The organism is Ruegeria discodermiae, from assembly GCF_030758345.1.
Classification (GTDB): Bacteria; Pseudomonadota; Alphaproteobacteria; order Rhodobacterales; family Rhodobacteraceae; genus Ruegeria_C.
On record NZ_JAVAMO010000008.1, the window covers coordinates 113199 to 196414 of the forward strand.

Here is an 83216-nt window from a genome sequence, read left to right on the forward strand (position 1 = left end):
CCCAAGCGCTTCAAATTCATTGTCCCAGGTTTCCAGCCAATCGGCGGTATAGGTTTCCTGAAAGATCGGCAGCATACGCTCGTGAAAGGCCATATCGCCTGCTATGATGAGGCCCTGATCCGGCAGCCATATTGAGATGTCGCCGGGGCTGTGCGCGGGGCCAAGATACTTCGCCTCAATGCGATAACCACCCATCTTGATTACGTATTCGTCTTCGAAGGTTTCGGTAGGACCGGCAAGGAATGTCCCCTCTGCTTTGTCTTTGTTGTATCCCTTCATCCCCTCAAGTATCTGAGCGCCATATTCCTCGAACTCCGCCGCCGCATCTGCATGTGCAATGATCGGGACCCCAAGTTCGGACCAATAGGCATTGCCCAACATCGCGTGGCCCTGACCGTTTTCATTGAAAACAAGTCTGACCGGCTGATCGGTAATCGCCTGAATTTCCTGATGCAGCGCCTCGGCAAGCACGTAAGCCGCGCCGCCGTTTATTACGACAACACCCTCAGCGGTCACGATGAAGCTGAGGTTGTTGTTATGGCCCGAGTTTTCATAAGTGGGGGGCGCAGTTGCGCCAATGGCGGAGTATACACCGGGAATGAACTCAACGGGTTTGGAATAAAGCACGCTCTGAGGATACTGGTCGGCAATGTCCTCGTTTGCCCAAGCAGGCGTGGCCATGGTGCAGACCATCAGGACCGGTCGTATCATGAAGGTTCTCCGATAAATCTATAGTTGGACTCTGACCTTTCAACCCGGCCAATCCCGCCATTTGGTAAATGAAAACCAATAATTTTCATGTGATCATGGGCAATCTGATCCAGCAGTGATATTCGCGCCGCCGCTGCTGCAACGGGGTCTTGATCGGTCCCGCTGTGCCAATCCGGCCGTTCAAAGGCCACATGCGGATTGCCAAGCGCGTCACCGACGATCATTGCCGGTTCGCTCCCATTGCGGAGTTCAAACGTCATATGCCCGGGCGTATGCCCATAACTCGCTCGGGCAGCGATGCCGGGCAGGATGTCCTGCCCATCGTCAAAGAGCTCAACCCGATCTTCGATCACTTCCATCCGCCGCTTGGCCCCAACCGCAAATGAAGCAAGGTCTGCACCAATCGAATCTACGGTTGATGGGTTCCACCAGTAATCCCATTCCTTGCGACCGAAATGGTGCATTGCGTTTGGGAAAAGCGGGTCATCAAAATCATCCAATACGCCCCAGATGTGATCCGGATGAGCATGCGTGAATATGACATGCGTGACCTCTTCCGGAGACAATCCCATCGCGCTTAGCGATTCTGAAAGCTTCCCGGAGGCCGGCATGAAATCAGGTCCGGCTCCCACGTCGAACAGAACCGTATTGGTGCCGTCGCGGTAAAGGGTAACATTGCATTCCGGTTCGTATTTGGTGAGAGTAATCGAACGTTTTGCCATCAGCTCAGTGAGCTTTGACTGAGGCATTTCGCCAAAGACCATTTCGGGAGGCAGCGACAGGTTACCATCTGATAAGGTAGAAATTTTTACTGACGAACCGAGCGATATTTCAGCAAGCGCGCGTTTTGGTGTCACGCTCATTGCTGCAAGGTACGTGGCGTGTAACATGAACGAACGACGTGAGAAATCCTGAGTAAAAGTCATATAAAATCATTAATATGAATGTGTATAATTGTAAACTCTGAATGAATAATACCGTGCCCAGCTGCAGGCTGCCGATAATGGACAGAACAGACACAAAGATCAGCACTGGTTTAAGAAACGGCACCGTGATGTAAAGGAACTGCTGACGCCGGGACACACCGTCTAGAGACGCGGCCTCGTATACGTCTTCGGGGATCGATTGCAGGCCGGACAGGATGATAGTCGTGTTATATCCGACCCAGCGCCAGGTCACCGCCATGATGATCACCGCCATGGCCGAGCTTGGGTTTGACAGCCAGGCAACCTCGGGCAACCCGGTCGAGGCCAGCGAGCGAATGACGATCCCGAGATTGGCGTTGAACATCAGCCGGAAAACCGCCGCATATGCCACCTCGCTGACCACGACGGAGGCAAAGAACGCAATCCGGACAAGGCCGCGGGCCTTGAGCAATGATGAGTTCAGTGCAATCGCCAGCAACGTGGCCAGTACCATCATGACCGGCACCTGAATGGCCATCAGGATCAGCGTGTTGGTCAACGCGTTTGCGAATCCGAGATCCTGCAGCAAACGCCCCCAGTTCATCTGCGGCGCAAAGCTCTAACTGGCACCCTGCGTATTCAGCAGCGACAGCCAGGCCGAATAACCAATCGGCCAGATCCAGAACACGACGAAGATCGACATGAATGGGGCCAGAAAGAAATAGGCTGTGCGGGTTCTAAGCGGCATATGCGTTCAGCCGTTTCTTTTGGGCCAATCGTGGCATCCGGCCCGCCAGCTGGTAGACCGGATGACGAGGTGCTGAGAGTCGTCCCCCCTTGGGCAGGAATACCCAGGGGGGCGCCTTCTCATTCGACGGGCAGCCCCGTCGCCGGTGAGACCTGTTGCGCTGCTTCGGACAATGCTTCTGCAGCAGTGTCAAAGCCGCCATTCAGATACTCGAGTTGCACCCAGGTCATGGTGGTGTAGGCTTCGGTGTAATTGGGTGTGCCTCGCACCTGCATGATCTCGGGCAGTGTTTCCAGAACCGTCGCCCAGACCGCCTGATCGCCCCAGAAGGGGATCGGCTCTTGCACGTAAGGATCGTCAAGCGCCGCCAGCAGAGAGCGCACCAGTCCCTGTTCGCGCAGCATCCTGACCTGGCCTTCAGGCGTGCCAAGCGAATAGCGCAGGAACTCGAATGCCAGTTCCGGGTTTTCTGACGCCGCCGGTATGACATAGGCCGAGCCGCCGAGGTTCGCGGCGCGCGGCCCGCCTTCTTTAACCGCAGGCATCCGGTACACGCCTCAGAGCCCGGCTTGCTCTTCGGGGACGTTGGGCCGGATCGAGCCTTCATACCACCCGCCGAACATGTCGGTGGCAACGATGCCAGCCGCTGCGGCCTGCAATTTGCCACCCCAGTCCGCGGCAGTCAGAATACCGGCGTCATACATCGCTTTGATAGTATCCAGCGTTTCTGCTCATTCCGCGCTGGCCAGCGTGATCGTGTTGCCGTCTTCCGAGAAATAGGTGCATCCGTTTTCGTGGCCGATCATCTCAAAGAACTCGACGGCCGAGTTGATCGTGGTCTGTGTCATCACGACATCCGGGTTGGCGTCCATCAGCTTTTTTTCCTGAGGCAATGAAATCGTCCCAGGTTTCGATATCGTCAGGCGAAACGCCGGCCTTGTCATAGAAATCCCCGTCCCAACCTCTCAATGGTTTTGCGATGCAACCCTTTCGAAGAATCCTGACACTCAGTCACTCAGTCACTCAGACTGGCGACATGGCTTACGATGTGCTCGCTTCTTTTGGTAAATGCATCGACTACGAGGTTGAGTTGGTCCTTCATGGCGTTCTCTTCGCTGGAAAATAGACCCCAGTCATACTTGATTTCTACCGCGAGCGGGCGAATTGAAACTCCTTCAATCGGCACGCCAATGGCCGTAATCGGATCGCAAATCGCGATCCCAAGACCCTCCCTCGCAGCCATCGCCGCGCTCAACGAAGAATTTGTGGCAATTTCCGAGATTGGAGTGACGCGCTTTTTTTCCAAGCTCCTGTTGATTGCACGGCGGATGCGATAGCTGTTCTCGATTGTAGCCAGCCTTTCGGTTTCGAATACCGAAAGTGGCAGCGGCGCTGGGATATCATATTGGCCGCCTTGCTTTACCACAGCGACAAGGCGTGATTCGAACCATGCCAGGCAACTCAGCTGACCGTGATCAGCCGGGAATGCTGTAAAGCCCAGATCTGCGGTGCGTTGGCGGAGCGCGTGCAGGACGCGCTCGGAGGTGGTCGTTTCGACATGAATGAAATCGGGCAGCAGGTCTGTGAGGCTCGATAGGGTAGGGGCGACAAGCCCTGCGGACATTGTTGGCGTCGCAATAATGTCAATGGCGGCGATCCTCTCGTCACGGATCGCGTGCGCCCGCTGTGTCAGCTGCGTCAGGTTCGACATAACGCGCTGAGACTCTTCGTAAAACTTCATGCCTTTGTCTGTGAGAGATATTTTTGGTCCGTTGCGGTCAAAGAGATCGAAACCTACCCGTTTCTCCAGATCCCGTACCATCCTCGTCACGGCCGGCTGGCTCACAGACAGCACGTTTGCGGCAGCTGTCATAGATCCGCAACTGACCACTGCAGCAAAGGCCTCCACTGAGCGTATATCAGGCCGTTCATTATTCATAGTTGACATAGTAGCGAGCTCATTATTACGCTTGAGTATTATCGCAGCCTAATTATGCAGATAATGCATGGCAAGGTGCTGGTATACGATAAGGGGACGATGCAATGTTGGCTGGACCTGCGAACGCCACGGTTTACCTGTCAGGACGCGCCGCCGGACTTCTAAGGTTGTCCCGCCAGGAAACAGTCGCGTGTCAATTGCTTGCCAAAAACCATGACCGCACAAGTCGCACAGTTGGTGTATTCCCGACCCGGACCCGAACAAAGACGTACTTCTGACTCCATCACACACAGCTTTTTCAGGATGGCCTGTATGCAGAACCAAGATCACCTCTCAATTGACTCCCTCGGTCTGTCTGCGCTGGAGGCGCGGCTAAAGGATGACCTGAGCGTGTTATGCTGGCCTGCAAAGAACTGGGTGCCTCCCAGAGATGGCGTGTCGGACGTTGTCATAATCGGCGGCGGGATGTGTGGTATGGTTGCTTGGCTGGCCTTAACAAGCGGCGGCGTTCACAACATTCGAATTCTGGATCGCGCTCCCGTGGGGTTAGAGGGACCTTGGCTTGGCTATGCGCGTATGGAGACATTGCGATCCCCCAAGACACTTACCGGTCCCGCCTTTGGTCACGGCTCATTGACGTTCCAGGCGTGGTATCGCGCGCAGTTTGGTGCAAAAGCCTGGGAAGAACTGGACAAAATCCCGCGCACTATGTGGATGGAATACCTTTGCTGGTATCGCAAGGCGCTGAATATCAACATTGAGAATGGGATCTGTGTGGACTCCGTCGAACCGGAAGGCGATCTGCTACGTCTTACAGTGTCTGGTGCCGAAACAGGTACAATTCTGACTCGTAAGCTGGTTTTTGCCACGGGGCGCGATGGAACCGGTGGGCCTAACATACCGGACTTCATGGATGGTCTACCTCAGCACCTTTGGGCTCATAGCGCAGACGACATCGATTTTTCCGCCCTCAGAGACAAACGTGTGGCTGTAATTGGTGTCGGTGCATCCGCAGTGGATAACTCGGCCGAGGCGCTGGAGCATGGTGCCAAGGAAGTGCGCCATCTCATCCGGCGACAGGAAATGCCCACGATCAATAAGTTGATGGGTATTGGAAGTTACGGCTTTACTGCCGGGTTTGCCGAGCTGCCCGATGAATGGCGGTGGCGCTTCATGCAATACAGCTTCTCAACTCAAACCCCGTCGCCGCGCGGTTCGACTCTGCGCGTCAGTCGCCATCCAAACGCTTATTTTCACTTTGGAAAAACCACAACGCGTATCGAGCAGCGTGGTGAGGGAGCCGTCATCCATTTTGCAGATGGCACATCTTACCAGGCGGACTTTGTGATCTTGGGCACCGGGTTCAACATTGATCCCATGGCGCGTACCGAGTTCGGCGATGCCGCGGCTGAAATCCTGCTCTGGCAGGATGTATATACACCACCACCCGGAGAAGAACGCGGCGATCTCGGGCGGTTTCCCTACCTGAATACAGATTTCACATTCCGCGAAAAACAGCCGGGCAAGGCGCCATGGTTAAGCAACGTTTACTGTTTCAACTACGGCGCTTCCGCAAGCCTGGGCAAGGTAAGCGGCGACATTCCGGGTATCAGCGATGGCGCCGCGTGGCTTTCTAGGGCGCTGTCAGCGGCACTTTACAGTGAGGACGTCCAAACCCACTGGCAGGATCTGCTCGACTACGACACGCCGGAACTTTTGGGCGACGAATGGGAAGCAACGGATCTTGAGACCAAATCACAGACTATAGAAGGTCAAGTTGCATGAACCTCTTTGAAACGACGGTTTTGAGAAACGTCGGGGCCTCGGACGACGCCGAAGTTTCCAATGCCATTTTGGCGCGGGCCAAAGTACTGGGAATGACCCAGGATGCCGAAGATGCGGTTTTGCGCCCAAAGGACTTCGGTGCTTTTGACCACGACCTGCGCGCTGCACTTGCCGCAAGAATTGCATTTCTTGCTGGTGATGAACCGTTGGCCGCCCACTACCACGCCAACAGCAAGAACTATTCCGCGCTCACATCGCCCAGTGAGAAGGGAATTTCCGAGGGGCTCGATGAAGTTCTGAGTTTTGTCGACAAAGTCGCCAATCAAACCAAAGACATCGCGGCGGAAGACATTTCCAGGCTTCAGGCTTCGGGAGTCTCGGATGCCGATATTGTGCGGCTTTGCGAGTTGGTCGCGTTCATGGCCTTCCAGACCCGGGTGATCGCAGGGTTGCGACTGATGCAAAGGGAGGCAGCATGACACATATCGTAACGAAGTTCACGCGTAGCGTTCCAGATTGGCGACCGCGCGTTGTTCCCGTCAAATTGGAAGACGCCACTCCCGAACAGCTCGATGCACTAAAAGTCACCCCGTCGAACACGAAAGTGTCGGACTACGTGCTGACACTGGCCCATGATGTCGAAAGCCTTTCGGTTCGCTCGCCACTGTTCAACGCCATCATGTACGACCGGGGTGGCATGTCTCGCGCGGAACGTGAACTTGGCGCGCTCGGGGCTTCGATGGTCAATCACTGCATCTATTGCGCCGCCGTGCATGCTGACCGCCATGCCAAGCTGGCACGGGATGAATCCGTGACCGACGAACTTTTTGCCAAAGGTGAGCGGGCTGATCTGAACCCCAGAGATCGGGCGATTTTCGATTTCTCCCGTAAAGCTGCCGAGGCACCTCCGACCGCTGGGCCCGAGGACATTGACGCCTTGCGCAAGGCCGGGCTGTCGGGGGAAGAGATTTTCGACCTAATCCTGTCTTCAGCTTTGTTTGGCTGGGCCAATCGGTTGATGCATGTTCTGGGCGATCCGGTGCGCCAAAAGGAAACAGCATGAGCGAGGCGCTTCGCATAGGAATTGCGGGGGCAGGGGCCATCGCTCTCGGCACCGCTGCGTTGTTGTACAAAAACAGGCACGTTCCTTTGCTTTGGTCACCATCCGGCGCCGGAACCGAGATATTTGCGCGCGCGCCGTTGCAAGCCCATGGTGTCATCGAATCAGAGTTTCGCCCAAACGTTACCTCTTCCGCTCAGGAGCTCGCTGAAAGCTCCGATGCAGTGATCATTGCGCTGCCTACCTACGGGCATAAGGCGGTCATGGACGTGCTGGCACCGCATATTCGCGATGATCAGCACGTGATCATCTCTTCGCACGCCTCTTTTGGCGCGATGTATCTCGCTCAATCTCTGGCGGCGCGCGGTATTCGCGCGCCCGTTACGGCCTGGGGCACCACCATAGTATCGGGCCGGAGACAGGAGGCTGAGGTGCGGGTCAACACGGTGCGCAACCGGGTCGATCTTTGCACGGTACCAGAAACCGGGACCGACATCGGGCTGGAGTTTTGCAAGACCTTGTTTGGCGACCGATTTCAACCGCGAGGCGGGCTGTTGGCTATTTCGCTGTCTAACCTCAACCCACAGAACCACCTTGGCATCGCCCTCTGCAATATCACCAGAATGGAGCGTGGTGAGGACTGGAGCCAGGGCCAGAATGTCACGCCAAAGGTCGGACGGTTGTTGGAACAGTTGGACCTTGAACGTCTCGCCATCGCCAAGGCGCTGAACCTGGATGTGAAGACGATCTTCGAACACTTTCACCAGAGTTTTCATGTCCCGCCCGCATCTGTGTCCGAGATGAATCAGCACATGCACATGCGTGGCTATGGGGGCCTTGGACCAAAAACCGCTGACAGCCGCTATGTGACGGAAGATGTTCCATATGGATTGCAGGTGACAGCGGTTCTTGGTCGGCTAACAGGCCAGCCTGCCGTCCTGCATGAAGCAGGCATCAGAGTATTCTCGGCAATGTACGGCCGTGACTTCTCGCAGGAAAACGACCTGTTGGATGCGTTGGATCTAAACAGCTTCAGCCTGGAGGAGCTGAAGCAAGCTGCCCAAACAGGCCTTTTGAAAAAGGTGTCTGACCGGGTGTCGTGACGCAAACAAAAATACAAACCAAAACCAACCGACAAGGAGACGTTCAAATGTCCAAACTTACATTCAGCCGCCGTCGCTTTCTGGGCACCGCCGCTTTGGGCGCCACGGCTCTGGCCAGCCCTGTATACCTGCGCCGTGCCAGCGCCGGGAGTGGCGAGGTGAACATCTGGACTTACAATGACTTTGTGCCAGTCGCGTTCAAGGAGCAATTCGAGGCCGAGACCGGCATTAAGGTCAACATTCGCCTAGTGGACGACCAGGGCAAGCAGTTTAACCTGCTGGCAGCTGAAGCGCCCAATCCTACGGTGGACATCATGACAGTTGCGGGCCACCGTTTTCTGCAGTTCATCGACAGCGATCTGTTGGCACCTTTGGATACTGACCGCCTGAGCAACTGGGGCAACATCAACCCGACGTTCTCTGAAAGCGACTGGTCAACCATAAACGGTCACAAGTGGGGCGCACCGATCTTGTCCGGGATGGAAGTGCTGGCCTACAACACTGAAATTGTGAGCCCTGAGGAAGCCAAGAGCTGGGACGTCCTGTTCTCGGAAAAATACAAGGGCCAGACCGCGTATATCATTCAGGATATGATGTCGATCATCATGCTAAAGATGGGCTATGACGGCAATATGGTCGAATATATTGACGACCCGGACAAAGCCGCAGCCATCGTTGAAGAGGCTAAGAATTTCCTGATTGAAAAGAAGCCGCTGGTACGAAAATACTATGACAGTGGAGCGGAGATCCAACAGATGTTCGTCAATCAGGATATTGCGCTGGGTCACAGCTGGAATGGCCCCGCAGCTGCGCTGATCAATGACGGCTTCCCGCTGGCGATGACCATTCCGCAGGAAGGCTCCTACGGATTTGTCTACACCTACAACATTGCCAACAATGCGCCCAACGCCGACAATGCCTATACGTTCCTTGACGCCATCCTCGCGTCACCCGAGATCGGTGCGTCAATGACCAAGGCATCAGGGTTCATCTCGACCTACAAGGATGCGTCAAACTACCTGACGGATCTTGAGAAGCAGTCGACTTCGTTTTCGGACGAAGAGCTATCTCATCTGGAATTCTTCCGGGCAGAAGCCAACGAGATGAAATACGGGCTGGTCGATCCGGCGGTGGAAGCCATCAAGGCCTCCTGAGTGCCAAGCTAAGGACGATAACCTCGGCTTGCCCGCCACATCAGGCGGGCGCGGTCTTCAACACAAAGCCCGAAAAGGGAAACCGCAATGAGTAACGACGTGGTTCCGCGCGCGAACGGTGGTATTGTCGTACCGACCAACAGCAACCTCACGTTTTGGGGTCGTCTGGCGAACTGGACCCCATATCGTATCTTTGTCGGGCTGGCGACTGCATCGCCTCGGCGTCAATTCCTGATCCTCGCAACCTTTCCCCTGTTGTGGGTTCTGACCCAGCATCTGGGTCCAATGCTGCAAATGCTGAGGGTGAGTCTGACAGATGCCTATCCGGTCGCCCCCGGGGTCGAGCAACATTTCACCCTGGACAACTACAAACGGTTCTTTGAAGATCGGATTTTCTGGCAACCATTCTTTCGAACTCTTGCCTTTGCCAGCGTGTTCACGTTCTGCACGCTGATCCTGACATATCCGGTCGCCTACTTTCTTGCCCGACACGTCAGCCGCAAGAACCAGATGTTGATGCTTTTGCTGATACTGATCCCTTTTTGGGTAGGCGAAATCGTGCGGACCTACGCCATCATGATCCTTTTGGGGAACACGGGCGCGGTAAACCAATTGCTGAAATGGGTTGGCCTGATCGACCGACCCATACCGTTCATGTACACAAGCTTTTCGATGGGCATAGGTATCGTCTATCTGACCGCGCTTTATATGCTGCTGCCGCTCTATTCAGCGCTGGAAAAGCTACCAAAGAGTTACAACGAAGCCGCCGCCGACCTTGGTGCATCAGCCTGGACCCGGTTTCGCCGGATCACCCTGCCGCTGACCATCGAAGGGATCTCGTCCGGTTGCACGTTGGTCTTTCTGATTTCTACCGGGTTCTATGCAACCCCTGTGCTGCTTGGTGGGCCGTCGACTACGGTCTTTGCCGAGACCATTGCCGGCTTCTTTCATGTCGCCGGAGATGAATGGCCCACAGGCGCTGCTTTTGCGACCATCATGTTTGTAGCAGCGATGTTCCTGACAGGCGCATTTCAAAAACTGATGAACTCATTGCGCAAAGGAGACACCAAATGAACCGCGGCAATCGCATTCTTCTGTCCTGTGTCTACTGGGCCTTCGTACTGTATGTCTTTGTGCCGTTGATCCTGATGATCCTCATGGGGTTCAAAGACAGTAAGTTCATCGGGTTTCCGATCCGGTCCTGGACGTTGGATTGGTATACAGGTGTTTTTGCCGACGCTCAGGTGTTGTCCACCTTCGGCTACTCCGTTGCGATTGCAGTTCTGGCAACACTGGTATCGGTTGTGGTTGGAACCTGGATTGCTGTTCTCCTTGAGGGGCGCAAGTTTCTCGGGCGGGCCGTGATCTTTGGATTGGCCGTATTGCCCGCACTTGTTCCGGGCATCATTTCCGCCATCGCCTTTCGCATCTACGCCCGCTGGCTGGGAATTGAGCCAGGGATGGGCGCCATCATCTGGGCTCATGCAGTGCACAATGTGCCTTTTGTGGTTTTAGTGGTGATGGCGCGGCTTTCATCATTGCCCAAGAGCCAGACCGAAGCAGCACGCGACCTGGGCGCAGATCCCTTCATCGCCTTCTTGCGTATTACGCTGCCATATCTGGTGCCGGCCATTCTTGGGGCGAGCATTTTCTGTCTGCTGCTCAGCTTTGACGATTTTGTCCGCTCGTTCTTCCTTGGTGGTTATGAACCAACCCTGCCGGTTCTGATTTTCGCCAAGCTGAAATCCGGCATGTCGCCTGAAATTAACGCAATTGCGACCGTCGCGCTGATTCTGACCGCCGCGATTGGCATCTGGGCCGAACGGTTCACTCGCCGCATGAACAAGGATTCGAAAGCATGACTGCTACAACACCTCTTGTCCGCATCGACCATGTATCCAAGCAATTCGGGTCGTTTGTCGCAATCGAGAACTTGTCATTGGATATCGCGCGCGGTGAGTTCGTGACCTTTCTCGGCCCGTCAGGATGTGGCAAGTCGACGACGCTGCGCATCCTCGGCGGGTTCGAGCAGCCTACTTCTGGACGCATCATCCTCGACGGTGAAGATGTAACGACGCTACCGCCTGAAAAACGGCATGTGAATATGGTGTTTCAGGACTACGCCTTGTTTCCCCACATGACAGTCCGCCAGAATATTTCCTTTGGGCTTGAGCTCAAGGGAATGAGCAAGTCTGATATCCGACGGCGGCAGGATGAGATTATGTCCTTTCTGGAGTTGGATGCTTACGGTGACCGATATCCCGGCCAGTTGTCGGGTGGTCAACGCCAGCGGGTTGCGTTGGCGCGGGCGCTGGCCCCGGACCCTGCGTTGTTGCTGTTGGATGAACCGCTGGGCGCGCTTGACGCCAAACTGCGCGGCCAGGTTCAACAGGAGTTGAAGTCCATTCAGCGCCGCACACACAAGACCTTCTTCTTTGTGACTCACGATCAGGAAGAAGCGCTAACTATGTCCGACCGCATCGTCGTGATGAACAACGGGAAGGTCGAACAAGACGGAACCCCTGAAGAACTCTATTTCCATCCCGCTACACGATTTGTCGCCGAGTTCATTGGCGACACAAACCTGCTGACCGGCGAGGTGCGGGGGCAGGATGGAGATACCGTCGTTATGGATTGGTTCGGACGAACGCTACATGGCCATGCCCCTGCCAGCACGCCCCAGATCGGTGATGCTGTCACGGCGTCGATCCGGTTGGAAAAGCTGGGTTTTCACACCGCGCGTCCCGAGGCTACTAATGCGGTGCAGGGGAAGGTAATTGCAAAAACATTCCTTGGCAGCCGCATGTCTGTTGATTTGATGATCGAGGAAGCCCAAGGGTCGGTTCTGCGCGCTTTTGTCGATGCTGAAACCGGCCAGTCTTTCGGGTCCGATCCGGTCTGGATCGGGTGGGAAAAAGACAGTATGGCGGTTTTGCGCGAGTAGCCCGGGCTGAGGCTTCTGCCTCGTTGTTGCGTTTTTCCATCGGCGGTAAAATCCCAGCTCATGTTGACAAATGACGGAACCAGAGACGGATTGACGTGCTGTTGATAAAACCGAGAGAGCTTTCAGCCGTTTTTGTCGTAGCGAGTCACGACACGTCGGGTATTCTTGAGCTTGTTGAAACAGCACTCTACGCTGCGTTCGAAGCTTTTGATTGCTGTATTGAGAGCTCGGACAGCGTGCGTGGTCTTGGCGCTCCGGTGAAGAATTTTTCCCATAGTGCGTCCTTTCGATGGCCACAGATCGCTAGACCATCACCCTGGAACTAAATACCGAGGTGCCCATAGTATCTGAAACTGAACAGAAACCCGATTGAGCGTTGCTATGTTGAAATCACGTCGCAATATTGATCGCTGATACAAAGCAGGAGAATTCTTAGTGGATCTCGGTATTGCGGGGCGGGTTGCCGTCATTACAGGTGCAAGCGCTGGTATTGGCCTGGCGATTGCGAGTGAGCTCGTTGCAAACGGTGTTTCCGTTCTGATCGCCGCTCGAGGTGCAGAGCGCTTGCAGCACGCAGAAGGCCAGCTTCGAGAAATACCTGGTGCGAAAGTCGCATCTATTGCCATTGATGTCTCGACGCCTGAGGCCGCTACGCGCATCGTCAGTGAGGCGATCGAAGTGTTCGGATCCCTTGATATTTTGGTCAACAACGCCGGCAGAGCACATGCGGGTGGTCTTTTGACGTCGAGCGAGGAAGACTGGCAAGAGATGGCGGACGTCAAGTTGAGTTCGATGCGGCGCATATGCAAGGCAGCGATCCCGCACATGCAGGAACAGGGTTGGGGAAGGATCGTCAACATGTCCTCGATCGGCGGGATCTATCCAAATCCCAAGCTGCTTATCTCGCATGTGCTGAGCGCTGCGATCAACAATCTGACCAAGTCTCTGGCCCTCGAAGTCGCGGCAGATGGAATCCTGGTCAACGCGATCGGCGTCGGTGCTGTTGCCACGGACAATTGGGCGCGCAATATGGTTCCCACAGTGCGCAGCACCCGACCTGAATTTGCCGAACTGTCCGACGACGAAGTGGTCGCCAGAATTTCTGCTGAGCGAACGCCGATTGGCCGCCCCGGCACGCCAGCAGACATTGCCGCGATCGCCGCGTTCCTGTGTTCGGACCGAAACGGCTTCGTCACAGGAGATACCATCGAAGCGTCTGGCGGCGCCGATCGGTTCATGTAACCAAACAAATTACCTGTCTGCCGGGAGGGATATTCGTCATGGCGGAACTCGTCGCAGTCTATACAGTGCCGCATACGCCAAGCTTCGTTGCCGATGTTCAGCAGACTGGCGACACAATTGAGACTGCACGGTTTTTTTCCGAGATCAGATCACATCTGGAAAAAGTACGACCCGATGTCATCGTCAGTGTCACGAACGATCATTTCAATACATTCTTCTTTGACAATTGGCCAACTTTTGCAATCGGCGTCGCAGACAAGACAGCAGGCCCGAGCGATCAGACACCGGGCATGCCCTGGTACGACTTGACGGTCGAAAGCGCCGCCGCACGTCACATTTTGAGAGGTCTTGTTAAGGAAGGTTTCGACTTCAGTTCAACCGTGGATTTTCAGCTCGACCACGGAACGCTTGTGCCGCTGCACTTTTTGACCCCCGACATGTCGCTGCCAATCGTTCCGATTTTCGTTAACTGCATTGTACCACCATTGCCGCCGGCGCAGCGATGCTATGGCCTCGGACGTGCAATCTCCGGCGCGATTGGTAGTTGGCATAAGAATGTCAGGGTAGCCGTCATCGCCAGCGGGTCGCTCAGCCTGGAAATCGGCGGGCCACGTGTTGACGTTGACAAGACGTTTGGTGTGCCCGATCCGGCCTGGGCGAACTGGATTCTTGACCGGATCGGGCATTGCGAACATGACGATTTGGTCAGCAAAGCCAGCGAGGCGCGTATGCTGGAGGCAGGAAATGTCGCCGGCGAACTTCTCAATTGGATCGTTGCGCTCGGTATGGTTGGTTTGAGGCCGCCGGAGATCCTGCTTGATCAACCTAAACTCGGCAACGCTTTTGCGGCATGGAACCTTGAGGAGTCCCAGCCTTGAACGTTTATTTGATCCATACATTGTGCCGCCGTGTATTGCACGACAGGGAATTTCGCGAGCTGATCCTAAGAGATCCCGAAGCGGCGGTGGCGTCGATGCCGTTCAGCCAAGAGGAGCGTGCCGCGCTGCTTGCCGGAGATGTAGCACTGCTGCATCGTGAGGGCGTATCAGCCTTCCTTTTGCTTATCCTCAGCCGCTTCGAAGTCTTCGGATTAGTGCTCCCGGTTTTTAATAGACGCATGCGCACTGGTATGTCCGATTGATCTGCGGCTGGTCTATCGGGGCATTCTCAGTCAGGTAGATGGTCGCGTTTCTGGGTTGGAACTCGGCGAACCCGGAAACCAGCTTTCGGCATTGTCATGGCAAACCCGCCGGACCAGGTTTTCCGCGTTTCGAATGTCATTGGGCATATGTCCGTCTGCCATCCAGCGTCCGATCATCCGGCACAGCAGCCGGCGAAAATATTCGTGCCGTGGGAAAGACAGGAAGGATCGAGAATCCGTCAGCATGCCCAAGAACCGTGAGAGCAGCCCCATCTGAGCCAGTTGTGTCATCTGCCTCTCCATCCCGTCGAGCTGGTCATTGAACCACCACGCTGTGCCCGCCTGTATCTTGCCCGGCAGGCTGCCATCCTGAAAGTTCCCTGCAGCAGTGACAATGACCTCGTTTCGGCTGGGGTCGAGACCGTAGAGGATGGTCTTTGGTAGCCCTCCGCTCCGCTCAATGGCGCCGAGCAAGGCATTCAGCGACTCAGCTATTGGCATGTCCGCAATCGAGTCACATCCGATATCCGGGCCTAGCTGAGCGTAGAGTCTGGCATTGGTGTTTCGCATAGCGCCGATATGGAACTGCATGACCAGATCGCGCTCTGCATAGGCCTGAGCAAGACGGACCAGAACCGTGCCCTGAAAATCGGCGGAGTCTTGTGCGCTCACCGAAGCGCCACGACGCGCATTGTCCAGAAGTTGATCGAGTTCGGTGATTGGGCGGAAAGCAAAAGGCGTCAGTGTATCCAGCCCATGATCGCTGGCCAAACACCCGTTCGCCACGAAATGATCTAGCCGGAGGGTAAGAGCTTCGATCAGCGTGTCAAACCCGGAAATCTCGATACCCGAGGCCGCCGAAAGCCGGTCTATATAGGCCCCAAAGCCATCCTTGGTGATTTTGAATGCGGCGTCGGGACGGAAACTGGGGGCGACGACAAAACCCAGATCGGCAACGTTCGACAAGGCTCGATGCGCTGATAGATCGTCGCAGGGATCATCGGTTGTTCCCACAAAGCTGACATTCATTTGCCGCAGAAGACCGCGTGCTGAATGGCTGGGTGCGGCGAGCTTCGCATTGGCGATCTGCCAGACCTCTTCGGCGGTGTCGGGCCCGAACACGCCATTCCAGCCGAAATAGCGGCGTAACTCCAGATGGCTCCAGTGGTACAGAGGATTACCCAGGCAATGCGGCATCGTTTCGGCAAAGGCGAGGAACTTTTCGCGGTAGTCCGATGCACCGGTGATGCGGTCTTCGTCAATGCCGTTCCAGCGCATGGCGCGCCATTTGTAGTGATCCCCCTCAAGCCAGATCTCACCAAGCGACGCCCATCTGCGATCTTCCAGAATGGCCTGTGGATCAAGATGGTTGTGGTAATCTATGACGGGCAGCTTTGCGGCCGTTTCGTGAAACAGGCGCTCGGCCTGTGGCGTGTCGAGTAGGAAGTTGTCTCCAAGAAAACCTGTCATTGCCCGTCCATCCTCAACACCAGAGTTTCGATCAGTGCAGAGCGTGCGCCTATGGCGGCGACCCGGTCATAAGCGCTCAGGACGCCCGCCCTGAAACCCGAATGGGCAGCGAGCTTCGGATCAAATATCTGATCGAGCCGCAAAAGGGACTCGACATATTGCCGCCCGTCCTGAACCGCCGCCAACTGCGCAAATTCCCCGGCCATCGGATCTTGAACCGGTACCGGCGCGCCGGTTTCATTTGTGCCTCGGACATAGCGCGCCCAACCCGCAATAGCCAATGCCGTCAACGACCAGTCCCGCCCTTGTTCAAGGTTTACCGCACAGGGCGCCAGCAGCCGTTGCGGTAACTTTTGGCTGCCGTCCATGGCTATCTGCGTGGTCTTGTGGTGAAGCTTTGAATTGCTGAACCGCTTGATCAGCTGCGAAGCATAGTCGTTAAGATCCACCGTGCCGGGCATCGACAGGGTAGGGGCCTGTTCGGTCATCATCAATCGATATGCGGCCTCGCGGAACACGTCATCCGCCATGCAATCGGCTATGGTTGCGTGCCCATGCAAGGCCCCGAGATAGGCGAGAAAGGAATGCGCGCCATTCAGCATGCGCAGCTTCATGTCTTCGAAAGGCTCCACATCCGTCACCATTTCGGCCCCTATGGCGGCCCAATCCGGCCGACCGCAGGCAAAATCGTCTTCGATAACCCACTGCCGGAATGGTTCGCATAAGATACCGTTGGGATCTTCATGCCCCAACAATTCGCGGAGTGTCTCGCTGGCTGCAGAGTCCAACGCGGGTACGATCCGGTCGACCATCGTTGACGGGAAGCGGCAGGTCTCGGTGATCCAATCCGCCAGCCCGGAATCCCGCGCAAGCGCCATGCCCAACACCGCGTTTCTGCACATGACCCCGTTTGATGGCAGGTTATCGCAGGTCAGAACCGTCACTCCGCCGCGCCCGGCAGATCGGCGCCTTTGCAGCCCTTCAACGATAGTGCCAATGGTGGTGGTCGGCGTTTCCGGCGTAGTCAGATCGTGCTGGACAAGAGGGTGATCCAGGTCGAGCGAACCTCCCGCCAGGCAATAGCCCTTTTCTGTGATCGTAAGCGAGATGATGCGCAGGTCGGCACCGGAAATGAGGTCGGGAATTGCATCAGAACCGTCGCGCAATGGATGAAGCGTTTGCGTGACACACGCGACGCGTCGCGCCGTCAACCCCGCATCGTCGGCTTCCGCCACGGTGTAGAACCGCCCGGCCGCATCCAATTCGGACAGGAGAGCCTCTCCAGAATTCGACCGCGCCACAGCGACGCCCCAATCGCCCCCGGACGCTTCATTGGCGAGGTCCGTGTAAAAGATCGGATGCGCCCGGGCGAACGCGCCGAACCCGATATGCAGGATACGGGTCTTCAGCGCAGATTGGTCATAGGAAGCCTGCGCCAAACTGTGTTTTTTGATCACTTGCCCGCCCCCCGGAGACCGCCGTAGGGATGCATCTGGCCGGAGGCGCTGGGCAGCCCCCGCACCAGCAATGGTTGCGCATCGATACTTCTGATTTCGACCTGACCAAAGCCAGGTGCGTAGCGACCTGACAATGTCCAATCCAGCGCGGGCTGAGCGTCACCGCTAGTCAGCTTGACCGCGGCCAGGCAGTGGTTGCCCGACAGCGCATCTTGCGCAATACCGTCATCATCATAGACCCACGAGGTAATTGTGCCGCCTACGCCTCTTGCCGGGCAGACCAGCAGCACGCGCGATCCCTCCTTATCAGGCGTGGCGCGCGTTGTATTTTCAGACAGCGGCAAAACTGAGCCACCGCGAACAAAAACCGGTATGCTGTCAAGCGTTACCGGTATTTCAAGCGTTTGTCCGCCTGGATGCCAGCGAGCGCTGTCAAGTTGCCACCACCCGCCGGGCCAGTCGGGCAGGTAAACTTGCCGGGTCTTGGCCCCTTGCTCGATCACCGAAGCAATCAGAAGATCGGGGCCCAGCATGAATTCGAACTGCGCATCACGACATGCAGGATCGTCCGGAAAGTCCAGAAACAGCGGCCGCAGTATCGGTTCATGTTCCGTCACCGCGCGGTAAAGCTGTGTGTAGAGATATGGCAACAGCCGATAGCGCAGGCGGATAGCATCGCGCACCTGCGCGGTAATCTCGGGATACATCCATGGCTCGTTGGCAGTATTGTCATCGTTCCAGGAATGGATGGTGAATCTTGGATGAAAAATTCCGTTCTGCACCCAGCGCAGGAACAGTTCCGGCTCGGGCCGCGGCCCGGCGAAGCCACCAACGTCATGCCCAATATTGTAGAATCCCGACAGGCTCAACCCCAGCCCCATAGGGATGTTCCAGCGCAGTGTATCCCAGTTCGTGCGGTTGTCACCGGTCCAGGTTTGGGCATAGCGTTGCGTCCCCGGTGCCGCACAGCGTGAGATCAAATAGGGGCGTTTATCAGGGGCATGGGCCAGCTGCGCCCCATGCGAAGCGCGGGTCATCAGCAGGCCCATAAGCGGGCGAATTTGGCTGATTTCGATGGGCACGCCAAACCCTTTGGCTCGGGCGCCATCATCCCAAACCTCGTATTCGTTATTGTCATTCCAGGTGCTGCCGATGCCTTGGGTCAAAAGTGCCGTGGTCACGTTGTCCTGCCACCAGCGCACGGTATCCGGGTTTGTGAAGTCTAGATGTGTGCCTTGCCCGTCCCAGAACGCCGAAACCTCGGATTGCCCGGTCTCGCTATCGTTCAGAAACAGTCCCTGTTCTACGGCTTTGGCGTATTTTGGGTGATCATCCAGCATGACCGGTTTGATGTTGGCAATCAGCTCAACATCCTCGGCAGCGAAATCCGCAGCAAGACCAGCCATGTCGGGGAACTTAGCGGTGTTCCAGTTGAAGACGTAGCGCTTGCCATTGATCGAAGTATAGCCCGAAGACATCTGGAAGCTGTCGCAGGGAATTTCCACGGTCCGCAAGCGTTCAAGAAACCCGTGCATCTGCTCCTGCGCATCCGGCGCGTCGGTATAAGCCATCGAGGACGCCGAATACCCCAACCCCCAACGCGGCATGAAGGCAGTGCCGCCGGTCAGCCACGCCTGCCGCTTGACGACACCACGCACATCCGGGGCCCAGCTCAGGTAAAGGTCCAGATCCCCATCCTCAGCCCGCCAGCTTCGGAACGGGGCGTGGTAATTATCCAGCTCGTTGCCCAAGTCGAACCAACAGGTCGACAGATTGTCATAAAACAGCCCCATCGCGCCTGCACCGGGCCGCTCGGTGATTGAGAAGGGAATATGTTTATAAAGCGGATCCGTTGAGCGTGCATCATATCCCAGCGCGTCGAGATTGCGCATTTCATAGCGCCTGCCGCCGCGCTCCAGCGGTCCGGCCTTTTCACCCAGCCCGAAATAGCGTTCATCTGGAAAACGGTGCATGAAATGGGCGACGCGGTTGTCACGCCGCCCCAGCATGAAAGCCCCGGTAGTGCGGTCTTCGGCCAGGTGCCGCCACGGCGCGTCAGGTTCTATACGGCATTCCCATCGCAATGCCAGTGGTGACATCACGGTCAGGCGCAGATGGTTGGTCTCCAGAGTTGCATCATCAGTCAGAATTTTCGGGCAAGAAAATCCGGCCAGATCATCACGCGCACGCCCTTCCCATGGCACATCGCTCTGGGGAGCGACCGACCAGCTGCGATCCAAGCGCCAGACGCCGTCGCGAAGCAGCCGAACCCGCACCAGGTCGTGGTCCAGCACTTCGATACGCAGTAGGTGCCGCCTCTCGATCCTGAGCGAAAGCCCGTTGGGGCCGCTCTCATCCAACCGCCAATTACACAGGGTTTTCATCGTATGTCCTCAATACCCCAGAAGCAGCTTCGGCAGGAAAAGGCTCAGCGACGGCACATAGGTCACAACGAGAAGGAGCGCCACCAACACCGCATAAAACGGCAGCATGGGCCGGATCACCTGTCCGATCTTCACGTCGCCCACCGAACATCCCACAAACAGTGCCGATCCTACCGGCGGCGTGCAGATACCGATACAAAGGTTAAACGTCATGACCACCCCAAAATGCACCGGGTCCATGCCCAGATCGCTCACGACCGGCAAGAATATCGGTGTGAAAATCAACAGGGCAGGGGTCATGTCCATGAAGGTTCCGACCACAAGAAGCGCAAGGTTGATGATCAACAACAGCACCAGCGGGTTTTCCGACAGGCCCAACAAGGCGTCCGAGATCGAATAAGGAATATCGGCAAACGCCATGGCCTTGGACATCGCGATCGAACAACCGATCATCAACAACACGATTGAGGTTGTCACGGCGCTTTCCATAATGATCCCCGGCAGATCTTTCAGGGAAATCTCACGATACCAGACCAGCGCCAGAAACAGCGTATACACAACCGCGACAGCCGACGCTTCTGTGGCGGTAAAGATGCCACCGACGATCCCGCCCATCACGATGAAAATCAAACCAAGCGGCAACATCGCGTTGATCGCCTTTTCGGCCATTTCGCGCAGGGGCGGACGCTCGGCAACAGGATATCCGCGCCGCTTGGCGATGATGCCAGCCACCAGCATCAGGGAGACGCCCATCAGGATGCCTGGTACATAGCCCGCAACAAACAACGCGGCGACCGAGGTTCCGTTGGTGATCAACGAGTAGACAATGAATGTGGCGCTGGGCGGGATCAGCAGACCTGTCGGACAGGAGGCCACGTTAACCGCCGTCGAATAGGCCGGATCATACCCCTCTTTCCGTTGCAGGGGCGACATCACACCGCCTACTGCCGCGGCCGAGGCTACGGCCGAGCCGGAGATGGAACCGAACATCATATTGGCGATCACGTTGCAGTGCGCCAATGCTCCGGGCAATCGCCCACCCAGCACCTTTGCGAACTCGATCAGCCGCAGGGCGATACCGCCGCGGTTCATGATATTGCCCGCCAGAATGAAAAACGGAATCGCCAATAGGGTGAAACTGTCCAGCCCCGAGGCCATTTGCTGCGCCACGATGTAGACCGATTGGTCGAAGGACATGAACAACAAGAAAGTGGCAAGCGCGGCCAGACCTATTGAAAAGGCGATCGGCACGCCAAGTATCATCAGCAGTGCGAAGGTTCCAAACAGGGTGGCGACTGACTGTATATCCATGACAGGCTCAGCTTAGCGGGCCGCCGGGGGCGGTCGGTCCGGATCGTTCGTTCAGCCCCTGTCCGGTTCTGATCAGATCCAGCAAAAAGCCTCCCGCATAAAACAGAATTCCCAATCCCGCGACCGGTATCGCAACATAGACCGCGCCCATCGGCATTCTAAGCGCGGGCGAGACCTGACCGGTCTCCAGCGTGCGCGAGACCAGATTGATCCCGCCATAGATCATCACCACGACGGCAAACACTGCCACAGCCAGAATGATCGCTGCATTAACCAGATACCGCACGGGTCCGTGGGTAATGGTCGGAAGCAGGTCGATGGCAAGATGCCGCCGTTGCCCCAATGTATAAGCCCCCCCCAGAAGCGCCACCCAGATGAAAAGAAACCGTGCCATCTCGTCCGTGACCGTGCTGGGCGTGCCCAGTACATAACGAGAGAAAACCTGCCAGATCACGCAAACGACCAGAACGGCGAATGCAGCGATGATGATCATACGCAGGACGGCGTCGACCAATGCGGTCACCTTCTCCATCTTCGCTCCCCTTTGCTCCGGTGGCGGCGACCGCCCAACCCGGCTTGTGCAATCGTCTCATGCCCGAAATCACAAAATTGGTCAACCAATATTGCAAAATTGGTTGATTTAATCCGGAAATTGGTTCATCACATGCGCAGTTGCGGGTCTGCGGACAGGCCCTCAGTCGCACTATTAGCCTTGGCCCGACGTCCGCACATATGGGAGGAATCTATGTCAAAATTCACTGCAATGGCTGCCGCCACAGCTGTAGGCATCTTGGCGCTTTCGTCCGCTCTGGATGCAAAAACCCTGCGCTTGAACCACAACAACCCGGAAGATCACCCGCTGCACAAATCCATGGAATTCATGGCCGATCGCGTGGAAGAGCTAACCGATGGCGACCTGAAAATCCGCATCTTCGCCAACGCGCAGCTTGGCACCCAGCGTGAGTCGATGGAATTGATGCAGAACGGGTCGCTGGATATGGCGCGCTCGAACGCAAGCGAGCTGGAGGCGTTCGAGGAGGCCTATGGCGCCCTAAACCTTCCCTATATCTTCACAAGCGAGGATCACTATTTTGACGTTCTCAGCAGCGACATCGGAGATGATATTCTGGCTGCTTCCGAGGAAAACGGATTTATCGGCCTGACATATTATGTAGAAGGCGCCCGGTCTTTCTATGCCAACAAGGAAATCAACTCACCAGCTGACCTGAAGGGCATGAAGATCCGCGTGCAGCCCAGCCCCTCGGCCATCCGCATGGTGGAACTGCTTGGCGGAAATCCGACCCCCATCGCCTGGGGTGAGCTTTACAGCGCTTTGCAGCAAGGTGTCGTCGACGGGGCCGAAAACAACCCCATGGCTCTGACCAGCGCGCGGCATGGTGAAGTCTCCAAGGTCTATTCTAACGACGGCCATACCATGATCCCGTCGGTGGTGATGATATCAACCCAAAGCTGGAACGACTTGTCGCCTGAACAACAGGATGCGCTGCGAACGGCGGCCAAGGAATCGATGGTGTTCCACCGCGATCAGTGGAACGAAATGAGCGACGCCGCAATCGAACAAGCCAAGAGCGAGCTGGGTGTCAAATTCGTCGAAGTCGAAAAGGGCCCGTTCATCGAAGCTGTCTTGCCGATGCATGATGAGGCCGCCGCCAAATCCCCGGTTGTCGCCGACCTGATCGACCGCATAAAAGCCAAGGCCAACTAAGCCGGAACCCAACCCGATGCTCGAACGCTCTGACATGGCGGATAACGCGTTGCAGGCTCTGCATGACGAGGAGTATGACCTCCCCTTCAACCAGCAGAACCTGAACGCCGACACCCTGCTGTTTACGGGCGGTCGGGCTTCGCGGTCGCTGGATGGTGTTTGGAACTTCTGCGTTGATCTTCTGGACACCGGGCTGCGCCAGAAGTGGTTTACCATGCAGCCCTCGGCCCCCGAAGACCGCAGTGAGCCCTGGGATTACGACCCCTACGATGGTGAAACTGTTCCGGTACCATCAAATTGGGCGATGCTGAAAGAGAAATGGTATTTCTTCGAAGGCAGCGCCTGGTATACCCGTCCGCTGGACATGTCCGGGATTGACCTCGACAAGCGCTATTTCCTGCGTATCGGCGCAGCGGCATATGACTGCAAGCTTTTCCTGAACGGTGAGTTCCTTGGCAATCACTACGGTGCGTCGACACCGTTCTGTGTTGAGCTGACCAACCACCTTCGGGCCGGTAGCAACTGGCTGATGGCCTGCATCAACAATACCCGTACCCGCGACCGGGTGCCCATGCGCAACACCGACTGGTTCAACTATGGCGGCCTGTATCGCGAGGTCGCATTATATGAAACGCCGCGAACCATGATCCATCAATTCGCGATGCATCTGGTGCCCGATGGCAGCTATTCCCGCCTGCAAGCAGATGTCGAGGTCAGCGGGCCAGATATCGGCCCCGCCAGAATCGAGATACCGGAACTGGGCGTATCCCAAGAACTGAATCTGACCGGTGGAAAAGGCACAACTCTTATCGACGCCCGCCCGGAACTCTGGTCACCTGACACCCCGAAACTTTATGACGTGACGCTCACTGTGGGCGCAGACCGTGTCAGCGACCGCATCGGCTTTCGCCAGATCGAGCGGCGCGGGACCGATATCTTGCTGAATGGCGCGCCGCTTTTTCTGCGCGGTATCTCGGTTCATGAGGACGACGCGACACTTGGCAAGGTTACCGATGATGCTGATTTGCGCCGACGGTTCGCGCACGCGCGCGAGTTGGGGTGCAACTTCCTGCGCCTCGCCCACTACCCCCACCATGAACGCGCCGCCGAACTGGCCGACGAGCTAGGCTTCCTGTTATGGGAGGAAATCCCGGTCTACTGGGCCATCGATTTCGACAATCCGGCCACCTATCGCGACGCCGAAAACCAACTGCGCGAATTGATCCTGCGCGATCGTAACAGAGCCTCGGTGATCATCTGGTCAGTGGGCAATGAAAATCCCGACACCGATGCCCGGCTCGACTTCATGCGCCGGCTGGCGAGTACCGCCAAAGAGCTTGACCCTACGCGCTTGACCTCGGCCGCGTGTCTGGTCAATCACACTCTGAACAGGATCGAAGACAGATTGGCTGACCACATCGACGTGATCGGCCTCAATGAATATTATGGCTGGTACGAAGAGGATTTCGAAGACCTCGCCCGTATCGGCGCCAATTCGACCCCAGATAAGCCGGTGGTCATCTCGGAAACCGGTGCGGATGGGGTGATCGGACCCAAGGGCCCCAAAGCAGGGCTATTCAGCGAGGACTATATGGCCGAGGTCTATCGGCGCCAGATCAGCACGCTGCGCGATCTTGACTACATCAAGGGCATGTCTCCATGGATTCTATATGACTTCCGGGTTGAGCGTCGGCAGAACAAATTCCAGAACGGCTACAACCACAAGGGTCTGATCGCCGCCGACAAGGCCACCAAGAAACAGGCCTTCCACATTCTGGCGGATTACTATCTTCAGATCGCACAGGCAGACGCCCGAAAGGCGGAGGCAAACGCATGACCGAGATCACCAAGCGCCCTTATCAGCAGGTCGCGGCGCAACTGATCGAACGGATTGCGCGTGAAGGTTTTGAGCCCGGTGACAAGTTCCCGACCGAACGCCAAATCTCGGCCGAGATGGGCATCAGCCGGTCGCTGGTACGCGAAGCTTTCATCGTACTGGAAATCGAGGGTTATCTGGACGTGCGCAAAGGCTCCGGCAGCTATGTGATGGATCGCCCACCACGTGACGGGGAACTTGCGCAGTCCGATTTCGGACCGTTTGAGCTGCTGCAGGCGCGGCAGTTGCTCGAAAGCAGCGTAGCCGGTTTTGCCGCGACCACTGTAACTAAGGCAGACATCCTACGCCTAAGAGAGACGTTGGAATTAGAACGCTGTTCAATCGAAAGCGGCGAGGTGGATTACAGCGCAGACTGGCAGTTTCACCTGCAGATCGCAGAGGCCACTCAGAATGCGGTTCTTGTCGACCAGATCGACGAACTGTGGCGCAAGCGACAAGCCAGCCCGATGTGGGCACAGCTCCACGACAGGATTTTCGACCTAAGCTACCGCGGCAAGTGGCTGGATGACCACGCGACGGTCCTTGAGGCCTTGCGTCACCGGAACGCCGAAGGCGCCCGACAGGCCATGTGGCAGCATCTGGAAAACGTTCGACTGACATTGCTGGAGTTGTCGGATGTCGGCGACCCCGAATTTGACGGCTATCTCTATTCAACCGTAAAGTCAGGATAAGGGGGGAGGCATGCTGGAAAGCTGGCGCTGGTTTGGACCGTCGGACCCTATACCGCTAAACTATGTCAGGCAGGCCGGAGCGACAGGCATTGTCACTGCGCTGCACGAAATCCCCAACGGGGAAGAATGGCCTTCGGCAGCCATTTCAGAACGGCGCGACTTGATCCAAAATGCAGGTCTGGATTGGGTCGTGGTAGAAAGCATTCCAGTTCATGAAGACATCAAATGCGGTGCGCCAGGTTGGGAGCGCTACGCACATATTTGGGCTGAAAATCTAAGTCGCCTTGCTCAGCAGGGTATGCGCAATATCTGCTATAACTTCATGCCGGTGCTCGACTGGACCCGCACCGATCTGAACTATCCTATGCCCGATGGCGCTTTGGCTCTACGCTTTGAGTTCGCGGCCTATGCCGCATTTGACCTGTTCATTTTGAAGCGCGAAAGCGCGGCGCAAGATTATACACCGAACGATCTGGAAATGGCCGAACGTTGGCTCGCCCAGTCGAATGCAGCGCAACGGGATAGGTTAACGGAAACCATCGTTGCTGGGCTGCCCGGGTCGGAGGAAAGCTATACGCTTGACACATTGCGCACCCGGATTGCGGCTTATGACGGCATGAATCATGCAGGGCTGCGCGCGCAGCTCGGAGCGTTCCTGGACATCGTCTTGCCGGTTGCCGAGCAAGAAGGCGCGCGGCTATCGATCCATCCCGACGACCCGCCGCGCGATCTGTTCGGCCTGCCACGCGTCGTTTCCAACAAAGACGACCTGGCCTGGATTGCATCTTATAACACATCGCCCGCGAACGGATTTACTCTGTGCGTCGGCTCGCTCGGGGTGCGCGCGGATAATGACATATTGGAAATCATAGACAGTCTTGGGGAGCGGATTCACTTTGCTCACCTCCGCACCGTAAAGCGCGAAGCTGATCCGCGGGATTTTCATGAGGATAGCCACCTGGCGGGCGACACCGATCTGGTTGCGGTCATCCGCGCCCTACTTGATCTTGAAACGCGGACAGGCACACAGATACCGATGCGCCCTGACCATGGCCACCGGATTCTTTACGATCTGGACCGCGAGTCCACGCCCGGCTACCCGGCAATCGGACGTTTGCGCGGCCTTGCCGAACTGCGCGGCGCGGCAGCCGTTCTGGCAGGACGGTATGTGAATGGAACTTAACGGGCGCTGCCCACCGAACTGGCTGGCCAAGCTTGAGGGCAGAGCCAGGTAGCGCAGACTGGAACCTTGGCAGATACCGGGCCGACCAATTGCACTCCGGGGGCTGCGACGTCGTATTGCCTGCCTTGGCGAAGTCTCCGATCCGGTACTTTATCGCCGTTCCGCTTTATAAAGAAAAGGTCTGCTTTGCACGGCCAAAGCGGCTTTCGTTGGCGATGAAGTTATCGATAAATCGGCATTCATCCAATCCTTTTGCCCTGGCTCCAGACACCGCGGAGCAACGGTGTTTGCCCGAATCTGCGCACACAAAGAACGTCACCGCGCGTACCAATGGAAAGCGCACCACGATCGGTCAGGCGGGCCGCCTTGGCCGGATTGCTGGTCACGGTGGCAATGGCGCGGGGGACGTCATCCCAGATCTCGGCAAGGCTGAACGCCGACAACAAAAGTGCTGAAGGCACATAATCAGAAGACACGATGTCCAGCAAACCGGCTTTCGCCAGTTCTTGCGCCGCAACATTGCCCGAGTGTGAGCCGCCCCGGATCAGGTTGGGCGCGCCCATCATCACCGCGATGCCATTGGCGTGGCAAGCTTCGGCTGCCTCGGTGGTTGTGGGGAACTCCGCAAAGGCCACCCCGTGCCCTGCTGAGGTTGTAACATGCTCGACCGTCGTATCGTCATGGCTGGCCAACACCGCCCCCAGTCGTTTCGCCTCGACCACAGCACCTGTTTCGTGCTTTGCTCCGAAGCGTTTCTGCAGACCCAGCAGGTTCTCGACATGGGCAGCAAATTCCGCGTCATTCATGCCGCGTTTCTTGGTGACATAGGTCTTCAGGGCTTTCATGCTGCGGAATTGACGCTGGCCTGGAGTGTGGTCCATCAGGCTGACGATACCGACCCGGTCATCGGGTTCGAAACTGCCCAGTTCTTCAAGCAGGGTTTCCGAGCAGATTTCGGCCCGCAGATGCAGAAAATGGCTAATCTTGAAGAGCCCATTTGCGCGGGCCGCCAGCAGTTCATCAACGAGCTTGCGGGCGTAGTTGATGTAGCGCCCCTTGCCGCCATGAATCGAGCCCACGCGCATTGCGTCAAACACGGTCGTGATGCCCGTTGAGGACAGTTCGGCATCATGTGCGATCAGGGCCGGCAGATGCGGCCAGTCGACCTCGGGGCGAGGCTCGATATGGCGTTCAACGTTGTCGGTATGCAGTTCGACCAGACCGGGAAGAACCAGATCCCCCGTGCAATCCATCGCGCCGGTCGGCACATGATCGCCTTCGGTAATATCCTTGATCACGCCATGTTCGATGGTTACAGCGCCGGTTAAAACCTGATCGGATAGAACCAGCCGGGCATTGGCAAGACACAGATCGCCTGACATGTCACTGTCATAAGCCTTCGCCAGAGAGGACGCGGAAAAAGGGGAATTCATGTCATACTCTCGATTTGCGATTTACTATGTACCGCCAGAGGGGCCTTTGGCGGATTTCGGTGCCACCTGGCTGGGTTGGGATGTCGTGCAGGGCCGGGCGGCGCGCCAACCTGATCTGCCCGGTTTGCATGACGTCACGATGACACCGCGCAAATACGGGTTTCACGGCACGCTCAAGCCGCCTTTTCGCCTGGTCGAAAACCGCAGCGTCGAGGATTTGAAGGCGGCTGCGGCAGACTTGGCGCAAGCGCTTGCACCTGCCACATGCAACGGGTTGGAACTTACGAGACTGGGACGTTTTCTTGCGTTGACACCGGGTGGCGATTCCCGCCCGCTGCAGCGGGTGGCCGAGGCTTGCGTATGTGGCCTCGACGGATTTCGCGCGACTGTGACCGAGGCAGAGTTGGCGCGACGCCGCAAGGCCGGGCTGAGTGCCCGCCAAGAGGCGCTGCTGAAGCAATGGGGCTATCCCTATGTGATGGAGGAGTTCCGGTTCCATATGACGCTCACAGGACGGCTGCCGAAGAACGACATTCTCGCGTGGTTCAGAATAGCGCAGCGTCAGTTGCCGGACTTGCCAAGCCCCTTCGTTTTGGATCATATCGCCCTTTGTGGCGAACGAGAAGATGGACGGTTTGAATTGATCCATCGCTACACACTCGCCGGTTGAAGCAACGTGGCAGCGCGGGCGACGGTTTCTTCAAGCAGGCCGTCATTGGAAAGCTCGATCACCTCAAGCCCTTCGGGCAGAGGTTTTTCCGCCTGTGCCAATCGCTTGGAAATGTTTGCGTCTGACTCCCGGCCACGTGCGACCAGACGGAGTGCGAGTGTTTCCGCCTTTGCGGTGATGTTCAGAACGATCAGGCGCGGAAAGATACCGGCAGCTTCCGTCAGAGCCTTGCGAGAGAAATTGACAAGACAATCGGTACCCTTTTTCAGTTCAGAATGCACTTTGATCGGCACGCCATAGCAGAGTCCGTGGGCTTGCCAATGCACCGCAAAGGACCCGCTGCGCACCATGGCTTGGAACTCGGCAACTGATACCGCGTCATAGTCTTCGCCACCTGCGTCCCTTGCACGGGTGATCACGCGACGTACCAGATGCACTTTAGGCAGAGCGCCATGAATGCCCGCCATCACGCTATCCTTTCCGACACCGGAAGGGCCGACAACCGCGATGAGGCGTCCTTGGGTCATGCCGCCATACCCGTTGCAAAGCGGCTGACATCGATTTCGCGATCGCAGACCCGCCTGCGCGCTGCCTCGTCATGAAAGATCCCGATGATTGCGGCCCCGCGCGCCTTTGCCTCTTCGATGAGCGTGAGCACCACGTCGCGGTTTGCCGCATCAAGGCTGGCTGTGGGTTCATCCAGCAGCATCGCGGGATAGGCATGAGCAAAGCGGCGGGCAATATTCACCCGCTGTTGTTCGCCGCCCGAGAAGGTCGTGGGGGAAAGGTGCCAAAGCGGCTCAGAGATGTTGAGTTGGCTCAGAAGCGCCCTGGCGCGCGCCTCGGCCGTTTCGACAGAAGCTCCCAGGGCGCGAAGCGGTTCGGCCACAACCTCCAGGGTTGGCACCCGTGGAACCACGCGCAGGAACTGGCTGACATAGCCCAGCACCTCGCGGCGCAGGGTAATAACGTCGCGTGGCTCGGCCTGCACCAGATCGACACCGCCGATACGGATCTCTCCGGAATGTGTCAGGTAGTTGCCATAAATCATGCGCATAAGGGTTGACTTGCCCGCCCCGGACGCACCGGTCAGCGCCACGCATTCGCCCGCTGCAACAGAAAGCGATACGTTGCTGAGTACCTCAATCACCGCGCCACCCTGATTGTGCAAGTTGAAGGTCTTGGAAACGTTGCTTAGATCGATCATCGCTCACACCTGCAAAACGGAACTGACAAGAAGCTGGCTATAAGCGTGCTGCGGATCATCAAGCACCTGATCGGTCAGGCCTGCCTCGACCACATGGCCTGACTTCATCACCATCAGCCGATCCGCCAGCAGGCGAACAACGGCGAGATCATGGGTCACGATGATCGCGGACAGCCCCATGTCGCGCACCAGACCACGCAACAGATCCAGCAGGCGGGCCTGAACGGAAACGTCGAGCCCTCCTGTCGGCTCATCCATGAACACCAATCGCGGTCCGGTCACCAGATTGCGGGCAATCTGAAGCCTCTGCTGCATACCCCCCGAAAACGTTGTGGGCCGGTCGTCGATACGGGCGGCGTCAATCTCTACCCGCTCCAGCCAATCGCTGGCCTTGTCGCGGATGTCACCGTAGCGACGCGCGCCCACCGCCATAAGGCGTTCCCCCACATTGCCACCTGCAGAGACCCCCATGCGCAAACCGTCGCGCGCGTGTTGATGCACAAACGCCCAATCGGTGCGGCTCAGCATCCGGCGTTCCGGCTCGGACATGCGGACCGTGTCGCGTGGCCCTTCAGCACGGGTGTCGAAGACCACTTCACCTGCATCCGGGGTCAGATGCCCGGCCATGCAGTTCAGCAGTGTGGACTTGCCCGATCCGCTTTCGCCGACAATCCCCATGACCTCGCCGGGGTAGAGATCGAACGAGACATCCGCGCAACCGATATGCGCGCCGTAGCGTTTGGTAATACCCTGAACAGACAGCAAAGGTGTCATGCCGCGTCCTTTCCTCGATGACCGGCCGCCTGGCGGGCCTCGCAATAGTCGGTATCGGAACAGACGAACATCCGCCCGCCTGCATCATCCACGATTACCTCATCGAGGTAGCTGTCCTCGGCCCCACACAAGCCGCAAGGATGATCCGCCTTGGAGGCCTCGAACGGGTGATCGTCAAAGTCTAGGCTAACCACCTCGGTATAGGGCGGAAGCGCATAGATCCGCTGCTCACGACCCGCACCAAAAAGCTGGATGGCTGCCATGTCACCCAGTTTTGGGTTGTCGAATTTCGGGATCGGCGAAGGATCCATAACGTAGTGCCCTTCGACCTTCACCGGGTAGGCGTAGGAGGTCGCTATATGCCCGTGGCGGCTGATATCCTCGTAAAGCTTCACATGCATGAGCCCGTATTCCTCAAGGCTGTGCATTTTCCGTGTCTCGCTCTCGCGCGGCTCAAGAAAGCGCAAGGGTTCGGGGATTGGCACCTGATAGACAAGGATCTGGCCCTCGGTCAGTGGTTCCTCCGGGATGCGGTGGCGCGTTTGGATGACGGATGCATCGGTTGTTTTCGTCGTCGTTTTAACCCCTGCCGTGCGCTCGAAGAAGGTGCGGATCGAGACGGCATTTGTCGTGTCATCCGCACCCTGGTCGATGACTTTGAACCTGTCCTCGGGTGTCAACACTGCCGCCGAAACCTGCACACCGCCCGTGCCCCACCCGTAGGGCATGGGCATTTCGCGAGATGCGAAGGGCACCTGATAGCCGGGAATGGCCAGACCCTTGAGGATTGCGCGCCGGATCATCCGCTTCGTCTGTTCGTCCAGATAGGCGAAGTTATAGTCGGTCATTCCGCAGCCTCCTGCACCTGATCTACGCCCGCTTCGCGGCGCAGTTTGCGCACCAGTTCCAACTCGGATTGGAAATCGACGTAATGTGGCAGTTTGATGTGTTCGAGAAAGCCGGTCGCCTGGATGTTGTCGGCATGATAGAGAACGAATTCCGCATCCTGTGCGGGTGCGCCCACATTGTCCTCACCCAGTTCTTCCCATCGCAGGGCGCGGTCGACCAAGGCCATCGAGATCGCTTTGCGTTCGGTTTGGCCAAAAACCAGCCCATAGCCGCGGGTGAATTGCGCTGGTTCGGTCTTCGATCCTTTGAACTGGTTGACGGTCTCGCATTCGGTCAGGGTGATCTCGCCGATCTCGATGGCAAAACCCAGTTCCGGGATCTCCATCTCGACTGGAACAGCGCCGATCCGGAGCTCGCCCACAAAGGCGTGGTTTCGGGCATAGCCGCGCTGCGTCGAATAGGCGAGGCCGAGCGTAAAACCCTCGTCCGCGCGAGTCAGGGCCTGCAGGCGCAGGGCGCGTTCGGCCGGCATCTCCAGCGGTTCACGGGTCAGATCGGGGGGTGGGGTGTCATCATATGGCGCTTCTTCGATCAGACCCTCGCGGTTCAGAAACTCCGTCACATGGGGCACATCGCCAAGATCTGCGTCGCGCATGGGGGCCTCAGGCACCTCGCCATCGGCAGCCAGCTTGAAATCCAGCAGCCTGTGCGTGTAATCGAAGGTCGGCCCCAGAACCTGCCCACCCGGCAGATCCTTGAAGGTAGCTGAAATCCGTCGATCACAGGCCATTTCCCCGGTATCGACAGGCTCTGATGCGCCGAAGCGGGGCAGGGTTGTGCGATAGGCGCGGATCAGAAATATTGCCTCGATCAGATCGCCGCGGGCCTGTTTGATCGCAAGAGCGGCAAGATCAGGATCATATAGCGATCCTTCGGCCATGACGCGGTTGACGGCAAGGCTGAGCTGTTCGCGGATCTGCGCAATACTCAGTTCAGCGATCTCGGTATCGCCGCGACGCTCTTCGGCGAGCCATGCATGGGCATTCTCGATCGCCTGCTCACCACCTTTGACAGCTACATACATCAGGACACCTCTGTTGAACGCGGTAGCGCCGCGAGGCCATTTTCGCAGGTGAAGACGAAGTCGAGTCCCAGCGGAAACAGCGCGCGGTTTGACTGAAACGCTCGCAGCTCGGGCAGTGATAATGCTGCGCTGTCTTTGATACCGGGACCGGTGAGGGTCGCGCCGGATGGGCTTAGCTCAGGGCATTCCACGATAAGCGTGGCGGAGCGATCCGGGTATTCAGGGGTGCCGATAGGATATGCAGAAAGAGGTGCAAGCGCCGACCATGAGCCGATGGCGAACATACAATGAGCCGGACCGGTCAAAGGCGCGCCGGTGTGAAAGGCCAGCCAGGTTCGTACCGCTTCACAATCCGCCGCACCCGCCAGATAAATCGGTGTTTCGGTGTCGCAGAGGGTCAGTAAAACACTGCCCGCCGCGGCGGAGAGAGGGGATGGTGGCTCGGCCCCGTTGATGTTCTGGATGGTGCCGGGGCGCGCCATCGCCTCCATCACACTACGAAAGGCATGGGTGGACTGGATGGCGGGATCGGCGAAGCCGCCGGACAGAGTTTGGGCCTGCATCAATCCTCTCCCCGGACCATGGTAAAGAAATCAACTTTTGTCGCTGCCGCTTTTGCCGCTCGCGCGGCCTTGGCCCGAGTCTGTTCGTCTTGCAGGGGGTCCAGCACTGCGGCGCGCAACATCTCCGCCGCATCTGTTTGCATCAGCGCGTCGATCAGGGCGGCGGCTGCGGCATCCGCTTTGCGGCGGCCCTGGATGTAAGCGTGCCCTATCTCGCCCGTTTCCAACGTCAGCGTGCAACGGGTGAGCGTCATTTCACCCAGGTTAAACGGCGCGCCGGTCGCTCCGGCACGGGCGCCTACCATGGTGCCGCCGATCTCAGGAGCGCGCAGCCAAGTGAAGGCAGGTCGCACCATGGCTGTGTCCAGCAATGCGGCAGCCCGGCCCTCAGGCGCCCTGGCCAGAAGGCTCATCCAAGCCTTGCGGGCGGTATTTGCGTCAAAACCGTCTTTCATCTCGACAACTTATCCAGATACTATACAACTATACATATTCTACCATAGACGCGTCGCGAAGACAGAGGAGTTTTGTGAAAATTGCGTGACGAGCCGGGCAAGACACCCATTTGGAGGGCGATCGCTGACGCCTTGCGTAGCGATTTGTCAGAGGGGCGCTACGCCCCCGGTGACAAGCTTCCGACCGAGGCCGCTCTGGCTGAACGGTTTGGTGTGAACCGCCATACAGTTCGCCACGGATTGTCTGCACTGATCGACGAAGGGCTGGTCCGCACCCGTCGCGGCTCCGGTGCCTTTGTCGCAGCCACACCCACGGATTATCCTATCGGAACGCGCGTCCGCTTCCACGAGAACCTGATCGCCGCAGGCCGCAGACCGGAGAAGCGGGTTCTCCAGGTCGAGGAACGCGCCGCAACGACAGGTGAGGCCAAGGCATTGCATGTTGCGCCGGGCGATCCGATCTGCGTCTACCATGGTCTGTCATTGGCGGATGGCCAGCCGATTGCTGTGTTCGAAAGCCTCTTTCCGTTGACACGCCTCGCTGGCATCAGCGCAGCGCTGGAAGAGACCAGCAGCGTCACCGAGGCGCTGCGCGCGGTCGGCGTCTGCGACTACACCCGCGCCTCAACCCGACTGACGGCAGTGCGCGCTACGGTCACACAAGCTCTGCATCTGCACGTAACCGAGGGCGATCCTCTGTTAAGATCATCAGGCGTTAACGTGGATGAGGACGGGCAGCCAGTGGAATATGGCCGCACCTGGTTTGCGGGGGATCGCGTCACGCTGACGCTCGAGACATAGGCTCATATTTGTCGAGAAAGGCTTCGGCTGTCAGCACGCGAAAATCATCAAGCGACAGGCGCAATGTCTCGTGCGACCAATCCCACCAGGCCAAAGCGATCAGCCGGTCCGCGATGTGGCGGGGCTGGCGCAGGCGCAGCGGTTTGGCTGGTGTACCAGCCACAATGGTGTAGGGGTCCACATCTTTCGTCACAACCGCACCCGCAGCAACAACCGCGCCATGGCCGAGTGTCACCTCTGGTTTGATCATAGCGCCTGCGCCGATCCATGTGTCGTGACCAATATGCGCAATGCGGGACTTGCGATGGGCGAAAAACTCTTCGTCTCGTGCCGCATCGTCCCAATAGTCATCAGAACGATAGAGGAAATGATGACAGCTTGCTGTGTGCAGTGGATGATCCGTCGCGCCAATGCGGGAAAGGGCGGCGATGTTGGCGAATTTGCCGATCTGCGCATTGGCGATATCGGCGTAGCGGTCACAATAGCTGTAGTCGCCCAGCGATGAATGGGCCACGCGGTTGCCCCTTCCGATCTCAACAAACGCACCAAACCTGCTGTCGGTGATCTCGCAATCGGGATGGATGAAAGGCTCTGCCCCTCTAAGCCGGGCCATCAGTCTTATCGTCCGATCAGCTTGCTGCGCAGCCATCCAGAGAACCAGTCCATGAGCATCACCATGATGACGATCAGTACGATGTAGTAAGCGACCTCCTCCCAATCCTTTTGGGTCTGGATGGCCTGTGTCAGCATGAGGCCAATGCCGCCGCCGGTAATCGCGCCAATGATCGTTGCGGATCGGGTGTTGGACTCAAGAAAATAGAGGATCTGCGCCAGCAGCACCGGCACCACCTGCGGTATCACGCCAAAGCGGTAGCGTTGCAGCGGTTTCGCCCCGGTGGAGGCAACGCCCTCGAACTGCTTCTGGTCGACATTTTCCAGCGCTTCGGAGAAGATCTTGCCAAAGGTGCCGGTATCGGTGATCAGGATTGCAAGCGCGCCGGTCAGCGGGCCCGGCCCAAATGCGCGGGCCAGAACCACGGTCCAGATCAGCGCATCCACACCACGCACAAAGTCGAACAGGCGACGGGTCGCGGCGCGCAGCAACATGACCGGGGAAAACCGTCTGGCTGCAAGAAATGCCAGTGGCAGCGCGATGAGTGCCGCCCCCATCGTACCAAGGAAGGCCATCAGAATTGTTTCGCCAATCGCCCAGGCCACGTCCTTGTGACGCCACATGGCATTGTTCCACCAATCCGAGACCGCGCCCGAGATGTTGGCGCGCTCCGGATCTATCTGAGCGCCAAACAGGATGGCCCCAAGGCCGTGCCCGTAGTAAGGGCTGTCGAGGGTGAACCAGAAAAGCTCCCATCCCGGGAAGTAGTTGAACACCTCGGTGCGTGCGCCGGTTAGCGTGATACGCCCTTGTGCCGTCGTGATGCCCACCCGGCGGTTCGATGCGGATATCCAGCCCGGCAAGTCATCAGGCAGGTTGGTGGTCAGGTTACGACCTTCGGCCTGCGCCGTGATCAACGGGAAGCCCGGGATCTCAATCTCGGTTCGGTTATCGGGCAGATAGCGAACGATATGATCCGCGCCGAGGTCGATGGTGATGATCTCGTCCCCAGTCACCCAATCGGGGCGCTGCCCTTGGGGATAACGACCCTTGCGCTCGCCCTCCACAGCGTATTGAACCTCTCCCGTGCGGTTGTCACGCGCGACATGTACCTTATGGGACCAACTGTCAGAGGCCAGCGTGACCGCATTCTCAAGATTTGCGCGACCAGCGAGTCCCGGCAGATCGAATGCAAAGAAAATATAGGCAAGGTAGATGACGATCACCGCCGGGATGCCAAAGCCGATCAGCCGTTTACGCTGAAATAGCTTATCTGCCTCGTGTTTGGCAAAGCTCATATCGGTTGTGGTCATTGTCCTAGACCCCCCGTCAGACGGTTTCGGAAGCGGCTGGAGAGCTGATCGAAGAACACGATGGTGCCGAAGAGCAGGATGAAGATGGCGGCGGCATCGTCGTACCGGCCCTGACCCCAACCCATTGCATTTCGCAACTCGTAGCCAATGCCCCCGGCACCCACGAAACCGAGTATGGCCGAAGCGCGAATGTTGATTTCGAACCGCAGCAGAGCATAGCTGACATAGTTCGGCGCGACCTGCGGCAGTACACCCAGAAGCATGCGCTGCGACCACGTCGCGCCGGTGGATGCGAGACCTTCGACAGGTTTCAAATCTGCGTTTTCCGCCACTTCCGAAAACATCTTGCCAAGCGCGCCGGCGGTGTGGATGGCAATGGCAATCATCGCGGGCACCGGGCCTCCACCAACAACAAAAATCAGAACCAGTGCGATGACGATTTCGGGCACAGCACGCATGATGTCCGAGGTGCGCCGGAACACCGGGGTTAACCGCGGCCATCTGGCAAGCCCGCGCGTTCCAAGCAATGAAAGAAAGAGTCCACCGATCGCGCCCAGCAAAGTGGAAACGGCGGCAATATTGATGGTTTCCACCAAAGCGGGGAAGTATTTTGCGATGAGCCCCGGCAGTTCGGCCCGCTTTTGCCAGGCCTCCGAAAGAACATCTGCCGGGTAGTCACCGATCTGATGCAGCCCTTCCCAGAAGCCGCCCGCGTTACGCTCATCCGCAATGTGGAAACCAGACACCATCAGCACCACAAAGATCAACAGCGTCAGGCCACCATAGAGCCTGCGGCGTTGGACCTGTGCGATGTAGCTGTCTTGAATGGTGTCCACGCTTTGCCGCGCGACGTCGATAGTTGCGTCCGTCATTTCCGATCCCCGAACATGCAAAACCGGCGGCCGCAGAACCGGCCGCCGATCGAAAGCCTGCGTGACTTAGCCGCCGATTTTTGCGCGGCGCGCGCCAACAATCGAGGTGTAAGCGTCGTGCGTGATGGGATCAAAACCCTGGATTTCGCCGCCACCCACGCCATAGGCGCATTCCGGGTCGGTTTCACCCAGAGTATCCATGATCTCGGTCACGCTGGCACGAGCGTCATCGGGCAGCGCATTGCGCAGTACGATGGGTTCACCCGGGATCAGCTTGGAACGCCAGATTTCAACCAGATCGTTCATATCGACGAGGCCCGCATCAACCGCCTTGCGCAGCGCGCCAAAGTTATAACCGTCTTCCCAGTTGCCCTGGCCATCTGCCCAGGTCACACCCGCGTCGATGTCACCGTTCTTGACCGCGAGGATGGTCTGTTCATGGCCTCCGGTGAACCGGACCTCTCCGAAGTAATCACCGCTTTCCATGGTCGCACCGGTGATCTCAGGGATCTCGATCGAAGGGATCAGGTAGCCGGAGGTCGAGTTGGGATCACCAAAGCCAAAGGTTTTGCCCTTGACGTCTTCAAGGCTGGTCAAGCCGCTGTCCACCCGTGCAAAGCCGATGGAATGATACCCGATGGAACCATCAAGGTTCACTTTCACGAGGATCGGCGACGCGGCTTCGGGATCGGCAATATGCAATGCGGCATAAGAAGAGGGACCAAGCAGAGCCAAATCAATGCTTCCGCCCAGGATGCCCTGAATGACGCCGTTGTAATCGGCGGGTGCAAACATCTTGACGGGAACCTCCAGCGACTCAGAAATCTTGTCCGCCAGACATTGGTTGTTGGTCAGGCGATCCTGGGCGTTTTCACCACCCAGAATACCGATGCGGAATTCGGTGATCTCTTCGGCAAAAGCGCCTGTGCTCAGCGTGGTGGCGGCGGCAAGCGCCAGTGCGAGGGTCTTTTTCATCATTCACTCCATTTGGTTTGATGAAGGTGGCCCGCGACAGGCGCGGGTAGAACTGGCTCAGACATAGGCTTCCGCTTCGCGGACCTCTGGCCTTTCCAGTGTCTCGATTTCGGTGGATGTCGCCGCCTCGGAAAAATCCGCGCCAGCGCCATAGATGTCGCGCGCCACGCCGGTTGTCAGCTGGGCGGGCGTCCCGTCAAAAACGATCCGGCCATCGCGCATCCCGATCACACGGTCGCAATAGCGCCGCGCGGTGTCCAGCGTGTGCAGATTGGCAATCACCATGCGCCCGTCTTCCTCGTGAATCGTGCGCAGCGATTGCATGACGACCTGCGCGTTCATCGGATCAAGCGAGGCAATGGGCTCATCGGCGAGGATAATCTTGGGGTCTTGCATCAAGGCGCGGGCGATGGCCACGCGTTGCTGTTGACCGCCGGAAAGCGCTTCGGCGCGTTTCGGCGCCTGTTCCGCAATTCCCAGGCGAGCAAGGATCTCGATCGCCCTGTAAATGTCGGATTGCGGGTAGAGGTTGAACATCGTCGCAAAGGTCGATCGCTTGTTCAGTGTTCCGTGCAGCACGTTGGAGACGACATCCATACGCGGCACGAGGTTGAATTGCTGAAAAACCATCGCGCAGCGGGACTGCCAGTTGCGCTTCGCAGCACCTCTCAGCGCAGTGATCTCTTCGCCCTCGAAAGTTATGGTTCCCACTGTCGCATCGCTCAGACGATTGACCATTCGCAAAAGCGTCGACTTGCCTGCGCCAGAACGCCCGATGATCCCGATCATGGTAGGTTTCTCGACGGTGATGCTCGCGGCATCCACGGCCGTCTTATCCCCGAACCGTTTGGTCAGCTTTTCGATTGCCAGCATATCGCCCCCGATGTTTGGAGGGCGGATAGAAGGTTAAGACTACAGCCGGGTGACGATTTCGTTTCAGTTTGCCCTCAGCCAGATGACGCTATTGTAACGGACCGCTGTTTGGTGCGGCGCAGACCCAGTGCGCGCGCTGAGGCCGAGAGTGGCGCAAACGTTATCCACAGATTGTCTTAAAGCTGTTACAATCCGGAATGGAACTGGCTAAGCTCTCCCCATGATCTTTCGTCTTTCTTTCATCTTATGCGCCTGCCTTTCTTTCTCGCAGATAGCGCATGCGAAGATGGGCGATGTGAGCTGCGACGACAGGTTGCGCATGACCCATACTCTCACCCAGGTTCTGGGTGCCGAGCGTCAGGGCAAAGGCTTACGCGATCCCGATACGCTGCTGGAAGTCTGGGTCACGCGCAAAAGCGGAGACTGGGTGATTGTGCAGAACTATGCAAACGGCACATCCTGCATCGTTGCAATGGGCGAGCATTGGGAAGAGTCTCTGCCGGATCCCGCATGAGCGCGCCTCTTTGAGCAGCTTTGTTAGAAGCCTATCGTCCCAAATCCGGAGCCATCGCAGATGTGGCTGCTCATTCAGCCGCCACCGGCTTGGCCCAATCCTCCCATTTCGTCCCTGCGGTGAATACTGGGCCGTCTCAGGCGAAGGGAATACCAACGATTCAGGTTCAAGCCGAAACGCTTTAGGTCTGCTATCCCAGCGGTCGCAGAGGCGACGGTTGCCAGTTCCTGCTGGATCGCGACTGCGTTTATCCGTCTGATTGTCACTCCAGGTTTCTCTTTCGCAGCTTGCAGCGATGATGAGTATCCAACCCGAGAATAAGGACAAACGCGGCGGCAAACTCACACCCGGCGAATATGACAGTTTGGAAATCTACCATTTGCGCGATCAGGCCTGCCGTTGGCCCCGCAGCGACGAGCGCCAGCATCATTTTTTTCAGTACAGTGCAGTTACGCGGATCATGCTGGCCGCTTCAAGGCCCGCCAATGTTGCCGTCAGCAGTGACGACATTCGCTTCTTGCTCCTTGCTGAGAATAGCTGAACGCGGCTCCTTCGGGCCGGAATTTGTATCCTCAACCGTCTGCTGCTTTTGCCACTTCGCGATAGTCTTGGGATTGATACCAAGCTACCGGCTCAGCTGTGCGAACAAAGCTTGTGATCGCTCTATTGTTGCTCTGACCGCATGCGTGCCTCTCGGCAGATTTGCTATGCAAATCGCCTGCCGGGTAAAAGTAAATGGCGCTACCATGACGAATCTGTCCCGTAGTGCTTCCTTCCATTCCAACGAAAGGATCACTCCATCAAAACTTGGAATCAACCGACCTAATGCTCGACCAATGAGCTGGCTGGGCTCTTCGTCGTCATCGAAGGCGATCCGACTTCCTCAATCCGACTGCGGCTGGCCATTGAGCCCATTGGGGACCTCTGAGAATTCCGCGCATGCTGCGACCGCAGCGCTGATTTCGGGCATTAGGAACTATGCACCGAAGGTTTCGAATTTGATCTGGTCGGTCGCCACGCCGCCGGCCTCCAGGCCGGTTTTCAAACCGGTCATGAACTCCAGAGGACCGCATAGCAAATAGTGCGCGTTCGGCCCCGCGCCAAGCGATAACAGGTCGGCAGCAGTGATCCGGCCTCTGGCGTCAAAGGTTTTTCCTAAGTAATCGGTGCTTTCCGGTGCACTGAAGAATATCTGTCGTGCGGCGTTTGAATTTGCAGCAATCAGCGGATCAACCTCACCGCCAAGCGCGTAGGCGCGCCCGTTTCGAGCGCCGTGGAAATACCACACCGGCCGGTCGCTTTCGTCGGTCGAGACTTCGTGCAGCATTGCAAGCATCGGTGTCAGACCGACACCAGCGCTGACGAGCACCAATGGTTTGCCATCATCGGGGAGTACAAAGTCACCGGCGGGCGGCTTGGCCTCGATCACGTCGCCCACCTGCACCTCGTCATGGAGGAATTGCGACCCGACACCGCCTGCCTCGCGTTTGACAGTGATCCGGTAGTACGGATTCGCGGCCGAGCCAGAGAGCGAGTAGGTCCGCCGTAGCTTCGCGCTATGGCCCGGGATGTCGAGAGCGATCGGCAAATGCTGCCCGGCGCGGAAAGGCGTCACCACCTTGCCATTCGCGGGCGTGAGGTGGAAAGAGATGATGCCCTCGGCTTCCACGACCTTTTCGGTCACGGTCAGCTTCGTCATCGCAGCCGGTTCGGCGGACCATCTCAGAGAGAGAGCGGCGGGTCTGTCGATGACAGTTTCAATCTCAACATCGATCACACGCAGGATGCTTGGGTCACATGCCTCCTCGGGGTCCCAGTCAACCGTGGCCCGCCCCGTCACATGCAAAAGCCCGCCAGTTGCGAAATCGACAAAGAGCAGCCCGACGCGCGGGTCCTCCAGAAGATTCCCGATCGTGTTGAAGAAGTTATTGCCCGTATAGTCGGGAATGCGCAGTCGCTTCGGGCCCACCACACGAACAAACCCTGGCTCGCCGCCACGGTGTGAAGCGTCATAGCCGTTGGAAATCGCTTCTTGCGACCCGTGCCGCCCCGATCCGATGAACAAGGTGTCCGCGGCGCTTATGCGTTTGATTTGTTCTGCGCTGAGTTGAGCGGATGTGGCCGCTTCCTGCGACATCGTCGTGTCGGCGCGCCACCACTCCCGCTCGTTGATATATTTTGGACAATTCCCAAAGGTCTGGCGGATGTCGATTGCGAAGCCATCTTTGGTTGGACGCGTCCTGCCGCTGAAGCGATTGCGGCGGCGCGTGGCCAGCTCGATGCCAACCACGCCAATATCAACGCCCGCCAGAACAGCCTCGTGCAGCGGATCTTGTGGATCGATCTTTGTTGCAAGTGTCAGCGTCCGGGCGTCTGGTGAGCCAATAAAACCGTCCTCGCCTTCGATGATCGTCGCCCAGACGCGCCCCTGCATATCGCTGGAGGCTGCAACCACAAACGGTTGGGCTTGATAGAATGCGCGATGTTGGTCCGGCATGTGATCCCGGATAAAGGACGACACGCGCGCGGCGAGCCCTTCGACACCAGCGCGTTCCTGGGCCGCCAGTTCGCCCGAATGAAATAGGGTGTCTGCGTCCATCATCGTTTTGTCCCGTTTGCTAAACCTTGTCGTCAAAGACCCAGATCACTGAGGCCCGGGTGGTCGTCAGGACGCCGCCCTAAGGGCCAACCGAACTTACGATCCTCTTTCTGGATCGGGTGCTCTTTGATGCTGGTAAAACAGCGGTAAGGCGTGGCGTGGGTCTTCGATTGCCAATGGAAACGTCTTTTGCACTACTCGGCGGCAAGGCCAGCGGCGGTTGCGGGCATCGCCTCAAAACCATCCAATGCCTCGAACCGTGCAATCCAGGCGCGGACGTTCGGGTATGGTTCGAGCGAAACATTCCCTTCTGGCGCATGGGCTGTGTAGGAATAAGCCGCAACATCCGCGATGGTCGGCCGGTCACCGACAAGCCAGTCGCGACCGTCCAGACCGTGTTCCAGCTTTTGCATTGCCTTCGCCGCGGTCGCAGCGGCAAAGTCCGGGTCCAGAGGCGCGCCAAACACCGTAATCAGCCTTGCAGCACAGGAACCAAAAGCAATTTCACCGGCAGCAAGCGTGAGCCATCGCTGAACATTCGCTTCTCCCTCGGCATCGCTTGGCATCCAATCGGGTGCGTATTTCCGGGCGAGATACACCAAAATGGCGTTTGAATCTGAAACGACGGTGTCGCCGTCTTCCAGCACAGGCACTTGCCCATTCGGGTTCATAGCCAGGAAATCAGGTGTTTTGTGCTCACCCGCCGCAAGATCAACGAAGACCGCCTCGTGGGCAATCCCTGCGAGCTTGGCAAAGACCAAAGCGCGATGCGCGTGGCCCGATTTGGGGAAGTGGTGAATGCGAACGGCGTTTGACATGTGACGGCTCCTACTTGGGTGGATCATTTGCCAAGACAGATACGACTTGCAGTCTCAGGCGATAATCGTCAATTTTGGGGAATGTTTAGGCCCTGAAAGGGCGTAATAAGCCATGGACAAGATCGACCGCATGCGAGCCTTTGCGCTTGTCGCAAAGAACGCCTCTTTCACACTTGCCGCAGAGCGTATGGGACGATCCGCGCGGTTGGTCAGCAAATACGTCGCGGATCTGGAAGAGGCGCTTGGCGTTCAGCTTCTGAACCGAACCACACGCAGTGTGTCCCTGACGGATGCCGGTGCCACCTATCTGACGATGTGTGAACCGCTTCTTGATGGGTTTGACGAGTTGGAAGAAGCCGTTAGGACCCAACAAGCGGCTTTGCGCGGTGTCATCCATATCTCGGCCCCGACGGGATTTGGGTCGGTGCGGCTCGCGCCCTCGCTGGCGGATTTCGCCGCACTGCATCCGGACGTGGAGATTGACCTTCGTCTCTCGGATAGAAGGGTGTCCATCATTGACGAAGGTCTCGATCTTGCTATCCGCATCGGACCGATGCGTGACAGCTCGCTCAAAGTGCGCCAGCTAGGCCCGATGCCTTTGATCGTCTGCGCATCGCCGGTCTATTTGAAACGCAGCGGCATGCCGACGCATCCGCGCGCGCTGGAGACGCATGAGTGCATTCTGGACGGCAATATGACCGAACCTACGATCTGGCGTTTCAATATGGACGGTCAGGAATTGGCGGTCCATGTCAACGGTCGACTTCGCGCCAACGCACCGGCAGCCTCAGCGCGGCTGGCAGCCACAGGCGTCGCGGTTGCCCGCTGCCCAGCCTACACCGTTTCCGAAGCGCTCAAATCGGGAGAATTGGTCGAGCTCTTTGCCGAGAACCGCGTGGCACCCTACGTCGTCGCCGCATTGTTTCCCCAGAACCGCCGACTAACGACCCGCGTGCGCGCTCTGATCGATCACCTCGCGAGCGACGCGTCGCTTTGCTCTGATGTGACGTAGCGAGCAAACATAGAACGGCCTGTAAACGAGATAGCCGGAAGGGATGTCGCGCGATGGCGCGACAAGCAACAATGCGAGCTAATTTTTGGCGCGAACGCTATGAAGTGCCTAAGCAAGTAAGGCGAAGCTCCTCTTCGCCGATCAAATGCTGCTGTTTGATCTTAATCGCCGATGTGTGAACTATCCTTATCCGGGTGGTGCCAAATCAGCAGGCCGATCACGGAAGATGCTGCGAAGAATGTGATCATGCCAAAGGCCACGTCGAAGCTTCCGGTTGCGTCAAGCGCAAAGCCGGTGATGGCAGGGGCCAAGAAACCAGAAATTGCAAGGCCGCTGTTCATGACACCCATGCAGGTTCCGGCACGCTGCGGGACAACATCAGCGATAATCGCGTAGAAGATCGGATTTGCGCCAAGCCCCGCGGAGACGGCGATTGTTATGCCGGTCAGCGCAATCGAAAAACTGTCCACAAAGGCCAGTGGAAGAACGGCAAGCGCAACAACCGCGTGCAGGGCCGCCATCGGATAGCTGCGCGCAAGCCGTAGCGAACCGGTTCTTGTCAGCAACCAGTCCGACAGGCGCCCGATGGCATATAGCGAGACAGCAGCGGCGGCCCAGGGGACCGCAGCAGCCCAACCGATCTGTTTGAGGTCCAAGTAATAAGTCGTCCGCAGGAACTCGGGCAGCCAGGTCATGACGAAGAACAGCAGATAGCCGAACACGAAATACGACCAGTAGCTGGCCAGCAATGTGGGGTTTGTCAGCAAGATCCTGACGTCCTCGCGTGATAGCCACGCGCCCCTATTGCGCGATACCCCATCAGCGCGAGTTTCTGTTATGAAGGTTCTCTCGGCCTCATTCACGAAACGCGACGTCTCCGGTGCGTCGCTGGAGAGCCAGAGCCATGCGGGCAACCACAAAAGGCCCAGAAACGCCAGGCCAAAGAACAAGATGCGCCAGCCGACTTCGGCGATGACGAATGTGGCCAAGGGTGCGCCGACAGCCAGTGCCAGCGGGATGGCGACCAGTGCAGCCCCCATCGCCGTGGACCGCTCATTCGGCGGCAACCACCTCTCCACAATGTGCGAATGGGCCGGGAAGGACGGGCCCTCCGCCAATCCAAGTGCGATGCGCGCGCTGTAGAGCATCACGAAGCCCACCGCAGCCCCGGTCCAGCCAATCGCGATCGACCAGAGAAGAACTGCGAGGGCGAAGGTTTTGCGGGTTCCGAAACGGTCTGCCAGATAGCCGCCCGGCAGGTTGGTCAGGAAGTAGCCGATGCCGAACGCGCCCAGCACTAGCCCTAATTGCGAGGCTGATAAGCCAAATTCGCTTTGAATGGCATGGGCCGCGTAGGAAATGGCCGATCGGTCAATGTAGTTGATCGTGTTGATTACAAACAAAAGCGCGATGATGGTCCAACGAAATCGGGTCGCGGGCGCGATTGTCTCAATCATGACATCACCTTGCCAAAGAATGCCCAACGCTAAAGAGCAGCGGCTGGTAAGTCTGAAACCTCTCAAGAAAGCAATCGAACTTCAAGTGTCTGGCATAACGCATTTTATTCTGATGCGCTTTGTCAGGTAGCTCAGTGTCAATATCGCTCGACTGGTGCCAGATGAATGCTGGAACGACTTAAAGGCTGCTGGATATTCTCGTTCAACTTTGAAACGACGGTGTGGGAAAACACCGACGCTTTCGTCTCTGGCGACACCGTCGCGGTCTTAGGTAAAATGAACGGGAATACGATAAAGTCCGACGAGGACATCCGCGAGTTTTGCTGAGCGCGAAGGTTCGCGACAGTCAGGTCGTTTTATGGCGTTGGTTTGAAGACAGTTTTGCGGTGAGCCAAGCTTATCATGGATAAAGCGTGCCAAAGGGAGATCGAAACATGAAGGTAAGCCACCTCCTCTATCTGGCGCCTCTGGCGTGTGCATATAGCGCTTCCTATGCGCTGGCTGACCTTAACAATCTACCGGCCCGGGAAACGCCAATTCCGCGCACAACAAACGGCGTGCCGCATGTTCAGATTGAGGTAGAACCGGTTCCAGAGATATCAGAAGCACTCCTGAAAAGGGTTTCTGAGTTGCCGGGCGTTGAGATCAGGCCGACGGTCGTGTCCTTGCCCGGTGCCTTGGGTTTCTGGGTTAGCGAAGACTTGGCGCTGGCCCGACCCGAGGTCATAGTAGGTGGTCGCGAGTTTGCCCACATCCACCCCGACGGCAGCCTGCACGCGTCGCTCTCACCAGCGCTCGCGAAGTCAGCAGCTGACAAAGGCTGGGCAGTCAGCCATCCTTGGGCGGATCAAAGACCGGGCTGGGGCGGCTTTGTTATGATTTTCACGCCCGTGAATGCAGATGAATTGGACGTTGTCTTCGATCTGGTCGAGGCATCATACGAGTTTGTGACAGGCCTGGACTCATCGTCAAACTGAATGAACTCTCCAGCTCCGAATTCTAAAACGAAGAATTCAGCTGCGCGAGCTTTTGACGGGACATTGCTACTGACGCGTTCAAAAGAATGCGGACGCTCCAACAATGAGGTTCCCAGTGCTCAGGCAGATATTAGACTCTCGCTATTTTGTGCGGGGTCTCATTGCGCTGCCTTCTATCCCGAGGGTTCTTGCTCTGAGGGCGCGATGCGAGTACCGCCAATGTCGGGCGGCAGTAGGTGCGGGCCTCCAACGACCTCACTGAGTAAGCAGAGCTTTGCCAGGTTTGATAGACAGGCTGCAGCTGCCGACACGCGACAGACCGTGGCTCCTGGTATCCGCTGCATAGCACCAGACGGCTGTTACTCCAAGGAAAGCCGAGGCGAAGACGCCGGAACAGCTTTAAGATAGGCGGCAATCGCCAAACGGTCGCCATCTGTAAGCAGTGATGTATTCTCAATAACTTCAGCCATCTCACCACCAGCACTGTCATAGTCCGGTGTAAAGCCGGATTTCAAGTATTCTGCTATGTCAGCTTCGGACCAATCAAGCTGGTCTGGGGTTAATCCGGGAATACGACCTTTTCCGCTTGGGTTTGGCGCACCTGCCAGCCAAAGGTCTCGTTTCAGACCACCTAAGCCGTTTCGCGGCGTGTGACATTCGCCGCAATGCCCGAGCGCCTCCACCAAATACCGGCCTCGGATCTGTTGGTCGTTCAGATCGCCTTCAACCACCCATCCTGGCGTCATGAACAACAGCTTCCATCCCCCCAATCCGCGTCGAACGTTGAAGGGGAAACCAACCTCATGCGCCTTGCTTTCGGTTCCGACCGCTGGAAGGGTGCTGAGGAAGGCATGGAGCGATACAATGTCCTCGGTCGTCATGTTGGCGTAAGACGTATAGGGAAACGCCGGAAAATAGTGCTGTCCTTGGGGTCCGGTGCCATGGATCAGGGCATTGGCCAGATCCAGGGCAGACCAGGACCCAATTCCACTATCTGGGTCCCTAGATATGTTGGGGGCAATGAACGTGCCGAAATCCGTCTCAAACCGACGGCCGCCAGCCAGTATGAATTTATCCTCACCAACCGCATCCGGCGCCGAATGGCAGGAGGCGCATCCTGCCGCGTGGAACACCACCTCGCCTCTGGCGAGATCAGGGGTCACACCAATGAGTTCGGACTGATCCATCTTTTGAGGTCGGGTTAGCACCAAACCGGCCAGCCCGACCAACACAACGACACAGGCGGCAAGGAGAAAAAAACGCCGCACCGTCAGTGCCTAGTCAGTTTTTTGGCGCTCTGTACGCTTTGTGACATGCCGAACAACTTCCACCCAGGTCGCCCATCGCGGCTTTCAGGGCTTCAACATCTTGGCCTGCCGCCGCCTGCATCGCAACAGCGGCGTCCGCCATGGCCTGCCCTTTGGCACCAACGTCGGGAAAGTTTTCCCAGATCGCAGGCAGCGCTCGGGTGGATGGGTCTGACACGTTATCAGATCCCGCGGGCCACATCGCGGATTGGTCGATCTGCGTCAGAACAACCAAATTGTTCGTGGCCCGTGTTGCGGCCTCGGCATCATAATCCACCTCTCCCTTGGCCATGCCGCCAAGTGTCCCAAGATTGAAGGCATAGAGCTGCATGATTGAGGTCCGAGCTTTCACAGCCGGGTTTTCGCTTTCGTGGGCGATGGCTGTGCCGATTGCGGCCACCGTTAACAATCCGGCGGCAAAGATGGAAATTTTCTTCATCATGGTGTGTCTCCCTGTTCAATAGGCCAAGTTTAGCTTGAACGATTTTCCTTGTAATTGTTTGTTCTTCGTCATCCCTTGTTAATTTATGAACAACGAGAACTGGGATGACATCCGATACGCGCTTGCGGTAAGCAAATACGGTTCGTTGAATGCGGCCGCAGCGGCCCTGGGTGTTACGCATGCAACCGTCCTGCGTAGGGTCGCAGCCTTCGAAGAGCGCAGTGGCTGTGTGATTTTCCGGAAAAGCCCGTCCGGATATTCCGTGCTTCCTGAGGCCAGAACAGTCCTTTCAGCTATGGAAAGCGTTGAAGACGCGGTGTTGTCGGTCGAGCGGGCAATTGTGGGCACAAACCGCTCTCCGGTGGGTCATGTCCGTATCGCGTCTACCGACAGTCTTTGTCAGCTTGTGCTGCCTCAGATCCTGAACGAGATTTCCCGGCTGTATCCCAACCTTGAACTGACCCTGCTGAGCGGGAACAGCCACCATGACCTGTCGCGGCTGACCGCCGACATCGCCGTGCGACCCTCGGTTCAGCTTGGAGAGGGTCTAGTCGGCGAGGGTTCTGGTTCATTGTCTTTTGGCGTTTATGATGATGGGTCCCCAAATCATAAGTGGATGAAGCTTGACGGGGCGTTAGGTCGCTCACTCCCTGCTAAATGGCTGGCGGAACATGTTGCAGCTGACGATATAACGACCGGGGCAGATAGTTTTTTGGTGCTTCAACAGATGGCCGTTTCGGGAATAGGCAAAACATTTCTTCCCGCATTCATTGGTGACGCAGACCCCCGTCTTCGCAAATCAGATGCAATTGATCCGGGGATCGAAGTTCCAATATGGGTCGCGACATTAGAGGAAATCGCGCAGACACCAAGGTTTGCTGTTGTACAACGGGCATTGGTTGATCGCATAACCATAGCGCTGGCCAACTGAAATCACTCAAAGAAGAGTTGCGAGCAGTCGCATTTATGGCAGAACAACATTGCGAGTTCTGCACCAGCCTGTCGCCGACAATTCGCATTCGGCCGTTCATGGGCCGAAACCTGCATTCATCTGCCGAGCAGCGGTCGCTTTTGGCCAGTATAGCCCGTTCTTCGAGTTCTTGCCCCGCTGTGCTCTCTCAGGCCGATACTCTGTCTTGTCCTCTTTCAGCATATATCGCCGCCTCCCGTCCGATTCCGCGCTTGAACGGAGCTAGCGCGCTGAGCATCAGCCAGTCGGGGAATGCGTCGCGATAGAGTTTGGGCCCATCAAGGTGAATGCGTCCGATGGCGATTTCCTGTCGGATGTCACGGAATCCGCGCCAGGCCTCGATGAAGCGCCGGATCTCGGCATGCACGACCAGGTCGGACTCGTAGCCGGGATACTTCATGCACATATCCGCCTGGCCTTTTTCGACCACCAGCCAAAAGCGGAAAATGCCCTTCTGGTATCCGGTGAAGGCAAATTCGAGGACCGTGCGCTCCTCTGGCATCGCTTCGACGTTGAGCCTCGTGTGCATGCTCCAAGCCAGAAACGCCGGGTCGAGGTCTTCGTGTTCCATGTCGCGGGACCATTTCTGTCCCCAAACGGCAAGGCTCATGATGATCGGATCAAGGTCGCGGCCCGCCTCGGTCAGCTCGTAAGAATAGCCGCGCTCACCTTCCAGCGGCGTGCGGGTGATCAAACCGCCACTTTCCAGCTGTTTCAGGCGCTGGCTGAGCAGCGTGGCTGAGATTTTGGGCACGCCGCGGTGGATTTCGTTGAACCTTGTACACCCGTCAATGACGCGGCTTATTACAAGCAAGGTCCAGCGTTCACACAAAAGCTCAGCGGCGAGGGCGAAAGGGCAATATTGTCCGTATCCTTTATAAGGCATGAGTCACTCCGGCAATCGCGTCTGACAAGACCAGGATGGCCCCCGGCCTGGGCCGAGACAACTACGGATTCTGTAGTACTCCAGATTTATTAGTTTTCTTGACGGTCGATTTTTCGAATCCTGGTCGGGAGGAACGGTCCCTGGACACCGGAGGCGACGGAATGACCAGCTTGAGCCCATCTGCACCTGCGATTGTTGACGAAACGCTCGGAGGCAAGGCCTTTGCAGCCGGCGCATCCGCCTATGAAAGCAGCCGGCAAGTATGGAACGCGACCATCGACCGCTACCCAGCGTTGGTCATCCGGTGCGACAGCGTTGAAGACGTGCAGGCAGCGGTCAAACATGCGGTGTCGCTTGGCGCTCCGGTCTCGGTGCGCGGAGGCGGTCACAACATCGCCGGAACCGCGGTCGGAGATGGGGCCGTCATGATCGACCTGTCCGCGATGAACAAGGTGGAGGTGGACTCGGTTGCCAAATGCGTTTGCGTCGGTGGTGGCGCAACCTTGGCCAAGCTGGACGCCGAGACGCAGTTGCACGGGTTGGCGACCCCGGGTGGGGTTGTATCTTCCACCGGGGTGGGCGGACTCACTTTGGGCGGCGGCATAGGGTGGCTGGCGCGGCGGCATGGCCTCAGTATCGACAACTTTGTTTCGGCCCAGGTCGTGCTCGCGGATGGTCGTCTGTTGACCGCTTCCGAGGCCGAAAATGCCGATCTGTTCTGGGCGCTGCGCGGCGGCGGCGGCAATTTCGGTGTGGTCACGCGTTTCGAATTCCGTCTTCACCCGGTTGGCCCCGAGGTCTGTTTCGGGCCGACATTTTTTGCGTTGTCGGATGCTGCGGAGGTTCTAACCGCCTATGCACGCGAAGCTGAGCACCTAACGCGCGACGCCTGTGTCTGGGCCAATCTTATGACTGCCCCGCCGTTTGATGCCGTGCCCGTGCACTGGCACGGGCAGAAAGTGCTGACACTTTTGCAGTTTCATGCGGGACAACAGGAGCAGGCAGTATCTGATCTTTCGCCGCTCAATGGCGGGGTCACACCTATTGGCAATGCGTTCGGACCACGAAGTTTTGTCGAAGCTCAAAGCTTTCTGGATCCGGCCTACGAGTTTGGAGCACGGAACTATTGGCGCTCTCACAATCACCTGACGCTGACGCCGGAGCTGATCTCCACGCTGGTCGATCTGGTGCCGGACCTGCCAACACCGGAATCCGAATTGCTGATCTGCCAGATTGGCGGCGCGGTCGGGGATGTCGCGCATGACGCGACGGCCTTCGCGCATCGAGGTGTCCGCTTCATGTCCACCCCGGGGGTGCGATGGGCGGAGCCGGGCGACGACGCGGCCATGATCGCATGGTTGCGCAACGCCTCGGATCGTATCGCGGAACAGGCCGTTCCCGGTGCTTACGTGAATTTCGTCGCCGAGGACGGGGCCGCGGACAGCGCCTATGCCTCAAACTTGGCGCGCCTGCGCAGAATCAAGGGGCGATATGATCCAAACAACCTGTTCCGAGTGAACCAGAATATCGAACCCATCGGGGCACCGGACAGCTAAACCACAAGAGGCCAAGGCAGGAAATTACGGAGACCCTGTGCGCTTCCCGGTTGCAATAAGAGGCCGTGGGATGGCAGACTTTCTCCGTAGTTTGAGGGATTGACCAATGTTCAACCGCCAGACGGACAACCTCGCCAACGCTGTCCGTCTGCTTGTAGCGATGGGAGGGTTCGCTTCGGCGCCCGGCCCGAAATCCGGACTTGCTGTCTACGATGCCATCCGCAAGGTCGCGGCTCGTCCTCCGAATTCGCTGGCGCGTATGGCCGACGCGTTGACAGATGCCGCGCGCGGGGTCTTTGCGAGCCTGTCCGGCTTGCCGATGCATGCGGATGTCCTCTTTGCTCAGATGGTCGATGCCGGTTTGCTTACGCCACAGGAAATCGTCGCATATGACATGGATGCCGTAGCCTGTACCAAGGCGATGCTGGAGAAAATCACCGACGAATCTGATCCAACCGGCGAGATGCGTCGCGACGAGATGCGCCTGCTGTTCACCCGGATCACCCAAACAGCGCTTGAGCCGCTGCTTGCTACGACGGAATACGCGGCCGATCTGACGCCTGCGTTCATGGCCGAGATCCTGCAGATGGCTCACCGTACCGAGCGAAAGATCGACGATGTCGCCGAGAAGCTCGACAACCTTCAGGCTCAGACGCGCGATACGCTCGAAGCGCTGGCGCTCCGGTTCGGTGAACTCGCGCCCGAAGCGCTGACTGTCTCGGACCTCCGTGGCTTTCTGATCGAAAAAGCCCAGGACTACCGCGCCTTGCGACAGGAGGTCGAAGCGCTTCGCGGCACCGCTCCGCGCATTGACAATGTTCTATCCGCCGTCGAAGAAGCGATCGAAGCCCTCGATTTCGACGAGGCCGAACGCCTTCTCGCCTCGACTCGCGACACAAGCGCCGAGGCCCTCCGCAAGCCAATCGAGGACCACGCCCGGATCATAGAGACCCAGGCCCGGATCGCTCTCATGCGCGGGCGGCCCGAGCGGGCATTCACTCTGGTTTCGGGCGCCGCCGACAGCTTTGCCCTGCTCGATCCGCTGGAGCCATTCAGGCGGCGTCTTGGTTATGCGCGAACCTTTCATGACTATGGCGAACGCTTCGGCGCCCCAGTTACGGAAATGGCCATGCGTCTGACGCAAGCAATCCTGGAGCGTGTCGATAGCGATACGGATCGCGCGATCTTCTGCGAGGCGCAGAACCTGCTGGGTCTCTCGCTTCTCTCTCTGGGTCGCTTCGCAGCCGGTGATACAGGTCACGACCTGCTGGGGCGCGCGGCTGCGGCGTTCACGCTCACAGCGTCTGAGTCGGAGGGGCATCTGCGCGCCGCTGCGCTCGATCACCTTTCGCTCGTCCGCGTGACACAAGCGCAGCGTTCAGCACCGCCCGCGCGTGCAGATCTGCTGCGCGCCTCGATCAAGGGATCGGGTGAGGCGATCGAGCTTTTTGGCGACGACCTGTCCTCGCAAGCACGCGCTCTTAACAACCTGGGCAATGCCCATCTGTTGCTCGCCGACGAACTGGAGGGCAGAGGACTTGCCGAGGCACTTGATCAAGCCTTCGCGGCGCTGGACCGGGCCACACGGCTGTTCGGGGAAATCGGCGATGTGATGAACATGGCGGGCGCCCGTTTTGGTGTCGCGACCGTTATCGAGCGGCAAGCGACGGTTTTTGGCGATCCGTCGCGCCGAAACAAGGCCATCAATGAGTTTCAGCTTGCGTTGCAGTTCTATCGGGAACGCGACATGCCTCAGGATGCCGCTATGGCAGCTGGCACCCTCGGGTCCGCGTTGCTGACCCACGCAACAAACGCGCCCGCCGAACTCATCGCTCCGCTGCTGATCGCGGCCGGGTCCGCGCTAGGTGAGGCGGCAGTGCATTACCGCGAAACCGGACAGCCCCTCGCTGAAATGACTCTTCTGCGCAATCTTGCCCTATCGGAGGAGATGCGTGCAGCAGCTGAGCCGACAGCAAATACCGCGGGGTTGCTGGAGCGGGCGCAAACGCATCTCAGACGCGCGGTCAAACTCGACGCGTCAGGCGCAGAGGCTGAGCACGTTCGAGCTGCCTTGGATCGAGTGCAGAGCAAGCTAGCCGCGCTTTCCTGAGTGTTGCGTGAATCTTCAACAAAAGGCGACTTCGGAGCAAAACAGCCCATCCGAGCGCTATGGCACCGATTGCTCTCGCATTGGATTGAGAGGTATCTGCGCTTGCCTTTTCCCCACCGTTCGCTTTGGGCTCTAACGCGGGGGAAGGTCATGAGCGGAAAAGCGAGGTGGGCATGCTTGGCTTGGTTATTTGTCTGTTCGGACGAATACGGAATTCACGATGCCGAACGACCATGGCGCCGCAACATACCGGTGGTCATCGGTTGATTTCTCAGGATCGAGATAGAGGAAATGGCACAGATCGCGCCCTTGGTGTACGGAGGGTATGTTTCGGCATATCTGATCGCCAACGATCCTCCATGTTCCAGACAATGGTATGCCATTCATCCAGTCAAAATTCATTGCGATGGTGCCATCTGAATTACGTTCCTCTGAATAAGGCGCGCCGAACGGACCAACAGTGTGTTCTTCGTTGAAAGCATCTGAATGCAAAAGAACCAATTCGTCATGAGCGATACGGTCAGCCTCACGCCCTTCGTGAAAGCTGAAAGGCCACTCTGGGAGTCCTGATCCCAGCATGGCTTCTTCGAACACGGAAAAAACCTGCGGGTCCTTGTAGATTTCAAACCACGGCTTCATCCAGTTTAGATTGAGCCAGACATTGTTTTTTAGAAACAACTCCATGTAAGCCTGTGCAGCTTCGTTATTCCCTTCCCGAAAGTTTGCCTCAGCGAGATTTCGATGGTGCTGCTCACGCAAATCTTGTTCCGGGATACTGTTCAGAAGCTCCAACGCTCGCCCGCTGTCGCCGGCGCGCAGGTAGTTCCATGCAAGATCTCCCTTTTCGCCGGAATTTAGCCTTGGCGACAAACGCTCATACTCTTGAAATTCGGCAATTGCATCTTCGTAGTTTCCTTCGGATGTCAGGCACATGCCGAGAACAAGGCGGAGCACGGGATTGGTAGGATCCTTAAAAACAGAGCCCCTCGCCAAAGCAAGGGCACGGTCAGATTTGAGTTGCTCTAACAGAGCGCGAACCCTCAAAGCTGTGGCGTCAGGATTGCGCGGATCTCCTTGAAGAACCTGCTCAATCAACTCTAAGAATGCTGCTTGAGCATCAATTGTGAATTTGATCGTGTTGAAGCTACCCTCCCATATCTGGAAATTGGCTTCGGCGCTGCCCAGCTTTGCATCAATGAACTGCGGGTCCATCGACATCGCCTCATCAAACAAAGGAAGCGCTTTTGCGATATCCGTGAAGTCTTTGCTGTCAAGAAGCCTCTTGCCATTGGCATATGCCACGTAAGCCGCAGGGTTTTGCGTTGGTCTGCTCTCCAGAATGTTCCGCTCGATGTCGTTGAGTTTTGCCTCCATTGCGCCCGCTGCTTTCAGCTTCACGGTTACGAGCATGCCCAGCAGCTGATGGGCCTCTCCCTGAAAATCCTGCTCCCAAACCACGCGGTCGCCAGATGCCAATGCATCGCGAAGTCGAACGCGAAGTTCAATTTCTCCATTGTTCGATTTCGCTGAACCATCCAAAACGTACCGCACGCCCAGAACCTGGGCCACTTCACTTTCGTTGACGTCAATCCCCTCATAAGATTTTGCGACACTGTAGGGTGTCATCTTCAATTGCTTCAGGCGCTCAAAGGATAGATGCAAGTTCTCCGTAGCTGCGTCAGCGAACACTTGATCCGAAGGGCTTTCGGCTTCGAACGGAACGACCAAAAGTCCTGAAACCTCTGTTTTTTCACCTGAAAGAACAAAGATGTAAACGAGCAACGCTATGCCAGCTGAAACGCAAAATGCAGCGCTCAAGAATTTGCTTTTCCGTTTGAGTGCCGCCGACTTTGGCAATGGGACGAACTTCCCTGCGTCGTTCTGGTCCAGCAGTACGCGATAGGCGCGAACGGGTTGTGCAATGTTCTTGACGAAATGCTCACCAAGATCAGCAAAACCCAACTCTACCTTACCTTCTACGTTTCTTAGGACGCCTTCGGAGATCAATATCCCGCCGGGGTCAGCCAAAGCTTCTAGCCGGGCAGCCAAGTTAACGCCGTCCCCAAAAATATCGTCGTCGTCGACAACAACTTCGTCGGCGTTGACGCCAACGCGGTAAGCAATGCGTTTGTGTTTTTCGCTGTCGGCCTCGAGACAGTCAACACGACGTTGAAATGCGGCGGCCCATGTCACCGCGTTAACGGCGCTATCAAATTCGATTAATGCTCCATCGCCGGTGGTTTTGACGATCCGGCCGCTAAATTCCAACGCCAGAGGCTCGATCACTTCTTTCTGAATGACCTTCTGTCGGGCGAGAGTGTCTGCTTCGTTTTGTTCGACCAACCGACTATAAGCGACCATATCGATTGCAGCGATCGCAGCTAGCCTTCTGTTTCCGTGTGCTCCCTGCATTTCTTCCCCGAGCAATTCTCGAACTTTCGAAATTGGTCCACATAATAAACACAGAAATTCGTTAGCCGTCACTAGGGCGCTGAATTGTCCTAGCCGAAAAAGCCAATGTCAGCTTTGCCGCCACTGGAATGGTTGCGTTGTTTAAGCCCAGGCCAGACCGCAAACTCACTGTCACTGCGGAACGAATGTCCCGAGCCTATCACCGGACCTGTGCCCGGAATTGTCTGCATCACCTGGGTTGCACGACTTCGGCGCGCCTGTTGTCGCATCGTAAGTTCCTACCATCGCAGCTGGTTGCGCAGAGCGATCAACTGACGGCTTGGAACCCGCAGCACATCCTGCGCGAGGTCCGCCAGGTCAGACAAAGCTCCAGTTAGAAGTGCTTTCGCAAAATCAACTTCGCGGGCACCTTTGTAACGGCTGCGTGACAATGTGACGTCAAGTTGCAACTGGAACGGGAATTAGAGCCACTTCGTGTTGCGGTTCCCTTGATAAGACGCCATTTCTGAGCCCGTATTTGTGCGGGTGGTTGGAAGTTGAGGTACGAATGAAGCGGTTCTTTCTGGTTGCGGTCGCGTTAGTTCTGGTGGTGGGCGCCATACTGCTGGTCGGCCGGTCAAGCGGTCCCAAGACGACGCTTCACATCGTCTCAGGTTCGGAAAACAAGGCACTTGAGCCGATTGTGCGGGACTGGGGTGCCGACAATGGTGTTCTGGTCGATGTATCCTATCTCGGATCGGTGGACATCGCGCGCGCGCTCAGCGAAGGAGGTAACTCCGAATTTGACGCGGTCTGGCCTGCGAGTTCGCTTTGGATCGAGTTGGGTGACACTTCTAAGCTTGTCAAACACGACACGTCCATTCTCAGATCGCCTGTTGTGCTGGGCATCAAGAAAAGCATTGCTACCGATCTGGGCTGGATAGGTCGAAAGGATATCACTGTCGAAGAGATACAGGCGGCCGCGCGATCAGATGTGTTTCGCCTGGCGATGACCTCGGCCACGCAATCCAATTCCGGGGCCTCGGCCTATCTGGGTTTTCTTTATGCCCTGTCTGGCAATCCAGATGTGCTGACCGCCGAACATCTTGCCGACCCCGAGGTTCAGGAGCGCGTGCGAGATCTGCTAGCGCAGATCGACCGGTCTTCCGGCTCGTCCGGCTGGCTAAAGGATAGCCTTGTCGAAAACCCCGTCCGGTTCGATGCAATGTTCAACTATGAGGCGCTGATGATTGAGGCCAATCAGGCCCTCGAAGAGGTCGGCCAGGAGCCGCTTTACATCATCTATCCGACAAATGGGCTTTCGGTGGCGGACAGCCCGCTGGGCTATATCAATAAGGGTGACGCGGCGAAGGAAGAGGCGTTCCTGAAATTGCAGGAACATCTCTTGTCCGGCGATGTTCAGGACACGTTGCTTGCCCTCGGTCGGCGTGCCGGATTGCTTGGCTTGTCTGCCGATCGGGCAGACCCTGCAGTCTGGAGAAAAGAGTGGGGGGTCGATCTGGAACGGTCCATCGCCCCTGTGCCCGCCCCGGCAAGCGCTGTCATCGGCGAGGCCCTGACGCTCTATCAGACAGAGCTCAGAAAACCCTCGCTGACGGTATGGGTGCTAGATGTCTCTGGCTCGATGGAGGGAGAACCGCTGGCCGAGCTCAAAACCGCTATGGGCCTGCTACTTGATCCCGACGCGTCAGCGGTCAATCTGCTTCAGCCTTCGAGCCGCGATGTGACCATTATTCTGCCGTTCAACCACAAACCCGGTGCACCGCTCATGGTCAGTGGCTCCAAACCTAGCGATCTGTCGGAAGCCTCGCGCTACGTTGACAGGCTGGCTGCGGATGGCGGTACGGATTTGTACATGGCGGTTGTCGCGGCGCTTAAGGAATTGCGGCCCTATGCCGAAGACGGAACTTTGTTCGATTACCTCCCTGCCATCGTTGCGATGACGGATGGCGCCTCGGAGACAGTGAATCGTCCTGCGATGCTTCGAGCCTTGCAACAAAGCGGCTTTGGACTGGACGTGCCCATCCACTCGATCGCGTTTGGCAATGCGGATACCGCGCAGTTGAACGAACTGAGCGATGCCACCATCGGCCGGATGTTCACCGCCGGAGATGACCTCGCGAAGTCGCTCAGATCCGCCAAGGGATATAACTGATGCGGATGCGGGACGGGGTCAGGCAGATCGTGGCAGGCGTGACATCTGCCGCAGCATTCCTGTGTCTATTTTTCGGATTAGTTTTGATCTGGTGGGTCGCGCTGGCAGGCGCGTTGCTTGTTTTTGGCGCGATGCTGCTTGTGATCCGCCAGAAGCCAAATTTTAGCGAGCTGTTGGTCTCGCCCAGGACCTCCGAGGCCGACATTCGCGAGGCCGGGCGGATCATGTCGCGCGCCTCCGAGCGGCTTGCGAAAACGGCACCGCGGCTGCCGGACGCCGACCAAAGCATCGTCAACGCCATTTCGGCGCATGTCGAGTCGATCCGAAATCAGGTGATCTCAGACCCGGAAGACTATCGACGCGCCAGGCGCTTTATCACCTCATATCTTGAGAATATGGTCGAAACGGTTGAGCGCTACGCCGATCTCGCCGAAAAGTCGCGCGGGCGCCACGAAGATCGCTTGGCCCCGCTTTCGGAGCGTATCCGGGCCTTTGTTCCGGCGCTTGAACGGATCGATACTGCCTGTCTTGAAAACGATTTTCTGGCGCTGGAGACACAAGTCGAAGCGCTGGCGGCACAGATGAAACGAGGTTGAGCGAATGAATCGCAGCTTTCTTGGGCTCCTGATCCTGACAATAGTGGCAGGAGGAGCATTGCTGTATTCCCAGTTCGATCTGTCCGCACTGACCCGATCTGTGGATCGCCGGACGCCAATTGATGTGTCGATCTTCTATGGTGGCGAAAAGTCGGAACTGCTGCGCGACCCGGACGTTATCCGCATTCTCGAGGATCGTCACAAGATCACGCTTAATGCAACCAAGGCCGGTTCGATTGAGATGGTCACGACGCTGCCGGTCGCCGGGCGGGATTGTCTTTGGCCGTCGAATATGGTCGCCGTGGAACTGGCCCGGCAAAGCGGACGGACTGTGCTGGCGGATGAAACGATCTTCAACTCGCCGGTTGTCTTCTATGCCTGGGCGGATGTCGCGGATGCGCTTGTAACCAACGGTGTCGTCACCAAGCGAAATGACGGTTTTCTGACCGCGGATGTGGGGCGTATCGGTGAACTCATCAACGAAGGGGCGAGATGGAAAGAAGATCTCGGGCTTGAGATTTACGGCCCGTTCAAGATCTTTTCCACGAATCCTGCAAAATCGAACTCGGGCAATATCTGGGCCGGGCTTCTGGCCACGATCCTGAATGAAGGGACCCCGCCAACGGTCTCCGATTTGCCAACGGTTTTGCCCGATCTGGGCCGTTACTTTGATGCGATGGGGCATATGGAGGCAAGTTCCGGGGACATCTTCCAGAACTTCCTCAAGCAGGGCATGGGCGCCAGGCCTATGATTGTTGGCTATGAAAACCAAATGGTCGAGTTCCTGGCCGAAAACGCACAACTGGCGGACGACATTTCAGCCCGTGTTCGGGTGATCTACCCCGAACCCACGGTGTTTGCATCTCATCCCCTCATCTCTCTCACAGAAAGCTGTCAGCGTCTGTCTGACGCTCTTGTCGACCCTGAGTTGCAAGAGATCGCCTGGTCGAAACATGGGTTTAGAACCGGTCTCATTGGTGTCGAGAATGATCCGGCCGACATTGGGGTGACCACCCTTCCGGAGACAGTTAACCTAGTGGTTCCAATGCCTTCGGCCTCAGTTATGGAACGTATCGTCGAGGTCGTTAGAAAATAGTGCGGAGCGCGTGACTGTGCATTGTCGCCAAAGCCTATCAATTTCAAATTGGAGCGATGGCAGGAATTTCTGCTCCTGAGCGTCGGATGCTGCGCTTGCATTGAGGTCGACAGTGAACCCAAAAAAGGACGGAAGCGAGAACGCTTGTTCGCGTTGGCTCGCACGCAATCGAGGTCCCCATGTCCGACAACGCCTTTGCTGGGGTCCGGTCCTTCGTCGCGGGTCGGGACGTTCAGAAGTGCTATTGGATCGAGGAATCGGTGAATTGACCGCACAACGCACTTCAACCCGGCCCGGAGCAGCGCTAGTCTCCGATCCGAGCAACACTGAAAGGAGCCGCCCATGTCCCTCTTCTCAAAGCTCTTTGGTGGCGGCAAAAAGTCGGAGCCGGAGCCGATCCCGTACAAAGGGTTCGAGATCTTCCCCAACCTGATCGCCGAGGGTGGCAAATACCGCCTGTCGGCCCGTATCGAAAAGACAATCGACGGAGATCGCAAGACCCATGCGGTGATCCGGGCGGATGTCTTTGACAGTCGGGATGAGGCCGAAAGCTTCAGCATCGCCAAGGCGAAGCAGGTGATTGACGAGCAGGGCGAACGCATTTTCGATTCAGGAAACCGATAGCTTTTCGCCCGCTCCGCAATCGGCGATTGCCACGTGAATGACGTCTGGCCAGCGACCCCCGGCTTTGCTCGTGCAGCGAATAGCGATTTTGTGGGATACGACCGCAGAATGGCAGCAGCGTGTCGCGTGACCGCATTGGGTCGCCCTCAGAAAGCGGATGGCTATCCAAGCAAAAATGAATTGGCCTGTAGCGCAACATCTATCGGCCCAAACCATGGTGCATGCGCATCTCCGGGAAAAAGCTGCAGCCGGGCTCCTGGGATCGAACGTGCCAACCACTGTCCGTGATCAACTGGAACGGCGCGATCCTCTTGACGATGCAGCACAAGGGTGGGGACATCGACTTTGGGTGTGTCGAGTTTGGCATCGATCTGCCAACTCAGTTCGAGCATTGCGGCGGCCTGTTCAGAATCCGCAGCGGCGCGCTGTTGGGCCGCAAAACGACGCCTGTCTTCCGCATCTGCCGAGGGGACGAAGATATCCGCAAGGGCGCGCGATCCGACGCCCCAATGCTGGCGGATCAGCGCCAGCAGCATGGCTTGCGATTCTGGAGGTGCCAAGTCCTCGCCCGAGCCATAGGCACCATAGAAGCAAATGCGATCAACCTTTTTGGGGTGCGCCACCGCGTATCGGATGGCCACAGGCCCCGCCGCCGAGATCGCCAGAAGTGAAAAACTATCGGCGCGAAACGCCGCAACCATGTCCTCGAGCAGCGCGACCTCGTCCTCGAGCGTCTCGTTTGGATAAGCATCGCGACTGAGGCCCGAGCCCGGCCGGTCATAGCGCAATATCCGCAACCCTTTGCCCAGGGTCAGAAAGAACTCCTGAATATCCGGATAATCATGCCACAGATCAGACGCGGTAACCCAAAACGGAGGGACTATGAGCAGCGGGCCGTCGCCGTGAACCGCATATCCGATAGAGCGGCCTTTTCGATCCGTCACATAGCCGATCTCGGGCGCGCTTGTTTCATCGCCGGGGTTGGGCGCGGGTTGCTGAGGATCGCCGGATGGCGCATCCACGTGTCCGTCAAAGCGATACCCGATCTTCGGTAGCGTGCGAATAAATCGCTGCGAACGACCATCGTCGCCGATGGCCTTTCGCGCGCTTTTGATCCGGCTGGTAATTGCATCGTCCGAGATCGCCCTTCCATCCCAGATCTGCGCGATGATCTCGTCTTTGGTGACGGTCCGCCCTTCGGCCTGAACCAAAAGAACCAAAAGATCAAAGACCTGAGGTTCGATATGCTGCGCGACCCCTTCGCGCAGCAGCGTGCGGCGGTCGAGGTTCAGAACGCAATCGGAAAATGTGTAGATCACGAGCTTCCAACCCCTGAGATCTGCCAGGTGGCCTGCGCAAAGCATTCAGGAGACCGGAAAATCCAGCGTTTCTTCATTGCTTCTCCAGACCTCCGCCAAGTGCCTTACGCCAAACCCAGACATGGTTTCTGCATCGTCACCTAGCAGAGAGAAAGACCATGTCTTTGTACAATAAACATATCCTTCCCCGAATTGTCGATTGTGGCTGTGGTGGTCGCGCCTTTGAAGGGCAACGCAAACGCATCGTTCCCAAGGCGCAAGGCGTCGTTTTGGATTTGGGCATCGGCACGGGGCTGAACATTCCGCTTTATGATGCGGGCCGCGTCACCAAACTCATTGGATTGGACCCCTGCCAGAGCAGCCTGGAGATGGCACGGAAACTGGCTGATCAGTCAAACATTCCAGTCGAACTGGTTCAGGGCTTCGGCGAGGATATACCACTTGCAGATGGCTGCATCGACACAGTGGTGCTGACCTATACGCTTTGCACGGTTCAGGATGTTTCAGCGGTGTTGAACGAGGTGCGGCGTGTGCTGCGTGCCGATGGCGAGGTGCTGTTTTGTGAGCATGTCAGCGCGCCGACGCCCTGGATTTCCCGCGTTCAGGATATCGTTCAACGGCCCTGGGCCGTGCTGCTTGGGGGGTGTCAGTTGAACCGCCGCGCGGCCACCGCATTGCGCTGCGCGAAGTTTTGTGTCGATGCAGACACCTTCAAGCTGGGCGGCGTCCCGTTTCCAATTGCATGGCAAACAACCGGACAGGCGCGGCCCCTGAAACGCGGCGAGCGCCCTGACCGCTGCGCGACCGGTCCCGATCTTCATCTGTCTATCTAATCCCCTAACCGGAGTGAGTTTCATGACTATGCATATATCAGCCGATTACTTCCCCTGCATCGATCGCGGGACCGGAGCACCCATATTGTTCGTCCACGGCGCGGCCTGCGATCACCGGATCTGGGTGCCTCACATACAGGACCTTTCGCAGCGGCACAGATGCATCGCGCCGACTCTACGGTGGTTCGGACGATCCCAATGGCCGGCGACCACGCTGGAGTTCAGCGAGAAAACCCATGCAGGTGATCTTGCCACCATTATTGAAGGTCTTGATTGCGGCCCGGTCTTTGTTGTGGGCTGGTCCTATGGCGCAAATGTTGCCCTGCGCCTGAGCGTCGACAGGCCTGACCTGATCACGGGTGTTGCGGCTTATGAGCCCAGCTCAACAAGCCTTGTCAGCGAACCCCTGGATATAGCAATGCATCAATTGAGCATGCAGGAAACCTTTTTTCCCGTCACAGAGGCTGCCGCAGCGGGCGACGGGACCGGAGTGTTGAAGGCCTTTATCGGTGCTGTGGGCGGGTCTGGCACATTCGGGAAACTCCCGCCGGACCTGCGCCAGATCTGTTTGGACAATGCGCATACGCTGATCCCCTTGCTCAGCGCCAAGCAGCGCTTTGCTTCGGTGACAGCTGCTGAACTTGAAACGCTGGCGATGCCGGTTCACGTGGCGTGGGGTGAACAGTCAGGGGATCTCTGGACAATCCCAAGCAAGGCCGCCGCCCGTCTCACGCACGTGCACGGTCATGCAATACACGGAGCCGATCACATCTGGCCAGCAAAAGACCCAATGGCGTTCCTGCGCTGGCTGGACGGGGTGCTTCATCTGGGTTCCAAAACTGAGCCTGTTTGCCCAGAAACACTCGGGTTGGACGTTCCAATTGGAAGCAGCACCCTTTGATAGGCTTTGTTGCGCAAATGCAGTGAGGGATTCACTGTTTGAATTCAGAGGGCTAGCTGCTCGGCATGAGCAGTTGGTCCCCTACGAAGTACAAGACCAGGAACTGGCTTTCGTACAACACGGCGTTGAAGCAGCGCGGTTCACTATCGATCTGGTTTGATCCTGAGATGCCTTGGCATGTGCGTCCGACAGGCAAGCGCGGTCGTCAGCCTGAGTTCAGCGATGCTGCAATCCAAGTTTGCCTCACGATGAAGGTGCTTTTTGGCATGCCTCTTCGGCAGACGACTGGGTTCGTCGAAAGCCTGTTGCGGCTGGCCGGGCTTGACTGGAAAGTCCCAGATTTCAGCACTCTGTGTCGCCGACAGAAGACGTTGAATGTCTCCATCCCTTACCGCGGAGGGGCGGGGCCGCTTCATCTGCTGATCGATGCGATAGGGATCAAAGCCGAGGGTGAAGGCGAGTGGAACGCACGCAAGCATGGCGGGAGCAAGAAACGCCTGTGACGCTAGCTTCACCTCGGTATTGACGAGCAAACACTGGAAATCCGCGCAGTCGGCGTCACGACCAGCAATGTCGGCGATGCCCCTATGCTGCCTGACCTTCTGGAACAGATCCCACCCGACCAAGAGATTGCCACCGTCACTGCTGATGGCGCCTATGATACTCGAAGATGTCACAATGTGATCGCCGCTCGGGGAGCCACCGCCATCATCCCTCCGCGCAAAAACGCCCAATCCTGGAAGCCAACCACGGCGGGTGCCATCGCGCGAAACGAAGCCGTGAGAGCCTGCAAATGTCTTGGCCGGGCACTCTGGCGAAACCTGACCGGATATCACCGCCGGAGCCGCGCAGAGACAAAGATGCACTGCGTGAAATTACTCGGCCAAGGCCTCATGGCGAAGGACTTCGACCGGCAGGTCGCAGAGCTTCAGGTCCGGATCGCTGTGCTCAAACGCTACATCGCTCGTGGTATACCCGTCATTGAGCCCGTAGGATAAGTCCGACCAGGGAAAGAGGTTCTCCCTTCAAACACAGATTTGTGCAACAAAGTCGATCTGCACCATTTTTTATCTTTTCGAAAACCTTGTCGTACATATGCGCTTCTTAAATTACGTAGCGGTTGACCCTATTCCCTTCTAATCTGCAAACAGGAAGCCGAAACCAAAGACAGAAATCCCAAGTAGCATTGCCCCGACTTTAACGGGCTCTGCAAAGAAAATGGCAAAATCTCATGTCGATAAGCGTCGCTCTTAGCCACCGCACAACCTATGAATATGACCGGCCCGTCACTCTGGCCCCGCATGTGGTTCGGTTGCGCCCGGCGCCACACAGCCGCACCCCGATCAAAAGCTACAGTCTGCGGATCGAACCCGAGGAGCATTTTCTGAACTGGCAGCAGGACGCCTATGCCAACTGGCACGCGCGTCTGGTCTTTCCTAAACCGGCGCGCAAGTTTTCGGTCACGGTGGACCTTGTGGCGGACATGGTGGCGATCAACCCGTTCGACTTTTTCCTTGAGGAAGACTGTCAGGACGTACCCTTTGACTACACGCCCGAGCAGAAAAAGGATCTGCGGCCCTATCTGAAAAAGGTAGGGCGCGGCAAGAGGTTCAAGGATTTCGCCGCCGAGATCCCCGAGCAGAAAGGGACCACGAATGATTGGCTGGTGGCAGTAAACGGCTTTCTGGCCAACCGGATTGACTATACCATTCGGCTGGAACCTGGCGTGCAAAGCCCCTCGACCACTATTCGCAAGGCTCTCGGATCGTGTCGTGACAGCGCCTGGCTGATGGTCGCTCTATTACGCGAGTTTGGCTATGCGGCGCGATTTGTATCGGGCTACCTGATCCAGCTGACCGCCGATCAAAAACCGATCGAAGGCCCGGCAGGACCCGAGGATGACTTCACCGACCTGCATGCCTGGTGCGAGGTCTACCTGCCCGGCGCGGGCTGGGTGGGGATGGACCCGACCTCGGGGCTCTTTGCGGGCGAAGGACATATCCCGCTGGCCGCCACACCCGAGCCCAGCTCGGCTGCGGCGATCACCGGGGCGCATGGTTTTGCCGAGGTGACCTTCAGCTTTGAGATGTCGGTTAAACGCATTGATGAACCCCCGCGCGTCACCCGTCCCCTGACCCCCGAGCAATGGGCCGAGATCGACCGCGCCGGACAGGCGGTCGAGGACAAGATACAGGCCCAGGACATGCGCCTGACGATGGGCGGCGAGCCTACCTTTGTCTCGGCCATTGACCGCGATGGCGAGGAATGGACGACCGAGGCCGTCGGCCCCACCAAACGCACCTATGCCGATCAGCTGATACGCCGCTTGCGTGACCGGTTTGCCCCGCATGGGGTGCTGCATCACGGGCAGGGCAAATGGTATCCGGGTGAGCCGCTGCCCCGCTGGGCCTATTCCCTGATCTGGCGGGGCGACGGGCTACCTATGTGGTCGGATGCGGATCTTCTGGCGCGCGAAAACACCGGGCATTCGACCCACGAAACCGCCGAAGTATTCTCGGAAAAACTGGTCGCAGCGCTGGAGTTGGGAGAGGACGCGCTGGCCCATCCGGTTTTCGAAGACCCGATGCACTTCATGGGCAAAGAGGCGATGTTGCCCGACAACGTGACAGTTGAGGACAGCCAGTTGGACGACCCACAGGAACGTGCGCGTCTGGTGCGGATGATGAACAATGGGCTGACCAACCCGGTCAGCTATGTGATCCCGATTCAGCTGGCACAGGCAAAAGCCAGCGCCCGGCGCCGGTTCCGCTGGGCCTCGGATATCTGGGGCACGCGGCGCGACAAGCTATTCCTATTGCCCGGCGATAGCGCAGCGGGCTATCGCCTGCCGCTGAATTCGCTGACCAAAAGCGAAGAATTCAAACAGTATTTCCGCGACACGATGCTGCGCCGCAAACGCGCGCTGCCGCCACGCAAGTTGCTTCGGCGTGGAGAAGAGCCGGAAACCGAATACGAGACCGAAGAATTCTGGACCACGCCGTTTTACGGGCCCGGATATGGTCCGGGCACCGGCACGACCCAACCGCCACCGGTCAAGCACATCCGCCAGCGGCGCAAGAACGCAGCCCCCGGCCCGGCGCAGGATCAGGGCGAAGAGGTCTGGCTGCGCGACATCGAAAGCTCGGATGACTGGCTGACCGGTGAATACAGCTATTGGGTCGAGGGCACGCCCGTCCGCACCGCTATGGTGGTCGAGCCACGCGATGGCATTCTGCATGTGTTCATGCCACCCACGGGCTCGTCCGACGAATATCTCGATCTGGTCGAAGCCGTCGAGGAAACCGCCGCCGAGATGCAGCTGCCCGTGCGGATCGAAGGTTACGAACCCCCGCGCGACGGCAATTTCAATGTGATCCGCGTGACCCCCGACCCGGGTGTGATCGAGGTGAACATTCACCCCGCAACCGGCTGGCAGGGCCTCAAGGAAATCAACGAGGCGCTCTATGAAGAGGCGCGCCAATGCGGGCTGGACAGTTTCACCTTCATGGTTGACGGACGGCTGACCGGCTCGGGCGGCGGCAACCATATCGTTGTGGGCGGAGCCACTCCCGCCGACAGCCCCTTCCTGCGGCGGCCCGATCTGGTTGGCTCGATCGTCCGGTATTGGCAGCGGCACCCGTCGCTCTCTTACCTGTTCTCGGGCACGTTCATCGGCCCCACCAGTCAGGCCCCCCGCTTTGACGAGGGTCTACCCGACAAGGTCTATGAGATGGAGATCGCGCTGAGCGAGCTCAGCCGGATGCAAAGCAGCGGTCAGGCCTTCCCGTGGCTGGCCGACCGCATCCTGCGCCATCTGTTGACCGACCTGACCGGCAACACCCACCGCGCCGAGATTTGCATCGACAAGATGTATTCGCCTGATGGTCCCACCGGGCGGCTGGGTCTGGTCGAGTTCCGCGGCTTCGAGATGCCGCCGCACTGGCAGATGAGCATGGCGCAATCGCTGGTGATGCGCGCCCTGCTGGCGTGGTTCTGGGACACACCCTATACCGAACCGCTGATTCACTGGGGCAGTGACTTGCACGATAAGTTCCTGCTGCCCCATTATTGCCGCGCTGATTTCGATCAGGTCCTGTCAGACCTCAGTCAGGCGCACGGGTTCCCCTTCCGCTCCGACTGGTACGATGCGCAATACGAGATGCGGTTTGGCGAAGTCGGGCATACACAGGTCGAGGGCCTGAAACTGACCCTGGGCAACGGCATCGAACCCTGGCTGGTGCTGGGCGAAGAAGCCACGGGCGGCGGCACCTCGCGCTATGTGGACAGCTCGCTGGAAAGGGTCGAGCTGAAGGTTGAGGGCATTCTGGGGGATCGCTTCGTGATCACCTGCAATCAGGTCGAGATACCATTGCAGAAGGTTGGCCCCGATACCTATGTGGCCGGTATCAGGTTCCGCAGCTGGCAGCCCTGGTCGTCGCTGCACCCAACGATCCCGGCCCATGCGCCGCTGGTGTTTGACGTCTATGACCGGGTCGCCGGGCGCTCGGTCGGCGGGCTTAAATACCTGGTGGCGCATGAGGGCGGGCGCGCTCATGAAACGCGCCCGGTCAACGATCTGGAGGCCGAAGGCCGTCGCCGCGTGCGGTTCCAGCAAGGCCAGCACACGCCGTTCCGCTTCGATCCTGTGAAACCTCGGGACAACCTTTGGAACAAGGCAACGCTTGATCTGAGGTTTGTCTGACCGGATCTCTTGCAGAGACCCTCGGCTTCACGATGATCTGTGCCCGGGTTTGACGAGCTGTCGGATTTGTAGGATCAAACCAAGGTGCAACATGCCCGCCAGAGTTTGCGACACGCCCGCAGCGGGGGACAGGCGCTTGGCTTTGGTGATCGACCGGTGACACTTTCTGAAGAACATTCGCAATAACGTCTCGGCACCGCAAAACTCGGGTGATAGAAGCCACTAGACTGAGGGACGGCGTCCGGCCGTGAGAGTGAATACAAGAGAATGTCGATGACCTATTGCGTCGCAATAAAAACAAACGCCGGAATGGTGTTCCTGTCCGATACCCGCACCAATGCGGGCGTGGATAACATCTCGAAATACAAGAAGATGTTCACTTGGGAGGTTCCGGGAAATCGGGTGATCACCATGATGACCTCGGGCAATCTGTCCATCACGCAGGCGGTGATTAGCCTCTTGCAGGAAAACATCGACAACCCGCAGGATGGAATCGACACGATTCTGAACGCTGATTCCCTTTTTCGCGTGGCCGAGATTGTGGGCGACGCAATGCGCGTGATTCAGAACCGATATGGCGCAAATATCTCTCAGATGGGGGAAAGCACAGTTTCTTCTATCATTGTGGGCGGGCAACGTGCGGGCGGCGATATGCGCTTGTTTCAAGTCTATTCCGCAGGCAATTTCATCGAAGCAGGCCTGGACACCCCTTATTTTCAGAACGGAGAGCATAAATATGGCAAGCCCATTCTGGACCGGGTGATCGGCGTCGATACGCCGTTGAATTTCTGTGTCACGGCTGCTTTGCTCTCGATGGATTCGACGCTACGCTCAAACCTGTCGGTGGGAATGCCGCTGGACCTGTCGGTGATTGTCAGGGACGAGCTGCAGTTTTCTCAAAACCGCCGGATTGAGGAGCATGACCAGAATTATCTGGCGCTCTCTGACGCTTGGTCGAACGCGTTGCGCAATGCGTTCAGTGACATGTTCCAGTACACGGTCTAGGCGGACGTGGCCCTTATTACGCCACTCTGTTTGACGTAGGCACCAATGGCGGGATTCGTCGCGAACCCTGGTGTCGATCGAATGGCTTTGTCGCAAACTTTGGCCGGCATATTGCGCCTTGATGTGGTTTGATCCTACTGGTGGTTTCGCGTTGGCGATGGTGCCAGCTTTCGCGCTGTCCGGCAAAAGCACGGGCATTATCCCAGGCCCCGATCTCGTGCACCGGCGACCAGTGGCAAAACTCGACTGCGCTGGAACGCAGAGGCGGCTGGGCGTATAGGCGTAGGCGTTCAGAAACCGTGTGCCTTTGTCCGCCAGCCGGTCGATATTGGGTGTCTGAACAATCGGGTCCCCATAGCACCCCGGATGCTTGCGGTTGTGCTCGTTGGCCATGATTACAATGAGGTTTTGGGGGTCCATATGTGTTTCGCAAACGACGGGCGCTGCGTCCTCAAAAAGGTTATGGAAAACCGGGTCCAGTACGATGCGAATCTTCTCTTCCGCCGAATGATGCTTGCGCGCCTTGCGGCGGATATCTTTGAAGACCCATTCGACCGTCGGCTTATCGGTTCCAGCTTTCCGTCTCATCTTCACTCATTGACGGTTCAGATGAGCCACAAACCTTCCGTTATGCAAATCCCCTAATCAGGACCACAGGTGCTGATGTCAGACAGCACGCGCTCAATGCACCTGCGCGGGCCTCCGCGATCCATGCAAATCGTGTTTCATGGAATAGGTGGCTTTGTCGCTGACCCGCGCTCAACCAAAGAGTATCCTATCGACTGGGCGCAGTTATCCTGCGATGGCTATGACCTGCGCGAAGCCATCAAGCGTCGCTGCTGCTGACGTGAAAAATTACCGACGCGCGAATCGCTTGATAAGCCGAGGCAAACCGGTCTGCGCTGTATTCCCGGGAGAGCTTCGGCCCCCGCGCTATTCTTTGAGGTTTCTCTCTGGCATATGGTTCCATCCGGTGGTCTTTTGACCACTGCTCCGACCCGGCTGGCATAGCGCAATCGGAATGCGGCCTTTGAGCTTGCCAGCGTGACCGCCTGTTTCGCGCTTTTTTCTACATCAAAACCAATCTGCACGAGCGAATTGACTCCCGCAGGTTGACTGACATGTTAGTGAGTGGTTAACTTTTGAACGCAGTATCCCAAAGCGCAGAGAGGAGCGGTTTTGCCCGGCAGTTTCGGAGTTTCGGTGGCCTTGACCACGCCATTCTCTGAGTCCGGGGAGATCCTACCTGCGACCCTCGCCGCACATGCCAAATCCGTTCTGGCCGCGGGCGCCTCCAGTGTCACGCTATTCGGGACAACCGGAGAAGGCGCGTCGATTGGGTCAGACGAGCGGCGTATTGGCTTGACCGCGTTGCTGTCGGCGCAGTGCCCGGCAGAAAAGATCATCCTCGGCGTTTGCGCCAACGCCCTTGCGGATGCGCAGGCCCAGGTCGCTGCGGGGCTGGCCCATGGTGTGACACGCTACCTTGTGCTACCGCCGTTCTATTTTAAGGGGGCCAGCGATCAGGCGCTCTTCGACTGGTATGTTGCGTTGATCGCGCATACCGACCCGACGACGCAGCTCATTCTGTACCATATCCCTCAGATCACGCACGTGCCGCTGTCCGTGGACCTGGTGGCCCGCCTGGCGGCTCATGCACCGGACAGAGTGATCGGCGTGAAGGACAGTTCCGGGGATTGGCAGCATGCACAGGCGTTGATTGCCGCCCGTTCGCTTCCGGTGCTTGTGGGTGACGAAAGGCTATTGCATCGGGCGGTGGACCTTGGCGGCGCGGGATGCATCAGCGGCGTGGCCAATCTCTATCCTGAGCGTTTGGCGCGCGTGGTGCAGACGGCTGCAGAGGACCCCGAGATTACGAATTTGGTGGACCGCATCGTCTCTGTGCCGGTGATCCCCGGACTGAAAGCCTTGCTTGCGGAGCAAACGGGTGATCCGCTGTGGGAGCGCGTGCGTCTGCCGCTGGAGCGATTGAGCCAGGACGAGCGGACGCGGCTGTTTTCAGACTTGGAGAGGGCGTGACATGACTACCTCCTCCGCCAGATTGCGAGACCATGCCTATTCGAGCTTTACGGATATGCTTCTGGCGCGTGACATCCAACCAGGGCAGTTTGTGTCACAAAGAGAACTCGTTCAACTGACAGGCTTCCCGCTTGGAGCCATACGCGAGATGATCCCGAGGTTGGAGGCCGACGGCCTGATCCGGACCTCTCCACAGCGCGGGCTGCAGGTGTTGTCGATCGATCTGGATCTGATCCGCAACGCGTTCCAACTGCGCCAGATCATTGAGGGCGAGGCTTTTGGCCATTTCTGCGGCCATGCAAGCGACGCCGATCTGCAACGCATCCATGACGAGCACACCGCCATTCGTGCCGAGGCTGTGCAAGGCGTCACCCCTGATCTGCTGGAGCGCGCACAGCATATGGACTGGGCGTTTCACGACCATGTGGTCGATCACATGGGCAACCAGATCATTTCGGACATTCATCGTGTAAACGCGATCAAGATTCGCCTGATCCGCAATGCGGACACGCGGATGTTGCCTGACCATGTCATCTGGGTCATGGACATGCACTTGTCGGTGATCTGTGCACTCTTGGCCCGCGATAAGGCGGCCACGCTCGAAGCGATCCGTGCTCATATCGAAAGCTCAAGGCAGCGCGCTTTGGGGATCTGAAAATTCAACGGAAGAAATCCAAAAAGTCCATCGGAGGAGAAAATTGATGAAGACGTTATTGAAGACAAGCGGGCTGGCGCTGGCTGCGGCTTTGATCGCAACGCCTGTACTGGCCGACAAGATCACCCTGCGCATGTCCACGCCCGCCTCGGAATCTGACCAGCGCTCGGTCGCTCTGGCCGAGGTCTTTGCGCCCGCAGTGGCCGAGTTCGCCACATATGAACCGCATTATAACGCCTCGCTGATCAAGCAGAATTCTGAGCTGGAGGCCATCGCCTCGGGCGATCTGGAAATGTCCATCGCCTCGGCGCAGGAACTGGCGCAGTACTTCCCCGAGTTTTCGATCTTTGCCACCGGCTATGTGCATCAGGACGCCGCGCATCAGGTGGCGGTGTTCAACGACGCGCTGATGGATCCTTTCAAGGCAACCGTCGAGGACGAGCTGGGCATTAAGCTGTTGAGCGTGATGTATCTGGGCCGCCGCCACGTGAATCTGCGCCAATGCCCCGATGAGCTGAATGTGCAGACGCCCGCGGACCTGGCAGGCGTGAACTTGCGGATGCCCGGCACGGATGCATGGCAGTTCCTTGGCAAGGCGCTTGGTGCGAACCCCACACCGATGGCCTTCACCGAGGTCTATACGGCGCTGCAGACCGGCTCGGTCGACGGGCAGGACAACCCGCTGCCAACGGTTGTGGATGCCAAATTCTACGAGGTGACCTGCCAGATCGCGCTGACCTCGCATCTGGTGGACCTCAACTATGTGGCGTTTTCCAAGGCCATCTGGGATGAGCTGAGTCCAGAGCAGCAGGCCACGGTACAGGCCGCCGCCGATGCAGCCGCCGAATCCGGCCGCCAGAAGCAGCTTGAGAAAGAGGAAAGCCTGGCTGCGTTCCTCACCGAGAATGGGCTGACCATCTATGAGCCAGATCTGACAGCCTTCCGCGAGCATGTACAGTCGCAATATGTCGGCTCTGAATTTGCGGAATCCTGGCCGGACGGCGTGTTGGAAAAGATTAACGCGCTCGGCAACTAAGTGACAACAGGGGCGGCCCGCCGGGCCGCCTCATCCCCAAGGAATCTGGGACATGACGGCAGTTTGGACAGTCCTGCGCCGCGGTGCGGAGTATTTCGTTGGCGCACTCATGGCGCTGATGTTCCTGACCTTCATCCTGCAGGTCACCATCCGCTACACCGCACGTCTGCAATGGATCGGCGAGGCGGTGCCTTTGCTGGAGCCCAGCCGCTACGGCTGGACGCTCGAATTCTGCCTGGTCCTTTGGCTCTGGATCATTTTTGTGGGCTGCGCGCTGGTGGTGCGCGATCGAGACCACGTGACCTTTGACATCCTCTACAACTCTGTCAGCCCGCAGATGCGCCGCTGGTTCCTGATCATCGGGGCGGTGGTGATCGCAGTCGGAATGGCTTTGTCCATTGAACCCACGTGGAGCAAATTCCACATCCTGCGCCTGAAGAAAACCGCGACCCTGTCGCAAATGGTCGGCGGTTGGATCAGGATGCGCGACATATATTCGGTTTACATGCTGTTCCTGGTGGTGGTTTCGCTGCGTTACGCGCTGACGGCCTGGCGGGCGTTCAGGGACCCGCGAGACCCTGCCGCACACCACCTGCAAGGGGTGGACGGGTGAGCGTCGCGTTCCTTTTGTGCATCGGCACGATTTTTTTCATCGCCGGGATCGGGATGCCGATTGCCTATGCGATCCTGATTTCATCGCTGGTGTATCTCGCCGCGTCGGGCGGTGACATCGGCCTCGCTGGCAAGGTGTTGATGGATGGGCTCTATAGCAGCTTTATCCTGCTGGCGGTGCCCCTTTTCATTGTGGCCGCCAACATCATGAACGCGGGTACCATCAGCGACCGCCTGCTGGGGTTCTGCGTCGCGCTGGTGGGGCGGTTCCGGGGCGGGCTGGGGCATGTGAACGTGGTGGCATCCCTGATCTTTTCGGGCATGTCGGGGTCTGCCGTCGCAGACGCCGCAGGTATTGGCAAGATCATCATCGAAATGATGACCAAATCGGGCCACTATACCCGTGGCTACGCCGCCGCCATCACCGCCGCATCCGCCACCATCGGCCCGATCATCCCGCCGTCTATCCCCATGGTGCTTTATGCGCTCGTCTCGAACACCTCGATCGGCTACCTGTTCCTGGGTGGCATTGTGCCGGGCCTATTCATGGGTCTGGTCCTGATGGGCATGAACTTCTGGCTGTCCCATCGCCGGGGGTTCGCGCTGGAAGAGCCCGTGCCGCTCGCCGAACTGCCCCGCCGCACAATCACCGCTTTCCCAGCGCTGCTGATGCCCGCGATCCTGCTATATGGCATTTACGGAGGCGTCACGACGCCTACCGAGGCCGCGGCGGTGGCTGCCTTCTACGCGCTGGTGCTGGCGGCGTTTTTTTATCGTGCACTGAGCTTTCGGGCGCTGGCGGACATTCTGGTGGAAAGCGCCCGGTCGTCGGCTGCGGTGGGGCTGGTGATCGGCGGCGCGCTGATCCTGAACTACGTGGTCGCGTCCGAGAATATCCCCAACATGCTCGCGGCGCAGCTTGTGGGGCTGGATGTCCACCCGCTGGTGTTCTTTCTGGCCGTAAACCTTCTGCTCTTGGCTTTAGGCTGCCTTTTGGACGCCACCACGATCATTCTTGTGATCATTCCGCTTTTCCTTCCAGCCTGCCGCGAGCTTGGCATTGACCTGGTGCATTTCGGTGTTGTGGTGGTTGTGAACTGCATGATCGGGTTGATCACGCCACCATATGGGATCTTGCTGTTTGTCATCAACGCAGTGACTCGGATCCCCCTGGGTGAAATCATCCGCGAAATCTGGCTGTTTCTGGCGGTCCTCATCCTCGCGCTGGTTGCGCTGATCCTGTTTCCCGGCATCGTGCTGTGGCTGCCATCGGTCTTTGGCTACGCCGGGTGAGCCGCACAACTGTCATATGCGCCGGGCTCGTGACGGTCGACGTGCTGTATTTTGTCGATGGTCCACTGATTGAGGGCAAAAAGCAGCGCGCACATCAGGCGCAGATGTTCGCAGGCGGCGGCGCCCTGAACGCAGCAGTCGCTGTAGCCGCGCTGGGAGGTCATGCCATCCTGGCCGGTGCAATCGGCGACGATGTTTTCGGAAGCTTTATCCGGCAAGAGCTTGCGCAGCTGGGCATCGACGATTCTCTGCTCGTCACAGTGCCGGGGATTGCTTCGGCGCATTCGGCCATTCTCGTCAGCGCGGCGGGCGAGCGCACCATTGCAAATTTTCGGGACGACCACCTGTTTTTGGACCCACCGCCGCAGAACCTCTGTTTCGACGCAGTTCTAGTCGACACACGCTGGCGTGCAGCTGCTGCCGAATTGCTCCCTGCGGCTCGCGCGGTGGGCAAACCCGGGGTGGTGGATGCCGAGGCGCCCTTGGCCGGTGTCGAAGACCTCTTGCCGCTGGCCTCACATGTGGCCTTTTCAGAACAGGGGCTCAAAGACTTTACCGGTGTTTCAGGTCCAGACGGTCTGGAAACCGCATCACGTCGCTTGCAAACCTGGACCTGCGTCACGCGCGGCCCGCGTTCGGTTCTTTATCACGATGGGGAACGGCTGGACGAGAGCCCGGTTGTGTCCGTTGTCGCCAAAAATACACTAGGCGCGGGAGACGTTTGGCATGGTGCTTTTGCCTTGGGTCTGGGGGAGGGTCTAGCCGTCACCGACGCAATGCGAAAGGCGAGTGCAGCCGCCGGCCAGAGTGTTCAGCGGACCGGCTCGCTATGCGCAAGGCCATTGCGAGGAGAGCAATAAGGTGCGCTCGCTGTAACGAGGCCCTCCGACGAGAAAGCCAGCTGTGCGCTGCACGTCGGGACACATCAAAGAGCGGACCTTCGCATGGCAAAGTAAAACGCAGAATGCAGTTTGGTTCGAAATCCTGGAAAGGCATGCCCGCAATCCCTCTCTACCATAGACATCCCCTAGGGAAGGGTTAAGCGGCTTCAGGTGATTGAGACGGTCCAGCTTTGATCGGCTGGAGTTCGGCCTTCAAGTACGTTGTGATAGGCATCAATCGCCGCATCCGCCCCCTGAGCATGGTTCAGAGATAGCCAGGCCGCGCTGCGCTGGCATGCCTCTTGCCAGAACGCGCCTGAACGGCGTTCGAACTCACCGGCCCCCCATTCCTCGCGGCGCTTGGCCATATGGCCGGGGGCAAAGAACATCTCGCTGCGTTCCTTGATGTAGTGATCGCCCATACCCGCTTCGGTATAGTGTGTCAGCCCAACATGGCTGGTGAACATCATCGCATCGTCCAGAGCCTTATGCAGGCCTCCGATCACCTTGCCTGAGCTGGACATGTCGATGATCAGCGTCTTCTGATCCGGCGAGAAGCGCTCCTCGATCTCGTCATAGACGATCACGTCATCATACAGGCCCAGCCCCTTTACTTTGTCCTTGTTCCCGGACGAGGTCAGGCCCACGACCTTGGGCGAATTCGGGTCCATCTTGAACGCATAGGCGGTACCAATTCCTGTCTTGGACGAGGCCGAGACGATCAGAACCTGATCGGCACCGAACCAGTCGTTGGCCAGGGCGAAGTCGTAAAGACAGTAGGAGGTCGCATAGAGCGGCCATAGAACCACGCGCATGTCATCGGTTGATGGATCGTCCTTGGGATCGTTCGAAAGCCGTAGATAGCGGTTGTAAACCGCCGCGAGCTTTGAGCGGTGTTCGGAGCTGTCAAAAAACTGGCCATCCCGGATCGGGTCCGGGTGCAGGATTGCGTGGCTTGCCATGGGCCAATAGCCATAAATCCGCTCGCCGGGAACAATGCCTTCAACCGTGCTTGTCTTGACTAGACCAATCCCCCAAACCGGAATGACACCCCAGTCGGCGTCTGCGGTTGGATAGAACTTCCAATAGCCCATCCTGTCTCCAACGACGCCGTAGGTTACGTTGTTGGCGGTCAGGCCAAAGCGCACAATCCTGACCAGAATTTGACCATCTTGCAGATCGCCGATTAGTGTTTCAGTTCTGCGCATCTCCGAAAGCTCCGACTTGCGAACTTCGAGTCTCGTGACTGCAGCCATGGGCTCCTCCCGTTTGTGCTTAACCTAACCCGTCGGACTGTGGGCGTACAAAGGACGCCGCGTCAGGAGGGATCAGGAGAATCGGTCATTGCCCAGGCAGAAATACCTTGATGGAGTGGTTACCCTGCGCGCCTGCTGAATCCCATGCTATACAAGCCTGGTGATGGGCCCGATCGCTCGCAGCCAGGAACGGGGTTGATACATGCCGAGTCTGAACCGTCTAATGCGTCGAGCAGAGGCGCGGCTGCGAATTGGGCATTTCCGCGAAGCTGCTGATCTTTATCGGGATATCCTATCCCGGGAGCTTCCCGCACAAGACGCCGCTATTGTGCACACCGCATTGGGAAGTGTGTCCAAGCTGCAGGGCCAGTTGCCGGTTGCAGTAGAGAGCTACCAGCAGGCGTTATCGCTTTGCCCCGATGACATCACATCGCGATACAACCTTGCCGTAACTCTTCAGGCGATGGGGGAAAATGAAGCTGCAGAAACCCAGTATAAGTCCGTGCTGAAGCGGAACCCGGATCACATCCAATCATGGAACAATCTGGGCAATCTCAAGCAGCTACAGAACCAATGGCGCGAGGCGCTGGACTGTTACGACTTGGCGCTGCGCCGTCAGTCGGGATATCACGGCGCCCTGACCAATAAGGCCAACACGTTCCGCCGCATGGGGCGACACGAAGAAGCGCTGGAGATTTTGTACCGGGCGCTTGAACAAGCGCCGCAATCAGCCGAAACATGTTTGTCATTGGCTATAGTCCTGCGGGATTTGGGTCGACTTGATCTGGCGCGAGATCACTACCTGCACGCGCATACCCTGGCGCCTGACAGCGACAGAATCCTATTGCAGACCCTCGTCCATCTGGCGCGCCTGTGCGATTGGGACGGAATGGACCGGCTGGATTCCCGCCTGATGACGCTGGGGTTAAAGAACGAGGCCGTACCCCCATTTGGAGCCTTGAGTTTGGAGGATCACCCGGAACGGCAAAAACAACGATCCGAAAACCATGTGCGGCAGACCATCGGCTTGCCCGCACCCGCCCTGTCCACCCGCCAGACCCGCCCTGACGAAAAACTGCGCATCGGGTATGTTTCCGCGGATTATTACGACCACGCAACCATGCATTTGCTGGCGGGTACGTTGGCCGCACACGACAAATCCCGTTTCACACTATTTGCCTATTCCATCGGAGAAAACGGTGACGCGATGCGTGACCAAGTCATTGAGAATTTTACGGGCTTTCATGACATTTGCGACTTGTCCGATGCCGACGCCGTTACGCTGGCTCGCCGCGACAGGCTGGATATCGCTGTCGACCTGATGGGCTATAGCCGAAACAATCGGGCCGCGCTGTTCTCCCATCGCCTTGCCCCGGTCCAGATTGCCTGGCTCGGGTATCCCGGTTCCACCGGAGCGCCGTATATCGACTATGCAATTGCCGATGACACGGTGTTGCCGCCCGACCGGCATGGAACATTTTCCGAGGCCATAATCTCATTGCCGCATTGCTACATGCCCGGTGATCGGAACCGTCCAATTTCGGACCACCCGCAAACCCGGACCGAGGCAGGTCTGCCGGAAGATGCGTTTGTGTTCAGTTGTTTCAACAACAGCTACAAGATCTGTCCACGCGTTTTCTCGATATGGATGCGATTGCTGTCCCGCGTGCCCGGCAGCGTGTTGTGGCTGTTGCGGGAGAACCCCTGGGCCGAGCACAATCTCCGCGCTGCGGCTGGGGCAAATGGTGTGGATGATACGCGGCTGGTGTTTGCGGACAGGATGCCAAACCCACAGCATCTGGCCCGGCACCGTCTGGCGGATCTGTTCCTGGATACATTGGCCTATAACGCGCATACGACAGCGGTCGATGCGCTCTGGGCCGGGTTGCCGGTGCTGACGCGCGCGGGCGATCAGTTCGCCGCGCGGGTCGCCGCCAGTTTGCTGACAGCCACAGGCCTGCCGGAGATGGTCACCACATCCGATAGGGACTATGAAACTGCCGCTTTGGCACTGGCCCTTAATCCTGACAAGCTGGGCGAAATCTCGGGCCGGCTGGCGGCGAACCGGCTGACCTGCCCGCTTTTCGATACGGTGACCCATACTCGAAATATCGAAGAGGCGTACAAACAGGCCCATGCGCGGCATGCCGCAGGGCAGGCGGCCAAGTCGTTTCGCGTTTCCGCCGCTCTGCCCCGCATGAGTACCAAGAGCGAAGATCCTCAATGAGCCTCGGCTTCTTGGTACAATACTTGCTTTGCTGCCGATGCAGTGGCGCTTGTCACTCCTGCTCGAGCTCAACGGGCAGATACAGGTCTCCGCCTTTCTGGAACTTGGCCGCCATAGCTGCCATTCCCTCTTTCTGCGCCTCATCACGAATATCGTGACTGATCCGCATCGAGCAGAATTTCGGCCCGCACATGGAACAGAAATGCGCCACCTTATGCGCCTGTTTGGGCAGGGTCTGGTCGTGGAAGTCCCGCGCTGTATCCGGGTCGAGCGACAGGTTGAACTGATCCTCCCAGCGGAACTCAAACCGGGCGCGGCTTAGCGCGTCGTCGCGGCGTTGCGCCCCCGGAAGCCCTTTGGCCAGATCGGCGGCATGGGCGGCGATCTTATAGGTGATCACGCCGGTTTTGACGTCGTCCCGATCCGGCAGGCCCAAATGTTCCTTGGGCGTCACATAGCACAGCATCGCACAGCCGAACCAGCCGATCATCGCCGCGCCGATACCACTGGTGATATGGTCATAGCCGGGCGCGATATCGGTGGTCAGGGGGCCAAGCGTATAGAAGGGTGCCTCGTGGCAGCACTCCAATTGCTTGTCTATGTTCTCCTTGATCTTGTGCATAGCCACATGGCCCGGACCTTCGATCATCACCTGACAATCTTTGGCCCAGGCGATCCTGGTCAACTCGCCCAGCGTCTCCATCTCGGCAAACTGCGCCTCGTCATTGGCGTCGGCGATTGATCCGGGACGCAGGCCGTCCCCGAGGCTGAACGAGACGTCATAGGCTCGGCAGATGTCACAGATTTCGTCAAAATGCTCGTAGAGGAAGCTTTCCTTGTGGTGATGCAGACACCACTTGGCCATGATCGACCCCCCGCGTGAGACGATGCCGGTCACCCGGTTCACCGTCATCGGCACCATGTGCAGGCGCACGCCGGCATGGATGGTGAAGTAGTCGACGCCTTGCTCGGCCTGTTCGATCAGCGTGTCCCGGAACACCTCCCAGGTCAGGTCCTCGGCAATGCCATTCACCTTTTCCAGCGCTTGGTAGAGCGGCACCGTGCCGATGGGGACGGGGCTGTTGCGGATGATCCATTCGCGGGTGTTGTGGATGTTGCGCCCGGTGGACAGATCCATGACCGTGTCGGCACCCCAGCGTATCGCCCAGACCATCTTGTCCACTTCCTCTTCCATCGAAGAGGTCACAGCCGAGGTTCCCATATTCGCATTGATCTTGACCAGGAAATTGCGCCCAATGATCATCGGCTCGCTTTCCGGGTGGTTGATATTGGCGGGGATGATGGCGCGGCCCGCGGCGACTTCATCCCGCACGAATTCCGGGGTCACATAGTCGGGGATGTTGGCTCCCCAGTCATTGCCGTCACGCTGCCCCGCCACGGCATCTCGCAGTTGGTTTTCACGGATGGCGATGAACTCCATCTCGGGTGTAACGACCCCCGCGCGGGCATAGGCCAGTTGCGTCACAGCCTTGCCGTCCTTGGCACGCAAAGGGCGTGGGCGCACCGGAAACTCGGGTGTCAGCCGGTCACCTTCGACAAAACCGTTATCCTCGGGCTTGACCTCGCGCCCTTCGTATTCCTCAACATCGCCGCGCGCTTCGATCCATGTGCGGCGCAGCGGGGCAAGGCCCTGCTTAATGTCGGTCAGAATGTCGGGATCAGTGTAGGGCCCCGAGCTGTCATAGACGGGCAGGGGCGGCTCACCAGCTGTCGGATGAACCGAGATTTCACGCATCGGGACGCGCACATCCGGGTGTAACTTACCATCCACATATATCTTGCGCGATGCGGGCAATTCGCCCGTGGTGATTTTAGGATTGGGGACGTTCATGTTGGTGCTCCTCAAGCGGTTCAACTCAAAAAGACACCAGATGAGTTGTGGCTTGGGGAAACGAAGGGGCCAAAGCCCCTGTTCGGAAAGCGCCCGCCGAATTCGTAGCCTGCGCGCCCTAGCTTCCTACGCCAGTATCAACTGGGTCAGGTTCAAAGGGTCGCGTCGCCGGGCAATGCCCCGTCAGCCTCTCAGTCCCCTTGGTGGGACTCCCCTGCGTGAGAAAGCGGTAGCGCAGATTGCAGGGTAAGACAACGCTAGCATGCCATTCTGATGTAATATTCTCGTCGCAATGATCCCGGTCGCAACTGCCGCCCGCGCACAATAAGGCAGGGCATTTTCTGCTTTCGTGAATGTGGCTTTGCGATGCACCCAACGGAACTTGCGTTGCCAAGACGTTCTGATAGTGCGTTGCGACTCCGCCCCTCGGGGCCGTTCCGCAATCGAAATCAGGACATCTCCACGCAATCCCCCATCCCGAGCTTTTCGCACTCACTCAAGAGCCTTTCCGCCATTCTGACCACGGCCGAGCAGCAGTGCGCCGACCGCGACATTGATCCGAACGCAATGCTGGGCGCATGGCTTTTTCCGGATATGGCGAATTTCACGCGCAACGTTCAGATGGCCTGCGATGCGGCCAAAATCCCATCGGCGCGGCTGTCCCAGACCGAAAATCCGGTGCACGAGGATACCGAGACCACCTTTGCCGAATTGCGGGGGCGGATTGACCGGGCTCTAGACTTCGTCGCGGCGATCCCAGAGAACGCGTTTGAAGGCGCGGAAACACGCGAAATCGTCCCCCCGCTGTTAAGTACGATTGAGGTCATTTGAGCGCTCGCCTTCTCGGAAATTGTGGTCGGCATCAGATCAAAATACCTCAACAACATCGTCGAGCAGGATCATCGTTTTATCAGACGGCGCACGAGGCGGCCGAAAAACCGGCAGCCCGGATCGCACCTAGATGGTTGCCGTCAGTCTGACAGCCTGATCTATGGCCCGGCGGGTGTCGAGTTCGGCGGCAACATCCGCGCCTCCGATCAGATGTGTCTTCCGCTCCACGGTGTCGGCGAGATCCCGGTTTGAGTCCTGTCCGGCGCAAATGACGATAAATGACGATATTGTCGACCTCCAAAAGCAGAGGCTCGCCGTTGACCGTCACGTGCAAACCCGTGTCGTCGATTTTCACGTATTCGCAGCCACCGATCATCTTCACGCCACCGCGTTGCATCTGCGTCCGGTGTATCCAGCCGGTGGTTTTGCTCAGACCCTTACCCACCTAGCTTGTTTTGCGCTGAAGCAAAAAGATGTCTCGGGCCGGGGCAGGAATGTCCGGTGTGCCGGTCATGCCGCCGCGCGACCGCCCGCTCAGGTCGATCTCCATTAGCGCGCGAACTGGTTCGGGTTCAGGCTGGCTCAGGGACCGCTATGGACAAGATACTCCGAGACATCGAAACCGATACCACCTGCTCGGATCACGGCAACTTTCCCGCCGACCAGAACCGTGTTCGCCAGAATGTCGATGTAGCTCAGCACCTTTGGGTGGTCGATCCCAGTAATGTCGGGAATACGCGGGTGCCCCCTGGTGGCGGTGATGAGACTCCCCAACTGAACGGGTCCACCGTTATGTTCAGAAAACGGAGGACTACGAATGGCAAACAAGAGGCCGAAGCCCGAAGAGATTGTCTCGGAGTTACGGCAGGTTGAAGTTCTGATGGGGCAAGGGATGTCCCGTCTTGATGCGATCAGGCAGATCGGCGTTT

At 57.9% G+C, this 83216-nt stretch carries 80 protein-coding genes, 5 pseudogenes and 1 riboswitch (1 of these 86 only partly in view); of the genes and pseudogenes, 44 read left to right on the plus strand and 41 right to left on the minus strand.

Annotated features, from left to right (window positions below):
* From Q5Y75_RS17250 to Q5Y75_RS17285, 8 genes are all read right to left on the minus strand, one after another.
* Positions 1-711 carry the 5' portion of an MBL fold metallo-hydrolase gene (locus Q5Y75_RS17250; RefSeq protein ID WP_306199703.1) on the minus strand. 234 nt of this gene lie to the left of the window's left edge, so the window shows 711 of its 945 coding nt (coding positions 1-711); its start codon is at positions 709-711; its stop codon lies beyond the left edge, outside the window.
* On the minus strand, positions 708-1574 hold the full coding sequence (locus tag Q5Y75_RS17255; protein ID WP_306199899.1) for an MBL fold metallo-hydrolase: 867 nt from the start codon (positions 1572-1574) through the stop codon (positions 708-710). The genes Q5Y75_RS17250 and Q5Y75_RS17255 overlap by 4 nt, the downstream gene beginning before the upstream one ends.
* Positions 1543-2220, minus strand: a complete 678-nt coding sequence (locus tag Q5Y75_RS17260; RefSeq protein WP_306199704.1) for a carbohydrate ABC transporter permease — start codon at positions 2218-2220, stop codon at positions 1543-1545. Before Q5Y75_RS17260 ends, Q5Y75_RS17255 begins: the two co-directional genes overlap by 32 nt.
* A 15-nt stretch (positions 2221-2235) precedes the next feature.
* Complete coding sequence (locus Q5Y75_RS17265; RefSeq protein WP_306199707.1) at positions 2236-2364, minus strand: hypothetical protein; 129 nt, start codon at positions 2362-2364, stop codon at positions 2236-2238.
* A 119-nt stretch (positions 2365-2483) separates the two neighbouring features.
* A complete protein-coding gene (locus Q5Y75_RS17270; protein ID WP_306199709.1) occupies positions 2484-2909 on the minus strand; it encodes a type 2 periplasmic-binding domain-containing protein in 426 nt (141 codons plus the stop codon).
* A 12-nt stretch (positions 2910-2921) separates the two neighbouring features.
* Positions 2922-3068, minus strand: coding sequence for a hypothetical protein (locus tag Q5Y75_RS17275; RefSeq protein ID WP_306199711.1), 147 nt, complete (start codon positions 3066-3068; stop codon positions 2922-2924).
* A gap of 27 nt (positions 3069-3095) precedes the next feature.
* Positions 3096-3257, minus strand: coding sequence for a hypothetical protein (locus tag Q5Y75_RS17280; RefSeq protein WP_306199713.1), 162 nt, complete (start codon positions 3255-3257; stop codon positions 3096-3098).
* Positions 3258-3379: 122 nt separating this feature from the next.
* A complete protein-coding gene (locus tag Q5Y75_RS17285; protein ID WP_306199716.1) occupies positions 3380-4312 on the minus strand; it encodes a LysR family transcriptional regulator in 933 nt (310 codons plus the stop codon).
* Between the two features lie 303 nt (positions 4313-4615).
* On the opposite strand from Q5Y75_RS17285, the gene Q5Y75_RS17290 reads away from it, so the two are divergent.
* From Q5Y75_RS17290 to Q5Y75_RS17325, 8 genes are all read left to right on the plus strand, one after another.
* Positions 4616-6088 carry an NAD(P)-binding domain-containing protein gene (locus Q5Y75_RS17290; RefSeq protein ID WP_306199719.1) on the plus strand — a complete coding sequence of 491 codons (1473 nt, stop codon included), beginning with the start codon at positions 4616-4618 and terminating at the stop codon, positions 6086-6088.
* Positions 6085-6567, plus strand: a complete 483-nt coding sequence (locus Q5Y75_RS17295; RefSeq protein WP_306199721.1) for a hypothetical protein — start codon at positions 6085-6087, stop codon at positions 6565-6567. The genes Q5Y75_RS17290 and Q5Y75_RS17295 overlap by 4 nt, the downstream gene beginning before the upstream one ends.
* The gene (locus Q5Y75_RS17300; RefSeq protein ID WP_306199724.1) at positions 6564-7151 is read left to right on the plus strand and encodes a peroxidase-related enzyme; all 588 of its coding nucleotides are present in this window, start codon (positions 6564-6566) and stop codon (positions 7149-7151) included. Before Q5Y75_RS17295 ends, Q5Y75_RS17300 begins: the two co-directional genes overlap by 4 nt.
* Complete coding sequence (locus tag Q5Y75_RS17305; RefSeq protein ID WP_306199726.1) at positions 7148-8251, plus strand: NAD/NADP octopine/nopaline dehydrogenase family protein; 1104 nt, start codon at positions 7148-7150, stop codon at positions 8249-8251. The genes Q5Y75_RS17300 and Q5Y75_RS17305 overlap by 4 nt, the downstream gene beginning before the upstream one ends.
* A 47-nt stretch (positions 8252-8298) precedes the next feature.
* Positions 8299-9405, plus strand: a complete 1107-nt coding sequence (locus Q5Y75_RS17310; RefSeq protein WP_306199901.1) for an ABC transporter substrate-binding protein — start codon at positions 8299-8301, stop codon at positions 9403-9405.
* Between the two features lie 87 nt (positions 9406-9492).
* Positions 9493-10479: an ABC transporter permease gene (locus tag Q5Y75_RS17315; RefSeq protein ID WP_306199729.1), complete on the plus strand. Its 987-nt coding sequence runs from the start codon at positions 9493-9495 to the stop codon at positions 10477-10479.
* Positions 10476-11267 (plus strand): ABC transporter permease, encoded by a 792-nt coding sequence (locus Q5Y75_RS17320; RefSeq protein WP_306199730.1) that lies wholly within the window; start codon positions 10476-10478, stop codon positions 11265-11267. Before Q5Y75_RS17315 ends, Q5Y75_RS17320 begins: the two co-directional genes overlap by 4 nt.
* Positions 11264-12349 carry an ABC transporter ATP-binding protein gene (locus tag Q5Y75_RS17325; RefSeq protein WP_306199731.1) on the plus strand — a complete coding sequence of 362 codons (1086 nt, stop codon included), beginning with the start codon at positions 11264-11266 and terminating at the stop codon, positions 12347-12349. The genes Q5Y75_RS17320 and Q5Y75_RS17325 overlap by 4 nt, the downstream gene beginning before the upstream one ends.
* Before the next feature lie 58 nt (positions 12350-12407).
* Here the strand turns inward: Q5Y75_RS17325 and Q5Y75_RS17330 are convergent.
* A pseudogene (locus Q5Y75_RS17330) lies at positions 12408-12540 on the minus strand (IS5/IS1182 family transposase); the annotation flags it as partial.
* 244 nt (positions 12541-12784) lie between these two features.
* Here Q5Y75_RS17330 and Q5Y75_RS17335 point away from each other — a divergent pair.
* From Q5Y75_RS17335 to Q5Y75_RS17345, 3 genes are read left to right on the plus strand one after another with little or no spacing between them, the layout of a single operon-like run.
* Positions 12785-13591 (plus strand): SDR family NAD(P)-dependent oxidoreductase, encoded by an 807-nt coding sequence (locus Q5Y75_RS17335; protein WP_306199733.1) that lies wholly within the window; start codon positions 12785-12787, stop codon positions 13589-13591.
* Between the two features lie 38 nt (positions 13592-13629).
* Positions 13630-14469 (plus strand): DODA-type extradiol aromatic ring-opening family dioxygenase, encoded by an 840-nt coding sequence (locus tag Q5Y75_RS17340; RefSeq protein WP_306199734.1) that lies wholly within the window; start codon positions 13630-13632, stop codon positions 14467-14469.
* Complete coding sequence (locus Q5Y75_RS17345; RefSeq protein ID WP_306199735.1) at positions 14466-14732, plus strand: hypothetical protein; 267 nt, start codon at positions 14466-14468, stop codon at positions 14730-14732. Before Q5Y75_RS17340 ends, Q5Y75_RS17345 begins: the two co-directional genes overlap by 4 nt.
* A 30-nt stretch (positions 14733-14762) precedes the next feature.
* On the opposite strand, the gene uxaC is transcribed toward Q5Y75_RS17345, so the two are convergent.
* Genes uxaC through Q5Y75_RS17370 form a run of 5 tightly spaced genes read right to left on the minus strand, consistent with a single transcriptional unit; the run spans position 14763 to position 21886 of the window.
* Positions 14763-16202: a glucuronate isomerase gene (uxaC, locus tag Q5Y75_RS17350; protein ID WP_306199738.1), complete on the minus strand. Its 1440-nt coding sequence runs from the start codon at positions 16200-16202 to the stop codon at positions 14763-14765.
* Positions 16199-17659 (minus strand): mannitol dehydrogenase family protein, encoded by a 1461-nt coding sequence (locus Q5Y75_RS17355; RefSeq protein WP_306199740.1) that lies wholly within the window; start codon positions 17657-17659, stop codon positions 16199-16201. The genes uxaC and Q5Y75_RS17355 overlap by 4 nt, the downstream gene beginning before the upstream one ends.
* Positions 17656-20043 (minus strand): glycoside hydrolase family 31 protein, encoded by a 2388-nt coding sequence (locus Q5Y75_RS17360; protein ID WP_306199741.1) that lies wholly within the window; start codon positions 20041-20043, stop codon positions 17656-17658. The genes Q5Y75_RS17355 and Q5Y75_RS17360 overlap by 4 nt, the downstream gene beginning before the upstream one ends.
* A gap of 9 nt (positions 20044-20052) precedes the next feature.
* Positions 20053-21354, minus strand: a complete 1302-nt coding sequence (locus Q5Y75_RS17365) for a TRAP transporter large permease (RefSeq protein WP_306199743.1) — start codon at positions 21352-21354, stop codon at positions 20053-20055.
* A gap of 7 nt (positions 21355-21361) precedes the next feature.
* A complete protein-coding gene (locus Q5Y75_RS17370) occupies positions 21362-21886 on the minus strand; it encodes a TRAP transporter small permease (protein WP_306199745.1) in 525 nt (174 codons plus the stop codon).
* A 213-nt stretch (positions 21887-22099) separates the two neighbouring features.
* Between Q5Y75_RS17370 and Q5Y75_RS17375 the strand changes: the two genes are divergently transcribed.
* The 4 genes from Q5Y75_RS17375 to uxuA are packed head-to-tail and all read left to right on the plus strand — an operon-like array spanning position 22100 to position 26831.
* The gene (locus Q5Y75_RS17375) at positions 22100-23080 is read left to right on the plus strand and encodes a TRAP transporter substrate-binding protein (RefSeq protein ID WP_306199746.1); all 981 of its coding nucleotides are present in this window, start codon (positions 22100-22102) and stop codon (positions 23078-23080) included.
* Positions 23081-23096: 16 nt separating this feature from the next.
* Positions 23097-24917 carry a glycoside hydrolase family 2 protein gene (locus Q5Y75_RS17380; protein ID WP_306199748.1) on the plus strand — a complete coding sequence of 607 codons (1821 nt, stop codon included), beginning with the start codon at positions 23097-23099 and terminating at the stop codon, positions 24915-24917.
* Positions 24914-25648 (plus strand): FCD domain-containing protein, encoded by a 735-nt coding sequence (locus tag Q5Y75_RS17385; protein ID WP_306199749.1) that lies wholly within the window; start codon positions 24914-24916, stop codon positions 25646-25648. The genes Q5Y75_RS17380 and Q5Y75_RS17385 overlap by 4 nt, the downstream gene beginning before the upstream one ends.
* 10 nt (positions 25649-25658) lie before the next feature.
* Positions 25659-26831 (plus strand): mannonate dehydratase, encoded by a 1173-nt coding sequence (uxuA, locus tag Q5Y75_RS17390; RefSeq protein ID WP_306199751.1) that lies wholly within the window; start codon positions 25659-25661, stop codon positions 26829-26831.
* Positions 26832-27070: 239 nt separating this feature from the next.
* Here the strand turns inward: uxuA and Q5Y75_RS17395 are convergent, their stop codons facing one another.
* Entirely contained in the window at positions 27071-28264 is a 1194-nt protein-coding gene (locus tag Q5Y75_RS17395; protein ID WP_306199753.1) for an alpha-D-ribose 1-methylphosphonate 5-triphosphate diphosphatase, read from the minus strand.
* On the opposite strand from Q5Y75_RS17395, the gene Q5Y75_RS17400 reads away from it, so the two are divergent.
* Entirely contained in the window at positions 28263-28934 is a 672-nt protein-coding gene (locus Q5Y75_RS17400; RefSeq protein WP_306199755.1) for a DUF1045 domain-containing protein, read from the plus strand. The two genes, Q5Y75_RS17395 and Q5Y75_RS17400, sit on opposite strands and share 2 nt — an antisense overlap.
* Here the strand turns inward: Q5Y75_RS17400 and phnN are convergent.
* Genes phnN through phnG form a run of 7 tightly spaced genes read right to left on the minus strand, consistent with a single transcriptional unit; the run spans position 28916 to position 33866 of the window.
* The gene (gene phnN / locus Q5Y75_RS17405; RefSeq protein ID WP_306199757.1) at positions 28916-29461 is read right to left on the minus strand and encodes a phosphonate metabolism protein/1,5-bisphosphokinase (PRPP-forming) PhnN; all 546 of its coding nucleotides are present in this window, start codon (positions 29459-29461) and stop codon (positions 28916-28918) included. The genes Q5Y75_RS17400 and phnN overlap by 19 nt on opposite strands.
* Positions 29458-30141 (minus strand): phosphonate C-P lyase system protein PhnL, encoded by a 684-nt coding sequence (gene phnL / locus Q5Y75_RS17410; protein ID WP_306199760.1) that lies wholly within the window; start codon positions 30139-30141, stop codon positions 29458-29460. The genes phnN and phnL overlap by 4 nt, the downstream gene beginning before the upstream one ends.
* 3 nt (positions 30142-30144) lie before the next feature.
* Entirely contained in the window at positions 30145-30915 is a 771-nt protein-coding gene (phnK, locus tag Q5Y75_RS17415; RefSeq protein WP_306199762.1) for a phosphonate C-P lyase system protein PhnK, read from the minus strand.
* A complete protein-coding gene (locus tag Q5Y75_RS17420; protein ID WP_306199764.1) occupies positions 30912-31763 on the minus strand; it encodes an alpha-D-ribose 1-methylphosphonate 5-phosphate C-P-lyase PhnJ in 852 nt (283 codons plus the stop codon). Before Q5Y75_RS17420 ends, phnK begins: the two co-directional genes overlap by 4 nt.
* Entirely contained in the window at positions 31760-32848 is a 1089-nt protein-coding gene (locus Q5Y75_RS17425) for a carbon-phosphorus lyase complex subunit (protein WP_306199766.1), read from the minus strand. The genes Q5Y75_RS17420 and Q5Y75_RS17425 overlap by 4 nt, the downstream gene beginning before the upstream one ends.
* Entirely contained in the window at positions 32848-33411 is a 564-nt protein-coding gene (phnH, locus tag Q5Y75_RS17430) for a phosphonate C-P lyase system protein PhnH (protein ID WP_306199768.1), read from the minus strand. Before phnH ends, Q5Y75_RS17425 begins: the two co-directional genes overlap by 1 nt.
* A complete protein-coding gene (gene phnG, locus Q5Y75_RS17435) occupies positions 33411-33866 on the minus strand; it encodes a phosphonate C-P lyase system protein PhnG (RefSeq protein WP_306199769.1) in 456 nt (151 codons plus the stop codon). The genes phnH and phnG overlap by 1 nt, the downstream gene beginning before the upstream one ends.
* A gap of 81 nt (positions 33867-33947) precedes the next feature.
* On the opposite strand from phnG, the gene phnF reads away from it, so the two are divergent.
* A complete protein-coding gene (phnF, locus tag Q5Y75_RS17440) occupies positions 33948-34667 on the plus strand; it encodes a phosphonate metabolism transcriptional regulator PhnF (protein ID WP_306199772.1) in 720 nt (239 codons plus the stop codon).
* Here the strand turns inward: phnF and Q5Y75_RS17445 are convergent.
* The 5 genes from Q5Y75_RS17445 to phnC all read right to left on the minus strand — a co-directional run bounded on the left by Q5Y75_RS17445 (position 34645) and on the right by phnC (position 39313).
* Positions 34645-35280: an LbetaH domain-containing protein gene (locus Q5Y75_RS17445; RefSeq protein ID WP_306199775.1), complete on the minus strand. Its 636-nt coding sequence runs from the start codon at positions 35278-35280 to the stop codon at positions 34645-34647. The two genes, phnF and Q5Y75_RS17445, sit on opposite strands and share 23 nt — an antisense overlap.
* Before the next feature lie 5 nt (positions 35281-35285).
* Positions 35286-36593, minus strand: a complete 1308-nt coding sequence (gene phnE, locus Q5Y75_RS17450; RefSeq protein WP_306199777.1) for a phosphonate ABC transporter, permease protein PhnE — start codon at positions 36591-36593, stop codon at positions 35286-35288.
* Complete coding sequence (gene phnE / locus Q5Y75_RS17455) at positions 36590-37465, minus strand: phosphonate ABC transporter, permease protein PhnE (protein WP_306199780.1); 876 nt, start codon at positions 37463-37465, stop codon at positions 36590-36592. Before phnE (Q5Y75_RS17455) ends, phnE (Q5Y75_RS17450) begins: the two co-directional genes overlap by 4 nt.
* 66 nt (positions 37466-37531) lie before the next feature.
* Complete coding sequence (phnD, locus tag Q5Y75_RS17460) at positions 37532-38440, minus strand: phosphonate ABC transporter substrate-binding protein (protein ID WP_306199783.1); 909 nt, start codon at positions 38438-38440, stop codon at positions 37532-37534.
* A gap of 57 nt (positions 38441-38497) precedes the next feature.
* Complete coding sequence (gene phnC, locus Q5Y75_RS17465; RefSeq protein ID WP_306199787.1) at positions 38498-39313, minus strand: phosphonate ABC transporter ATP-binding protein; 816 nt, start codon at positions 39311-39313, stop codon at positions 38498-38500.
* A 319-nt stretch (positions 39314-39632) separates the two neighbouring features.
* Here phnC and Q5Y75_RS17470 point away from each other — a divergent pair, with 319 nt between their 5' ends.
* Entirely contained in the window at positions 39633-39827 is a 195-nt protein-coding gene (locus Q5Y75_RS17470) for a hypothetical protein (protein ID WP_306199789.1), read from the plus strand.
* Between the two features lie 298 nt (positions 39828-40125).
* A complete protein-coding gene (locus Q5Y75_RS17475; protein WP_306199791.1) occupies positions 40126-40368 on the plus strand; it encodes a hypothetical protein in 243 nt (80 codons plus the stop codon).
* Here the strand turns inward: Q5Y75_RS17475 and Q5Y75_RS28655 are convergent.
* The 4 genes and pseudogenes from Q5Y75_RS28655 to Q5Y75_RS17490 form a co-directional block, all read right to left on the minus strand.
* A pseudogene (locus Q5Y75_RS28655) lies at positions 40330-40575 on the minus strand (hypothetical protein); the annotation flags it as partial. The gene Q5Y75_RS17475 and the pseudogene Q5Y75_RS28655 sit on opposite strands and share 39 nt — an antisense overlap.
* 228 nt (positions 40576-40803) lie before the next feature.
* Complete coding sequence (locus Q5Y75_RS17480) at positions 40804-42261, minus strand: FAD-binding oxidoreductase (RefSeq protein ID WP_306199794.1); 1458 nt, start codon at positions 42259-42261, stop codon at positions 40804-40806.
* 197 nt (positions 42262-42458) lie between these two features.
* Positions 42459-42560, minus strand: a pseudogene (locus Q5Y75_RS17485) (DUF1348 domain-containing protein); the annotation flags it as partial.
* Between the two features lie 60 nt (positions 42561-42620).
* Positions 42621-43244: a glutathione S-transferase family protein gene (locus Q5Y75_RS17490; protein ID WP_306199796.1), complete on the minus strand. Its 624-nt coding sequence runs from the start codon at positions 43242-43244 to the stop codon at positions 42621-42623.
* 112 nt (positions 43245-43356) lie between these two features.
* On the opposite strand from Q5Y75_RS17490, the gene Q5Y75_RS17495 reads away from it, so the two are divergent.
* The gene (locus tag Q5Y75_RS17495; RefSeq protein WP_306199799.1) at positions 43357-44256 is read left to right on the plus strand and encodes a LysR family transcriptional regulator; all 900 of its coding nucleotides are present in this window, start codon (positions 43357-43359) and stop codon (positions 44254-44256) included.
* Between the two features lie 161 nt (positions 44257-44417).
* On the opposite strand, the gene Q5Y75_RS17500 is transcribed toward Q5Y75_RS17495, so the two are convergent.
* A complete protein-coding gene (locus Q5Y75_RS17500; protein WP_306199802.1) occupies positions 44418-45713 on the minus strand; it encodes an MFS transporter in 1296 nt (431 codons plus the stop codon).
* Between the two features lie 165 nt (positions 45714-45878).
* Here Q5Y75_RS17500 and Q5Y75_RS17505 point away from each other — a divergent pair, with 165 nt between their 5' ends.
* Both Q5Y75_RS17505 and Q5Y75_RS17510 read left to right on the plus strand, forming a co-directional pair.
* The gene (locus tag Q5Y75_RS17505) at positions 45879-46040 is read left to right on the plus strand and encodes a hypothetical protein (protein ID WP_306199805.1); all 162 of its coding nucleotides are present in this window, start codon (positions 45879-45881) and stop codon (positions 46038-46040) included.
* Between the two features lie 107 nt (positions 46041-46147).
* Positions 46148-46690: a luciferase domain-containing protein gene (locus Q5Y75_RS17510; protein ID WP_306199808.1), complete on the plus strand. Its 543-nt coding sequence runs from the start codon at positions 46148-46150 to the stop codon at positions 46688-46690.
* Between the two features lie 359 nt (positions 46691-47049).
* Here the strand turns inward: Q5Y75_RS17510 and Q5Y75_RS17515 are convergent, their stop codons facing one another.
* Both Q5Y75_RS17515 and Q5Y75_RS17520 read right to left on the minus strand, forming a co-directional pair.
* Complete coding sequence (locus Q5Y75_RS17515) at positions 47050-47958, minus strand: c-type cytochrome (RefSeq protein WP_371933285.1); 909 nt, start codon at positions 47956-47958, stop codon at positions 47050-47052.
* 13 nt (positions 47959-47971) lie between these two features.
* Positions 47972-48439, minus strand: coding sequence for a c-type cytochrome (locus tag Q5Y75_RS17520; protein WP_306199814.1), 468 nt, complete (start codon positions 48437-48439; stop codon positions 47972-47974).
* An 85-nt stretch (positions 48440-48524) separates the two neighbouring features.
* Here Q5Y75_RS17520 and Q5Y75_RS17525 point away from each other — a divergent pair, with 85 nt between their 5' ends.
* Positions 48525-49370, plus strand: a complete 846-nt coding sequence (locus Q5Y75_RS17525; protein ID WP_306199817.1) for a LysR family transcriptional regulator — start codon at positions 48525-48527, stop codon at positions 49368-49370.
* Positions 49371-49557: 187 nt separating this feature from the next.
* Here Q5Y75_RS17525 and Q5Y75_RS17530 read toward each other — a convergent pair whose 3' ends face one another.
* Positions 49558-50295, minus strand: coding sequence for a winged helix-turn-helix transcriptional regulator (locus tag Q5Y75_RS17530; RefSeq protein ID WP_306199821.1), 738 nt, complete (start codon positions 50293-50295; stop codon positions 49558-49560).
* Between the two features lie 161 nt (positions 50296-50456).
* On the opposite strand from Q5Y75_RS17530, the gene Q5Y75_RS17535 reads away from it, so the two are divergent.
* Together Q5Y75_RS17535 and Q5Y75_RS17540 are read left to right on the plus strand one after the other, a co-directional pair.
* Complete coding sequence (locus Q5Y75_RS17535; protein WP_306199824.1) at positions 50457-51851, plus strand: FAD-binding oxidoreductase; 1395 nt, start codon at positions 50457-50459, stop codon at positions 51849-51851.
* Positions 51852-51957: 106 nt separating this feature from the next.
* Entirely contained in the window at positions 51958-53961 is a 2004-nt protein-coding gene (locus Q5Y75_RS17540; RefSeq protein WP_306199827.1) for a hypothetical protein, read from the plus strand.
* A 186-nt stretch (positions 53962-54147) separates the two neighbouring features.
* Here Q5Y75_RS17540 and Q5Y75_RS17545 read toward each other — a convergent pair whose 3' ends face one another.
* Positions 54148-56373, minus strand: coding sequence for a tetratricopeptide repeat protein (locus tag Q5Y75_RS17545; RefSeq protein WP_306199830.1), 2226 nt, complete (start codon positions 56371-56373; stop codon positions 54148-54150).
* 547 nt (positions 56374-56920) lie between these two features.
* Between Q5Y75_RS17545 and Q5Y75_RS17550 the strand changes: the two genes are divergently transcribed.
* From Q5Y75_RS17550 to Q5Y75_RS17565, 4 genes are all read left to right on the plus strand, one after another.
* Positions 56921-58528: a vWA domain-containing protein gene (locus tag Q5Y75_RS17550; RefSeq protein ID WP_306199832.1), complete on the plus strand. Its 1608-nt coding sequence runs from the start codon at positions 56921-56923 to the stop codon at positions 58526-58528.
* Positions 58528-59124 (plus strand): 5-bromo-4-chloroindolyl phosphate hydrolysis family protein, encoded by a 597-nt coding sequence (locus Q5Y75_RS17555; RefSeq protein WP_306199834.1) that lies wholly within the window; start codon positions 58528-58530, stop codon positions 59122-59124. The genes Q5Y75_RS17550 and Q5Y75_RS17555 overlap by 1 nt, the downstream gene beginning before the upstream one ends.
* A gap of 4 nt (positions 59125-59128) precedes the next feature.
* A complete protein-coding gene (locus Q5Y75_RS17560; RefSeq protein WP_306199837.1) occupies positions 59129-60220 on the plus strand; it encodes a hypothetical protein in 1092 nt (363 codons plus the stop codon).
* Positions 60221-60562: 342 nt separating this feature from the next.
* Positions 60563-60844 carry an HlyU family transcriptional regulator gene (locus Q5Y75_RS17565; RefSeq protein ID WP_306199840.1) on the plus strand — a complete coding sequence of 94 codons (282 nt, stop codon included), beginning with the start codon at positions 60563-60565 and terminating at the stop codon, positions 60842-60844.
* A gap of 161 nt (positions 60845-61005) precedes the next feature.
* Here Q5Y75_RS17565 and Q5Y75_RS17570 read toward each other — a convergent pair whose 3' ends face one another.
* On the minus strand, positions 61006-62163 hold the full coding sequence (locus Q5Y75_RS17570; RefSeq protein ID WP_306199843.1) for an alpha/beta hydrolase: 1158 nt from the start codon (positions 62161-62163) through the stop codon (positions 61006-61008).
* 158 nt (positions 62164-62321) lie between these two features.
* On the opposite strand from Q5Y75_RS17570, the gene Q5Y75_RS17575 reads away from it, so the two are divergent.
* The 5 genes and pseudogenes from Q5Y75_RS17575 to Q5Y75_RS17595 all read left to right on the plus strand — a co-directional run bounded on the left by Q5Y75_RS17575 (position 62322) and on the right by Q5Y75_RS17595 (position 69604).
* Complete coding sequence (locus tag Q5Y75_RS17575) at positions 62322-62996, plus strand: class I SAM-dependent methyltransferase (RefSeq protein ID WP_306199846.1); 675 nt, start codon at positions 62322-62324, stop codon at positions 62994-62996.
* 22 nt (positions 62997-63018) lie between these two features.
* The gene (locus Q5Y75_RS17580) at positions 63019-63897 is read left to right on the plus strand and encodes an alpha/beta fold hydrolase (protein WP_306199849.1); all 879 of its coding nucleotides are present in this window, start codon (positions 63019-63021) and stop codon (positions 63895-63897) included.
* Positions 63898-63962: 65 nt separating this feature from the next.
* A pseudogene (locus tag Q5Y75_RS17585) lies at positions 63963-64895 on the plus strand (IS5 family transposase).
* A gap of 233 nt (positions 64896-65128) precedes the next feature.
* Positions 65129-68599: a transglutaminase family protein gene (locus Q5Y75_RS17590; protein WP_306199852.1), complete on the plus strand. Its 3471-nt coding sequence runs from the start codon at positions 65129-65131 to the stop codon at positions 68597-68599.
* Positions 68600-68872: 273 nt separating this feature from the next.
* Positions 68873-69604: a proteasome-type protease gene (locus tag Q5Y75_RS17595; protein WP_306199855.1), complete on the plus strand. Its 732-nt coding sequence runs from the start codon at positions 68873-68875 to the stop codon at positions 69602-69604.
* A gap of 219 nt (positions 69605-69823) precedes the next feature.
* Here the strand turns inward: Q5Y75_RS17595 and Q5Y75_RS28550 are convergent.
* Positions 69824-70024: pseudogene (locus Q5Y75_RS28550) on the minus strand (sulfatase-like hydrolase/transferase); the annotation flags it as partial.
* Between the two features lie 243 nt (positions 70025-70267).
* Between Q5Y75_RS28550 and Q5Y75_RS17600 the strand changes: the two are divergent.
* From Q5Y75_RS17600 to Q5Y75_RS17630, 7 genes are all read left to right on the plus strand, one after another.
* The gene (locus Q5Y75_RS17600; protein WP_306199859.1) at positions 70268-70450 is read left to right on the plus strand and encodes a hypothetical protein; all 183 of its coding nucleotides are present in this window, start codon (positions 70268-70270) and stop codon (positions 70448-70450) included.
* Positions 70451-70807: 357 nt separating this feature from the next.
* Positions 70808-71644 (plus strand): dihydrodipicolinate synthase family protein, encoded by an 837-nt coding sequence (locus tag Q5Y75_RS17605; protein WP_306199863.1) that lies wholly within the window; start codon positions 70808-70810, stop codon positions 71642-71644.
* A 1-nt stretch (position 71645) separates the two neighbouring features.
* Positions 71646-72299, plus strand: a complete 654-nt coding sequence (locus Q5Y75_RS17610) for a GntR family transcriptional regulator (RefSeq protein WP_306199865.1) — start codon at positions 71646-71648, stop codon at positions 72297-72299.
* Between the two features lie 46 nt (positions 72300-72345).
* Positions 72346-73335, plus strand: a complete 990-nt coding sequence (gene dctP, locus Q5Y75_RS17615) for a TRAP transporter substrate-binding protein DctP (RefSeq protein ID WP_306199867.1) — start codon at positions 72346-72348, stop codon at positions 73333-73335.
* 52 nt (positions 73336-73387) lie between these two features.
* Positions 73388-73948 (plus strand): TRAP transporter small permease, encoded by a 561-nt coding sequence (locus tag Q5Y75_RS17620; protein ID WP_306199870.1) that lies wholly within the window; start codon positions 73388-73390, stop codon positions 73946-73948.
* A complete protein-coding gene (locus tag Q5Y75_RS17625; RefSeq protein ID WP_306199873.1) occupies positions 73945-75240 on the plus strand; it encodes a TRAP transporter large permease in 1296 nt (431 codons plus the stop codon). Before Q5Y75_RS17620 ends, Q5Y75_RS17625 begins: the two co-directional genes overlap by 4 nt.
* Positions 75237-76100 (plus strand): PfkB family carbohydrate kinase, encoded by an 864-nt coding sequence (locus Q5Y75_RS17630; protein WP_306199876.1) that lies wholly within the window; start codon positions 75237-75239, stop codon positions 76098-76100. The genes Q5Y75_RS17625 and Q5Y75_RS17630 overlap by 4 nt, the downstream gene beginning before the upstream one ends.
* A 188-nt stretch (positions 76101-76288) precedes the next feature.
* Here the strand turns inward: Q5Y75_RS17630 and Q5Y75_RS17635 are convergent, their stop codons facing one another.
* Complete coding sequence (locus tag Q5Y75_RS17635) at positions 76289-77377, minus strand: DUF2855 family protein (RefSeq protein ID WP_306199879.1); 1089 nt, start codon at positions 77375-77377, stop codon at positions 76289-76291.
* A 223-nt stretch (positions 77378-77600) separates the two neighbouring features.
* Here Q5Y75_RS17635 and Q5Y75_RS17640 point away from each other — a divergent pair, with 223 nt between their 5' ends.
* Entirely contained in the window at positions 77601-79604 is a 2004-nt protein-coding gene (locus Q5Y75_RS17640; RefSeq protein WP_306199904.1) for an O-linked N-acetylglucosamine transferase, SPINDLY family protein, read from the plus strand.
* Between the two features lie 52 nt (positions 79605-79656).
* On the opposite strand, the gene thiC is transcribed toward Q5Y75_RS17640, so the two are convergent.
* The gene (thiC, locus tag Q5Y75_RS17645) at positions 79657-81456 is read right to left on the minus strand and encodes a phosphomethylpyrimidine synthase ThiC (protein WP_306199882.1); all 1800 of its coding nucleotides are present in this window, start codon (positions 81454-81456) and stop codon (positions 79657-79659) included.
* A gap of 106 nt (positions 81457-81562) precedes the next feature.
* Positions 81563-81682: riboswitch (TPP riboswitch) on the minus strand.
* Between the two features lie 140 nt (positions 81683-81822).
* Between thiC and Q5Y75_RS17650 the strand changes: the two genes are divergently transcribed.
* Together Q5Y75_RS17650 and Q5Y75_RS17655 are read left to right on the plus strand one after the other, a co-directional pair.
* Positions 81823-82287, plus strand: coding sequence for a DUF1993 family protein (locus tag Q5Y75_RS17650; RefSeq protein ID WP_306199885.1), 465 nt, complete (start codon positions 81823-81825; stop codon positions 82285-82287).
* 21 nt (positions 82288-82308) lie between these two features.
* Positions 82309-82539, plus strand: a complete 231-nt coding sequence (locus tag Q5Y75_RS17655) for a hypothetical protein (RefSeq protein WP_306199888.1) — start codon at positions 82309-82311, stop codon at positions 82537-82539.
* 330 nt (positions 82540-82869) lie between these two features.
* Here the strand turns inward: Q5Y75_RS17655 and Q5Y75_RS17660 are convergent, their stop codons facing one another.
* On the minus strand, positions 82870-83061 hold the full coding sequence (locus tag Q5Y75_RS17660; RefSeq protein ID WP_306199890.1) for a hypothetical protein: 192 nt from the start codon (positions 83059-83061) through the stop codon (positions 82870-82872).
* Positions 83062-83216 lie beyond the last annotated feature (155 nt).

Coding starts and splice junctions, on each gene's coding strand:
- Q5Y75_RS17650 (WP_306199885.1), top strand. CDS start 81,823: ATGCACCCAACGGAACTTGCGTTGCCAAGACGTTCTGATAGTGCGTTG.
- Q5Y75_RS17395 (WP_306199753.1), bottom strand. CDS start 28,264: ATGAATTCCCCTTTTTCCGCGTCCTCTCTGGCGAAGGCTTATGACAGT.
- Q5Y75_RS17620 (WP_306199870.1), top strand. CDS start 73,388: ATGACGGCAGTTTGGACAGTCCTGCGCCGCGGTGCGGAGTATTTCGTT.
- uxaC (WP_306199738.1), bottom strand. CDS start 16,202: ATGACAGGTTTTCTTGGAGACAACTTCCTACTCGACACGCCACAGGCC.
- Q5Y75_RS17320 (WP_306199730.1), top strand. CDS start 10,476: ATGAACCGCGGCAATCGCATTCTTCTGTCCTGTGTCTACTGGGCCTTC.
- Q5Y75_RS17270 (WP_306199709.1), bottom strand. CDS start 2,909: ATGCCTGCGGTTAAAGAAGGCGGGCCGCGCGCCGCGAACCTCGGCGGC.
- Q5Y75_RS17495 (WP_306199799.1), top strand. CDS start 43,357: ATGGACAAGATCGACCGCATGCGAGCCTTTGCGCTTGTCGCAAAGAAC.
- uxuA (WP_306199751.1), top strand. CDS start 25,659: ATGCTGGAAAGCTGGCGCTGGTTTGGACCGTCGGACCCTATACCGCTA.
- phnN (WP_306199757.1), bottom strand. CDS start 29,461: ATGACCCAAGGACGCCTCATCGCGGTTGTCGGCCCTTCCGGTGTCGGA.
- Q5Y75_RS17380 (WP_306199748.1), top strand. CDS start 23,097: ATGCTCGAACGCTCTGACATGGCGGATAACGCGTTGCAGGCTCTGCAT.
- Q5Y75_RS17540 (WP_306199827.1), top strand. CDS start 51,958: ATGTTCAACCGCCAGACGGACAACCTCGCCAACGCTGTCCGTCTGCTT.
- Q5Y75_RS17295 (WP_306199721.1), top strand. CDS start 6,085: ATGAACCTCTTTGAAACGACGGTTTTGAGAAACGTCGGGGCCTCGGAC.
- Q5Y75_RS17255 (WP_306199899.1), bottom strand. CDS start 1,574: ATGAGCGTGACACCAAAACGCGCGCTTGCTGAAATATCGCTCGGTTCG.
- Q5Y75_RS17400 (WP_306199755.1), top strand. CDS start 28,263: ATGTCATACTCTCGATTTGCGATTTACTATGTACCGCCAGAGGGGCCT.
- Q5Y75_RS17300 (WP_306199724.1), top strand. CDS start 6,564: ATGACACATATCGTAACGAAGTTCACGCGTAGCGTTCCAGATTGGCGA.
- Q5Y75_RS17520 (WP_306199814.1), bottom strand. CDS start 48,439: ATGATGAAGAAAATTTCCATCTTTGCCGCCGGATTGTTAACGGTGGCC.
- Q5Y75_RS17610 (WP_306199865.1), top strand. CDS start 71,646: ATGACTACCTCCTCCGCCAGATTGCGAGACCATGCCTATTCGAGCTTT.
- Q5Y75_RS17305 (WP_306199726.1), top strand. CDS start 7,148: ATGAGCGAGGCGCTTCGCATAGGAATTGCGGGGGCAGGGGCCATCGCT.
- Q5Y75_RS17360 (WP_306199741.1), bottom strand. CDS start 20,043: ATGAAAACCCTGTGTAATTGGCGGTTGGATGAGAGCGGCCCCAACGGG.
- Q5Y75_RS17545 (WP_306199830.1), bottom strand. CDS start 56,373: ATGCAGGGAGCACACGGAAACAGAAGGCTAGCTGCGATCGCTGCAATC.
- thiC (WP_306199882.1), bottom strand. CDS start 81,456: ATGAACGTCCCCAATCCTAAAATCACCACGGGCGAATTGCCCGCATCG.
- Q5Y75_RS17505 (WP_306199805.1), top strand. CDS start 45,879: ATGCTGGAACGACTTAAAGGCTGCTGGATATTCTCGTTCAACTTTGAA.
- Q5Y75_RS17385 (WP_306199749.1), top strand. CDS start 24,914: ATGACCGAGATCACCAAGCGCCCTTATCAGCAGGTCGCGGCGCAACTG.
- Q5Y75_RS17600 (WP_306199859.1), top strand. CDS start 70,268: ATGTCAGACAGCACGCGCTCAATGCACCTGCGCGGGCCTCCGCGATCC.
- Q5Y75_RS17580 (WP_306199849.1), top strand. CDS start 63,019: ATGACTATGCATATATCAGCCGATTACTTCCCCTGCATCGATCGCGGG.
- Q5Y75_RS17565 (WP_306199840.1), top strand. CDS start 60,563: ATGTCCCTCTTCTCAAAGCTCTTTGGTGGCGGCAAAAAGTCGGAGCCG.
- phnH (WP_306199768.1), bottom strand. CDS start 33,411: ATGCAGGCCCAAACTCTGTCCGGCGGCTTCGCCGATCCCGCCATCCAG.
- phnD (WP_306199783.1), bottom strand. CDS start 38,440: ATGAAAAAGACCCTCGCACTGGCGCTTGCCGCCGCCACCACGCTGAGC.
- Q5Y75_RS17555 (WP_306199834.1), top strand. CDS start 58,528: ATGCGGATGCGGGACGGGGTCAGGCAGATCGTGGCAGGCGTGACATCT.
- Q5Y75_RS17535 (WP_306199824.1), top strand. CDS start 50,457: ATGACCAGCTTGAGCCCATCTGCACCTGCGATTGTTGACGAAACGCTC.
- Q5Y75_RS17590 (WP_306199852.1), top strand. CDS start 65,129: ATGTCGATAAGCGTCGCTCTTAGCCACCGCACAACCTATGAATATGAC.
- Q5Y75_RS17285 (WP_306199716.1), bottom strand. CDS start 4,312: ATGTCAACTATGAATAATGAACGGCCTGATATACGCTCAGTGGAGGCC.
- Q5Y75_RS17530 (WP_306199821.1), bottom strand. CDS start 50,295: ATGCCTTATAAAGGATACGGACAATATTGCCCTTTCGCCCTCGCCGCT.
- Q5Y75_RS17470 (WP_306199789.1), top strand. CDS start 39,633: ATGACCCATACTCTCACCCAGGTTCTGGGTGCCGAGCGTCAGGGCAAA.
- Q5Y75_RS17325 (WP_306199731.1), top strand. CDS start 11,264: ATGACTGCTACAACACCTCTTGTCCGCATCGACCATGTATCCAAGCAA.
- Q5Y75_RS17315 (WP_306199729.1), top strand. CDS start 9,493: ATGAGTAACGACGTGGTTCCGCGCGCGAACGGTGGTATTGTCGTACCG.
- Q5Y75_RS17640 (WP_306199904.1), top strand. CDS start 77,601: ATGCGTCGAGCAGAGGCGCGGCTGCGAATTGGGCATTTCCGCGAAGCT.
- Q5Y75_RS17475 (WP_306199791.1), top strand. CDS start 40,126: ATGAGTATCCAACCCGAGAATAAGGACAAACGCGGCGGCAAACTCACA.
- Q5Y75_RS17445 (WP_306199775.1), bottom strand. CDS start 35,280: ATGGCCCGGCTTAGAGGGGCAGAGCCTTTCATCCATCCCGATTGCGAG.
- Q5Y75_RS17290 (WP_306199719.1), top strand. CDS start 4,616: ATGCAGAACCAAGATCACCTCTCAATTGACTCCCTCGGTCTGTCTGCG.
- Q5Y75_RS17550 (WP_306199832.1), top strand. CDS start 56,921: ATGAAGCGGTTCTTTCTGGTTGCGGTCGCGTTAGTTCTGGTGGTGGGC.
- Q5Y75_RS17265 (WP_306199707.1), bottom strand. CDS start 2,364: ATGCCGCTTAGAACCCGCACAGCCTATTTCTTTCTGGCCCCATTCATG.
- phnK (WP_306199762.1), bottom strand. CDS start 30,915: ATGACACCTTTGCTGTCTGTTCAGGGTATTACCAAACGCTACGGCGCG.
- dctP (WP_306199867.1), top strand. CDS start 72,346: ATGAAGACGTTATTGAAGACAAGCGGGCTGGCGCTGGCTGCGGCTTTG.
- phnE (WP_306199777.1), bottom strand. CDS start 36,593: ATGACCACAACCGATATGAGCTTTGCCAAACACGAGGCAGATAAGCTA.
- Q5Y75_RS17500 (WP_306199802.1), bottom strand. CDS start 45,713: ATGATTGAGACAATCGCGCCCGCGACCCGATTTCGTTGGACCATCATC.
- Q5Y75_RS17340 (WP_306199734.1), top strand. CDS start 13,630: ATGGCGGAACTCGTCGCAGTCTATACAGTGCCGCATACGCCAAGCTTC.
- Q5Y75_RS17510 (WP_306199808.1), top strand. CDS start 46,148: ATGAAGGTAAGCCACCTCCTCTATCTGGCGCCTCTGGCGTGTGCATAT.
- phnE (WP_306199780.1), bottom strand. CDS start 37,465: ATGACGGACGCAACTATCGACGTCGCGCGGCAAAGCGTGGACACCATT.
- phnG (WP_306199769.1), bottom strand. CDS start 33,866: ATGAAAGACGGTTTTGACGCAAATACCGCCCGCAAGGCTTGGATGAGC.
- Q5Y75_RS17425 (WP_306199766.1), bottom strand. CDS start 32,848: ATGTATGTAGCTGTCAAAGGTGGTGAGCAGGCGATCGAGAATGCCCAT.
- Q5Y75_RS17560 (WP_306199837.1), top strand. CDS start 59,129: ATGAATCGCAGCTTTCTTGGGCTCCTGATCCTGACAATAGTGGCAGGA.
- phnC (WP_306199787.1), bottom strand. CDS start 39,313: ATGCTGGCAATCGAAAAGCTGACCAAACGGTTCGGGGATAAGACGGCC.
- Q5Y75_RS17310 (WP_306199901.1), top strand. CDS start 8,299: ATGTCCAAACTTACATTCAGCCGCCGTCGCTTTCTGGGCACCGCCGCT.
- Q5Y75_RS17635 (WP_306199879.1), bottom strand. CDS start 77,377: ATGGCTGCAGTCACGAGACTCGAAGTTCGCAAGTCGGAGCTTTCGGAG.
- Q5Y75_RS17365 (WP_306199743.1), bottom strand. CDS start 21,354: ATGGATATACAGTCAGTCGCCACCCTGTTTGGAACCTTCGCACTGCTG.
- Q5Y75_RS17275 (WP_306199711.1), bottom strand. CDS start 3,068: ATGTATGACGCCGGTATTCTGACTGCCGCGGACTGGGGTGGCAAATTG.
- Q5Y75_RS17480 (WP_306199794.1), bottom strand. CDS start 42,261: ATGCAGGGGCGCGTCTGGGCGACGATCATCGAAGGCGAGGACGGTTTT.
- Q5Y75_RS17575 (WP_306199846.1), top strand. CDS start 62,322: ATGTCTTTGTACAATAAACATATCCTTCCCCGAATTGTCGATTGTGGC.
- Q5Y75_RS17260 (WP_306199704.1), bottom strand. CDS start 2,220: ATGAACTGGGGGCGTTTGCTGCAGGATCTCGGATTCGCAAACGCGTTG.
- Q5Y75_RS17370 (WP_306199745.1), bottom strand. CDS start 21,886: ATGGAGAAGGTGACCGCATTGGTCGACGCCGTCCTGCGTATGATCATC.
- Q5Y75_RS17420 (WP_306199764.1), bottom strand. CDS start 31,763: ATGACCGACTATAACTTCGCCTATCTGGACGAACAGACGAAGCGGATG.
- Q5Y75_RS17375 (WP_306199746.1), top strand. CDS start 22,100: ATGTCAAAATTCACTGCAATGGCTGCCGCCACAGCTGTAGGCATCTTG.
- phnL (WP_306199760.1), bottom strand. CDS start 30,141: ATGATCGATCTAAGCAACGTTTCCAAGACCTTCAACTTGCACAATCAG.
- Q5Y75_RS17490 (WP_306199796.1), bottom strand. CDS start 43,244: ATGTCAAACGCCGTTCGCATTCACCACTTCCCCAAATCGGGCCACGCG.
- Q5Y75_RS17525 (WP_306199817.1), top strand. CDS start 48,525: ATGAACAACGAGAACTGGGATGACATCCGATACGCGCTTGCGGTAAGC.
- Q5Y75_RS17595 (WP_306199855.1), top strand. CDS start 68,873: ATGACCTATTGCGTCGCAATAAAAACAAACGCCGGAATGGTGTTCCTG.